Annotated in this window: 116 protein-coding genes (2 of these 116 running past the window's edge); 42 read left to right on the forward strand and 74 right to left on the reverse strand. The window is 71.5% G+C overall.

What is annotated here, in order from left to right; genetic code table 11:
• Both EDF48_RS01625 and EDF48_RS01630 read right to left on the reverse strand, forming a co-directional pair.
• Positions 1-998, reverse strand: the 5' portion of a protein-coding gene (locus EDF48_RS01625) for a histidine kinase (protein ID WP_131877679.1). 370 nt of this gene lie to the left of the window's left edge; 998 of the gene's 1368 nt are visible here — the first part of the coding sequence; its start codon is at positions 996-998; its stop codon lies off the left edge, out of view.
• Positions 995-1537: a hypothetical protein gene (locus EDF48_RS01630; protein WP_131877681.1), complete on the reverse strand. Its 543-nt coding sequence runs from the start codon at positions 1535-1537 to the stop codon at positions 995-997. Before EDF48_RS01630 ends, EDF48_RS01625 begins: the two co-directional genes overlap by 4 nt.
• A 142-nt stretch (positions 1538-1679) precedes the next feature.
• On the opposite strand from EDF48_RS01630, the gene EDF48_RS01635 reads away from it, so the two are divergent.
• From EDF48_RS01635 to EDF48_RS01660, 6 genes are all read left to right on the forward strand, one after another.
• Complete coding sequence (locus tag EDF48_RS01635; RefSeq protein WP_123339452.1) at positions 1680-2522, forward strand: fused MFS/spermidine synthase; 843 nt, start codon at positions 1680-1682, stop codon at positions 2520-2522.
• Positions 2523-2637: 115 nt separating this feature from the next.
• Entirely contained in the window at positions 2638-3327 is a 690-nt protein-coding gene (locus tag EDF48_RS01640; RefSeq protein WP_131877683.1) for a DUF4064 domain-containing protein, read from the forward strand.
• Positions 3328-3452: 125 nt separating this feature from the next.
• Positions 3453-4283, forward strand: coding sequence for a hypothetical protein (locus EDF48_RS01645; RefSeq protein ID WP_123936981.1), 831 nt, complete (start codon positions 3453-3455; stop codon positions 4281-4283).
• Positions 4280-4771 (forward strand): SprT-like domain-containing protein, encoded by a 492-nt coding sequence (locus tag EDF48_RS01650; RefSeq protein WP_131877685.1) that lies wholly within the window; start codon positions 4280-4282, stop codon positions 4769-4771. Before EDF48_RS01645 ends, EDF48_RS01650 begins: the two co-directional genes overlap by 4 nt.
• A 47-nt stretch (positions 4772-4818) precedes the next feature.
• Positions 4819-5514, forward strand: coding sequence for a CGNR zinc finger domain-containing protein (locus EDF48_RS01655; protein ID WP_111083499.1), 696 nt, complete (start codon positions 4819-4821; stop codon positions 5512-5514).
• Between the two features lie 76 nt (positions 5515-5590).
• Complete coding sequence (locus EDF48_RS01660; protein ID WP_131877687.1) at positions 5591-6850, forward strand: Nramp family divalent metal transporter; 1260 nt, start codon at positions 5591-5593, stop codon at positions 6848-6850.
• Positions 6851-6868: 18 nt separating this feature from the next.
• Here EDF48_RS01660 and EDF48_RS01665 read toward each other — a convergent pair whose 3' ends face one another.
• The gene (locus EDF48_RS01665; protein ID WP_111083501.1) at positions 6869-7171 is read right to left on the reverse strand and encodes a DUF427 domain-containing protein; all 303 of its coding nucleotides are present in this window, start codon (positions 7169-7171) and stop codon (positions 6869-6871) included.
• Positions 7172-7238: 67 nt separating this feature from the next.
• Positions 7239-7844: a hypothetical protein gene (locus EDF48_RS01670; RefSeq protein WP_243692327.1), complete on the reverse strand. Its 606-nt coding sequence runs from the start codon at positions 7842-7844 to the stop codon at positions 7239-7241.
• Positions 7845-7941: 97 nt separating this feature from the next.
• Between EDF48_RS01670 and EDF48_RS01675 the strand changes: the two genes are divergently transcribed.
• A complete protein-coding gene (locus EDF48_RS01675) occupies positions 7942-8574 on the forward strand; it encodes a GNAT family protein (protein WP_123671409.1) in 633 nt (210 codons plus the stop codon).
• Between the two features lie 3 nt (positions 8575-8577).
• Here the strand turns inward: EDF48_RS01675 and EDF48_RS01680 are convergent, their stop codons facing one another.
• Complete coding sequence (locus tag EDF48_RS01680) at positions 8578-9345, reverse strand: carbonic anhydrase family protein (RefSeq protein ID WP_131877689.1); 768 nt, start codon at positions 9343-9345, stop codon at positions 8578-8580.
• Between the two features lie 74 nt (positions 9346-9419).
• Between EDF48_RS01680 and EDF48_RS01685 the strand changes: the two genes are divergently transcribed.
• The 3 genes from EDF48_RS01685 (at position 9420) to EDF48_RS01695 (ending at position 10976) form a co-directional block, all read left to right on the forward strand.
• Positions 9420-9902 (forward strand): hypothetical protein, encoded by a 483-nt coding sequence (locus tag EDF48_RS01685; protein ID WP_131877691.1) that lies wholly within the window; start codon positions 9420-9422, stop codon positions 9900-9902.
• A gap of 131 nt (positions 9903-10033) precedes the next feature.
• Positions 10034-10606: a DUF1684 domain-containing protein gene (locus tag EDF48_RS01690; RefSeq protein ID WP_123293403.1), complete on the forward strand. Its 573-nt coding sequence runs from the start codon at positions 10034-10036 to the stop codon at positions 10604-10606.
• A 10-nt stretch (positions 10607-10616) separates the two neighbouring features.
• Entirely contained in the window at positions 10617-10976 is a 360-nt protein-coding gene (locus tag EDF48_RS01695) for a GntR family transcriptional regulator (protein ID WP_165901018.1), read from the forward strand.
• 113 nt (positions 10977-11089) lie between these two features.
• Here the strand turns inward: EDF48_RS01695 and EDF48_RS01700 are convergent, their stop codons facing one another.
• Positions 11090-11923 (reverse strand): endo alpha-1,4 polygalactosaminidase, encoded by an 834-nt coding sequence (locus EDF48_RS01700; protein ID WP_131877693.1) that lies wholly within the window; start codon positions 11921-11923, stop codon positions 11090-11092.
• Positions 11924-12211: 288 nt separating this feature from the next.
• Here EDF48_RS01700 and EDF48_RS01705 point away from each other — a divergent pair, with 288 nt between their 5' ends.
• Complete coding sequence (locus tag EDF48_RS01705; protein WP_131845925.1) at positions 12212-13819, forward strand: DEAD/DEAH box helicase; 1608 nt, start codon at positions 12212-12214, stop codon at positions 13817-13819.
• Between the two features lie 143 nt (positions 13820-13962).
• Positions 13963-14172 (forward strand): CsbD family protein, encoded by a 210-nt coding sequence (locus EDF48_RS01710; RefSeq protein ID WP_111083508.1) that lies wholly within the window; start codon positions 13963-13965, stop codon positions 14170-14172.
• Positions 14173-14275: 103 nt separating this feature from the next.
• On the opposite strand, the gene EDF48_RS01715 is transcribed toward EDF48_RS01710, so the two are convergent.
• Positions 14276-14818: an NUDIX hydrolase family protein gene (locus EDF48_RS01715; RefSeq protein WP_111083509.1), complete on the reverse strand. Its 543-nt coding sequence runs from the start codon at positions 14816-14818 to the stop codon at positions 14276-14278.
• Between the two features lie 73 nt (positions 14819-14891).
• Between EDF48_RS01715 and EDF48_RS01720 the strand changes: the two genes are divergently transcribed.
• Positions 14892-15509, forward strand: coding sequence for a prolyl oligopeptidase family serine peptidase (locus tag EDF48_RS01720; protein ID WP_131877696.1), 618 nt, complete (start codon positions 14892-14894; stop codon positions 15507-15509).
• A gap of 151 nt (positions 15510-15660) precedes the next feature.
• Here the strand turns inward: EDF48_RS01720 and EDF48_RS01725 are convergent, their stop codons facing one another.
• Positions 15661-16308 (reverse strand): PadR family transcriptional regulator, encoded by a 648-nt coding sequence (locus EDF48_RS01725; RefSeq protein ID WP_235035855.1) that lies wholly within the window; start codon positions 16306-16308, stop codon positions 15661-15663.
• 171 nt (positions 16309-16479) lie between these two features.
• Between EDF48_RS01725 and EDF48_RS01730 the strand changes: the two genes are divergently transcribed.
• Both EDF48_RS01730 and EDF48_RS01735 read left to right on the forward strand, forming a co-directional pair.
• The gene (locus EDF48_RS01730) at positions 16480-21270 is read left to right on the forward strand and encodes a DEAD/DEAH box helicase (RefSeq protein ID WP_131877698.1); all 4791 of its coding nucleotides are present in this window, start codon (positions 16480-16482) and stop codon (positions 21268-21270) included.
• A complete protein-coding gene (locus EDF48_RS01735; RefSeq protein WP_131877700.1) occupies positions 21263-22042 on the forward strand; it encodes a DNA-formamidopyrimidine glycosylase family protein in 780 nt (259 codons plus the stop codon). Before EDF48_RS01730 ends, EDF48_RS01735 begins: the two co-directional genes overlap by 8 nt.
• Before the next feature lie 37 nt (positions 22043-22079).
• Here EDF48_RS01735 and EDF48_RS01740 read toward each other — a convergent pair whose 3' ends face one another.
• Complete coding sequence (locus EDF48_RS01740) at positions 22080-23006, reverse strand: LysR family transcriptional regulator ArgP (RefSeq protein ID WP_131877702.1); 927 nt, start codon at positions 23004-23006, stop codon at positions 22080-22082.
• 70 nt (positions 23007-23076) lie between these two features.
• Between EDF48_RS01740 and EDF48_RS01745 the strand changes: the two genes are divergently transcribed.
• Positions 23077-23838, forward strand: a complete 762-nt coding sequence (locus EDF48_RS01745) for a LysE family transporter (protein WP_131877704.1) — start codon at positions 23077-23079, stop codon at positions 23836-23838.
• 14 nt (positions 23839-23852) lie between these two features.
• On the opposite strand, the gene EDF48_RS01750 is transcribed toward EDF48_RS01745, so the two are convergent.
• From EDF48_RS01750 to EDF48_RS01780, 7 genes are all read right to left on the reverse strand, one after another.
• Positions 23853-25328 (reverse strand): amino acid permease, encoded by a 1476-nt coding sequence (locus tag EDF48_RS01750; protein ID WP_123293079.1) that lies wholly within the window; start codon positions 25326-25328, stop codon positions 23853-23855.
• Positions 25329-25519: 191 nt separating this feature from the next.
• A complete protein-coding gene (locus tag EDF48_RS01755; protein WP_207906613.1) occupies positions 25520-26392 on the reverse strand; it encodes a hypothetical protein in 873 nt (290 codons plus the stop codon).
• 18 nt (positions 26393-26410) lie between these two features.
• On the reverse strand, positions 26411-27232 hold the full coding sequence (locus EDF48_RS01760; RefSeq protein WP_165918691.1) for an alpha/beta fold hydrolase: 822 nt from the start codon (positions 27230-27232) through the stop codon (positions 26411-26413).
• 152 nt (positions 27233-27384) lie between these two features.
• Positions 27385-27645: a type II toxin-antitoxin system RelE/ParE family toxin gene (locus tag EDF48_RS01765; protein ID WP_123293075.1), complete on the reverse strand. Its 261-nt coding sequence runs from the start codon at positions 27643-27645 to the stop codon at positions 27385-27387.
• Positions 27642-27902, reverse strand: coding sequence for a type II toxin-antitoxin system Phd/YefM family antitoxin (locus EDF48_RS01770; RefSeq protein WP_123293073.1), 261 nt, complete (start codon positions 27900-27902; stop codon positions 27642-27644). The genes EDF48_RS01765 and EDF48_RS01770 overlap by 4 nt, the downstream gene beginning before the upstream one ends.
• Before the next feature lie 28 nt (positions 27903-27930).
• On the reverse strand, positions 27931-28443 hold the full coding sequence (locus EDF48_RS01775) for an MGMT family protein (RefSeq protein WP_111083519.1): 513 nt from the start codon (positions 28441-28443) through the stop codon (positions 27931-27933).
• Positions 28440-30038: an AlkA N-terminal domain-containing protein gene (locus EDF48_RS01780; RefSeq protein WP_243698007.1), complete on the reverse strand. Its 1599-nt coding sequence runs from the start codon at positions 30036-30038 to the stop codon at positions 28440-28442. The genes EDF48_RS01775 and EDF48_RS01780 overlap by 4 nt, the downstream gene beginning before the upstream one ends.
• A 297-nt stretch (positions 30039-30335) precedes the next feature.
• Between EDF48_RS01780 and EDF48_RS01785 the strand changes: the two genes are divergently transcribed.
• The gene (locus tag EDF48_RS01785) at positions 30336-30893 is read left to right on the forward strand and encodes a molybdenum cofactor biosysynthesis protein (protein WP_131878082.1); all 558 of its coding nucleotides are present in this window, start codon (positions 30336-30338) and stop codon (positions 30891-30893) included.
• Between the two features lie 34 nt (positions 30894-30927).
• On the opposite strand, the gene EDF48_RS01790 is transcribed toward EDF48_RS01785, so the two are convergent.
• The 5 genes from EDF48_RS01790 to folE form a co-directional block, all read right to left on the reverse strand.
• On the reverse strand, positions 30928-31470 hold the full coding sequence (locus EDF48_RS01790; protein ID WP_111083520.1) for a type 1 glutamine amidotransferase domain-containing protein: 543 nt from the start codon (positions 31468-31470) through the stop codon (positions 30928-30930).
• A 115-nt stretch (positions 31471-31585) separates the two neighbouring features.
• Positions 31586-32239 carry an HAD-IA family hydrolase gene (locus tag EDF48_RS01795; RefSeq protein WP_111083521.1) on the reverse strand — a complete coding sequence of 218 codons (654 nt, stop codon included), beginning with the start codon at positions 32237-32239 and terminating at the stop codon, positions 31586-31588.
• A gap of 48 nt (positions 32240-32287) precedes the next feature.
• The gene (locus tag EDF48_RS01800) at positions 32288-33058 is read right to left on the reverse strand and encodes a pyrimidine reductase family protein (protein ID WP_131877708.1); all 771 of its coding nucleotides are present in this window, start codon (positions 33056-33058) and stop codon (positions 32288-32290) included.
• Positions 33055-33993 (reverse strand): dihydropteroate synthase, encoded by a 939-nt coding sequence (gene folP, locus EDF48_RS01805; protein WP_131877710.1) that lies wholly within the window; start codon positions 33991-33993, stop codon positions 33055-33057. Before folP ends, EDF48_RS01800 begins: the two co-directional genes overlap by 4 nt.
• Entirely contained in the window at positions 33990-34583 is a 594-nt protein-coding gene (gene folE, locus EDF48_RS01810) for a GTP cyclohydrolase I (protein WP_123293064.1), read from the reverse strand. Before folE ends, folP begins: the two co-directional genes overlap by 4 nt.
• A gap of 176 nt (positions 34584-34759) precedes the next feature.
• On the opposite strand from folE, the gene EDF48_RS01815 reads away from it, so the two are divergent.
• Positions 34760-36232, forward strand: a complete 1473-nt coding sequence (locus tag EDF48_RS01815) for an NCS2 family permease (RefSeq protein WP_131877712.1) — start codon at positions 34760-34762, stop codon at positions 36230-36232.
• Positions 36233-36376: 144 nt separating this feature from the next.
• On the opposite strand, the gene EDF48_RS01820 is transcribed toward EDF48_RS01815, so the two are convergent.
• Positions 36377-36829, reverse strand: coding sequence for a hypothetical protein (locus EDF48_RS01820; protein WP_131877714.1), 453 nt, complete (start codon positions 36827-36829; stop codon positions 36377-36379).
• Positions 36830-36964: 135 nt separating this feature from the next.
• On the opposite strand from EDF48_RS01820, the gene EDF48_RS01825 reads away from it, so the two are divergent.
• A complete protein-coding gene (locus EDF48_RS01825) occupies positions 36965-37225 on the forward strand; it encodes a hypothetical protein (protein ID WP_131877716.1) in 261 nt (86 codons plus the stop codon).
• 19 nt (positions 37226-37244) lie between these two features.
• Here EDF48_RS01825 and EDF48_RS01830 read toward each other — a convergent pair whose 3' ends face one another.
• Positions 37245-38534 (reverse strand): MFS transporter, encoded by a 1290-nt coding sequence (locus tag EDF48_RS01830; RefSeq protein WP_131877718.1) that lies wholly within the window; start codon positions 38532-38534, stop codon positions 37245-37247.
• Positions 38531-39103 carry a helix-turn-helix domain-containing protein gene (locus EDF48_RS01835; RefSeq protein WP_131877720.1) on the reverse strand — a complete coding sequence of 191 codons (573 nt, stop codon included), beginning with the start codon at positions 39101-39103 and terminating at the stop codon, positions 38531-38533. Before EDF48_RS01835 ends, EDF48_RS01830 begins: the two co-directional genes overlap by 4 nt.
• Before the next feature lie 90 nt (positions 39104-39193).
• On the opposite strand from EDF48_RS01835, the gene EDF48_RS01840 reads away from it, so the two are divergent.
• Both EDF48_RS01840 and EDF48_RS01845 read left to right on the forward strand, forming a co-directional pair.
• A complete protein-coding gene (locus EDF48_RS01840) occupies positions 39194-39709 on the forward strand; it encodes a DUF1697 domain-containing protein (RefSeq protein ID WP_131877722.1) in 516 nt (171 codons plus the stop codon).
• Positions 39706-40092: a VOC family protein gene (locus EDF48_RS01845; protein WP_131877724.1), complete on the forward strand. Its 387-nt coding sequence runs from the start codon at positions 39706-39708 to the stop codon at positions 40090-40092. The genes EDF48_RS01840 and EDF48_RS01845 overlap by 4 nt, the downstream gene beginning before the upstream one ends.
• Before the next feature lie 80 nt (positions 40093-40172).
• On the opposite strand, the gene EDF48_RS01850 is transcribed toward EDF48_RS01845, so the two are convergent.
• The gene (locus tag EDF48_RS01850; RefSeq protein ID WP_111083532.1) at positions 40173-42683 is read right to left on the reverse strand and encodes a glycosyl hydrolase family 65 protein; all 2511 of its coding nucleotides are present in this window, start codon (positions 42681-42683) and stop codon (positions 40173-40175) included.
• 76 nt (positions 42684-42759) lie between these two features.
• Positions 42760-43527, reverse strand: a complete 768-nt coding sequence (locus EDF48_RS01855; protein WP_111083533.1) for an HAD-IA family hydrolase — start codon at positions 43525-43527, stop codon at positions 42760-42762.
• Between the two features lie 145 nt (positions 43528-43672).
• Here EDF48_RS01855 and EDF48_RS01860 point away from each other — a divergent pair, with 145 nt between their 5' ends.
• Complete coding sequence (locus EDF48_RS01860; protein WP_131877725.1) at positions 43673-45028, forward strand: APC family permease; 1356 nt, start codon at positions 43673-43675, stop codon at positions 45026-45028.
• Positions 45029-45052: 24 nt separating this feature from the next.
• On the opposite strand, the gene EDF48_RS01865 is transcribed toward EDF48_RS01860, so the two are convergent.
• From EDF48_RS01865 to hxlB, 4 genes are all read right to left on the reverse strand, one after another.
• Positions 45053-45793, reverse strand: a complete 741-nt coding sequence (locus tag EDF48_RS01865) for an alpha/beta hydrolase (protein ID WP_131877727.1) — start codon at positions 45791-45793, stop codon at positions 45053-45055.
• Positions 45790-46284, reverse strand: a complete 495-nt coding sequence (locus EDF48_RS01870; protein WP_131877730.1) for a GNAT family N-acetyltransferase — start codon at positions 46282-46284, stop codon at positions 45790-45792. Before EDF48_RS01870 ends, EDF48_RS01865 begins: the two co-directional genes overlap by 4 nt.
• 162 nt (positions 46285-46446) lie before the next feature.
• The gene (hxlA, locus tag EDF48_RS01875) at positions 46447-47073 is read right to left on the reverse strand and encodes a 3-hexulose-6-phosphate synthase (protein WP_111083537.1); all 627 of its coding nucleotides are present in this window, start codon (positions 47071-47073) and stop codon (positions 46447-46449) included.
• Positions 47074-47084: 11 nt separating this feature from the next.
• Complete coding sequence (hxlB, locus tag EDF48_RS01880; protein WP_131877732.1) at positions 47085-47648, reverse strand: 6-phospho-3-hexuloisomerase; 564 nt, start codon at positions 47646-47648, stop codon at positions 47085-47087.
• Positions 47649-47759: 111 nt separating this feature from the next.
• Here hxlB and EDF48_RS01885 point away from each other — a divergent pair, with 111 nt between their 5' ends.
• A complete protein-coding gene (locus EDF48_RS01885) occupies positions 47760-48605 on the forward strand; it encodes a LuxR C-terminal-related transcriptional regulator (RefSeq protein WP_111083538.1) in 846 nt (281 codons plus the stop codon).
• On the opposite strand, the gene EDF48_RS01890 is transcribed toward EDF48_RS01885, so the two are convergent.
• The 8 genes from EDF48_RS01890 to EDF48_RS01920 form a co-directional block, all read right to left on the reverse strand.
• Positions 48589-49290: a response regulator transcription factor gene (locus tag EDF48_RS01890; RefSeq protein WP_131877734.1), complete on the reverse strand. Its 702-nt coding sequence runs from the start codon at positions 49288-49290 to the stop codon at positions 48589-48591. The genes EDF48_RS01885 and EDF48_RS01890 overlap by 17 nt on opposite strands.
• On the reverse strand, positions 49287-51779 hold the full coding sequence (locus EDF48_RS01895) for an ATP-binding protein (protein ID WP_131877736.1): 2493 nt from the start codon (positions 51777-51779) through the stop codon (positions 49287-49289). The genes EDF48_RS01890 and EDF48_RS01895 overlap by 4 nt, the downstream gene beginning before the upstream one ends.
• A 126-nt stretch (positions 51780-51905) precedes the next feature.
• Positions 51906-52511, reverse strand: coding sequence for a potassium-transporting ATPase subunit KdpC (kdpC, locus tag EDF48_RS01900; RefSeq protein ID WP_131877738.1), 606 nt, complete (start codon positions 52509-52511; stop codon positions 51906-51908).
• A gap of 2 nt (positions 52512-52513) precedes the next feature.
• Positions 52514-54607, reverse strand: coding sequence for a potassium-transporting ATPase subunit KdpB (gene kdpB, locus EDF48_RS01905; protein ID WP_131877740.1), 2094 nt, complete (start codon positions 54605-54607; stop codon positions 52514-52516).
• Positions 54604-56295 carry a potassium-transporting ATPase subunit KdpA gene (gene kdpA / locus EDF48_RS01910; RefSeq protein WP_131877742.1) on the reverse strand — a complete coding sequence of 564 codons (1692 nt, stop codon included), beginning with the start codon at positions 56293-56295 and terminating at the stop codon, positions 54604-54606. The genes kdpB and kdpA overlap by 4 nt, the downstream gene beginning before the upstream one ends.
• Positions 56295-56384, reverse strand: a complete 90-nt coding sequence (locus EDF48_RS01915; RefSeq protein ID WP_017887940.1) for a potassium-transporting ATPase subunit F — start codon at positions 56382-56384, stop codon at positions 56295-56297. Before EDF48_RS01915 ends, kdpA begins: the two co-directional genes overlap by 1 nt.
• Positions 56381-56518 carry a hypothetical protein gene (locus tag EDF48_RS18975; RefSeq protein ID WP_165901015.1) on the reverse strand — a complete coding sequence of 46 codons (138 nt, stop codon included), beginning with the start codon at positions 56516-56518 and terminating at the stop codon, positions 56381-56383. Before EDF48_RS18975 ends, EDF48_RS01915 begins: the two co-directional genes overlap by 4 nt.
• A gap of 94 nt (positions 56519-56612) precedes the next feature.
• Positions 56613-57560, reverse strand: a complete 948-nt coding sequence (locus tag EDF48_RS01920) for a WYL domain-containing protein (RefSeq protein WP_131877744.1) — start codon at positions 57558-57560, stop codon at positions 56613-56615.
• 62 nt (positions 57561-57622) lie between these two features.
• On the opposite strand from EDF48_RS01920, the gene EDF48_RS01925 reads away from it, so the two are divergent.
• Positions 57623-58042: a VOC family protein gene (locus tag EDF48_RS01925; protein WP_131845900.1), complete on the forward strand. Its 420-nt coding sequence runs from the start codon at positions 57623-57625 to the stop codon at positions 58040-58042.
• Positions 58043-58061: 19 nt separating this feature from the next.
• Here EDF48_RS01925 and EDF48_RS01930 read toward each other — a convergent pair whose 3' ends face one another.
• Entirely contained in the window at positions 58062-58874 is an 813-nt protein-coding gene (locus EDF48_RS01930; RefSeq protein ID WP_131877746.1) for a putative RNA methyltransferase, read from the reverse strand.
• A gap of 35 nt (positions 58875-58909) precedes the next feature.
• Between EDF48_RS01930 and EDF48_RS01935 the strand changes: the two genes are divergently transcribed.
• From EDF48_RS01935 to EDF48_RS01950, 4 genes are read left to right on the forward strand one after another with little or no spacing between them, the layout of a single operon-like run.
• Positions 58910-59665: an SDR family oxidoreductase gene (locus EDF48_RS01935; RefSeq protein WP_131877748.1), complete on the forward strand. Its 756-nt coding sequence runs from the start codon at positions 58910-58912 to the stop codon at positions 59663-59665.
• 49 nt (positions 59666-59714) lie between these two features.
• Positions 59715-60335 carry a hypothetical protein gene (locus EDF48_RS01940; protein ID WP_131877750.1) on the forward strand — a complete coding sequence of 207 codons (621 nt, stop codon included), beginning with the start codon at positions 59715-59717 and terminating at the stop codon, positions 60333-60335.
• A gap of 51 nt (positions 60336-60386) precedes the next feature.
• On the forward strand, positions 60387-61325 hold the full coding sequence (locus EDF48_RS01945) for an aldo/keto reductase (protein WP_131877752.1): 939 nt from the start codon (positions 60387-60389) through the stop codon (positions 61323-61325).
• Between the two features lie 22 nt (positions 61326-61347).
• Positions 61348-61875 (forward strand): GNAT family N-acetyltransferase, encoded by a 528-nt coding sequence (locus EDF48_RS01950; protein WP_131877754.1) that lies wholly within the window; start codon positions 61348-61350, stop codon positions 61873-61875.
• A gap of 93 nt (positions 61876-61968) precedes the next feature.
• On the opposite strand, the gene EDF48_RS01955 is transcribed toward EDF48_RS01950, so the two are convergent.
• The 13 genes from EDF48_RS01955 to EDF48_RS02015 form a co-directional block, all read right to left on the reverse strand.
• Complete coding sequence (locus EDF48_RS01955) at positions 61969-62187, reverse strand: hypothetical protein (protein WP_131845893.1); 219 nt, start codon at positions 62185-62187, stop codon at positions 61969-61971.
• A gap of 67 nt (positions 62188-62254) precedes the next feature.
• On the reverse strand, positions 62255-65422 hold the full coding sequence (locus EDF48_RS01960) for a GH92 family glycosyl hydrolase (protein ID WP_243698008.1): 3168 nt from the start codon (positions 65420-65422) through the stop codon (positions 62255-62257).
• 47 nt (positions 65423-65469) lie between these two features.
• A complete protein-coding gene (locus tag EDF48_RS01965) occupies positions 65470-67116 on the reverse strand; it encodes a serine/threonine-protein kinase (RefSeq protein WP_131877756.1) in 1647 nt (548 codons plus the stop codon).
• 208 nt (positions 67117-67324) lie between these two features.
• On the reverse strand, positions 67325-68146 hold the full coding sequence (locus EDF48_RS01970) for a phosphatase PAP2 family protein (RefSeq protein WP_131877758.1): 822 nt from the start codon (positions 68144-68146) through the stop codon (positions 67325-67327).
• Between the two features lie 44 nt (positions 68147-68190).
• Entirely contained in the window at positions 68191-68442 is a 252-nt protein-coding gene (locus tag EDF48_RS01975; protein ID WP_131877760.1) for a hypothetical protein, read from the reverse strand.
• 23 nt (positions 68443-68465) lie between these two features.
• Complete coding sequence (locus EDF48_RS01980) at positions 68466-70151, reverse strand: bifunctional 3'-5' exonuclease/DNA polymerase (protein ID WP_131877762.1); 1686 nt, start codon at positions 70149-70151, stop codon at positions 68466-68468.
• Between the two features lie 48 nt (positions 70152-70199).
• Positions 70200-70406 carry a hypothetical protein gene (locus tag EDF48_RS01985; protein ID WP_111083557.1) on the reverse strand — a complete coding sequence of 69 codons (207 nt, stop codon included), beginning with the start codon at positions 70404-70406 and terminating at the stop codon, positions 70200-70202.
• Between the two features lie 34 nt (positions 70407-70440).
• Positions 70441-71214 carry a hypothetical protein gene (locus EDF48_RS01990; protein WP_131877764.1) on the reverse strand — a complete coding sequence of 258 codons (774 nt, stop codon included), beginning with the start codon at positions 71212-71214 and terminating at the stop codon, positions 70441-70443.
• Positions 71211-72071 (reverse strand): carbohydrate ABC transporter permease, encoded by an 861-nt coding sequence (locus EDF48_RS01995; protein WP_165901014.1) that lies wholly within the window; start codon positions 72069-72071, stop codon positions 71211-71213. Before EDF48_RS01995 ends, EDF48_RS01990 begins: the two co-directional genes overlap by 4 nt.
• Positions 72068-73045: a sugar ABC transporter permease gene (locus EDF48_RS02000; protein ID WP_111083559.1), complete on the reverse strand. Its 978-nt coding sequence runs from the start codon at positions 73043-73045 to the stop codon at positions 72068-72070. The genes EDF48_RS01995 and EDF48_RS02000 overlap by 4 nt, the downstream gene beginning before the upstream one ends.
• Before the next feature lie 11 nt (positions 73046-73056).
• A complete protein-coding gene (locus EDF48_RS02005) occupies positions 73057-74382 on the reverse strand; it encodes a sugar ABC transporter substrate-binding protein (RefSeq protein WP_131877766.1) in 1326 nt (441 codons plus the stop codon).
• 23 nt (positions 74383-74405) lie between these two features.
• A complete protein-coding gene (locus EDF48_RS02010) occupies positions 74406-75656 on the reverse strand; it encodes a Gfo/Idh/MocA family oxidoreductase (protein WP_123293031.1) in 1251 nt (416 codons plus the stop codon).
• A 148-nt stretch (positions 75657-75804) separates the two neighbouring features.
• A complete protein-coding gene (locus EDF48_RS02015; RefSeq protein WP_165901013.1) occupies positions 75805-76593 on the reverse strand; it encodes a DeoR/GlpR family DNA-binding transcription regulator in 789 nt (262 codons plus the stop codon).
• 132 nt (positions 76594-76725) lie between these two features.
• Here EDF48_RS02015 and EDF48_RS02020 point away from each other — a divergent pair, with 132 nt between their 5' ends.
• Genes EDF48_RS02020 through EDF48_RS02040 form a run of 5 tightly spaced genes read left to right on the forward strand, consistent with a single transcriptional unit; the run spans position 76726 to position 81416 of the window.
• A complete protein-coding gene (locus EDF48_RS02020; RefSeq protein WP_123293030.1) occupies positions 76726-77604 on the forward strand; it encodes an SIS domain-containing protein in 879 nt (292 codons plus the stop codon).
• The gene (locus tag EDF48_RS02025; RefSeq protein WP_131877768.1) at positions 77604-78509 is read left to right on the forward strand and encodes an ROK family protein; all 906 of its coding nucleotides are present in this window, start codon (positions 77604-77606) and stop codon (positions 78507-78509) included. Before EDF48_RS02020 ends, EDF48_RS02025 begins: the two co-directional genes overlap by 1 nt.
• Entirely contained in the window at positions 78506-79627 is a 1122-nt protein-coding gene (nagA, locus tag EDF48_RS02030) for an N-acetylglucosamine-6-phosphate deacetylase (RefSeq protein WP_131877770.1), read from the forward strand. The genes EDF48_RS02025 and nagA overlap by 4 nt, the downstream gene beginning before the upstream one ends.
• The gene (locus tag EDF48_RS02035) at positions 79624-80583 is read left to right on the forward strand and encodes a hexose kinase (RefSeq protein WP_131877772.1); all 960 of its coding nucleotides are present in this window, start codon (positions 79624-79626) and stop codon (positions 80581-80583) included. The genes nagA and EDF48_RS02035 overlap by 4 nt, the downstream gene beginning before the upstream one ends.
• Positions 80580-81416: a class II fructose-bisphosphate aldolase gene (locus EDF48_RS02040; protein ID WP_131877774.1), complete on the forward strand. Its 837-nt coding sequence runs from the start codon at positions 80580-80582 to the stop codon at positions 81414-81416. Before EDF48_RS02035 ends, EDF48_RS02040 begins: the two co-directional genes overlap by 4 nt.
• 586 nt (positions 81417-82002) lie before the next feature.
• Here the strand turns inward: EDF48_RS02040 and EDF48_RS02045 are convergent.
• The 4 genes from EDF48_RS02045 to EDF48_RS02060 all read right to left on the reverse strand — a co-directional run bounded on the left by EDF48_RS02045 (position 82003) and on the right by EDF48_RS02060 (position 86993).
• Positions 82003-84060, reverse strand: a complete 2058-nt coding sequence (locus tag EDF48_RS02045; RefSeq protein WP_131877776.1) for a DUF4365 domain-containing protein — start codon at positions 84058-84060, stop codon at positions 82003-82005.
• Between the two features lie 102 nt (positions 84061-84162).
• The gene (locus tag EDF48_RS02050) at positions 84163-85584 is read right to left on the reverse strand and encodes an L-serine ammonia-lyase (protein WP_131877778.1); all 1422 of its coding nucleotides are present in this window, start codon (positions 85582-85584) and stop codon (positions 84163-84165) included.
• A 175-nt stretch (positions 85585-85759) separates the two neighbouring features.
• Positions 85760-85954: a PspC domain-containing protein gene (locus tag EDF48_RS02055; RefSeq protein ID WP_111083567.1), complete on the reverse strand. Its 195-nt coding sequence runs from the start codon at positions 85952-85954 to the stop codon at positions 85760-85762.
• A 100-nt stretch (positions 85955-86054) separates the two neighbouring features.
• Complete coding sequence (locus EDF48_RS02060) at positions 86055-86993, reverse strand: NADP-dependent oxidoreductase (protein ID WP_243698009.1); 939 nt, start codon at positions 86991-86993, stop codon at positions 86055-86057.
• A 78-nt stretch (positions 86994-87071) separates the two neighbouring features.
• On the opposite strand from EDF48_RS02060, the gene EDF48_RS02065 reads away from it, so the two are divergent.
• Entirely contained in the window at positions 87072-87890 is an 819-nt protein-coding gene (locus EDF48_RS02065; RefSeq protein WP_131877780.1) for a shikimate 5-dehydrogenase, read from the forward strand.
• 77 nt (positions 87891-87967) lie between these two features.
• Here the strand turns inward: EDF48_RS02065 and EDF48_RS02070 are convergent, their stop codons facing one another.
• The 3 genes from EDF48_RS02070 to EDF48_RS02080 form a co-directional block, all read right to left on the reverse strand.
• Positions 87968-88411, reverse strand: coding sequence for an SRPBCC family protein (locus EDF48_RS02070; RefSeq protein ID WP_123293024.1), 444 nt, complete (start codon positions 88409-88411; stop codon positions 87968-87970).
• A 5-nt stretch (positions 88412-88416) separates the two neighbouring features.
• Positions 88417-89862, reverse strand: coding sequence for an NAD(P)/FAD-dependent oxidoreductase (locus tag EDF48_RS02075; protein ID WP_131877782.1), 1446 nt, complete (start codon positions 89860-89862; stop codon positions 88417-88419).
• Between the two features lie 307 nt (positions 89863-90169).
• The gene (locus tag EDF48_RS02080; RefSeq protein WP_111083572.1) at positions 90170-90838 is read right to left on the reverse strand and encodes a hypothetical protein; all 669 of its coding nucleotides are present in this window, start codon (positions 90836-90838) and stop codon (positions 90170-90172) included.
• Positions 90839-90940: 102 nt separating this feature from the next.
• On the opposite strand from EDF48_RS02080, the gene EDF48_RS02085 reads away from it, so the two are divergent.
• Positions 90941-91216, forward strand: coding sequence for a hypothetical protein (locus EDF48_RS02085; RefSeq protein ID WP_123339397.1), 276 nt, complete (start codon positions 90941-90943; stop codon positions 91214-91216).
• Positions 91217-91266: 50 nt separating this feature from the next.
• Here the strand turns inward: EDF48_RS02085 and EDF48_RS02090 are convergent, their stop codons facing one another.
• Genes EDF48_RS02090 through EDF48_RS02100 form a run of 3 tightly spaced genes read right to left on the reverse strand, consistent with a single transcriptional unit; the run spans position 91267 to position 93841 of the window.
• A complete protein-coding gene (locus EDF48_RS02090; RefSeq protein WP_123293021.1) occupies positions 91267-91794 on the reverse strand; it encodes a GNAT family protein in 528 nt (175 codons plus the stop codon).
• A gap of 26 nt (positions 91795-91820) precedes the next feature.
• Complete coding sequence (locus EDF48_RS02095; RefSeq protein ID WP_123293020.1) at positions 91821-93098, reverse strand: ABC transporter permease; 1278 nt, start codon at positions 93096-93098, stop codon at positions 91821-91823.
• Positions 93095-93841, reverse strand: coding sequence for an ABC transporter ATP-binding protein (locus EDF48_RS02100; RefSeq protein ID WP_131877784.1), 747 nt, complete (start codon positions 93839-93841; stop codon positions 93095-93097). The genes EDF48_RS02095 and EDF48_RS02100 overlap by 4 nt, the downstream gene beginning before the upstream one ends.
• A gap of 80 nt (positions 93842-93921) precedes the next feature.
• Here EDF48_RS02100 and EDF48_RS02105 point away from each other — a divergent pair, with 80 nt between their 5' ends.
• Positions 93922-94551 carry a TetR/AcrR family transcriptional regulator gene (locus EDF48_RS02105; RefSeq protein ID WP_131877786.1) on the forward strand — a complete coding sequence of 210 codons (630 nt, stop codon included), beginning with the start codon at positions 93922-93924 and terminating at the stop codon, positions 94549-94551.
• Between the two features lie 81 nt (positions 94552-94632).
• Here the strand turns inward: EDF48_RS02105 and EDF48_RS02110 are convergent, their stop codons facing one another.
• The 8 genes from EDF48_RS02110 to EDF48_RS02145 all read right to left on the reverse strand — a co-directional run bounded on the left by EDF48_RS02110 (position 94633) and on the right by EDF48_RS02145 (position 101534).
• Positions 94633-95643 (reverse strand): glycine betaine ABC transporter substrate-binding protein, encoded by a 1011-nt coding sequence (locus EDF48_RS02110; RefSeq protein WP_131877788.1) that lies wholly within the window; start codon positions 95641-95643, stop codon positions 94633-94635.
• Positions 95640-96401 (reverse strand): ABC transporter permease, encoded by a 762-nt coding sequence (locus tag EDF48_RS02115; protein ID WP_123937044.1) that lies wholly within the window; start codon positions 96399-96401, stop codon positions 95640-95642. The genes EDF48_RS02110 and EDF48_RS02115 overlap by 4 nt, the downstream gene beginning before the upstream one ends.
• Positions 96398-97675 carry an ATP-binding cassette domain-containing protein gene (locus EDF48_RS02120; RefSeq protein WP_123339391.1) on the reverse strand — a complete coding sequence of 426 codons (1278 nt, stop codon included), beginning with the start codon at positions 97673-97675 and terminating at the stop codon, positions 96398-96400. The genes EDF48_RS02115 and EDF48_RS02120 overlap by 4 nt, the downstream gene beginning before the upstream one ends.
• A complete protein-coding gene (locus tag EDF48_RS02125) occupies positions 97662-98309 on the reverse strand; it encodes an ABC transporter permease (protein WP_111083581.1) in 648 nt (215 codons plus the stop codon). The genes EDF48_RS02120 and EDF48_RS02125 overlap by 14 nt, the downstream gene beginning before the upstream one ends.
• A 208-nt stretch (positions 98310-98517) precedes the next feature.
• Positions 98518-99222 (reverse strand): DinB family protein, encoded by a 705-nt coding sequence (locus EDF48_RS02130; RefSeq protein ID WP_131877790.1) that lies wholly within the window; start codon positions 99220-99222, stop codon positions 98518-98520.
• Complete coding sequence (locus tag EDF48_RS02135) at positions 99219-99830, reverse strand: hypothetical protein (RefSeq protein ID WP_123339389.1); 612 nt, start codon at positions 99828-99830, stop codon at positions 99219-99221. Before EDF48_RS02135 ends, EDF48_RS02130 begins: the two co-directional genes overlap by 4 nt.
• 58 nt (positions 99831-99888) lie before the next feature.
• Positions 99889-100767, reverse strand: coding sequence for an aminoglycoside phosphotransferase family protein (locus EDF48_RS02140; RefSeq protein WP_131877792.1), 879 nt, complete (start codon positions 100765-100767; stop codon positions 99889-99891).
• A gap of 116 nt (positions 100768-100883) precedes the next feature.
• Positions 100884-101534 (reverse strand): ScbR family autoregulator-binding transcription factor, encoded by a 651-nt coding sequence (locus EDF48_RS02145; RefSeq protein ID WP_165932299.1) that lies wholly within the window; start codon positions 101532-101534, stop codon positions 100884-100886.
• 74 nt (positions 101535-101608) lie between these two features.
• Here EDF48_RS02145 and EDF48_RS18980 point away from each other — a divergent pair, with 74 nt between their 5' ends.
• Positions 101609-102052 (forward strand): hypothetical protein, encoded by a 444-nt coding sequence (locus EDF48_RS18980; RefSeq protein WP_165932300.1) that lies wholly within the window; start codon positions 101609-101611, stop codon positions 102050-102052.
• A gap of 44 nt (positions 102053-102096) precedes the next feature.
• Here the strand turns inward: EDF48_RS18980 and EDF48_RS02155 are convergent, their stop codons facing one another.
• On the reverse strand, positions 102097-103251 hold the full coding sequence (locus tag EDF48_RS02155; protein ID WP_131877798.1) for a GAF domain-containing protein: 1155 nt from the start codon (positions 103249-103251) through the stop codon (positions 102097-102099).
• Entirely contained in the window at positions 103248-104024 is a 777-nt protein-coding gene (locus EDF48_RS02160; protein ID WP_243698010.1) for a ThuA domain-containing protein, read from the reverse strand. Before EDF48_RS02160 ends, EDF48_RS02155 begins: the two co-directional genes overlap by 4 nt.
• Positions 104025-104113: 89 nt before the next feature.
• On the opposite strand from EDF48_RS02160, the gene EDF48_RS02165 reads away from it, so the two are divergent.
• Entirely contained in the window at positions 104114-104566 is a 453-nt protein-coding gene (locus EDF48_RS02165; protein ID WP_131877800.1) for a DUF3817 domain-containing protein, read from the forward strand.
• Between the two features lie 133 nt (positions 104567-104699).
• Here EDF48_RS02165 and EDF48_RS02170 read toward each other — a convergent pair whose 3' ends face one another.
• The gene (locus tag EDF48_RS02170; RefSeq protein ID WP_123937051.1) at positions 104700-106910 is read right to left on the reverse strand and encodes an NADP-dependent isocitrate dehydrogenase; all 2211 of its coding nucleotides are present in this window, start codon (positions 106908-106910) and stop codon (positions 104700-104702) included.
• 193 nt (positions 106911-107103) lie between these two features.
• On the opposite strand from EDF48_RS02170, the gene EDF48_RS02175 reads away from it, so the two are divergent.
• Together EDF48_RS02175 and EDF48_RS02180 are read left to right on the forward strand one after the other, a co-directional pair.
• Complete coding sequence (locus EDF48_RS02175) at positions 107104-107469, forward strand: hypothetical protein (protein ID WP_131877802.1); 366 nt, start codon at positions 107104-107106, stop codon at positions 107467-107469.
• A 27-nt stretch (positions 107470-107496) separates the two neighbouring features.
• Positions 107497-109188 carry a cation:proton antiporter gene (locus tag EDF48_RS02180; protein ID WP_131877804.1) on the forward strand — a complete coding sequence of 564 codons (1692 nt, stop codon included), beginning with the start codon at positions 107497-107499 and terminating at the stop codon, positions 109186-109188.
• 15 nt (positions 109189-109203) lie between these two features.
• Here the strand turns inward: EDF48_RS02180 and EDF48_RS02185 are convergent, their stop codons facing one another.
• A complete protein-coding gene (locus EDF48_RS02185; RefSeq protein WP_111083592.1) occupies positions 109204-109698 on the reverse strand; it encodes a hypothetical protein in 495 nt (164 codons plus the stop codon).
• Positions 109699-109858: 160 nt separating this feature from the next.
• Between EDF48_RS02185 and EDF48_RS02190 the strand changes: the two genes are divergently transcribed.
• Positions 109859-110848, forward strand: coding sequence for a M23 family metallopeptidase (locus EDF48_RS02190; protein WP_131877806.1), 990 nt, complete (start codon positions 109859-109861; stop codon positions 110846-110848).
• 153 nt (positions 110849-111001) lie between these two features.
• On the forward strand, positions 111002-111755 hold the 5' portion of the coding sequence (locus EDF48_RS02195; RefSeq protein WP_131877808.1) for a hemolysin family protein. It continues 506 nt past the right edge of the window; the window shows 754 of its 1260 coding nt (coding positions 1-754); its start codon is at positions 111002-111004; the stop codon falls past the right edge of the window.

Below are 111755 nucleotides of genomic sequence, written 5' to 3' on the forward strand. Positions count from 1 at the left end.
GTCAGGTCGGTGCGGTCCGGCACGTGGTCGGTGCGGTCGGCGTGGTCGGTACGGGCCGGCACGTGGTCGGTGGACGGCCGGGAGGCGCGACTCGCGTCCGGCACGTCGGCTCCGGTGGTCCGCGTGGCCTGGTCCAGGGCTGTGGTCCGGTCCGGTGTGGTGGCGCGGTCCGCGGTCGTGGTCGGGTCGGGGGCGGCCCGGTCCGGGGTCGCGGCCCGGTCCGGGGTGGCATCGGGCTCGGCGTCCGTGTCGTCGCGGAGGGCGTGCACGGCTCGGCGCGCCTCGGCGAGGCCGTCCGCCGCCAGGGTCCTGGCCTCGCCGGCACGCTTCGTCGCGTCGTCGACCCGGCCGGCCTCGAGCAGGGCCTCGACCGCATCGAGCTGCAGCACGAGTCCGCCCAGCGAGTGCGCGAGGACGTCGTGGATGTCCCGCGAGGCCCGGGACCGGTCGGCGAGGAGCTGCGCTCGCTGCTGGTCCCGCTCGGCCTGCCGCGCACGTTGCGCCGCGACCCGGAACTGCCGGCGGCTGAACCCGATGAGCACGCCGAGCAGCAGCCCGCCGCTCGTGCCGAGGACGAACTGGACCGAGGCGTGCTCGATCGTCGCGCAGACGGCGATGACCACCACCGCCCCCACCGCGGCCACCGCCGCGAGCCAGACCGGCACCCGGAGGTTCGCGCCGAGCAGGACGATCCCGACGATCACGGGGACGATCATGAGCGAGTCCGTCGCCACCACGGTCAGGGAGCCGGCGACGATCATCACCACGCCCGCGACGACGAGCAGCTGCGGCGTCCGGCCGAACTCGCGGAGCGCCCACGCGGCGAGCGCCACCGCGCCGAGCACCCACACCCACGCGGGCGGCTGCAGCTCGAGTCCGTTCTTCACGAACCAGAACCCGACGATCACGATGCCGAGGGCGTTGAGTCCCCAGGCGGTTGCCGAACGGGACCGACCCCCGGGGAGGTCGGTCGGGTCCTGTCCGCTCAGCAGGGTCACCGGACCATCATGCCGCGGGTGGTGCGGCGGCTGGCGGTCCGGTCTCCGCGGTCTCCGCGGTCTCCGCGCGGGATGCGCTGGTCGATGACGACGGCGCGGGCGGCGCGGTTCAGGGCGAGCACGAGCAGGATCGCGCCGGTCGAGGTGAGCAGGTGCGCACCGAGGTGGCCGCCGAGCACATCGAGGCCGACGCGCACGGCGATGAGCACGACCCAGAGCGACGCACCGAGCCACCCCGTGCGGGACTGGATCGTCCGACCCTTGCTGTCCGGGGTGGCGACCGTGCGGAACCGGGTGATGGTGCCCATCGTCAGGCCCACACCGATCGTGATCAGGGCCTCGATGCCGAGGAACACGACGTCGGTCGTGGTGATCGTCGCCCCCGACTGCGCCAGGACCACCACACCGACGATCGCCATGATCATCGGCGTACGCCAGATGCGCGCCGGGTCGAGGTACTGCCAGGTGGCCTGGCGGTACCCGAGGAAGCCGACGAGGGCGACGCCGATCAGGACGTTGACGAGGAGCTGGACCGACATGGTGTGCCTTTCGAGGTGACCCGGCGGGACGTCCCCGACCGATGGATCCAGCCTCGTTCCGGTGCGTCCGCGGGCACACCAACCAGGGGTGGGGGCCCGGGTGGTGATCGCGGTGCCGGTCGGGTGGTGTTCGATTGACCGCATGGCTGATGCGTTCGACGGGTTCCGGATCGGTGCGGGCTACTCGGTGGTCGAGCCGGACCGGCACCGCCCCGGGTCCTTCACGCTCGTGGTGGACGGCACGCCGCAGTCGCACGTCGACCTCGAGGACCCGACCCACCTGGCGTTCGAGTACATCCGGCGGATCGGGCACGCCATCGACCTGCTGCCGTCCGGCCCGGTCACGGCGCTGCACCTCGGCGCCGGTGCCCTGACGCTCCCCCGGTACGTCGCGGTGACCCGGCCGGGCTCGCGCCAGCAGGTCATCGAGCTCGAGCGCGACCTGGTGGACCACGTCCGCGAGGTCCTGCCGTTCCCCCGCGGTGCGTCGATCCGGGTGCGGTACGGCGACGCGCGCGAGGTGCTCGGCAAGCTCCCCTCCGGGCTGCGCGGCACGGTGGACCTGGCGGTGGTGGACGTCTTCGGCGGCTCGCAGATCCCGGCGCACGTGACGAGCATCGAGTTCTACCGCGAGGTCGCCGCGTTCCTGTCGCCGACCGGCATCGTCGCGGTGAACGTGGCCGACGGCGCTGGTCTCGCGTTCGCACGGGGGCAGGCGTCGACGCTGCAGGCCGTACTGCCGTCGGTCGCAGCGGTGGCGGACACCGGCATGCTCAAGGGGCGTCGGTTCGGGAACATCGTGCTGCTCGGCTCGCCGACCGACCTGCCGATCGCCGAGATGCCGCGGCGGTACTCGTCGGACCCGATGCCGGCGAAGGTCGTGCACGGGGCCGAGCTGCGGGCGTTCATCGCCGGGGCGCCGATCGTCACCGACGCGACGGCCGTGGCGTCACCGGAGCCGAACCGGAGCGTGTTCGGCGCCTGACCCCGCGGTGGCGACGGGGAGGCGCGCCAGGCCGTTCCCGGGCACTCGGCGGGTGCGGCTGTCAGGATGGTCTGAACGACCGCGCAGGTGCGCGACCGAGCGATGGGATCCCCTGATGACGAACGACGACCGGAGCAACCAGGACCGGACGGGCGACGGCCAGGCGCCGAGCTGGGGCGAAGCCCCGCAGCAGCAGCCCGCCGCCGACGCACCGCGGTACGGCGAGCGGAGCGACCCGACGCCGCAGTACGGGCAGTCCGCCCCGCAGTACGGCGAGCAGCAGAACCAGTACGGGCAGCAGCAGCAGTACGGGCAGCAGCAGGACCAGTACGGGCAGCAGCAGCAGCAGTACGGCCAGCAGCCGTACGCCGCGGCGCCCGCGAGCTCCGGTTCGCCCGCGTGGCAGAGCTACGAGGAACCGAAGGCCAAGAAGAAGACCGTCGGCGTGATCGCGTTCGTGGTCGGCCTCGCCGCCCTGGTCGTGGGAGCCATCGGCGGGTACCTGTTCGGGCAGTCGTTCGGCGCTTCCGACGCCTTCCGCGACTCGATGCAGAACAGCGGAGCGACGCCGAGCGACGCGCAGATCACCGAGCTGATGACCTCGTCGAACGTCATCACCGGGTCCCTCATGTTCTACCTGGGCACGGCCCTCGGCCTGTGGGCGATCGTGCAGGGCATCATCGCTGCCGTCACCAAGCGTGGCCGCGGTTGGGGCGTCTTCGCCATCGTCCTCGCCGTCGTCGCGCTCATCGTCTTCGTCGTGGCGGTCGGCGTCGCTGCGGTCGCGGCGAGCGGGATGTCCTGATCCGCCGAGCCGGTCCGGAACGGCCCGTCGTGCTCCGGCACGGCGGGCCGTTCTCCGTCCACCGGCGCGAAGCCTGAGCGCGTCGCACCGGCCGCTCCCGGCAGAGCGCGGCTACCCTCGAACCGATGTCCCTCCCGCCCGACGACCGTCAGCAGCCCGACCCGTCCGACCCGTCCCGTGAACCGCGCCACGCGGCTCCCGTGACGGCCGGGGTCAGCCCGGGCAGCACCTTCGCGCCCATCAGCCTGCGGCCGGCGGTCGACGTCGACGCCGTGCACCAGCGTCTGCGCGACCTCGGTCAGAGCCGCAGCACCGAGGCGCTCGCGGAACGCGCCGAACTCCTCCGCCTGCTCGGCCGTCTCGACGAGTCCCTCGTCGTCGCGGAGGAGGTCTTCCGCCTCGCGATGTTCACGGGCGAGCGCCAGGACAAGGTCGCCGCCCGGATCCGGCGCGCGCACATCCTGCACGACCTCGGTCGCCACGACCGTGCCGCGACCGAGGCCGCTCTGGCCCGCGACACCGCCGCGACCGAGGAGTGGCCGGAGCTCGAGGGCGCCGCCGCCGAGATCGAGGGGTGGTCGCTGTTCGAGAACGACCGCTTCGAGGAGGCCCGCGCCGCGCTGTCCCGCGCCTACCAGGCGTTCCGCCAGGCCGGTGCCCCGTCCGAGCGCACCGACGCGCTGCGCACCGCGGTCGAGGCGGCGATGCGTGCCTCGATCACGCACCCCGCCGAACCCGCTGACAAGCCGCGGACGGCCCGCGAGGTCGCCGCCCGCCGTGCCGAGGACGACGAACCGACCATGCGCGTCGCCGAGCCGGTCAAGCAGGTCCCGCCGATCCGCCGCCGGGTGCTCGGGGCGCCGGACGCCGCGCGCACCGAGGCCGACGACATCTGGGGACGGATCGCCGCGCGGGCAGCCAAGAAGGGCCAGGCCGACCCCCGCGCCGACCAGTGACCGCACTCGAGACGGTCCGTTCCCGAGCCGAGGCACTCATCACCGAACACCTCGGCGCGGGCTCGTGGGCCTTCGGGTTCGACCACGCGAAGACCCGCGCAGGACAGTGCGACTTCGCCCGGAAGCGCATCACCGTCAGCCGGCACCTGGCGACACGGTTCTCGGACGACGACGTCGAGCAGGTCCTGCTGCACGAGGTCGCGCACGCCCTCGCCGGAGCACGTGCGGGCCACGGCCCGAAGTGGAAGCGGACCGCGTCCGCCATCGGGTACACGGGTTCGCGGCTGCACGACGGCCCGATCGCCAGCGAGCTCGCACCGTGGATCGGGACCTGCCCCGCCGGACACGAGCACTTCCGCTACCGGACGCCCACCCGCCAGCTCGCCTGTGCCCGGTGCTCCCGCCGGTTCGATCCCCGCAACGCCATCGTCTGGCGGCGCCGGAGCGAGGCTGACACCCCGTCGACAGTGGCCTCGACTACCGCATGAGTCCGTCCGCGCGCGGAGGCGCGCCGGTAACCCGTTAGCCTGGACGGATGCACACGGGGCAGCACATCCGCACGGACGCCGGATCCACCTGGTTCTTCGACGCCGGTCGGATCGCCCTGGACTTCGCGCACACCGGTGGGTTCGCCGACGACCCGGACGGCCGACGCCCTCGATCGCAGCTCGGTGAGCTGCTCGCGAGCCCGGCGGACCTGGACGAGTGGCTCAGCGACCACACCGAACCGATCGACGTCGGGGCGAGCGCGCGCGAGCTGCAGGACGCACGCGCGCTCCGCGCGGCGATCGCCCGACTCGCCGTCGCCGCGGCCCCCGGCCCGGCGACCACCGCGGCCGAGCGCACCGCCGTCGCGGCGGGCCTTCGTGCCGGGACCGGCCGCACGCGCCCCGCGCCCGACGACATCGACACCGTCAACCTGTTCGCCGCCCTGCCGGACGTGCCCCCGAGCCTCCCGGGTGGCCGACGCCGTGCCGGAGCGAACCGTGTCCGCCTGGCCCAGGCACTGTCCAGCGTCGCGCGCGACGCCGTCGCGCTGTTCACCGAGGTCGGCTTCGACGACGTCGAGGCCGACGGCCGACCGACGCGTCTGAGCCGCTGCTCGGCCGACGACTGCGCGCTGGTCTTCTACGACTCCTCGCGGGGCGGGACGCGTCGCTGGTGCTCGATGCAGCGGTGCGGGAACCGCGCCAAGGTCCGTGCGCACCGCGCTCGGCGCGCGGCGGTCTGAACCACCCTCCAGCCAGCCGACAAGGTAGCGCGAAGAAAAAGATTCGGCGCACCGAATTCTCTGGCATGCTGGTCCCGTGACCGACACCGCCGCCGCCAGGACCACCGAGCAGCCCTCCGGCACGCCGCGCCGCCGCGCCGCCGGCCTCACCTTGCTCGGCCCGGCGTTCGTCGCGGCCATCGCCTACGTCGACCCCGGCAACGTGGCGGCCAACCTCACCGCCGGGGCGAAGTACGGCTACCTGCTCCTCTGGGTCCTGGTCGCCGCGAACGCGAGCGCGGTCGTCGTGCAGTACCTGTCCGCCAAGCTCGGCGTCGTCACGGGCAGGTCCCTCCCGGAGCACCTCGGCCTGCGGATGCGTCGCACTCCGAGGCTGCTGTTCTGGGGGCAGGCCGAGATCGTCGCGGCCGCGACCGACATCGCCGAGGTGATCGGCGGCGCACTCGCCCTGCACCTGCTCTTCGGCCTGCCGCTCGTCGCCGGTGGGCTCATCACGGGCGTGGTCTCGATGCTCCTGCTGACCCTGCACAGCCGCCGCGGGACCCGCACCTTCGAAGCCGTCGTCACGGCGATGCTCGCGATCCTGACCGTCGGCTTCTGCGCCGGGCTGCTCTTCGCGCAGGTCTCCCCCGCCGAGCTCGTCAGCGGCCTGGTGCCGCGGTTCGAGGGCTCCGAGTCGGTGATGCTCGCGGCGTCGATGCTCGGCGCGACGGTCATGCCGCACGCGGTCTACCTGCACTCCGCGCTGGCCCGCGACCGGCACGGCGACGTCCCCGCCGGCCCCGAGCGCCGCCGCGTGCTCGTCGCGACCCGGTGGGACGTCGGTCTCGCGCTGGTGGTCGCCGGCGGCGTGAACATCTGCATGCTCGTCCTGGCCGCGGCGACCCTGCCCGGCGTCGCCGACACCGACTCGATCCCCGGTGCCCAGCGGGCGATCGCCGACCACGTCGGGCCCGTCGTCGGGGTGCTGTTCGCGGTGGGGTTGCTGGCGTCGGGGCTGGCCTCGACCTCGGTCGGCTGCATGGCCGGCGCCGAGATCATGAAGGGGCTGCTGCACGTCCGGATCCCGCTCGTGGCGCGGCGTGTGATCACCCTGGTGCCGGCGATCGTGCTGCTCGCGATCGGTGCCGACGCGACGATGCTGCTGGTGGTGAGCCAGGTCGTGCTGAGCTTCGGGATCGCCTTCGCGATCGTCCCGCTGGTCGTCTACACGTCGCGCCGCAGCATCATGGGCACGGACGTGAACGCCGCGACCACCCGCGTGGTGGCGTGGGTGATCGCGGCGGTCATCGTGGCGCTCAACGTCGCGCTGATCGTGCTCACGGTGACGCAGTGAGCGCCGGGACGCTGGTCGTCACTCGACGACCGTGACGTCCTTCCAGAACGCGACGTAGCCCGAGTAGTCCTTGCCGACGCGGTCGAACGACGACGGGATCGGCGTCGGGTAGGACCACGCGCGGTCCTGCAGCGCCTGTCCGTCCACGTTCACCGTGAAGTACTGGGTGTCGCCCTTCCACGGGCAGTGGTACTGGGTGGGGCTCTCGGTGAACAGCTCGGACTTCACGCTCGACGGCGGGAAGTACCAGTTGCCCTCGATCTTGATGAGGTCCTCTTCCGGGGCCTCCGCGATCACCGTGTCGCCGACGACTGCCTTCATGCGTTGCTCCTTCGCTCGCTGGTGCCGGACGGCCTGGACGGCGCTCCGGTCCCTGTCCGCCCGAACGCTACGCCCGGCCCCACGATTCCCGCAGGACGACCAGTTCCGGTCCGACGGCGAGCGCCGCGTGCACCGGCTCGCGACCGAGGACGGCCGCGCTCTCGGAGGCCGTGACCAGGTGCTTCACCGCGCGCCGGACCCCGGTGTACGCCGCGCAGGCCGCGGCGGCCTCCGGTGAGGTGTGGTCGATCCCGACCGCGGCGAGCGCGTCGACGACGGCGCCGGCGGCGAGCAGGTCCTCGACGGCGAAGTCGGGTGCGTCGGGCACGTCGACGGTCTCGCCCGCGGCCTCGGCCGCGTCATCCAGCGCTCCGGGATGGTGCAGCCCGGCGGCGACGACCGCGACGACGCACCGGTCGCCACGATCGGCCTGGAGGCCCGTCACCCGTTCCGCGATCGCACTCGCGTTGCCGAGGTGGCCGAGCACGACCTCCGGACCGTCCGGCAGCTGGGCGGTCGCGTTCCGCAACGCGCGGCGCTGCGCCGCCGCGTCCGGCGAGCTCGGCAGGACGTCCACCCAGACGACGAGGTGTGCGCCGTGGGCGATGCGTGCCGCACCACCGGTGCCCCACGCGAACCGGACCTGGTACTGCTCCTGGGTGCGTTCTGCCACGTCCGTCACGATAGCCGTCCGGGCGATGCTGTCCCTCTCCACAGGGTGGCCGTCCCGACAGGCTCCACCATGGTCGACGACCGTAGGATGCACTTCCATGGAGATCGCCCCCGCGCCCACCCTGACCGGCGACCGTGTGACGCTCGAGCCCCTCGCGCAGGAGCACGCGGACGACCTGCGGGCAGCGGTGACGGACGGCGATCTGTGGCGCACCTGGTACACCTCGGTCCCCGCGCCGGCCCAGGTCGAGGACGAGATCGACCGACGCCTCGCCGAGCACGAGGCCGGCCGCATGGTGCCCTTCGCGGTGCGTGACCGTCCGACCGGCCGTGTGGTGGGCTCGACGACCTTCATGAACATCGACGCGGGCAACCGGCACGTCGAGATCGGCAGCACGTTCCTGGCGAAGTCGGCGCAGCGATCGGGCATCAACACCGAGGCGAAGCTGCTGATGCTGTCCCATGCGTTCGAGGCCTGGCAGTGCATCGCGGTGGAGTTCCGCACGCACTGGCACAACCACCAGTCCCGCGCCGCGATCGCCGGTCTGGGCGCGAAGCAGGACGGCGTGCTGCGGAACCACTCGATCGGTCGCGACGGCACGCTCCGCGACACCGTGGTGTTCTCGATCATCGCCTCGGAGTGGCCGGCGGTCCGGCTGTCCCTGGCCGAGCGGCTCCGGCGGCACGACCGCGCCGAGGGGTCCCGCCGCCGGTCCGCCCGACACGCCTGACCGTCAGAGCCGGTCGCGCACGATCCGGTCCCCGAGCGGCTGGACCGGCCGGGCGTTGTGGTCGTGTACGGCCTCGAGGGCGGCGAGCTGGTCGGCGCCGAGTTCGATCGGGTCCTCGAACACGATCCACCGCACTCCCTCGGTGCAGGGCGGCGTGGTGAGCGAACCGTCGTAGGTCACGAAGGAGCGATCGTCCGGCAGCATCGCCTCGACGTCGACGGTGCTCTCCCGACCGGTTCCGGCCGTGGCGCCGGCGACGTAGCTGTCGTACGCGGGGTTGTGCGCGCCCCGCTCGGCGAGGACCCCGACGACCGTCAGGGCTCCGCGGTCGTCCGCGCGCACGAAGTGGAACTCGGCGGCGAAGCGGTCGCCGTCGACGGTGTGCTCGGAGCCGGCGTGGAAGTGCATCTGCACCAGGTCCAGCGCGTCTCCGTCGATGGTGGTCGAGGCGCCGTCGTCGGCGGTGAACTGCACGGTGTGCCCGTTGTCCGCCGTCGCTCCCCGCACCGGGCCCGATCCGACGAGGTCGAGCTCCGGGCCGTCGTCCGCCTCGGGCAGGTCGATCGGGGACTGCCGGACACCCGTTCCGCACAGCGCGTCGTCGTCCGCCAGTTCCCCCCAGTGCGCCGGCCCGCTCGCGCCGTCGTAGGACCACACCGCGCCCTCGTCGTGTGCGGGGACGACCGACGCCGAGTCGGTGGCGCACCCGGCGAGGACGAGGAGGGCGGCAGGAGCGAGGAGCAGGGGCAGACGAGAGTGAACGGAACGCATGCCTCCCAGATTGACATACTCGTATTTTACATTTGCCGAGAGCGGTCGTCGGCCGCGAGCGTAGGGTCCTGGGCATGCACGTCGGTATCCGGATCGTCCTCGATGCGCCGGTCGACGCCGTGCGCGATGCCCTGCTGTCCCCGTCCGTGATGGTCGCGGTGACGAAGCCGTTCCTGGTGTACCGCTCGCGCAGCCCCGAGGGGTTCCCCGAGCGGTGGGAACCGGGGCACCCGCACCCGATCACCGCGAGTGCGTTCGGCCTCGTGCCGAGCGGCGACACGCACGTCGACCTCGACCTGTACGAGATCGACGGCGTCCCCGTGCAGCGTGACAACGGCGGCGGTCCGAGCGGGCTGTTCGGCCGCATGACGATGCGCCACCGGATGGCGGTCGTGCCGGCTCCCGGCGACCGGACGCTGCTCATCGACCGCCTGACCTACCGGATGCGGCCGTGGCCCCTCGGCGCACTGCTGTGGCCGGGGATGTGGGTCATCTGGCAGTGGCGGGCGTACCGGATGCGTGCGCTCGCGCCCACCTGGCGGACGGATGCTGCCTGACCGAGGCGAGTCGGGCCTCCCGTCCACCGCGGAGCGGGCGTAGCCTCGACCACGTGAGCCAGACGCGCCCCCAGGAGCCGACGACCGACGACCGTGTGCGCAGCACGCTGGCGACCGTGGACTGGCGGCGCATGACGTTCGACCTGTACCGCCGTGTCCGCGCGACGCCCGATCCCCAGACGGCGCACGCGCTGTGGCGGGAGACCCGCGACGCGATGTTCGCCGAGCACCCCGCGTCGCCGCTCCTGGACGAGGACGCCCGCGACTTCGAGTCGCTGCCCGTGCCGGACTACGACCCCGCCTGGCGGTTCCAGGTGCGCATCGAACCGGCCGAGCCCGCCGAGTTCGACTACGAGACCGGCACCGACGGCACCGTGCACTTCGACCGCCTCGGCGTCGTGACGGTCCCGGGCGTCGGCACGCTCGACGTCTGGTCGCACGGCGGCTACGCGGGCGGGCTGTTCGTCCCCGTGAAGGACTCCAGTGCCGGCAAGGCCCGCGGCACGTACGGCGGCGGACGCTACCTGCTCGACACGATCAAGGGCTCGGACCTGGGCGGCGACGACGCCGACTCGCTCGTGCTGGACTTCAACTTCGCGTACAACCCGTCGTGCGCGTACGACCCGGCGTGGGCGTGCCCGCTCGCGCCTCCCGGCAACACCGTGCCGGTGCCGATCCCGGTCGGCGAGCAGTACGACTTCTAGGGTGGAACGCATGGCAGGACTGGTCGCACTCGACGCCGGCGGACGCGTGCCGCCCTTCGAGCAGGTCCGCTCGCAGATCGCGGCACAGATCGGCGCGGGGTACCTCGTCGACGGCGAACGGCTGCCGAGCGTGCGGGGGCTGGCCGACGAGCTCGGGCTGGCGGCCGGCACGGTCGCGAAGGCCTACCAGCTGCTCGAGGAGGCCGGGCTCGTGCACACCGCTCGTGGTGCCGGCACCCGGGTGGTGCGGCCGGCCGAGGTGCCCGACGCGGTCGCCGACGCCGCACGTGCGCTCGCAGCCGCTGCCCGCGCGGCGGGACTGTCGGCCGACCAGGCGGCCACCGCGCTCAAGGACGCCTGGCCCGCGTAGGCGCGGGGCTTCGGGGGCGTACCTGGCGCTTCCGGGCGTACCTGGTCAGAAGTTCCGGCCCGGTACGCCCGATTCGACTTCCCATCGCGGGCGTTCTGGGAAGGAACCCGCGCTCAGCAGTGCTCGAAGACGTAGGCGTCGTCGGTCGGCGTGACCAGGTCGCGGTCGCGCAGGATCGTCATCGCCGGGCGGCTCTTCAGCCCGCAGACCGAGCCCCACGAGCGCTCGAGGGTGTCCGCGTACTCGATGTCGATGACCCGCTTGCCGTAGGCCTTCGTGTACGCCGAGCACTCCCGGTACTGCACGCACTCCTCGGCGACGACGAAGTCGAACCCGGTCTGCTTCCGGCCGGAGGCCCCGAGCTGCGGCGTGTTCTTCTGCCCGACGGCCAGGCCGTGGCGGTGCCCGGTGTCGACGAGTGACTTCGCCAGCGCCAGGTTGCCGGCGCGCGTCAGACGCTTCCCGCTCCGGGTCCACGAGTCGAGGTTGTCGAACTCGACCGCGTCGAACCCGCGGTCGCCGCAGCGGGCGATGGACTTCGCGAGCACCTTCGTGATGAGCGCGCGCTTCGCCGCCGTCCGGGTGTCGAGGAGCATCTCGTCCGGCCAACCCGGGTCGGACACCGGCTTGCCGGCCCGGTCGCGCAGGATCGCCGACGGGTACGACCCCGTCCACGTGCGGGCGGACTCGGGCTGCGTCTGGAACCCGTTGACGTAGCAGATGTCGTACTTGCCCTTCGCGGGCTTCGCGGTGCTGTCCCGCTCGACGATCGTCACACCGGACGGCGGCGTGTAGGAGCCGCCGAGCTGGTAGTCCGGGCGCCCCGAGGTCGGCAGGTTGCGGTAGCTCGCCGCAGCGCTGGTCGGAGCAGCCTCGGCGCAGCCGGCCGTGCCGAGGACGGCCACCAGGGCCATCGCGGTGGTGATCAGGACGGTTCGCGTACGCACCCGGGAATCCTCGCATGCGCACGGCGAACGGACCGGTCCTGGGTTCTGCGGGGTCCACACGCTATGCTGGTGGTACTCGAGACGCCGATCGTCTCGTGCGTCGTACGGACGCCCCGAACTCCCGACCACGTTCCACTGATCCTCTGGTCGATGATCGAGCACCTCCCGAAGGTGCCCAGGCTTCTCTGCTGCGGCGACTGCGCCAGCCACCTCTGTTGGCGCGCATCCCGCCCGCGCGCTGCCTCAGAGCGCGCCCACAGCCGGTCTCATCCGGCTCGAAAGGTCACCATGACCACCAATGACCTCCGTTTCTCCGACCTGGGCGTCCCCGCGCCGATGGTCGCCGTCCTCGCCGACCAGGGCAAGGAGACCGCGTTCCCGATCCAGGAGGACACGCTCCCCGACTCCCTGCAGGGCAAGGACGTCCTCGGCCGTGGCCGCACCGGCTCCGGCAAGACGATCGCGTTCGCGATCCCGCTCGTCGCGCGCCTCGCCGCCAGTGGCCGCAAGCGCCGCGCCGGCCGCCCCCGCGCCCTGGTGCTCGCCCCCACCCGTGAGCTCGCGACCCAGATCGACGTCGCCCTCGCCCCGCTCGCCAAGGCCATGGGCCTCAACACCACGACCATCTTCGGTGGCGTCGGACAGGGCCGTCAGGTCGACGCCCTGCGCGGCGGCGTGGACGTCGTCGTGGCCTGCCCGGGTCGCCTCGCCGACCTCATGCAGCAGGGCCACGTCAACCTCGGTGACATCGAGGTGACCGTCCTCGACGAGGCCGACCACATGGCCGACATGGGCTTCCTGCCCGGCGTGACCAAGATCATGCAGGCGACGCCCGAGCAGGGACAGCGTCTGCTGTTCTCCGCCACGCTCGACAACGGCGTGGACAAGCTCGTCAAGAAGTTCCTGCACAACCCGGTGATGCACTCCGTCGACGAGGCGAACAGCCCCGTCGAGGCGATGACCCACCACCTGTTCGAGGTCGCCGACGCCGACGCGAAGAAGCACCTCGTGAGCACCCTCGCCTCGGGCAACGGTCGCCGCATCCTCTTCATGCGCACGAAGCACCACGCCAAGCGCCTCGCCAAGCAGCTCAGCAGCCAGGGGATCCCGGCCGTCGACCTGCAGGGCAACCTGTCGCAGGGCGCCCGTGAGCGGAACCTGGCGAAGTTCTCGTCCGGCGAGGCCCTCGTCCTCGTCGCCACCGACGTCGCCGCCCGTGGTGTGCACGTCGACAACGTCGAGCTCGTCGTGCACGTCGACCCGCCCACCGAGCACAAGGCGTACCTGCACCGCTCGGGCCGTACCGCCCGTGCCGGTTCGTCCGGTGACGTCGTCACGGTGACGATGCCCGCCGAGCGTCGCGACGTCGCGCAGATGATGCGTGCCGCCGCGATCAAGGTCACCCCGCAGCAGGTCACCGCGACCTCCCCGGCGGTCACCACGCTCGTCGGCGAGATCGCCCCGATCCGCCACGTCGCCGAGGACCAGCCCGCGCAGCAGCAGCGTCAGCCGAAGCAGCGCTCCGCCGATTCCGCCGGTGACCGTGGTCGTCGTGGTCGCGGCGGCCGTCCGGGAGGCTCGGGTCAGCCCGCGCGTGCCGGCTCGGCTTCCGAGTCCGCCGGTTCGGCCGGGGGCCGTCAGGGCCGTCCGGCTCGTGGCGCACGTTCCGAGGGCACCGGGCGCTCCGCCGCCGCGGGCGCGGGCTCGACGGGTGGTCGCCGTACCGGCGGCAGCCGCCGCGCCGGCAGCGACACCGTGCGCGGTGGGTCCTCTGCCGTCTGGTCCTCGGACGGTGGCTACGCCGCGGGCCGTGGAGCCGGCCAGGAGTCGGGCGGGGGCCGTCGTGGCTCGTCGCGCCGTGCCTCCCGTCCGGCCGGCGCTGCCGACCGCCACTGACCTGTCGACCCGGCCCGCGCTGACCAGCGGGGGACAACCTTGGGGGCGCCTGCGAAGCGGACGCCCCCGAGGCGTAGGTTCTCCTTCACCGGATGCCGCGCGAGCGGCTGACGGGGAAACGTCCGCTGTTGGAAGGAGTGCCTATGGCTGGGATCGAAGACATCAAGAACGCCGCTGAGAAGGCGGCAGGCAAGGTCAAGGAGGCCGTCGGGAACGCGACGGACAACGACCACCTCAAGGCTGAGGGCAAGACCGATCAGGTCAAGGCCGACACCAAGCAGGCGGGTACGAACGTCAAGGACGCCGCTTCCGGCGTCGCCGACAGCCTCAAGAGCGACCGCGACACGAAGTAACAAGCCGGTCAAGCACCGCGCTGCGAAGCCCCCGGATCCGATCGGATCCGGGGGCTTCGTCGTGTTCGGGGGGCTCCGTCGTGTTCGGGAACCGAGCCGGTCGCTACATGAGCGCGCCGACCGACGCGAGGCCCGCGCGCAGCAGGGCGCCGCGGCCACCCTCCATGTCGTCGGCGACGCCGTCCGACGCGGCTTCCATCGGGGTCATCCAGGTGAGCTCGAGGGCGTCCTGCCGGGGCTCGCACGTGCCGGTGACCGGAACGACGTAGGCCAGCGAGATCGCGTGCTGCCGTTCGTCGGTGTACACCGAGGCGCCGGGCAGCGGGAAGTACTCGGCCACCGTGAACGGCGTCGGGCTCGACGGCAGCTGCGGGAACGCCATCGGACCGAGGTCCTTCTCGAGGTGCCGGAACAGCGCCGTGCGGATGGACTCGCCGAACATCACGCGACCGGACACCAGGGTGCGGACGATCGAGCCGCTCGGGGCCACGCGCAGCAGCACCCCGACCTCGGTCACAACGCCGAGCCCGTCGGTGCGGACGGGGATCGCCTCGACGTAGCAGATGGGGAGTCGACGACGCGCGTTGGCGAGTTCCTCGTCGGACAGCCAGCCGGAGTCGGGGTCGGGGGTTTGCAACGAGGCCATGCACCGTGTCTACCAGGGACGGCGTCGAGTTCGGCGGAAGGCGCGGGACTTGGGGATGGTTAGCGTTGTCCACATGATCGATGCAGACCTGGTGCAGTGGACCCGTCCCGCGGAAGAACGCGCAGGGACACCGCTGCTCGTGACCATGCACGGGGTGGGGTCGAACGAACGCGACCTGCTCGGACTCGCCCCCGCGCTGCCGGCGGCCTGGACGATGGCGTCACTGCGGGCGCCGATGGCTTGGGGCCAGGGGTTCAGCTGGTACCCGCTCGGGACGCCGGGCTCCCCCGCGCTCGAGCCCGTCGACGCCGCGGTTGCCGGGGTGCTCGCGTGGATCGACTCCGTCGCCGCCGACCACCCGCGGATCGGACTCCTCGGGTTCTCGCAGGGCGGGTCGATGGCGCTGCAGCTGCTGCGCGCACGGCCCGCGGCGTTCGCGTTCGCGGTGTCGCTGTCCGGGTTCGTCGTACCGGGGGTGACGGACTCTCGTGACGAGGCCGTCGCCGCCGTCCGGCCGCGGGTGTTCCTCGGGCACGGCGACCTCGACCCGGTGATCCCGGCGGAGGCCACCGCGCGGACGCAGGCGTGGGCGGCGGCGAACACCACCGTGACGGACCGGGCGTACGAGGGCCTGCCGCACGCGGTGTCGGCAGCGGAGCTGTCGGACGTCGGCGCGTTCATGGGGGTGTAGGCGCGGGGCGCGCTTGGTGAGCAGAAATGGTCGGGTCCGACGTGCGGACTCGACCTTTTCTGCTCACGATGCGCCGGGGTCAGCCCCGGCGACGACGGACGGGAGGCACGGTGCCAGCTGGCACCGTGCCTCCCGTTCGTGGGTTCCGACGTCAGTCGGCGAGGATCTGCAGCAGGTCCTTGCGGAGCTGGTCGACCTTGGCGGTGGCGGCCTTGGCCTGGTCCTCCGTCGCGGTCGTCCGGTACATCTGCAGGACGCCCATGGTCTTCCGGAGCGCTTCGAAGAACTCGCGCTGCGCGTCCGGGATCCCGGGGGCCGCGTCGAGTGCCGCGGCGATCTCGTCGGCCTTCGCCTCAGCCTCGGCCTTGCCGGCGTCGGTGAGCTCGAAGAGCGTCTTGCGGCCGTCACCCGACGAGACCACGAGGTCTTCGTCGACGAGCTGCTGGAGCGTCGGGTAGACCGAGCCGGGGCTCGGCTTCCAGGCGCCGCCGGTGCGCTCGGCGATGGTCTTGATCACGGCGTAGCCGTTCTGCGGCCCCTCGGCCAGCAGGCCGAGGATCGCGAGGCGGACGTCACCGCGGCGCCGGCGTTCGCGCCCGAAGCCGGGTCCGCCGAAGCCACCGAAGCCGGGGCCGAAGCCCATGCCCGGCCCGAAGCCCGGGCCGAAGCCACGGCCGCCTCGGCCGCCGTGCTCGTGGTCACCGCGGTCGCGGCCGGGGAAGCCGGCGCCGTGGTGCTGCCGCGCGCCGCCGAAACGGGGGCCGCGCGGGTGGTGGTTGCTGTCGTTGTCGTTGTGCATGGGGCGCATGGTGCGTCCTTCCTTGTTGCTGAGTCGGCTCGCGATCGGTTTGACTGGTTTTGTCTTCGTCGTATCGCGATGTGTTTACGATAGATCGCTAACTATCGTCTTGTCAAGGGGTACTCCCCGCTCGGGCTGCTGTCGGTGGTGACGGGCAGGATGGGACGGACCATGACGGACGTCTTCGAGCGCTTCTCCCCCGCGACCGCGGAGTGGTTCCGTGGTGCGTTCGACGCCCCCACCCCGGCGCAGGCGGGCGCCTGGGACGCCATCTCGACGGGGCAGCACGCTCTCGTCATCGCGCCGACCGGATCCGGCAAGACCCTGGCCTCGTTCCTGTGGTCGATCGACCGGCTCATCAGCGCGACCGACCGGCCCCCGGCCAAGCAGCGCACGCGGGTCCTGTACGTCTCGCCGCTCAAGGCCCTCGGCGTCGACGTCGAGCGGAACCTGCGCAGCCCGCTCGTCGGCATCACGCAGACGGCCAGGCGGCTCGGTACCGAACCACCAGAGGTCACCGTCGGGGTGCGCAGTGGCGACACCCCGTCGTCGGACCGGCAGAAGCTGCTCCGCCAGCCGCCGGACATCCTCATCACGACGCCCGAGTCGCTGTACCTCATGCTCACCTCGCAGGCGCGCGAGACCCTGGTCAACGTCGACACCGTCATCGTGGACGAGGTGCACGCGGTCGCCTCGACCAAGCGCGGAGCGCACCTGGCCGTCTCGCTCGAGCGGCTCGACGACCTGCTCGACAAGCCGGTGCAGCGCATCGGGCTGTCCGCCACGGTCCGGCCGCCGGAAGAGGTCGCCCGGTTCCTCGGCGGCCGTGCGCCGGTGACGATCATCGCCCCGCCGGCGCAGAAGACCTTCGACCTGCGCGTGGTCGTGCCGGTCGACGACATGGCCGAGCTCGGTGCTCCGCCGGTCGGTGCGGACGCGTCCGACGCTCCCGCGAACGGCTCGATCTGGCCGCACGTCGAAGAGCGTGTGGTCGACCTCATCGAGGAGCACCGGTCGACGATCGTGTTCGCGAACTCGCGGCGACTGGCCGAGCGACTCACCGCGCGGCTGAACGAGATCCACGAAGAGCGCGTCCTCGCCGCGGCGGCTCCGGCTTCGGCCGCGGAGGGCGATGCGCTGGTGCCGGCGGGTGTCTCGCCGGCCGACGACGGACTGCCGGTGGCGCGGGGTCGCCCACAGTCGCCCGCCCGGACCTCGGCGCACGCGGTCGCACCCCAGGGCACGAAGCGGCCGCCGGCGCAGATGATCGGCGCGTCCGGGCAGACCGGTGGCGGCGGCTCCGACACTGCAGTGCCCGTGCTCGCCCGCGCCCACCACGGCTCGGTGTCGAAGGACCAGCGCGCCATCATCGAGGACGACCTGAAGTCCGGTCGGCTGCGGTGCGTCGTCGCGACGAGTTCGCTCGAGCTCGGCATCGACATGGGCGAGGTCGACCTCGTCGTCCAGGTCGAGGCGCCGCCCTCGGTCGCGAGCGGTCTGCAGCGCGTCGGGCGTGCCGGGCACCAGGTGGGCGAGATCTCCCGCGGAGTGCTGTTCCCGAAGCACCGCGCCGACCTCGTCAACAGTGCGGTCACGGTCGAACGGATGGTCTCGGGGCAGATCGAGTCGATCTCGGTGCCGGCGAACCCCCTCGACGTGCTGGCGCAGCACACCGTCGCCGCGGGAGCGATCGACACCGTCGACGTCGAGCACTGGTTCGACCTGGTCCGGCGGAGCGCTCCGTTCAGCGGGCTGCCCCGCTCGGCGTTCGACGCCACGCTCGACCTGATCACCGGGCGGTACCCGAGCGACGAGTTCGCCGAACTCCGCCCGCGGCTGGTGTGGGACCGCGTGCACGGCACCCTGACCGGACGCCCCGGCGCCCAGCGGCTCGCGGTGACGAGCGGCGGCACGATCCCGGACCGCGGCATGTTCGGCGTGTTCATGGTCGGCGAGAAGGCCTCCCGCGTCGGCGAGCTCGACGAGGAGATGGTCTACGAGTCCCGCGTCGGGGACGTCTTCGCGCTCGGTGCCACGAGCTGGCGGATCGAGGAGATCACCCACGACCGGGTCATCGTGAGCCCGGCGTTCGGACAGCCCGGTCGGGTGCCGTTCTGGAAGGGCGACGGCATCGGCCGCCCCGCCGAACTCGGTCGCGCGACGGGGGCGTTCGTGCGCGAGGTCGAGGGCGCCTCGGACGACGACGCCCGCGCCCGGGTCGCCGCTGGCGGCCTCGACGAGCGTGCCGTCACGAACCTGCTGACCTTCCTGCGCGACCAGCGGGCGGCCACCGGTCACGTGCCGAACGACACGACGCTCGTGGTCGAGCGCTTCCGCGACGAACTCGGCGACTGGCGGCTCATCCTGCACTCGCCGTACGGCATGCAGGTGCACGCGCCGTGGGCCCTGGCGGTCGCGGCACGGTTGCGCGAACGCCACGGCATCGACGGCGACGCGATGGCCGCCGACGACGGCATCGTGGTGCGCATCCCCGAGACCGACGCCGAACCGCCGGGCGCCGACCTGTTCGTGTTCGAGCGCGACGACCTCGAGGCACTCGTCACGGACGAGGTCGGTGGCTCGGCGCTGTTCGCCGCGCGGTTCCGCGAGTGTGCGGCGCGCGCCCTGCTGCTGCCCCGTCGGAACCCCGGGCAGCGTTCGCCCCTGTGGCAGCAGCGGCAACGCGCCTCGCAGCTGCTCGAGGTGGCCCGGAAGTACCCGTCGTTCCCGATCGTGCTCGAGACCGTGCGCGAAGTGCTGCAGGACGTCTACGACGTGCCCGCCCTGCTCGGCATCGCCGACGAGATCGCCGGCCGCCGCATCCGCCTGGTCGAGACCGAGACCGAGACGCCGTCCCCGTTCGCCCGTTCGATCCTGTTCGGGTACGTCGCCGCGTTCATGTACGAGGGCGATTCCCCGCTCGCCGAGCGCCGGGCCGCGGCACTGTCGCTCGACTCGACCCTGCTCGGCGAACTGCTCGGCCGCGCCGAACTGCGGGAGCTGCTCGACCCGGCGGTCATCGCCTCGGTGGAAGAGGACCTGCAGCGGCTGTCGCCGGACCGCCGGGCGCGCGACGCCGAGGGGCTGGTCGACGTGCTGCGGCTCGTCGGCGCGCTCGACCTCGACGAAGCCGTCGACCGGAGCTGGCTGGCGGCGTCGGACGACCGCTCCGCCGCTGCGACCGAGGTGCAGACCGTGCTCACCGCGCTCGAGCGCGACCGCCGTGTCCTGTCGTTCTCACACGCCGGGTCCACCCGCTGGGCCGTCATCGAGGACGCCTCGCGCCTGCGTGACGCCCTCGGGGTCCCGCTGCCGATCGGCGTGCCGACCGCGTTCGTCGAACCCGTCGCCGACCCGCTCGGTGACCTGGTCGGCCGGTACGCCCGGTCGCACGGGCCGTTCTCGGCGCAGGAGGCCGCGGGTCGCCTCGGCCTCGGGGTCGCCGTCGTGCAGGACACCCTGCGCCGTCTGGTCGCCGACCGACGTGTGGTCGAGGGCGAGTTCCGCCCGGATCGGCAGGGCGCCGAGTGGTGCGACGCCGAGGTCCTGCGCCGGATCCGCACGAAGTCCCTCGCCGCGCTCCGCCACGAGGTCGAGCCGGTGTCGCCGGACACGCTCGCGCGCTTCCTGCCCGCCTGGCAGCACGTGCAGACCCCCGGCACCCGCGGCGGCCTGCGCGGGGTCGACGGGGTCCTGCAGGTGATCGACCAGCTCGCCGGCGTCGCCCTGCCCGCCAGCGCCTGGGAGACCCTGGTGCTGCCCGCGCGGGTGACCGACTACTCCACGAACATGCTCGACGAGCTCACCGCCACCGGCGAGGTCCTGTGGTCCGGCGGCGGGACCCTGCCCGGCAACGACGGGTGGGTGCGCCTGCACCTCGCCGAGACGGCGTCGACGACGCTCGCCGAGCCCTCCGGCGACGAGACCACCGAGCTGCAGCGCGACGTGCTCGGTGCCCTGGCCGGCGGCGGCGCGTACTTCTTCCGCCAGCTCGGGCAGGCCGTCGGCAGCACCGACGACCCGGCCCTGACGACGGCGCTGTGGGACCTCGTCTGGGCCGGACAGATCACGAACGACACGTTCGCTCCGCTGCGCTCGATGCTCGGCGGCAAGGCGAAGAGCAGCAGCGCCCCGCGGGCTCGTGCGTACCGCGGGCGCCGCCGTCCGACGATGCCGACGCAGTCCGGCCCGCCGTCCGTCGGTGGCCGCTGGTCCCTGCTCCCCCTGGCCGAGTCCGACTCGACCGTGCGGGCCGCCGCGACCGCCGAGCAGCTGCTCGAGCGCTACGGGGTCGTCACCCGCGGGGCCGTCCAGGTCGAGGGGGTCCGGGGTGGGTTCGCGGGCGTGTACCGGGTGCTCTCGCGGTTCGAGGAGTCCGGGCGGGCGCGCCGCGGCTACTTCATCGAGGGGCTCGGGGCCGCACAGTTCGCCACGGGTCCGACCATCGACCGGCTGCGGACCTACGCCCGTGACCTCGACGACGACGAACGCGTCGACCCGGACCGGAAGCGCGAGGCACTGACCCTGGCCGCGACCGACCCCGCGAACCCGTACGGCGCATCGCTGCCCTGGCCGTCCGACGACCGCGCGGCGGCCGACACGGACGTCACGGGCGCCGACGTCGCTGCTGTCGCTGCGGCTGCGCAGAAGGCCCCGGCACCGGCCACCACCGGCGCACGCGGCCACCGGCCCGGGCGCAAGGCCGGAGCACTCGTCACCACCGTCGACGGCCGGCTCGCGGTGTACGTCGAGCGCGGCGGCAAGTCGGTGTTGACCTTCACCGACGACCCCGCCGACCTGGCCGTCGCAGCGGCGTCGATCGCGGGCATCGTGCGCACCGGACTGCGGAAGCTCGCGGTCGAGCGCGTCGACGGCGAGTTCGTGCTCGGTACCCCGCTCGGCACCGCGCTGGGCGACGCCGGGTTCACCGCCACCCCGCAGGGACTCCGGCTCCGTGCCTGAGGGCGACACCGTCTACCGGGCAGCGCACCGGCTGCACACGGCGCTCGCGGGCAAGGTCCTGACCCGGAGCGACTTCCGGGTGCCCGCGTTCGCGACCGTCGACCTGGTCGGCCGCACCGTCGACGAGGTCGTGCCCCGTGGCAAGCACCTGCTGCACCGGATCGGGGACCTGACCGTGCACTCCCACCTGAAGATGGAGGGGCGGTGGGACGTCTACGCCCCCGGCGAGCGCTGGCGACGCCCGGCGCACCAGGCACGCGCGATCCTCGACACCGAGGACGTCTCCACGGTCGGGTTCACACTCGGGGTGCTCGAGGTGATCCCCCGCGACCAGGAGTCCGAGGTCGTCGGACACCTCGGCCCGGACCTGCTCGGCCCCGACTGGGACGCCGACCTGGCGCTCGAGAACCTGACGCGGGATCCGTCGCGGCCGGTCGGCCTGGCGCTGCTCGACCAGCGGGTGCTCGCCGGCCTCGGCAACGTCTACCGCAACGAGCTCTGCTTCCTGCGCGGGGTCCTGCCGACCCGCCCGGTGGCCGAGGTGCACGACGCCGGCCGGACGATCTCCTTGGCGAGCCGGCTCATCCTGGCGAACCGCGACCGCAGCCACCGGGTGACGACGGGGATCGACCGCCCGGGGCGTCGGTTCTGGGTCTACGGACGAGCGGGCAAGCCGTGCCTGCGGTGCGGCACCCGGATCCGGCGAGGAGACCTCGGTGACTCGGAGCTCACCCTGCGGGACACCTACTGGTGCCCGCGCTGCCAGACCTGAACCGCGGTCGCAGCGACGAGCACCGGCACGTGCCTGCTCACCGGGTGACGGGGTGCAGGCGCTCGGCGGCGGTCGATCGCACCGCGTCCGTGACCCGCTCGAGCAAGGGTGATGCCAGGTTCCACCGCTGCCACCACAGGGCGACGTCGGCCCGGCGGGTCGGGGTGAGCTCGAGCAGCTCGCCTCGCGCCAGGGCATCGATGCACTGCGCCTCGGGCAGCATCCCCCACCCGAAGCCGAGCGAGACCGCCCGTGCGAAGTCGGCCGAGGTCGGGACGAAGTGGCGTGGACCGGAGGGCGCGTGGCCGAGCACCCGGCGGAGGTAGCCCTGCTGCAGGTCGTCGTCACGGTCGTAGTCGACGAGCGGCACCCGGTCGAGGCGGCTCAGCATCCGCCGCTCGGTGTCGGCGTCGGACAGGTAGCGGTCGACGAACGCCGGCGATGCCACCGCCCGGTACCGGTCGATGCCGAGCGGTACCGACGAGCAGCCCTGCACGGGGTCCGCCTCGGCCGTCACCGCACCCATCACCGTGCCGGCGCGCAGCAGCTCGGCGGTGCGGTCCTGGTCCTCGCGGTGCAGGTCGAAGACCACCTCGGTGTCGACACGGACGAGTGCGAGCGCCTCGAGGAACCACGTGCCGAGCGAGTCGGCGTTGACGGCGAGCGGGATCGACGGCACCGCGGTCCCCGATCCGTCGGCATCGGTCTCGCCGAGTGCGCGGGCGGTCTCGTCGTCGAGCAGCCGCACCTGGCGTGCATGCCGGAGCACGACGGCGCCGTCGGCCGTCGGGGTGACCGGGGTCGTCCGCTGCAGCAGGACCCGGCCGACCTGCTGCTCCATCGACCTGATGCGCTGCGAGACCGCCGACGGGGTGATCGCCAGGGCCCGGGCGGCCGCGTCGAGGGTGCCGTGGTCGACGGCGATCAACAGGGTCTCGAGGTGCTCGCGCTGGAATCGGACCATGCAGTGCAGCTTACGGCGCTGTAGGAACGTGAGCTGGTCTACAGACGGGGGCGCGCCTAGCGTCGTGGAGATGACCGCATTCCTCCCCCTGCTCGCCGGCCTCGGCACCGGACTCGCCCTGATCGTCGCGATCGGTGTGCAGAACACCTACCTGCTCCGGTTGGCGGTCAGCTCGGGCCTGCGGGTGGTGACGGCGGCGGTCGTCGTGTGCGCGGTGTCGGACGCCGTGCTCATCGTCGCCGGGGTGCTCGGCGTCGGGGCCGTGGTCGAGCGGTTCCCGGTGGCGCTCGTCGTCGTGCGGTTCGTCGGGGCCGCGTTCCTCGTGACCTACGGCGTGCTCGCCGCGCGACGGGCACTGCGGCCGTCGAGCGACGCCATGCGCGTGGCCGACGACGCGGCGGACGACGTGACCATCGCGACTCGCGTCGCCGACCAGGCGGCGGACGACGGCGTGCCGGAGCCGGCCGCGGGCAGTGGACCCGAGCGCCCGGGGACGGTGGTGGCGGGGCGGACGCGCACCGTGCCTCCCGGCCAAGCGGTGACCATGCGAACGGCAGTGGCGACCATGCTCGTCTTCACGTGGGCGAACCCGCACGTGTACCTGGACACGCTGGTGTTCCTCGGGTCCGTCGCGAACCAGCAGGGCCCGGACGACCGCTGGCTCTGGACCGTCGGCGCGGTTGCGGCGAGCTGCCTGTGGTTCGGCGCGCTCGGGTTCGGCGGGCGACTGCTCCGACCGCTGTTCGCGAAGCCGCTGACGTGGCGGGTGTTCGACGGTCTGGTCGCCGTCGTGATGCTGGGCTTCGGGGTCCTGTTGGTCGTCGGCGCATAGGACGCCGGAGCCCGCTACTGCTGGCCCTTGCCGACCCGGCTGTTGCGGCGGCTGTAGCCGAAGTAGATCGCGAAGCCGATGACGAGCCAGACGACGAACCGCAGCCAGGTCTCGACCTCGAGGTTCAGCATCAGCCAGAAGCACAGCACCGCCGACAGGATCGGGATCACCGGCGACCACGGCACCCGGAACGAGCGCGGGGCGTCCGGGCGCGACTTGCGGAGCACGATGATGCCGATCGACACCAGCACGAAGGCCGACAGCGTGCCGATGTTGATCATGCCCTCGAGCTTGTCGACCGCCGTGAACCCGGCGAGCAGCGCGACGACGACGCCCGCGACGACCTGCACGCGCACCGGCGTCTGCGTCTTCGGGTTCGTCTTCGAGAACCAGCGCGGCAGCAGGCCGTCACGGCTCATCGCGAAGACGATGCGGGACAGACCGAGCAGCAGCACCATGACGACGGTCGTCAGACCGATCAGGGAGCCGATGGCGATGATGCCGGCAGCCCACGGCAACCCGACGATGTCGAAGGCCGAGGCCAGGGACGGTGCGTCCTCCTGCGCGAGGCGCTGGTAGGAGACCATGCCGGTGATGACGATGCTGACGCCGACGTAGAGCAGCGTCACGATGCCCAGGCCGATGAAGATGCCGCGGGGCAGCGTCTTCTGCGGGTTCTCGGTCTCCTCCGCGCTGGTCGCGACGACGTCGAACCCGATGAACGCGAAGAACACGAGCGACGCCGCGGCGAGCAGCCCGAAGACGCCGTACTGCGCGGGCTCGGAACCGGTGAACCACGACACGAGCGACTGGGTCCAGACGCTGCCCTCCGCGCCCTTGGCGGGCTCCGACGGCGGGATGAACGGGGTGAAGTTCGCGGCCTTGACGAAGAACGCGCCGGCGACGATGACGAACACCACGATGGCGACCTTGATGATCGTGATGACCGCCGAGACCCGCGACGACAGGCGGGTGCCGAAGGCGAGCAGCACCGTGAAGATGCCGACGATCAGGACCGGGCCCCAGGTGAACGGGATCGGGCCGAGCTGGATCGTGCTCGGCAGGGTCACACCGAACACGTCGAACGCGGTGCTGAGGTAGATGCCCCAGTACTTCGCGATGACGGCGCTGGCGGTGAGGGTCTCGAGGATGAGGTCCCAGCCGACGATCCAGGCGAGGAGCTCGCCCATCGTTGCGTAGGTGAACGTGTAGGCCGAGCCGGCGACGGGGATCGTCGAGGCGAACTCGGCGTAGCACATGATCGCCAGGCCACACGTGACGGCGGCGAGCAGGAACGAGATGATGACGCCGGGCCCGGCGAAGTTCGCGGCGGCGTTCGCGCCGACCGAGAAGATGCCGGCGCCGACGGCGACCGCGATGCCCATCGCGGCGATGTCGAACGTCTTCAGGGAGCGTTTCAGGGACCGGCCCTGCTCCTCGGAGTCGGCCAGTGAGGCCTCGATCGACTTGATGCGGAGCTTCGTTGCCATGGGGTGGATCCCGTCATCGACTGGGCGGCGGACCCCGTGACATTACTGGTGTACCACCCCGACACGCAAACAGCGGAGCCGCTGGGCACATGGGAACCAGGTTCCGGACGCGGAACCAGGGAACGGCGCGGTGCAGTGTCCGGAACCAGGTTCCGTGGGCAGGGCGGGTCGACCGGGAGGCCCGGCTCGGCTCAGGCGGATCGGCGCCAGTCCGCCAGGAACCGCGCTCCGGCCTCGTCGTGGATCACCCCGTCGGGCGCGGTGAGCACCGGGTACGGCGTCGCCGGCACGCCGTCCGAGGGACGGACGTCGACGTGCGCGACCTCGTGGCCGTTCGCGTGCAGCCAGTCCGCCATCGCGTAGTCGCTGCGCGAGTCGCCCATCGTGCGCCAGGCCGCCGGCAGCTCGCCGTCCTGTGCCAGGAGCTCGAGCGACCGCTCGGCGCCCATGTCCTTGCCGCTGCGGTCGGACTCGACGTCGGTCGAGATGATCGTCGGGTCGATCCGCCACTGCACGGCACCGTCGGCGTCGGGTCGGACGTCGTCGAGACGGCGCACACCCAGGCCGCGACGCTCGAGGGCCGCCATCGCCTTCGCGTCGAACTCGGGCTGCCGAGCCAGGTACGTGGCGTTCGGCACCTCCACCCGCTGCTCGATCGACACCATGGCGCGCTTCGTCTCGTCGAAGAACACCAGGTCGGCGTACTCGGTGCGGACGAGCTCGCGCATCTCGTCGGCGTAGTCGCGCGGGAGCGCCAGGTCGTCGGCGACGGTGAGCTCGCTCATGCCGCCCTCGTACTGCGGGCCGATCGAGCACCAGACGGCGCCCTTCTCGCAGACGGCGTGCACGCGGCCACCCTCGGCGAGACCACCGGCGAGCAACGGACCGACCACCTCGCTCCGGATGAATGCGTCGCTCCGGCCGGTGTTGAAGACGACGGGGATGCCCTCGGCGGCGAGGGCGACGAGGTCCTCGATGATGCTCGGGATCGCGATGGTGCGGGAGACGGGGCTGGCGATGGGCCCGTCGACGTCGAGCAGGAGACCGAGACGAGGTGCGTTCACCACGCCATCCTCTCGCAGTCAGCTGCTCGGTGAGACGACCCGGACCAGGAACCCGTCGAGCACCGCGCCGATCGCAGCCGGGTCGGGCACGTGACCCTGCCCGGGGACCTCGACGTAGCCCGAGCCCGGCACGGCCTCGACGACCGCTCGGGCCGCCTGCCGCATCCACTCGTGGCCGTCGCTGCCCGCGGCGACGAGCACCGGGACACCGACCGCTGCTGCCACCCGCTCCGGGATCGCCAGGCCGTTGAGCACCCGCACGTCGCGGCTGAGCACGTGGGCGTCGACGACGAGCGACCGCCAGAGCGCACCCTTCAGCCGCAGCGCCGAGATCTGCCCCATCGGCACCCCCAGGACGTGCGCGAGGAACGCCCGGACCGCTTGGGCGCGACGGCCGGCGGCGACGTGTTCGTCGAGCAGGTCGGCGAAGACGACGTCGTCGGCGTGCGGGTCGACCGTCGCTCGGTACGGCGGCTCCCACAGCACGGCGGCCCCGAGCGGGACGCCGGCGGCGAGGCCCCGGAGGACCACCCCCGCGCCGACGCAGAGGCCGAGCGCGGCGACGGGTCCGTCCACACTCGCGACGACGGCCGCGAGGTCCTCGACCTCGCGTTCGATCGTCCACGGGGTGGTGTCACCGCTCGCACCGCGGCCCCGCCGGTCGTACGTGATGACCCGGTAGCGGTCCTGCAGGCCGCCGGTCAGGTGCTCGACGGTGGGGGTGCCGTGGTGGTCGAAGGCGCCACCGACCACGACGAGCGCCGGACCGGTCCCCGCGTCGGACACGGCGATCACCGTGCCGTCGGCGGAGACGACCGTGCGGTCGACGTGCTGGTCCATTGGGGGCCTTCCGAGGGTGGTTCGACGGCGCTGCGTCGGGTCCTCGGGAGGGACCGGGCGGGTCGGTCCTCGAAGCATGGCATCGGAGCGCTCCCACGTCACCACCCGCAACCAGGGGGAGACGACCGATCCGGGTCCGGGTCCGGCTCCGCTCAGCGGTCGCGGTAGATCGCTCGGCGGTGGCCGGCATCGACGACGATCACGATGAGTCGGCCGTCGTCGATCTCGTAGATCAGACGGTAGTCACCTGATCGCACCCGCCAACCGGGTCGGTTCACGAGCTTCCGAGCTGCCGGGGGCCGCGGGTGGTCGGCGAGGATCGCGAGGAGTCCCTCGATCCGCCGACGACCGTCGGGCGGGAGCTTGCGGATGACACGTTGCGCGGACGGGATGACCTCGACCGACCAGGTCATCCGAGTCCGAGTTCGCGCTTGAGATCGTCCCACTGCACGTTCTCGCCGCCGATGCGCTTGTTCTCCGCGATGGCAGCGTCGTACGCGACCAGGTCGTCGAGGTCCTCGGCCGCCTCGAGCAGGCGGTCCAGGACATCCGCGTCCACCACCGCCGCGACGCGCTTGTTGCGCCGGGTCAGGTAGACGGGTTCGTGCCGGGCGTCATCGATGATCGACGCCAGGCGGCCACGTGCTTCGGAGATCGACACTTCGCTCACCTGTACATTCTAGAGCGTTTTGTACAACTCAGACGAGCGCCGTGGTGCCGACCGACTCCCGTTCGAGCAACGATCGCTTGACGTCGAGCCCCCACGCGAAGCCCCCGAGTGTGCCGTCGGACCGCAGTACCCGGTGGCACGGCACGAACAGTGCGGGAGCGTTCCGTGCGCACACGCTGGCGGCGGCCCGCACGGCGTCCGGACGGCCCATCGCCCCCGCGAACTCGGTGTAGGTCAGGGTGCCGCCGGCGGGGATGCGGCGGAGCTGCCGCCACCCCTCGGTGAACAGGTCGGTGCCGAACTGCCGGACCGGCACCTGCATGGCGTGCTCGACCTCGCCCGAGTAGAAGGCGTCCACGGCATCAGCGGCGGCGACCGTGCCGTCGACGATGCGACTGGGCCGGTACCGGTCGGCGAGCCGCCCGAGGATCCGGTCGACGGAGTCGGTCCAGCCCGAGGCGAGGACACGGCCCTCGGCGTCCTCGAGCACGGTGAAGGCCCCGTCCGGGGTGTCCAGGGTCTGGATGGTTGCGTCGGTCATCGTTCGTCCTTCCGAGGGTCGTTGTCTGCGTGCCGCGCACGGCCGGTGCCGTGCACTCGCGCGCCGGCGGCCGTCGCGATCGCGCGGTCGATGATCGGTCGCCAGCAGTGCATCGTCAGGTAGCTCCGCCAGGGCGCCACCTGCTCCGACCATAGGGAGAGCTCGCGCGCCGTACCGGGCAGTCCGAGTTCCTGTGAACCGTTGCGCACCGCGAGGTCGCTGTGGAGGAACACGTCGGGGTGGTGCCGGACCCGGAGCGCCACGTAGTCGGCGGTCCACGGCCCGATGCCCTTCACCGCCAGCAGCCGCTCGCGCAGCTCGTCGAGGGACTGTCCGCCGTCGATGACGAGCGACCCGTCAGTGAGCGCCGCGGCGACCCGCAGGATCGTGTCGACGCGGGCGGCCGGACCGCGCAGCACCTCGTGGCCGCGGGCGGCGATGACCTCGGCGGACGGGAACAGCAGGCCCCCCGGCAGGATCGCCGACGGCACGGCGGCACCGAGCGCCGCCACGAGCCGCGTCTGGGCCGTCCGGGCCGCGGCGACGGAGACCTGCTGCCCGATGAGGGTGCGGAACACGATCTCGTGCGCGTCGACGGCACCGGGTAGCCGCAGGCCGGGGACCCGCTGCACCGCCGCAGCGAGCTCGGGCACGGAGCCGAGCACCGCGTCGACGGCGACCGGGTCGGCATCGAGGTCGAAGTACGACCGGACGCGGGCGACGAGCGTCGGCAGGTCGGACAGGTCGGTGACGCGCACCCGCAGGTCGATCCCGGTACCGCGACCGGCGGCCGTGGAACCGGCCGCCCCCGCGACCGCGGCCGATGCGCTGAACCAGCCCGGGCCTCCCGGCAGGTCGAGCAGCCGTCCGTAGGAGGTGACCCGCCCGGATTCGTCGGTGTCCACCTGCTCCAGGCCCGGCAGGGCGTGCAGTGCGTGCCAGTCGAGGAGCCCCTGCGCGTCGAACGGCGGCCGCGCGGGCAGGTGCACGTGCAGTGCGCCGTCGGACGCGGGCCGGAGCGTCCGACGGGCGCGCAGCTCGGACGGGGTGACGGCGAAGACCTCGCGGACGGTCTCGTTGAACTGGCGGACGCTCGCGAACCCGGCCGCGAAGGCGACGTCCGCGATGGGCAGGTCCGACGACGTCAGCAGCGTGCGTGCCGTCTGGGCGCGGTGTGCGCGGCTGAGCGCCTTCGGGCCGGCACCGAGCTCGGCCGTCATGATGCGGTTGAGCTGGCGTTCGGAGTAGCCGACCCGTGCGGCGAGCCCCGGGACGCCGTCGCGCTCGACGACGCCGTCGAGGACGAGGCGCATGGCGCGGCCGGCGACGTCCTCGCGCAGGTCCCACTCGGGGCTGCCGGGGGTCGCTTCGGGCAGGCAGCGCTTGCAGGCACGGAAGCCTGCCAGGTGCGCTGCTGCGCTCGTGCGGTAGAAGGTGACGCCGGTCTCGCGGGGCGTGCGTGCCGGGCAGCTCGGTCGGCAGTAGATGCCCGTGGAGTGCACGGCGGTGACGAACTGGCCGTCGAAGCGTGCGTCGCGCGAGGCGACGACGCGGTAGCGCTCGGCGTGCAGCTGGTCGGTTCCGGGGATGGTCACGGTCCCAGCCTGACACGCACCACCGACCGCGACTGGCGGAAATCGGACGGCACGGCAGTCGCGTGCGGGCGCGCCTGCGTGGCGCGTCGCGTGGTCCGGGCGGGCCCGAGGTTCCGAGATCTCGGCATGTCGGCGCTCCGTGTGCCCACCCGTGGAACCTCGGCGCCACACCGACGGCGTGTTGTGGAACCTCGGCGCCGGGGCACCGACGACGGTCGACCGGGAGGCCCGGCTAGCGTTGGGCGGGTGACCTCCGGAGACGACGTGGCCGGGTCTGACCACCGGGTCGGCTCCGACGTGCTCGCCGACTCCGCCGACCTGCCGTTCCGGACCGACGTCGAGATCGCACTGCTGCTCGTGTCGCGCCGCCACCGCTACGAGGGCAGGCCGGCCGACGGTGCCCTGCCGGTCCGGTCGGACGACCCGGACGAGCTGCGCGACCGCATCGAACTCCGCGCCGGCCTCGGCATCGTCGGCGACCGCTACTTCGCGGCGCGGGCGCACGTGCACGCCTCGGTGACGGTCATCGGGCTCGAGGGCCTCGAGGAGGTCGGACGATCACTCGGCGTGCCGGTCGATCCCGTGGCGACCCGGCGGAACGTGTTCCTGCGGGGCGCCGACGTCGAAGCGCTCCGGGGCGAGCCGTTCTCGCTGCAGAGCCCCGGCAGCGGTGCCGTGCTGTTCCGCGGGTACCGGCCGGCGAACCCGTGCGCCTGGATGGACCACGAGGTGGCTCCGGGGGCGTTCCGGGCGATGCGTGGACGGGGCGGGGTGCGGTGCGACCCCGAGTCCGACGGCGTGCTCGCCCTCGGACCCGCGGTGCTCCGGACGACCCGCCCCGTCGCGCTGGGCTGACAGCGGCAGCGCCGTCAGCGGCAGCGCCCTGCGCTCACGCGGTCAGCGCGCTCTCGATCGCGTCGACGAAGGCCGGCAGGTCGTCGGGGTTCCGCGAGGTGATGATGCCGCCGTCGACCTGGACCTCCTGGTCGACCCACTCGGCGCCGGCGTTCCGGACATCGGTCTGCAGCGACGGGAACGAGGTGATCGTCCGTCCGCGCAGCACACCGGCCTCGATGAGGGTCCACGGGCCGTGGCAGATCGCCGCGACGGGCTTGTTCGCCTCGACGAACGCCGTCACCAGGGAGACCGCCGAGTTGTCCTGTCGCAGGGTGTCCGCGTTGATGGTGCCGCCGGGGACCACGAGCGCGTCGTACCCGGTCACGTTGACACCGGCGATGGTGGTGTCGGGGTCGAGGGACTTGCCGGGGTCCTTGTCGCCGACGAGGGTCGCGATCGAACCGGAGTCCTGCGCCGCCACGGTCACCGTCGCGCCGCGCTCGCGGAGCTGGTCGACGGGCACGACGATCTCGTCCTGCTCCACGCCGTAGTTCGTCGCGATGACGAGGACCTTCTTGCCGTCCAGGGTTGCCATGGTCGCTCCTTCCGCGGCCCGGTGGTTCCGGCCGCACGTGCGGCCCGGTGGTTCCGGCCGCACACCCGAGGGTCGTCGGGGAGCGCTGGGCGTGCCCGCAGGACGCAGCGGGTCCTCAGCCGCGGATGCGGAAAGCGGACCCTTCGGCCTCGACGGTGATGCCGTCGTACCCCGACACCCGGTAGAGCCCGGCCGTGACGTCCGACTCGTGCGGGCCGACGACGACCGTGGTCGCTCCCGAGGCGATGGCCGACTCGAGGCCGGCGGGGGCGTCCTCGAACGCGACGCAGTCGGTGGCCGCGACACCGAGCAGCGCGGCACCCCGCAGGTACCCGTCGGGGTGCGGCTTGCCGTGCTCGACGTCCTCGGACGGCACGAACGCCGTCGGCATGGTCAGGCCCGCTGCAGCCATCCGGCCGGCGGCCAGGTCGCGCGGTGCGCTCGTCACGAGCGCCACCGGGACCCCGGCGTCGAGGAGCCGGTCCACGAAGGCGGCGGCACCGGGGATCTCGAAGATGCCCTCGCTGCTCGCGCTCTCCTCGGCGACCAGTGCCGCGGCGATGCGGAGCTGCTCGTCGCGGTCCAGGTCGGGCAGGAAGTGCTCGATCGTGCTGATCGCCTGACGGCCGTGCGAGAAGGCGAGGATGTCGGCCGGGTCGATGCCGCGGTCCTGACCGAAGCGGGTCCAGGTCGCCTCGACCACCGCGGTCGAGTCGACGAGGGTCCCGTCCATGTCGAAGAGGACCCCGGACGCCACGATGTCGATCACGCGCCCGACCCTAGCCGACGCGGTCGGCCGGCACCGGGACTCGGGCGCTCAGGCCGGGACTCGGGCAGGCGGCTCCGCCCGGACGTACCGGGTCAGCAGCACGTCACCCGCACCGCGGAGCACGTGCGCGGGCCGCATCCGTCGCAGCTCTGAGGAACTGCCGCGGGCGATCCGGGGCCCGGCGCCGCCCTCGAGCGACGGGTCGATCGTCAGGGTCAGCTCGTCGACGGCGTCCGCGGCGATGAGCGACCCGAGGAACGACGGGCCACCCTCGCAGTGGATCGTGCCGAGCCCCCGCGCCACCAGTGCGTCGCGGACGAGCGACACGTCGACCGAGTCGGGGTCGGTGTCGGTGCTGCAGGGCACGACGTCGGCGACGGACGACAGCGCGACCCCGACGTCCGACGCCGCCGCAGCCGCGGAGGTCAGGACGACGGGCCGGACCGGGGCCTCGGTGAACACCCGGGATCCGGCGTCCAGCGACAGTGACCGCGACACGATCGCGAACACCGGGTGGTCGGGCAGGCCGTGCGCCCGGCGCCAGGCCACGTCGGCGTCGTGCAGGACCATCGGCCCGTAGCCCTCGTCCCGCACGGTGCCGGCTGCGACGAGCACCACGTCGGCGACCCGGCGGAGCAGGTCGAACACGCGCAGGTCGTCCGGGCCGCCGAGCGACCCCGAGACCCCGGCGGCCGAGGCGGACCCGTCGAGCGTCGCCACGAAGTTCACCCGCAGCCACGGCGCCGAGGCACCCGCGGTGTACAGGTCGATGAGGTCGTCGTCGGACAGGTCCGCGATCGACGGGGGCAGGAGGTTCACGTGTTGTGCCGCGCTTCCACTGGGGCGCGCCAACCGAGCGTCGCCTCGACCATGCGCATCGCGTCGACGCTCTCGGCGACGTCGTGCATCCGGACGATCCGCGCCCCGAGCATCGCGCTCACGGTCGCGACGGCGAGCGAGCCCGCCAGGCGTTCGCCGCGCGGGCGTCCGAGCGACTCCCCCACGAAGTCCTTGTTCGACACCGCCGCGAGCACCGGGTAGCCGAGCGCCACGACCTCGGGCAGGCGCCGGGTGACCTCGAGCGTGTGCACGGTGTTCTTGTTGAGGTCGTGGCCCGGGTCGACGACGATCCGCGACTCCGGGATCCCCGCGGCGAGCGCCCGGTCGACGCGCTCCCGCAGGAACCCGACGACGGACGCCGTGACGTCGTCGTACTGCGGCGGCGCTGCGAGGGGCCGCCGGGGCTCGGCGAGCGAGTGCGTGATGACGATCGTCGCCTCGGAGTCCGCGACGACGGCCGCCATCCGGGGATCGGACAGGCCGGTGGTGTCGTTGACCACGCTCGCGCCAGCTGCAATCGCCGCTGCGGCGACCTCGGGGCGGAACGTGTCGACGCTGATGGTGACGTCGGACTCCTGGGCGAGCTGCTCGACGACGGGCACGACGCGGTCGACCTCGTCCGCAGCGGGCAGTTCCGGCCCCGGAGCGAACTTCACGCCGCCGATGTCGACCCAGTCGGCGCCCTGTTCGGCAGCCCGGACGGCGGCGGCGACGGCGCGGTCGAGCTCGAAGGTGGCACCGCGGTCGTGGAACGAGTCGGGCGTGCGGTTCACGATCGCCATCACGGCGATGCGGTGGTCGAAGTCGAACGTTCTGCGTCCGATCGTACGGACCGGCTGCCGCAGGTCCGGCACGACCCAGCCGGGTGCGGTCGATCCTGCCTGGAGGCCCGTGGCGGCCCCCTCAGTCGTCACGCGTCCGCCTCGGGGTCGGGTACACGCCCCGCACCGATGAGCGCAATCGCCTCCGCCCGGCCCGCGGCGTCGGCCAGCGAGCCGTTCGCCGCGACCGTGACCGTCGTCGAGCCGGTCTGGCGCTCCCCGCGGGTCGTCACGCACTGGTGCTGCGCGTCGAGGACCACGAGGACCCCCTCGGCGCCGAGCCCCTCGGCGATCGTGGCAGCGACCTGCTCGCCCAGTCGTTCCTGCAGCTGCGGACGCGAGGCCACGGCGTCGAGCACCCGCGAGAGCGTTCCGAGCCCGATCAGACGGTCACCCGGCGCGTAGGCCAGGTGCGCGACCCCGAGGAACGGCAGCAGGTGGTGCTCGCAGACGGACCGGAACTTCACGTCGCGGACGATGACGAGTCGGCCGCGTTCACCGTCCTCGGCGTGCACCGTGCCGTCGCGGGCGATGGCAACGGCGTCCGTGCCGATGCCGGCGAAGAACTCGGCGTACGAGTCGGCGACCCGAGCGGGTGTGCGTTCGAGTTCGGGGCGGTCGGGATCCTCGCCGATGCCGAGCAGGAGTTCGCGCACCGCGGCCTCGACGCGGGCACGGTCCATGCGTGACGTCACCGGTCCATCCAACACCAGCCATGGCCGGAGAACGCGAGCCGGCGCACGGCGTGACGTCCCCCGATCACGCGGGTCGGGCCTCCCGGTCGAACATCGGCGCACCCTGCGCGCCCTGTGAGGATCCTGTGACATGCCGGAAACCCAGCAGGCTTTAAACTTGCTCGGTGAGCGCCACGAAGACCGACACCCCACCCCGGAACCGCTTCGCGACCGGCCTCGATCGATACTTCTCCATCACGAAGCGCGGATCCACGATCCCGCGCGAGGTGCGAGGCGGACTCGTCTCGTTCGTGACGATGGCGTACATCGTCATCCTCAACCCGCTGATCCTCGGTGGGTTCAGCGCCGACCAAGCCGCCAAGGACGTCTCCGGCGGCTGGCTCGAGAACGCGCAGGTCGCCGCCGCGACCGGTCTCGTCGCCGGCCTGATGACCATCGCCATGGGCGTCATCGCGAACCTGCCGTTCGGCATCGCCGCGGGCCTCGGGATCAACTCGTTCCTGGCCGTCAGCGTCGTGCAGCAGGTCACCTGGGCCGAGGCGATGGGACTCGTCGTCATCAACGGCGTGATCATCGTGGTCCTGGCGTTGACGGGGATCCGGACGATGATCTTCACCGCCGTCCCGGCGCAGCTGAAGGCAGCGATCACCGTCGGCATCGGCCTGTTCATCGCCTTCATCGGCCTCGTCGACTCGGGCTTCGTGCGCTCGTCCGGGCTCGCGTCGCCGCCCCTGCAGCTCGGTGAGGACGGCTCCGTCGGCGCCCTGCCGACCATCGTGTTCCTGATCGGCCTGGTCATCATCGGCACGCTCATGGCCCGCAAGGTCAAGGGCGCGCTGCTCATCGGGATCGTCGCGACGACGATCATCGCGATCATCCTGCAGGCGATCTTCCAGGTGCCGACCTCGGTCGACTCGAAGACCGGCTGGAACCTCAACGCCCCCGGCCTGCCGAGTGCGCTCTTCGCGTTCCCCGACCTGTCGCTCGTCGGCCACGCCGACCTGTTCGGTGCGTTCAGCCGCATCGGGCCGTTGGCCGCGTCGATGCTCGTCTTCACCCTCGTGTTCACGAACTTCTTCGACGCGATGGGCACCATGACCGGCCTGGCGAAGGCCGCCGGCGTCGCGAAGCCCGACGGCACGTTCCCCCGCCTGAAGTCGGCGCTCGTCGTCGAGGGCGTCGGCGCGATCGCCGGCGGCGGCGCCTCGGTGTCGTCGAACACCGTCTTCATCGACTCCGCCTCCGGCATCGGCGAGGGCGCACGCACCGGCATGGCGTCGGTCGTCACCGGCCTGCTGTTCCTGGCGTCGATGTTCCTCACCCCGCTCACGCAGGTCGTCCCGCTCGAGGTCGCCGCCGCCGGACTCGTCGTCGTCGGCGCCCTGATGGTCGCGCAGGTCGCGGACATCTCGTGGACGGACTTCGGCTCGGCCCTGCCCGCGTTCCTGACGATCGTCGTCATGCCGCTGACCTACTCGATCGCGAACGGCATCGGCGTGGGGTTCATCAGCTGGGTCCTCATCAAGCTGCTGTCCGGCCGGGGCCGCGAGGTGTCGTGGCTGCTCTACGTCGTCGCCGCGGGCTTCCTGCTGTACTTCGCACGAGGGCCGCTGGAGGCACTGCTCGGCGTCGGCTGAGGCCGGGGCGCCGGCCCGGTCGGTCTGCAAGAGCGACAGTTCCTGTGGGGCCGTCCGAGGGTGGTCCACGAAAGCGACAGTTGTCCGCGAAACATCCGCGGAGAATTGTCGCTTTCGCGTTCGGGCCGGCCGGGAGGCCCGTGATCAGTCCGGCAGGTCGTCCGGCGTCGCCTCGTGGTGGCGTCGACCGCCGGACCGCCGGTCCTCCTTCATGCCCGCCTCGAACAGGTGGCGGCGCCCCTGCACGAGCTCGTCCCGCGCAGTGCGCTCCAGCTCCTTCGCCAGCGCGTAGTACCCGTCGTCGTAGTCCTCGACGACCTGGAACGTCCAGCGGCCGGCGATGACGTTGCGACCCACGAGCTCGGTGTCGATGCGGTCGGCGAGTTCGGTGTGGCCGGCCTTCCGGAGCTGCTCGACGGCTTCGCCGAGGTTCAGGTCGGCGGTGCCCGTCAGGCGGTGGAAGCCGTAGAGCAGGCCGCGGGCGTGCTCGATGACCTCGACCGCAGCCGACAGTGTGCCGAGCGCCTCGACCGTGGCGTCGGAGACCCCCGCGGGGACCTTGTGATGTTCGTCGGGGCCCTGATCGTCGTTCGTCATGCTCCCCGTCTACACGAGGGCATCTGCGACCGCGGACGGTCTCGTCCGCGACCCGCCGTCACGTCGGGGAGCGCTTGCGGGGTCTCGCCAGGCGACTTAGCATTCGAACACACGTTCGAACGAGGAGACCCGATGATGATCACGGAGACGGCCGCCACGGTGTGGTGGTCCGAGGGCGCACCGAGCCGGCTGGTCTGGGGCGGGCGCCGCTGGCGGGTGAGCGACACCCCGACCCGTCTGACCGTGACGCGGGCCGAGCTGCCGACCGCCATCACCCACGCCCCCGAGCGCACGGTCGGCTGGCGGTTCCAGGCCACGGCCGACGACGGGGACACGCTGGTGGTCGACATCGTGCCCGAGGGCACCGGCTGGGGCGTCGCGCGGACGTGGACGTGAGCGCCGCCCCGGATGCGGACTACGTCGTCGCGCGCTCGACCGGCGCCCGCTCCGGAGCCGGTCGTTCCATGAGGCGCCAGGCGCCACCCGTCAGCGGCGCGAGCGTCACGACGGTGTAGAGCACGACGACCGCTCCGAACGTCGCCTGCACACCGACGCCCTCGGCCGCGAACCCGGCGAGCAGTCCGCCGAGCGGGATGCCCGCCCAGGACCCCGCTCCGAGCAGCCCGAACACCCGGGCGCGCATGTGCGCCGGGATGCGCTCGAGCTCGACCGCACCGAGGATCGGGTTGAGTGCGCCGGCGGCGAGGCCCGACAGCGCCGAGGCAGCGAGCATCCACGGCAGCCCGAGGCCGAGCGCCGGCACCAGGAGCGAGGGCCCACCGGCGAGCACGAAGCACACGACGAACGTGATCCGACGGGGGACGCGGTGTGCGACGTACCCGAAGGCCACCGAGCCGAGGAACGCCGCACCGCCGAAGGTCCCGGTCACGAAGCCCAGCGCCTGCGCCCCGCCGAGTGTGTCGGCGGCGTAGAGCGGGAGCAACGTCGTCGACCGGGCCGCGTCGAGCAGGTTCGTGATCAGCACGAGGGCGATCACGAGCCGGAAGAACGGGTCGCGGATGCAGAACCGGAAGCCCTCGGCGATGTCCCGCCAGTACCCGTTGGTCGGAGCCGCGTCAGCGCTCGCACCCGCTGCGTCGTCGCCCGCTGCGTCGTCGCCCGCTGCGTCGTCGCCCGCTGGCCGGACCAGTACCGCAGCGAGCAGCGCTGCGGTACCGAACGCCACCGCGGTGCAGACGAGTGCGGCCATCGGTCCGGCAGCCGCGACGAGCACCCCGCCGAGCGGCGCGCCGATGAGCACCGAGAGTCGCTGGGACGCCTCGAAGTGACCGACCGCGCGCTCCAGCGGAACGCCGGCCGATCGTGCGAGCCCCGGGAGCAGGACCCGGCGTGCGGACTCCCCGGGCAGGTCGAACAGGCCACTCACGAACACGAGCGCCAGGAGCGCCCAGAACGGCAGACCCACCGTCCAGGCGAGGACGGGCATCGCCAGCAGGGTCGCACCGCTGACGAGGTCCGACGCCACACTCGAACGGACGAACCCGACCCGCTCGACGAGTGCCCCGCCGAACGGGCCGCCGAGGACGATCGGCACCGTCGCGGCGAAGGCGGCGATCCCGACGTCCGTCGCCGAGCCGCCCCGGGCCAGGACGGCGAAGGGCACGGCCACGGTCGTGACGACGTTGCCGGTCCGCGAGACGACCTGGACCGCGAGCAGCGCACGCAACCGTGCCCGGGCGTTCACGGTCGCCCCATCCGGTAGCTCTGCGTGACGGCGATGACGCGCTCCGACCCGTCACCCGGTGTGTGCGCGTCACTCACGGCCGTCCATCGCTCGACGACGGCACGCAGTTCGGCGCCGAGGCCGGTGAGCTCCTCGGCGGTCAGTCGCAGCACCTCGTCGGAGCTGGTCGACGCCGCGACCCACTCACGGCCGAGCACCGGCGCCTGGTCGATGAACCGCCCGTACTCGGCCGCGTACGCATCGGCGACGGTGTGGTCGAGTGCCGTCGTGGCGAGCATGCGTTCCGGGTCGTCGAGCGCATCGGCGAGGTCCCACGACGTGTGGTCCGCAGTCGCACGCCACCACCGCTCCCGCCGGTCCGAACCGAGCTCCGGCGCCGGCTCGATGAAGTCCGCGTCGGCGAGGCGCTTGCAGTGGTAGCTGATCGTGCCGGGTGCCTCGTCGATCTCGTCGCCGAGCATCGCCGCGGTCTGCGGTCCACCGGAACGCAGGAGCCCGACGATCCGCAGTCGGGTCGGGTGGGCGAGGGCGCGCATGTGGGCGGCGTCGTCGAGTCTGCGCACGGTCATGCTCTGAAGATAGATGCGCAAGAACTCTTGCGCAATGCTTCTTGTGTAGTTGATCGGCTGAGACGGCTGCCACCGCGCTACGGTTCCGGCATGGCGAAGTGGATCGCGCTGCTGCGCGGAGTGAACGTCAACGGCATCGCGATCAAGAACACCGAGCTCGCGGAACTGCTCCGTGGACTCGGCTTCGACGACGTCCGCACGGTGCTCGCATCCGGCAACGTGGTGTTCGGGACGGACGCCGACGCGCCGACCCTGAAGGCCACGATCGAGCAGGCACTCCGCGACCGCTTCGGCTACGACGCGTGGATCGTGCTCATCCCGCACGTCGACCTCGAAGGCATCGTCGAGCGGTTTCCGTTCGACCGGGCCGACGCTCGGCACGACTACGTGGTGTTCGGCTCCGACGACAACGCCCTCGACGCGCTGCTCGCCGACCTCGTGCTCGACACCGCCGTGGAGCAGGTCGCCCGGGGTGACGGTGTCGTGTACTGGTCGTGCCCGAAGGGGTCGAGCACGGACACCGTGTTCGCGAAGCGGGCCGGGGCAGCACGCTTCAAGCGCTCGACCACGACGCGCAACACGAACACGCTCCGGAAGCTCCTGTGACCCGGGGAGCCCTGCACCACGTCGAGCTCCGCACCGCCCACCTCGACACGGCGAGCAGGGCGTGGGACTGGCTGCTCGGCGAGCTCGGGTACACGCCGTTCCAGGAGTGGCCAGCGGGCCGGAGCTGGCGACTCGGTGACGTCTACGTCGTGCTCGAGGCCGCACCGCTCGACGGCGCGCACGACCGCCGACGGCCCGGGCTGAGCCACCTCGCGTTCGGCGCCGGCGACGCCGGACAGGTCGAGCAGCTGTGGACGGACGCACCGGCGCACGGCTGGACCCGCCTCTACGAGGACCGGCACCCGTACGCCGGCGGTCCAGACCACCGTGCTGCCTTCCTGGAGGACGCCGAACGCTTCAAGGTCGAGCTCGTCGCGAGCTGACGGGGTCGAGCGGGCCCCTGCCGACAGCCGACGTGACGCCCTACGCGGTCGTCTCGTCGGCCGACGGCCGACGTGCCGCCCTAAGCGGTCGTCTCGTCCACGTCGAAGTCGCGCTGGAGCGAGATCGTCGGGATCGAGGCCGTGATCACGGAGCCGTCAGCGCGGAGCGTGCCCTGGATGTCGCTCGTGGTCGGTGCGTGCCCGGACATGCGCGGCCCCTGGTGCGGCAACGGCACGACGGTCGGCTCGCCGGCCTCGATGTCCCACTGCTGGTTGTGCACCCAGGCGGTGAAGCCCGAACCCGTCTCGACCGTGAAGGTCATGGCGTCCTGCCCGAGGTCGACCCGGACCCGCGACCCGCGCACGGTCAGACGGTAGGTCAACGAGTCCCAGTGCCGCGGCAGTCGCGGGTTGAACGTCATCCGGCCGCCGTGGTCGCGCATGCCGCCGAACCCGTTGACGAGCGCACCCCAGATGCCACCGGTCGACGCGATGTGCACGCCGTCCGAGGTGTTGCCGTGCAGGTCGGCCAGGTCGACGTAGAGCGCCGTCTGGAAGTACTGGTCGGCGAGGTCGTGGTACCCGACCTCGGCCGCCATGATCGACTGCACGACCGCCGACAGCGTCGAGTCGCCCGTGGTGAGCGCGTCGTAGTAGTCGAAGTCGCGGCGCTTCTCGGCCGCGGTGAACTCGTGCCCCTGCAGGAACAGCGCGAGCACGACGTCTGCCTGCTTGAGCACCTGGAACCGGTAGATGACCAGCGGGTGGTAGTGGAGCAGCAGCGGACGCTTGGACTCGGGGGTGTTCTCGAGGTCCCAGAGTTCCTTGTCGAGGAACTGGGCGTCCTGCGGGTGGATGCCACGGTGCGGGTCGAAGGGGATCTCCATCGACTCGGCGGCGTGCTCCCACTCGACGAGCTCGTCGGGGCGCAGACCGGTGCGCCGGATCATCCGGTCGTACTCTTCGACGTCGTCGGCCGCGAGTTCGCGGCACGCGTTCACCGCGAACCACAGGTTCGCCCGCGCCATGACGTTCGTGTAGAGGTTGTCGTCGACGACGGTCGTGTACTCGTCGGGCCCGGTGACGCCGTCGATGTGGAACTTCTTGTCCCCGTTGGAGCGCCAGAAGCCGAGGTCGGCCCACAGCCGAGCGGTCTCGACGAGCACGTCGATCGCCCCGCGCTTCAGGAACTCGGTGTCACCGGACGCCCGCACGTACTGCATCAGGGCATGGGCGATGTCGGCATCGATGTGGTACTGCGCGGTGCCGGCGGCGTAGTACGCGCTCGACTCCTCACCGTTGATCGTGCGCCACGGGAACAGGGCACCCCGCTGGTTCAGCTCGCGTGCCCGCGAGCGTGCGGCGTCGAGCATGTTGTAGCGGAACCGCAGCGCGTTCCGGGCGACGATCGGCGCCGTGTACGACAGGAACGGCAGGACGTAGATCTCCATGTCCCAGAAGTAGTGCCCGCCGTAGCCGGAGCCGGTGACGCCCTTGGCGGCGATGCCGTGCCCGTCGGTGCGGGCCGTGGCCTGCGCGAGCATGAACAGGTTCCACCGGACGGCCTGCTGGATCTCCGGCTGCCCGGCGATCTCGACGTCGCTCCGGGCCCAGTAGTCGTCGAGCCAGACGCGCTGCTTCTCGAACGTCTCGTCGATGTTCTCGGCGTGCGCCCGGTCGAGCGTGCGGTCGCAGCGGTCGGCGAGTTCGCGCACCGGGACACCGCGGGAGGTGTGGTACACGACGTGCTTGACGAGTCGGATCGGCTGCCCGGCACGCGCCTGGACGCGGTAGACGTGCTTCGCCAGGTCGTCGTCGATCGACGACGACTCGTCCCAGCTGTTCTCGGTCTCGAGGTGGTGCTCCACACCGACGCAGATGGTCATGCCGGAGCTCGACGCCTGGTACCCGAGCAGGGAACGGGCGCCGGTGCTGCGCTTGAGCTTCGGTTCGAGCACCCGGTCGGTGAAGGCCTCGGCCTTGCGCGGGTCGAAGGCGTTCGCGGCCGCCCGCATCCCCGCGTGGTACTCGTCCTGCACGTCCTGGCGGTTCAGGATCTGGCTGGACAGCAGGATCGAGGCGTCCGCGTCGAGCACGGTGACCTCGTAGTCGATGACCGCGAGGTGCCGATCGGTGAACGACACCAGGCGGCGGGACCGGATCAGCACGCGCTTGCCGGACGGCGTCGACCATTCGGTCTCGCGGAACAGGTAGCCGCCGCGGAACTCGAGGCGCCGCGTGTGGTGGAGGATGTCCGCCTCGGCCAGCACGAGGGGTTCGTCGTCGACGTAGAGCCGGATCACCTTGGCGTCGGGCGCGTTGATGATCGTCTGGCCGGTCTTGGCGAACCCGAAGGCGTCTTCGGCGTGCCGGATCGGCCAGGTCTCGTGGAACCCGTTGATGTACGTGCCGTACTGCACACCGCCGCGGCCCTCGTCGAGGTTGCCGCGCAGGCCGAGGTACCCGTTGCCGACGGCGAAGTTCGTCTCGGCGACGCCCTGCTGGTCGGGGGTGTACTCGGTCTCGACGAGGGCCCACTCGTCGATCGGGTACCGGACGCGGTCGAGCGGGTCCGAGGTGATGGGGTTCATGGTGCTCCGTGGGAAGGGAGGGTGGCGTGGGGACGTCGGTTCGACCGGGAGGCGCGGCTCGCCTCCGGCGCGCTGGCTACGTCGTGCTGGTGGTCGCGTGGGGAAGGTCCGCGACCAGGTCGGCGAGGTCCGTCACGACGACGTCGGCACCGTGTTCACGCAGCGCGTCGGCGCCCGCTCCGCGGTCGACTCCGACGACGAGCCCGAAGGCCCCGTTCCGGCCGGCTTCGACACCACTGGTGGCGTCCTCGACCACGACGCACTCGGCGGCGGTCAGTCCGAAGCGCCCGGCGGCGTCCAGGTAGGTGTCGGGGGCGGGCTTGCCCGCCAGGCCGTCTTGGCGGGCGACGAGCCCGTCGACCACGACGGTGAACCGGTCGAGGATGCCGGCGGTCCGCAGCACCGAGACGGCGTTCGCGGAGCTCGAGACGACCGCGACGTGGAAGCCGGCGTCGATCGCGGCGGTGAGGAACCGGAGCGAGCCGGGGTACGGCTCGACGCCGTGTTCGTCCAGCTCGGCGGTGAACTCGGCGTTCTTCCGGTTGCCGAGACCGCACACGGTGTCGTCGTCCGGGCCGTCGTCCGGGGTGCCCTGCGGCAGGTCGATGCCCCGCGACTCGAGGAGCGACCGCACGCCGTCGTAGCGCGGCTTGCCGTCGATGTACGCGAAGTAGTCGGCCTGTGTGTACGGCGCGACCCCGTGCGCTTCGAGGTACGGCGTGAAGAGCCGGCTCCAGGCGCGCATGTGCACGTCGGCCGTGGGGGTGAGGACACCGTCCAGGTCGAACAGGAGCGCTCGCGTGTCCGCGAGTCGCGCGGGTGTGCGCCGGGTCGGCGTCGTCATCTGCAGCCCTTCAGGGAACGGGGTTCGTGGACGTTGCTCTCGTCGAGTCTAGGACCGCTCCAGCACGCGTGTTCAACCGCGGCCGGCGGTCTGTGAACTCCCTGAGCCGACGGTCGACACGCTGGTCCGGACGGAAGGCTCCACCATGACCAGCGACGCCGCGGCGCCCCAGCACGACGGCGCCGGATCCAAGCTCAAGCAGGCCATCACCGGGCCGCTCCTGTACCTCTTCATCCTCGGCGACGTCCTCGGCGCCGGGATCTACGCACTGATGGGCACCCTGTCGAAGGACGTGGGCGGTGCACTCTGGGCACCGCTCCTGCTCGCACTGCTGCTGGCCCTCCTCACCGCGGGCTCGTACGCGGAGCTCGTGACGAAGTACCCGAAGGCCGGCGGCGCTGCGGTGTTCGCCGAGCGTGCCTACAAGACGCCCATCGTGTCGTTCCTGGTCGGGTTCAGCATGCTCGCGGCCGGTGTCACGAGCGCCGCGGGTCTGTCGCTCGCGTTCGCCGGCGACTACCTCGGCACGTTCGTCGACCTGCCGCCCGTCCCGACCGCGATCGTGTTCCTCGCGCTGATCGCCTGCCTGAACGCCCGCGGCATCTCGGACTCGCTGAGGAGCAACGTCGTGATGACCGTCATCGAGGTCTCCGGGCTCGTGATCGTCATCGTGGTCGTCGCCGTGATGCTCGGCGGCGGAGGCGGCGACGTCTCCCGCATCGGCGAGTTCCCGACCGAGGCGAACCCGGCGCTCGCGACCCTGAGCGCGGCGATCGTCGCGTACTACTCGTTCGTCGGGTTCGAGACCTCGGCGAACGTCGCGGAGGAGGTCCGCGAGCCGAGCCGGGTCTACCCGAAGGCCCTGTTCGGTGCCCTCGCCACCGCGGGCGTCGTCTACGTCCTGGTCGGCCTCGCCAGCTCGATCGCGTTGCCGGCGTCCGAACTGTCGGACTCGACCGGGCCGCTCCTGGCCGTGGTGTCGGCCAGCGGGGTCCCGATCCCGGACTGGGTCTTCAGCCTCATCGCCCTGGTCGCCGTCGCGAACGGCGCCCTGCTCACCATGATCATGTCGAGCCGGGTGACCTACGGCATGGCGGAGCAGCGTCTGTTGCCCGCGCTCTTGGCCAAGGTGCTGCCGAACCGGAAGACCCCATGGACCGCCATCGTGGCGACCACCGTCGTCGCGATGCTCCTCACCCTGGTCGGCGACGTGGGCGTCCTGGCCGAGACCGTCGTGCTCCTGCTGCTCTTCGTGTTCATCAGCACGAACGTCGCCGTGCTGGTGCTGCGCCGCGACCGCGTCGACCACGACCACTTCCGCGTGTGGACGTTCGTCCCCGTGCTCGGCGTCGCGTCGTGCGTGCTGCTGCTGACGCAGCAGAGCGGGCAGGTCTGGCTCTACGCGGCGATCCTGCTCGCCGTCGGCGTGGTGCTGTACTTCGTCGCCCGGATCACCGGGCGACGCTCTGGACGCGACCACGAGGCGGGCGTCATCCGCTGACGCGACGCGCCACGGGCCTCCCGGTCAGCGCAGGCCAGGGGCCGGCGGCAGGTCGCGCGCCCATTCCTCGATCGCCGAGGAGATCTGCTCGCGGGCGGCCTCGCGGCTGATGGTCGCCGTGCGGTCGCCCGGCTGGTCCCCGTAGGCGCCGAAGTCGGCGTGGTTCGAACCCTGGACCTCGGTCATCGTCGCGGTCGACGGCAACAGGTGCCGGGCCGCGTCGACCTTGTCGGGGGTCGAGAGCCCGTCACGCGAGCCCGAGACGCTCAGCACGTCGATGTACGAGCTGCTGATGTCGTTCGCGCAGTAGCTGCCGAGCAGCAGCAGGCCGTCAGCGTCCTGCGCGAGCTGGCAGGCACGGACCCCGCCCAGCGAGTGCCCGCCGACCGCCCAGGTCGCGACGTCCGGCGCGTGCGCCTCGAAGGTCGAGAGCGGCCGGGTGTCGAAGAACGCGAGGTTGAGCGTCGGCTTCGTGATGACGACGGTCGTGCCGTTCGCGACCACCTCCCGGAAGGTCGCCATGTACGCGTACGAATCGACCTTCGCACCCGGGATGAACACGATGCCCTTGCCGTCGGCCTGCCCCGTGGGCGTCATCACCACGGAGTCACCGGCATCCTGGACCGACACACGGTCGTCGCGCCAGACCTGGAGCGCAGCGCTCCGGGTGCCCTGCATCACGATGTGCGCCCAGACGAGGAACACCACCACGACCACCAGCAGCACGGCGACGATCCACGCGGTCCACCGCAGTACTCGGTTCATGCGACCACCGTACGGCGCATCAGCACCTCGTTCCGACCGTCGGGCAGGGGATCGCCCGGTTCGTCGAGTGCGGTGAACCCGGCGCGTTCGTAGGTGTGCCGGGCGACGGTGTTGTCGGGCATCACGGAGAGTTCGAGCGCCCCGCCACCGGAGGCCGCTGCCCACTCCGCGACCGCCTCGATCAGGGCACGTGCGACGCCTCGGCCCCGGGCTGCGGGGTCGACCCACATCGAGATGAGTTGGGCTGGCGCACCGGCGTCGGCGCCCGGGACACCGCTCGCCATCCCGACGACGTCGCCCTCGCCGGCGACCGCCAGCAGGTCGAGCGCACCGGGGATCGACAGGCGTGTCCGCCAGCGGTGCTCGGGGGCGTCCGCCCAGTCCTGCAGCGTCGAACCGAACGCGTGCGGGGAGTCGGCGAGCGCTCGCAGCCGGACGGGTCGCCAGACGCACCAATCGTCCGCGGTCACCCGGCGCAGCTCGATCGTCACGCCTCGACGGTACCGGCGGAGGTCCCTCGGTGAGCAGAAATGGTCGGGTGCGGGATGCGCACTCGACCATTTTTGCTCACCATCGCGGCGCGGGCCCACGCGGCGCGGGCCCACGCGGCGCGGGCGCCGCGGGCGCCGCGGGCGCCGCGGGCGCTACGGGCGCTACGCCGTGATCGCGGCGCGGATCTCGGCGGCAGCTGCGCCGACGTCCGACGCGCTGTAGATCGCGCTGCCGGCGACGGCGATGCGGGCACCGGCCTCCTGCACCGAGGCGACGGAGGACGCGTTCACGCCACCGGCGATCGAGAACGGCACACCCGACTCCTTGCCGGCGTCGAGCAGCGTCGAGAAGGTGAAGCCCTCTTCCGCCTGCTCGTCGAGCCCGGCGTGCACCTCGACGAACTCGGCGCCGAGCGCGACGACCTCGCGGGCACGGGCGGCCTTGTCGGAGACGCCGATCAGGTCGACGACGATGCCCTTGCCGTGCTTCTTCGCGGCCTTGACGGCACCGACGATGGTCGAGTCACCGGCGACACCGAGGACGGTGACCAGGTCGGCGCCCGCCGAGAACGCGATGTCGGCCTCGAGCTCGCCGGCGTCCATGGTCTTGAGGTCGGCGAAGACGATCTTGTCCGGGTGGGCTTCCTTGATCGCGGTGACGGCGGACAGGCCGGCGCTCTTGATCAGGGGCGTGCCGAGCTCGAGGACGTCGACGTGCGGCGCGGCCGCGGCGGCGAGTTCGAGGGCGGCTTCGGTGGTCAGGGTGTCCATGGCGAACTGGAGCTGCATGTGGATGCCTTTCATTCGAGGTTTGCGTGTCGGGGCCAGAGGTCGTCGGCGGATTGCCCGCCGCGGGACCAGAGCGTGTGGAACAGCGCGTCGCCGACCAGGGCGACGGCCTGTTCGAAGAGGCTGCCGGCGTACTGCGCCGAGGCCGTGCCGGAGCGGTCGGTCTTCGTCGCTGCCGGCAGCACGAGGGTGACGTCCGCGACCTCGGACAACGGGGAGTCGTCGGTGGTCGACAGGGCGACGACGGACGCGCCGACGTCGTGCGCGGTACGGGCGGCCTGCAGGATGCCGGTGGTCGTGCCGGAACCGCTCGCGACGAGGAGCACGTCCCCGGGCCGGATCGCGGGCGTGGTGACCTCTCCGACGACGTGGACGTCGCGACCGAGGTGCATGAGCCGCATCGCGGTCATCCGCAGTGCGAGTCCGGAACGGCCGGCACCGTGCACGAAGACACGGTGGGAGCGGTCGATCAGGTCGAGGGCGCGCTCGGCCGACGCGTCGTCGACGTTCGCGGCGAGGTCGGTGACCTCGCGCACGATCACGTCGAACGCTGCGGGGACGGTGGGTTCTGCCATGTCCACGAGCATGCCGTCGCGCGGCCCGCCGCACCGCTACCCGCGTCGGCAGGCATCCCACCCGATCGGGTGGCCCCGTCCGCACGGGTGGGACAGGTAGGTTCGGCTCCCATGGACGCCATCGCACCCGACCGGGAGGCCCGTGGCGAGCCCGCCAGTCGGCTCGCCGCCTCGGAGCACGCCCGGACCGTCGCCGAGCAGGCGGACCGTCAGGCGCTCACCCTCGAGTCCGTGCTCGCCGTGCTCCGGTCACCACGGGTGTCGGACGCCGCCGCGCGGGCCGAGGCCGTCGAGATCGCGTCGGCAGCACTCGTCGACCTGCGCACCGAGACCGACCACCAGCGCAGCACCCTGCTCGAGCCGGTCACCGGGGCGTTCTCGCGCCTCCGAGCCGACCTGCGCCCGCTCGTCCGGTTCGGCGACCTCGACGTGCAGTTCGTCGAGCCGCCGACCACCGGCCGCGCACTGCCTGGCGACGTCGCCCACGCGGCCCGCGCCATCGTCCGGACCGCCGTGCTCGCCCTGGTCGACGGCGGTGCGGCCAAGCGGGTCCGCATCCAGTGGGACTGCGACGGCCGGAACCTGCTCATGCAGCTCCGCGACGACGGGTCCGGCACCCTCGACGTGCACGACGACGCCATGCGGCCGATCGCAGAACGGGTCGTCACCCTCGACGGCCGCGTCCAGGTGTCGAGCACGCCGGACTGGGGCTCGGTCCTCGACATCTCGCTACCCCTCGACCCGTCGCCGACCGAGGTGGACTCGGTCGCGGACGACGACCTCACCCCGCGGGAGCGCGACGTGCTGCGGCTGCTCGCGACGGGCGTCGGCAACCGCGAGATCGCTGAGGGCCTGGGCATCAGCGTCAACACCGTGAAGTACCACGTGGCGAACCTGCTCCGGAAGCACGGGGCCCGCACCCGTGCCGAGCTCGCCGCCTTCAGTTCCCGGGCGTGACCCCGGAGGGGCTGAAGCGGTAGCCCATGCCGGACTCGGTCACCAGGTACCGCGGGGTCGCCGAGTCGGGCTCGAGCTTCCGCCGCAGCTGCGCCATGTACAGCCGCAGGTACCCGGAGTCGTTGCCGTGCGACGGCCCCCACACCTCGGTCAGGAGCATCTCGCGGGTCATCAGCCGGTCGGGGTTCGTGACGAGCACCTCGAGCAGGCGCCACTCCGTCGGGGTCAGCCGGATCGCGGGACCGCTGGCCGGGGTGACCTGCTTCGCGACGAGGTCCACGACGAGGTCGCCGATCCGGATCGTCGGCGCGCTGTCGACGCCGGCCGGGGCACGGCGTCGTCCGAGGGCCCGCAACCGCGCCAGCAGCTCGTCCATCTGGAACGGCTTCGTCACGTAGTCGTCCGCGCCGGCGTCGAGTGCGTCGACCTTGTCGGACGAGTCGGTCCGGCCGGACAGCACGAGCACCGGCACCTGCGACCACCCCCGGATACCCTCGAGCACCCCGATGCCGTCGAGCCGGGGCATGCCCAGGTCGAGCAGCACCAGGTCGGGCCGTTCGGTGATGACGGCGTCGATCGCCGCGCGCCCGTCCTTCGCCGTCACGACCTCGTACCCGCGGGCGGCGAGCGTGACGGTGAGCGCTCGGACGAGTTGCGCGTCGTCGTCCGCGATCAGGACCTTCACCGGAGCTCCACTCCCACGTGCCCGGCGATCGGAAGCCGCACCACGACGGTGAGCCCACCACCCGGGGTGTCGTCGACCTCGATCGTGCCGCCCATGCCCTCGGTGAAGCCCCGCGCGAGTGCGAGCCCGAGCCCGAGGCCCGTCTCGTTGTCGGTGTCGCCGAGCCGCTGGAACGGCTGGAAGACCTCGTCGACCCGGTCCGACGGGATACCCGGACCGTGGTCGGCGATCCGGAGCTCGACCCCGCCTCCGAAGGCGCTCGCCGCGACGCGCACGCGGGTGCCGTCGGGTGCGTAGCGGACGGCGTTCGCGAGCAGGTTCACGACGACCCGCTGCAGCAGGACGGGGTCGGCGAGCACCGGCGGCAGGTCCGCCGGCAGGTCGAGGTCGACGTCGTCGGGCCCGAGCTCGAGCTCGTCGAGCGCCGGTGCGACCACGGTGTCGAGGGCCAGCGGCCCCGACGCGACCGCGAGCACACCCGCCTGCACACGACTGACGTCCAGCAGGTCTGCCAACAGCACCGCCAGCTGACCGAGGCTCTCGTCGGCGGTCGCGAGCAGTGCCTCCCGGTCGGCCCTGGACAGGTCGACGTCCAGCGCACGCAACGACTGGACGGCGGCCGAGGCGGCCGCGATCGGCCGACGCACGTCGTGGCCGACGGCCGCGAGGATCGCGCTGCGGACGCGGTCCGCCGCCGCGATCCGCTCCGCGTCCAGCGCGGTGCGCGTCAACGAGCGGTGTTCGACCGCGGCGTCGAGCTGCTGCTCGACGACGCGCAGCAACCGGCGCTGGGTCGGGTCGTCCGGAGCGCCCGCGAACTCGAGCACGGCACCGGACGGGAGGCTCGTGGACGCGTCCGGCGATTCGCCGAACGTCCCCGACGTGGCCGGCTCCTCGTTCCCCTGCCGGATCCGGACGCCGGCGAATCCGAAGGCCTCGCGGGTGCGGTCGAGCAGGGCCTGCAGGGCGTCGTCGCCGCGGAGGACGCTGCCGGCGATCCCCATCAGCAGACCCGACTCCGCCGCGGCGCGACGGGCAGCACGCGAACGTCTGGCGGACCGGTCGACCACGAAGCTGACGAGTACGGCACTGATGACGTACATGACGAGAGCGAAGAGGTGCCACGGCTGCTGCACCGTGACCATGTGCAGGGGTTGCACGAAGAAGAAGTCGAGGCTCAGTCCGGACAGCACCGCCGTGAACACCGCCGGCCACATCCCGCCGACGAGCGCCACGACGAGCACCAGCAACTGGTACGCCAGGACGTCCACGGTGATGGCGTCGGGGTCGCTGCCGATCGACAGGACCCAGGTGAGCAGGGGCCCGACGAGGACCGAGAGCACGAACGCGGCGAGGACCCGTCCGCGCGACAGACTGCCGCCGAGCTTCGGCAGGGCGAAGCCACCACCGGCGCGCTCGTGCGTGACGACGTGCACGTCGATGTCGCCCGACTCCCGGATCACCGTGTTGCCGATGCCCGGGCCGGTCAGGGCCGCGGCGAGCCGACTGCGACGGCTGACGCCGATGACGATCTGGGTCGCGTCGATCGACCGCGCGAACCGCACGAGGGTCGACGGCACGTCGTCGCCGACCACCTGGTGGTACGTCCCGCCGAGCTGTTCGAGCAGGGTGCGTTGGGCACCGAGCGCCCCCGGGTGGCGCTCGCGCAGGCCGTCGTTCGTCGTCACGTGCACGGCCGCGAGTTCACCCCCGGCACTGCGGGCAGCGATGCGGGCACCGCGGCGCAGGAGGGTCTCGCCCTCGGGGCCGCCGGTCAGGGCGACCAGCACGCGCTCCCGGGTCTCCCACCGGTGCTCGATGCCGTGCTCGGCGCGGTAGGCCTTGAGCGCGTCGTCGACCTCGTCCGCCAGCCAGAGCAGCGCGATCTCGCGCAACGCCGTCAGGTTCCCGAGCCGGAAGTAGTTCGACAGGGCCGCATCGATCCGGGCAGCCGGGTACACGAGCCCGTCGGAGAGCCGCTCGCGCAAGGCGGCCGGTGCCAGGTCGACGACCTCGATCTGGTCGGCCGCGCGCACCACGGCGTCGGGGACGGTCTCCCGCTGCACGGTGCCCGTGATCTCGCGGACCACGTCGCCGAGGGACTGCATGTGCTGGACGTTGACCGTCGAGATGACGTCGATGCCGGCGGCTCGCAGCGCCTCGACGTCCTGCCAGCGCTTCTCGTTCGCACTGCCGGGAGCGTTCGTGTGCGCGAGTTCGTCGACGAGGGCGACCTCGGGCGCTCGCCGGAGCACCGCGGCGAAGTCCAGGTCGTCGAGCTCCACGCCGCGGTGGTCCACGGTGCGGCGCGGCACGACCTCCAGACCGTCGACGAGCGCGGCGGTGGCGGCCCGTTCGTGCGTCTCGACCACGGCGACGACGACGTCCCGGCCCTCGTCGAGCAGCCGGCGGCCCTCCTCGAGCATGGTGAACGTCTTGCCGACGCCCGGTGCGGCACCGAGCAGGACCCGTAGCTTGCCGCGCTTCACGTGCTCATCCTCTCGCGTCGAGTTCCGCAGCGGGCGCGAAGCCGGGCGCAGGGCGGGATCGCGCCCCCAAGTGGTCATCGCGCCCCGGTGAGTCGGGGCGCGATGACCACCGCGGGGCGCGATCGATCACGAGGATGCCTTCGCCAGCGCGAGGTTCAGGGCCAGCACGTTCACGACGGGCTCGCCGAGGAACCCGAGCTGACGCGACTCGGTGTGCGATGCGACCAGCTGCCGCACCGTGTCCTCGGACACGCCCCGCGCCGCCGCCACCCGCGCGACCTGCTGCGACGCGTACGCGGGGCTGATGTCCGGGTCGAGACCCGAACCCGAGGCGGTGACCGCGTCGGCGGGGACGTCCGCCTCCGAGACCCCGTCGGCCTCTGCCAGTGCCGCACGCCGCTCCTCGACGGCCTTCAGCAGGTCCGGGTTGTTCGGCCCGAGGTTCGAGCCGGACGAGGCCCCGGCGTCGTAGCCGTCCTCGCCAGCTGCGGAGGGCCGCGACTGGAACCAGCGATCAGCCTGCTTGCCGGAGAACGACTGCCCGATGAGCGAGGACCCGACGACGGCGCCCGACGAATCGGTGACCTCCGAGCCGTTGGCCTGCTCGTGGAACACCCCCTGGCCGACGCCCCAGACGGCGAGCGGGTAGCCGACGCCGAGCACGACGGTGGCGAGCAGGGTGAGGCGGATGGCCACACCAGCGGAACGGACGGTGGAACGTGCAGATGCCATGACTAGAACCCCGGGATGAGACCGACCACGAGGTCGATCAGTTTGATGCCGATGAAGGGGACGATCACGCCGCCGAGCCCGTAGACGAGCAGGTTGCGGCCGAGGATCGACGACGCTGCGGCGGCGCGGTACTTGACGCCGCGCAGTGACAGCGGGATGAGCGCCACGATGACGAGCGCGTTGAAGACGACGGCGGACAGGATCGCGGACGACGGGCTGTGCAGGCCCATGATGTTGAGCGCCGCGAGCCCGGGGAACGCCGACTGGAACATCGCCGGGATGATCGCGAAGTACTTCGCGACGTCGTTGGCGATGGAGAAGGTGGTCAGGGCCCCGCGGGTGATGAGCAGCTGCTTGCCGATCCGGACGACGTCGATGAGCTTGGTCGGGTCGGAGTCGAGGTCGACCATGTTGCCCGCCTCCTTCGCCGCCGTCGTGCCGGTGTTCATCGCGACGCCGACGTCCGCCTGCGCCAGGGCCGGGGCGTCGTTGGTGCCGTCCCCGGTCATCGCGACGAGGTTGCCGCCCTCCTGCTCGCGCTTGATGTACGCGAGCTTGTCCTCCGGGGTGGCCTCGGCCAGGAAGTCGTCGACGCCGGCCTCGTGCGCGATCGCGGCCGCGGTTCGGGGGTTGTCACCGGTGATCATCACCGTGCGGATGCCCATCGACCGGAGCTCGGCGAACCGTGACGCCATGCCGTCCTTGACGACGTCCTTCAGGTGCACGACGCCGAGCAGCGTGACCGCGCCGTCCGAGGAGCGGCGGCCGACGACCAGTGGGGTGCCGCCCTGGTCGGAGATCTCCGCGACGGTGGAGTCGATCGCGGTAATCAAACCGGCGTCGGGGGTGTCTGCCCACGCCAGTACGGCCGCAGCGGCACCCTTCCGGATCTGCGACCCGTCCGGCAGGTCCAGACCGGACATGCGCGTCTGCGCCGTGAAGGGCACCTCGACGGCGCCGTCCGGCAGGGCCGGCGTGACCCCGGCGTCGGCAGCGAGCGACACGACCGAGCGGCCTTCGGGCGTCGAGTCCGCCGCGCTCGACAGGGCTGCTGCCGCCATCAGCGAGGCCTCGCTCACACCCGGCACCGGCACCACGCGGGACGCCCGGCGGTTGCCGTACGTGATCGTGCCGGTCTTGTCGAGCAGCAGGGTGGTGATGTCGCCGGCGGCCTCGACCGCGCGGCCTGACATCGCGAGCACGTTGTGCTGCACGAGCCGGTCCATGCCGGCGATGCCGATCGCGGAGAGCAGGGCCCCGATGGTGGTCGGGATGAGGCAGACGAGCAGGGCGATCAGGACGGGGACGCTGACCGTGGCACCGACGAGTCCCGCGATGGGCTGCATCGTCAGGCAGACGATCACGAAGACGATCGACAGCGAGGCGAGCAGGATGTTCAGCGCGATCTCGTTGGGCGTCTTCTGCCGGGCTGCACCCTCGACGAGGCGGATCATCCGGTCGATGAAGGTCTCACCAGGGGTCGAGGTGATGCGCACGATGATCCGGTCGGACAGCACCCGGGTGCCGCCGGTGACGGCACTGCGGTCGCCGCCGGACTCGCGGATGACGGGCGCGGACTCACCCGTGACGGCCGACTCGTCGACGGACGCGATGCCGTCGACGACGTCGCCATCACCCGGGATCACCTCGCCGGCGACGACGACCACCACGTCACCCTTGGCCAGGTCGACCGACGCGATCTCCTCGGTCGCGTTGCCGATCGCCGCTGCGTCGGCCGGGTCGTAGCCGAGCACCCGTCGGGCGCTCGTGGTCGAGCGGGTCTTCCGCAGCGTGTCGGCCTGCGCTTTCCCACGGCCCTCGGCGACGGACTCCGCCAGGTTCGCGAAGACGACGGTGAGCCACAGCCACACCGCGATGGCGATGGTGAACGCGGATGGCTCGACGACGGCGGCTGCCGTCGTCAGCGCTGCGCCGACCTCGACGATGAACATGACGGGGTTCCGCCACATCAGTCGCGGATCGAGTTTCCGCAGGGCTCCCGGGAGGCCCGCCACCAGTTGACGGGGTCCGAATGCGGACGAGCGGGTGGCCGGCTCCACTGCGGTGCGCGGTTCCGGCTCGGTGGTCACGGTCATGACAGTCCTTCTGCGAGCGGGCCCAGTGCGAGCACCGGGAAGTAGGTGAGTGCGGTGACGATGACGGCGACGCCGCCGAGCAGCCCGATGAACAGCGGGCGGTGGGTGGGCAGCGTGCCGGCGGTCTCGGGTACGCGGTCCTGGGCGGCGAGGGACCCGGCGAGCGCCAGGACGAACACCATCGGCACGAAGCGCCCGAGCAGCATCACGACGCCGAGCGCGGAGTTCATCCACGTGGTGTTCGCGGTGAGCCCGCCGAAGGCCGAGCCGTTGTTGTTCGCACCCGAGGTGAAGGCGTAGAGCAGCTCGGACAGACCGTGGTTGCCGGGGTTGAAGATCGACGTGCCGAGCACCTGTTCCCGGACACCGGGGATCACGAGCGAGAGTCCGGTCGCGAGGAGCACGAGGGTCGGCGTCACCAGGATGTACAGCGCCGCGAAAGTCATCTCCTTGGCGCGGATCTTCTTGCCGAGGTACTCCGGCGTCCGGCCGACGAGCAGCCCGCCGATGAACACCGTGATGACGGCGAGCACGAGCATGCCGTACAGGCCGGAACCGACACCGCCGGGGGTGACCTCGCCGAGCATCATGTTGAGCATCGCCATCATCCCGCCGATCGGCGTGAAGCTGTCGAACATGCCGTTCACCGCACCGGTCGAGGTCGCGGTCGACGTCGTGCCGAACAGGGTGGTGCCGAGGATCCCGAACCGGGTCTCCTTGCCCTCCATCGCGGCACCGGCTGCGTGTGTGGCGAGCCCCCCACCGCTGAGCTCGGCGATCGACATCACCGACAGGGACACGAGGAAGATCGCGCCCATCACGGCGAGGATCGCGTAGCCCTGGCGGTCGTCGCCGACCATCCGGCCGAAGGTGCGCGGCAGCGAGAACGGGATGACGAGCATCAGGAAGACCTCGACCAGGTTCGTCCACGCCTGCGGGTTCTCGAACGGGTGCGCCGAGTTGGCGTTGAAGTAGCCACCGCCGTTCGTGCCGAGTTCCTTGATCGCCTCCTGCGACGCCACGAACCCGTCCGGCAGGTGCTGCGTGCCACCGACCAGCGTGGTGACGTCGGTGCCGCTCCCCCACGACTGGATGACGCCGCCGGCGACGAGCACGATCGCGAAGACGAACGCCCCGGGCAGCAGCAGCCGACCGACGCCGCGGACGACGTCGACCCACACGTTGCCGAGCGTTCCGGACTTGCGCCGGGCGAACCCGCGGACCAGCGCCACGGCGACGGCGAGCCCGACGGCTGCGGACAGGAAGTTCTGCACCGCGAGGCCGGCCATCTGCACGCTGTACCCGACGGTGACCTCGGGCGAGTAGGACTGCCAGTTCGTGTTCGCGACGAACGACGCCGCGGTGTTGAACGCGAGCGACGGGCCGACGGCAGGGAGCCCGAGGTCGCCGGGCAGCACGACCTGGATGCGCTGCAGCAGGTAGACGAGCAGGAGGCCGACGACGCTGAAGAGCAGCACGCCGCGCAGGTACACGGGCCACGACTGCTCGGCGTCCGGGTCGACCCCGATCAGCCGGTAGACCGCCCGCTCGACCCGGTTGTGCCGGACAGGCATGAAGACCTTCGCCATCCAGTCGCCGAGCGGCCGGTAGGCGACGACGAGCAGCAGGACGAGCGTGGCGACCTGGACGATCCCCGCCCAGACGTCCGCGGCGCCCGACGCGCCCACTAGAACCGCTCCGGACGCACGAGCGCCCAGACGAGGTACACGACAGCGGCGATGCCGAGGACGGCGGCCGCGATGGTGATGCCGATCACAGCCGTTCCACCCCCTTGGCGATCAGTGCCACCACGCCGAACACGGCGAGGACACCGGCGACGACGAACACGTCGAACACGAGGGACTCCAGAAGGTCTGTGGTACCCGCACCGGGCGGTGCGGACGGCACCACGTGTGGTGCCTGAACCGATGCTGGGTCCTGCGCCGGGCCTCCTGGGCGCTCCTAACGGTTTCCTCACGCCGCCCTGGCGGACGCATGCGCCCCGCTAACGCGCGCTCGCCGTCCGGAGCCGCGTGGCCAGCGCACCGACGGCGTCGCGGAGGTCCTCGGGACCCTCGACGACGAAGTCGACCGCGAACCCGGCGAACGCTCCGGCGAGCCCCGGCCAGGACCACGAGCCGAGCGTGACCCGACTCCGCGCGTCGGACAGGGGTTCGACGACGGCGTCCTCGGGCAGGTAGGGCGCGATCGTCCGGGCCTCGGCGGCCGTCATGGTGACCGAACCGACGCACGGCCACACGTCGGCCTGCGCCGATCCCTTGAAGCGCGCCGCCACGAAGGCCACGGGGTCGCCACCGGGCACCGGCCGTGGGGTGAACGGCACCCGTGTGCGCATCCGCGGGGTGATCCGGTCGATGCGATGGGTGCGCCAGTCGTCGCGGTCGAGGTCCCAGTCGAGCAGGTACCAGCGGCCGTTCCGCGCGATCACGGCGTGCGCTTCCACCCGGTGCGGGGTCTCGTCCTCGCCGTAGCCGAAGCGGAACACCTCGCGCAGGTGGACGGCCTCGCTCGCCGCCACCAGCACGTCCGGGTCGGTCGTGGTGCGGCTCGTCGCGGTCACGGCCTGCACCGCGTCGATGCGCGACCGGAGCCGCGCTGGCATGACCTGCCGGATCGTCGCGAGCGCCCGGGCGGCCGACTCGGCGATGTCCGCGCCCGACGCGGGTGCGACGGCGAGCGCCAGGGCGATCGCCACGGCCTGCTCGTCGTCGAACAGCAGCGGCGGCAGGTCCGAACCCGCTGCGAGCCGGTAGCCGCCGGCCGGTCCACGGAGCGCCTCGACCCGGTACCCGAGCTCGCGGAGCCGGTCGACGTCGCGGCGGACCGTGCGGGGGCTGACCTCGAGGCGTCCGGCGAGCTCGTCGCCTGGCCAGTCGCGGTGCACCTGCAACAGCGACAGCAGCGCGAGCATGCGCGAGGAGGGTCCGGCCATGTCGATCATTCTCGTCGGAGAAGCGGACATGATCTGACCGCATTGCCGGTCATCCTCGTTCCATGAGCATCGAAACGACACCCCACCTCAACTTCGACGGCAACGCCCGCGAGGCCCTCGACTTCTACGCATCGGTCTTCGGCGGCGAGGTCACCGCCGCCACCTACGGCCAGATGGGCGCCCTGGACGACCAGGCCTGGGCCGACCGCATCGTCTTCGGCCAGGTCTCCACCGACGCCGGGTTCCGGGTCATGGCCTTCGACGTCTGGCCCGGGCAGCCCTACGACCAGGGATCGAACGCGTTCTACGTGTTCGTGCACGGCGACGACACCGCCGAGATCGAGCGGTACTGGGCCGTGCTGTCCGACGGCGCCGAGATCCGGCAGCCCCTCGCTCCCTCGGCCTGGGCGCCGCTCGCCGGGCAGCTCCGCGACCGGTTCGGCGTGGTCTGGCAGCTCGACGTCGCCCCGGCCGACCGCTAGCGCGTTCCGAGGGCCGCGGTCAGCGCGTCGGCGTCCACGTCGACACGGTGACCGCGGCCGTCACCGTCGCCGGGGCGAACACCGCGTCCGGTGCGACGTGGTGGTGGCTCGGCCCCATGTGCACGACGTCGTGGACGTCCTCGGCGGAGAGGTCCATCGTCCAGGTCAGGTCCTCGGAGGACCGCAGGACGAACGACGGCGTGAGCGAGTCGTGCAGCCGCCGCTCCTTCTCCGGGTCGACGGAGATCGTCGCCTCGGCCAGCTCTGCCAGGTGGCCGGTGCGCGGGGTCACGACGACCAGCACGCCGTCGGGGTGCAGGACGCGGGCGTACGCGGTCTGGTTGCGGGGTGCGAAGACGTCGAGGACGACGGCGGCAGCGTGGTCGACGACCGGGAGGCGCTCGGTCACGTCCCCGACGACGGCTCCGGCACGTTCGTGGACGCGGGCAGCCCGTCGGATCGCGATCGCCGACAGGTCCAGCGCAACCCCGAGCCTCCCGTCCGCCGCGCGCAGCGCATGCGCCAGGTAGGTCCCCGGACCGGACCCGACGTCGAGCACGATGCCGGGGGCCGTCGCCTCGGCGACGGCGTCGGCGAGCGCCCGCTCGACGGGCGCGTAGTGGCCCCGTCCCAGGAACCGCAGCCGGGCGTCGACCATCTCCGGGGTGTCCGCGGTGAGCGACCGACGCTTCGCCGGCAGGAGCGTCAGGTGGCCCTGCTTGGCCTCGTCGAACCGGTGCCCGGTCGCACAGCCGACCTGGCCGCCGTCGACCCGACCGAGGGGCTCGGCGCACACGGGGCAGGCGAGCATCGGCAGCAGGTCGTCACGCACCGGCCCAGCGTACGGGGCCTCGCTAGCCTGGCCGGATGTCGCTGCAGCAGCTCTTCGGTCTCGACGGACGCACCGCCCTCGTGACAGGAGGCAGTTCCGGCATCGGACGCGCCATCGCCACCGCACTCGCCGACGCGGGTGCGCACGTGCTCGTCGCTGCTCGGACACGGTCGACCATCGACGCGACGGTCGACGACGTCCGCGCCGCTGGAGGATCGGCCGACGGCATCGTCGCGGACCTGTCCTCGCGTGCCGGGGCACACGCCCTCGCCGACGCGGCGGGTGACGTCGACGTCCTCGTGAACTCCGCGGGGATCAACCTCCGGCCGCCGATGGCCGACCTCGACGAGGACACCTGGGACGCCACGATGGCCGTGAACCTCGACGCACCCTTCGTGCTCGGCCAGCGGCTCGCGCCCGGCATGGCCGCTCGCGGCCACGGCCGGATCATCAGCATCAGCTCGCAGCAGGCGCACCGTCCGTTCGCCTCGAGTGGCGCGTACGGGGTCTCCAAGGCAGGCCTGGAGGCACTGGCCCGGTCCCAAGCGGAGGCCTGGTCCGCGCAGGGGGTCACCTCCAACGTCCTCGTCCCCGGTTTCGTGCGCACCCCGCTCAACGAGCGGCTCGGGTCCGACCCGGCCGCGGTGTCAGCGCTCGCGGCGCGGACGCTGGTCGGCCGGAACGGACTCGCGTCGGACTTCGCCGCCGCTGCCGTGTTCCTCGCCGGCCCCGGGTCTGCTTACGTCACCGGGCAGTCCATCGCGGTCGACGGCGGGTTCTCCGTCCACTGACCTCGAGGTGCGCCGACGGCAGGGTGCTGCGCAGCAGTACGGTCGGGACATGGCAGTCATCGAGCAGGCAACGCTCCGCCCCTCCAAGGCCGAAGCGCTCGCCGCTTGGCTGCCCGACCAGGCGTGGAGCGGCGTCGTCGCGGGAGCGCCGCTGCAGGTCGTCGGGCAGTTCCGGTTCGACGATCCCGCCGGCGAGGTCGGCGTCGAAGTGCTGCTCGCCCGCACCGAGGACGGCCGGGTCCTGCAGGCGCCACTGACCTACCGGGATGCACCGCTGCCCGGCGCCGACGCGTTCCTGGTCACCGAGATGGACCACTCCGTGCTCGGGCGACGCTGGGTGTACGACGCCGTGGGCGATCCGGTCCACGCCGACGTCCTGCGCCGAGCGATCGTCACCGGCGGGCACGAAGCGGAGCTCGAACTCGCGAACGATGCCGGACGGCGGCCGAAGGACGCCTGGGCCAGCGGCAGCGGCTCCGAACCCGACTCCCCCGATGTCACCTCGGTGCACGCGACCACGACGGGCGCGGTGACGTCGATCGCGACCGACCACGGCACGATCGTCATCGCACGGGTCGTCGGCACCGCCCTGCCCGAGGGCGAGACGCTGACCGGTACGTGGACGGACGGCTCCGGAGTGCTCGCCGTCCTGCTGCCCGAACGCGCCTGAGGTACTGGCAGGGCCTGCCTGCACCGGGGACCGGCTGGCAGGATCGGGGGCGTGAAGACACTGGAGTTGCCACAGACGGACCTCACCGCATCCGACGTCGTCGTCGGCTTGATGCGGATCAACGACATGAGCGACGAGGACATCCGCGCGCTCTACCGCGCCTCGCGGGACGCGGGCGTGAACATGTTCGACCACGCCGCGGTGTACGGCGAGTGGCACGGCTGCGAGGAGCGGTTCGGTGCCGCCGTGACGCTGTCGCCGGCGGAGCGTGCCGAGATCGTGCTGCAGACCAAGGTCGGCATCCGTCCGACCCCGAACGGCGCGTACTTCGACTTCTCGTACGAGCACATCCTCGAGTCGGTCGAGGAATCGCTCACCGCGCTGCAGACCGAGTACATCGACATCCTGCTCCTGCACCGCCCCGACGCCCTGGTGGAGCCGGAAGAGGTCGCGAAGGCCTTCGACGAGCTGCACGCCGCCGGCAAGGTGCACCACTTCGGCGTCTCGAACCACACCCCTGGCCAGGTCGACCTGCTCAAGAAGCACGTCCAGCAGCCGCTCGCCTTCAACCAGGTGCAGCTGAGCATCACGCACGCCAACGTCATCTCGCAGGGCCTCACGGCGAACATGGGTGGCCTCGACCAGTCGATCTCCCGCGACAACGACATCCTCAACTACTCGCGGATCAACGACATCACGCTGCAGGCTTGGTCGCCGTTCCAGAAGGGGTTCTTCGACGGCGTCTTCCTCGGCGACCGCGAACAGTACGCCGACCTCAACGACGTCCTCGAGGAGATCGCCGCCGCGCACGGGGTCACCCCGACCGGCATCGCGGTCGCCTGGATCACCCGGCACCCCGCGCACTTCCAGGTCGTCCTCGGCACGACGAACCCGCAGCGCGTGCGCGACTCGGCGGCCGGCTCGGACGTCGAGCTGTCGCGCGAGGAGTGGTACCGCATCTTCACCGCCGCGGGGCACACCGTCCCGTGAGTCCATCGGGCAGGGTGGAGTCGTGCTCCACGACCTCACCCTGCCCGTCCGCCTGTCCGCCCGCGCCGGTTCGGTGGTGGTGCGGAACGCGGCCGACGGCGACCTCGACGCCCTGATGGCGCTGTTGTCCGACGACCCGATCAGTGCCGCCCGCGGCGATGTCGCCGCCCCGGAGGACCGCCCGCAGTACGCCGCGGCCCTTCGATCGATCACCGAGGACCCGACGAACTCGCTGCTGGTCGCCGAGGACGAGTCCGGTCGGCTCGTCGGCACGCTGCAGCTCACCCGGATCCCGGGCATGGCCCGCCGCGGTTCGACGCGGCTGCTGGTCGAGGCCGTCCGCGTGAGCAGCGCGCTCCGCTCGGGCGGCATCGGCAGCGCGCTGATGCGCTGGGTGACAGACGTCGCAGCGCCGGACCTCGGGACCCCGCTCGTGCAGCTCACCTCGGACGCCGCCCGGACGGATGCGCACCGGTTCTACGAGCGCCTCGGATTCACCGCGTCCCATGTCGGCTTCAAGTACCGCGTCCCAGACTCTTCCGCGCGCTGACGTTCTTTCCCAGAGCGCGCGCGATGCAAGACGGTTTCGGGCGTACCTGGTCGAAACTTCCGACCAGGTACGCCCGATTCGACCAGGTACGCTTCAGTCGGAGGAGGCCGGGGTCCCCGAGGACGGGACGCGCACGTCGACCGGGGACACCGCGGCGGGGTCGGCGGAGGCGCCACCCACGACGTCGAAGGAGATCCCGAGCATCGCCGGGTCCTCGTCGAGCTCCAGCCCGTCCTCGCGGACCTGGTCCTCCGGGATTGCACGGCCACCAGACGGGTCCCACGAGTTCGCGATCGACATGCCGACGAGCATGCCGGGCGACCTTGAGTGACGCCTCTGAATCGCCGTAGAGCGAGCGATCAGTCGCGGTGGCCGGCGGTCAGGAACGATCCGCCGCGATCAGCTCGAGCTGCGTCAACCCGACGTCGGTACCCGCCGTGAACACGAACGACGAGCCGCCGCCGATGATCCGGAACACCCGGGTCTGCCCGGGCCAGGTGAACTCGGCGCCGTCGACGGCCGTGACGGTCTCGCCGAGGGACACCTGCCACGAGTACGACCCCGGAGTCGCCACCGTCACGGTGTACAGCGACGCGGCGGGGCAGTCCACGTCGAACGCCACCGACTCCCCCGCGGCGAGCGCCGTGACGGTCCGCCCGGTGTCGTCGACCAGTGCCGACGAGCCCTCCGACGACGTCCCGACGGGCAGCAGGTCGACCGGGGCGTCCCGGTAGCCGTGGACCTCGGAGGCCGACACCGGCCGGGTGTCCGATGCCCAGCCCTGCGGTTCGGACGACAGCGTGAAGACGATGTGCGACGCCGACACCACCACGTGGTGCGGGATGCTGACGGACGTCCAGGGCGAGCCGTCGACCGTCACCGACGCCACGTAGGCACCTGCGGAACCGTCGGCGACCTCGATGACGGTGGGCGTTCCTCCCGGTTGCTGCAGCACCGTCCTGCGGACCGACGGCGGCACGAGCACGTAGGTGCCCGTGGACGGCGCCAGCGGGTACAGGCCGATCGTCGCGAAGACGTACCAGGCACTCATCTCGCCGTTGTCCTCGTCGCCGGGGTAGCCCTGGCCGAGGTCGGAGCCGACGAACAGCCGCTCGAGCGACTCCCGGACGATGCGGTGCGCGTCGTCGTGCCGACCGGTGAACATCGGGAAGAACGGGATGTGGTGCGCCGGCTGGTTGGACAGGCCGAGCATGCCCATCCGGACGTCGCGGGCCTCGGTCATCTCGTGGATGGGGAAGCCGTACGCGCCGGAGCGGATGGTCGCGCCGGTCTCGGGTGTCGCGAAGAACGCGTCGAGCGCGGCGTCGAACCGTGCCGGTCCGCCGTGCAGGTCCACGATGCCCGCGCCGTCGTGGGGTGCGGTGAAGGCCGTGCCCCACGCGTTCGTCTCGGTGTAGTCGTCGCCCCAGTCGCGCGGGTCGAACTCGGTGCCGACCCGCCACGAGCCGTCGGGGTCGCGGCCGATGAAGAAGCCCCGCTCGGAGTCGAACACGTGCCGGTACTGCAGGGATCGCCGGGCGAACCACTCCGCCTCGGCCTCGTACCGGGACAGGTCGGCGGGCGTGGCCGCCCGCGACGCGAGCAGCCCCGCCATCACCGCGAGTCCCCAGTCGTTGATGGCGGCGTCCAGGGTCCAGGACATCCCCTCGGACGTCGCGGTGTCGACGTGGCCGCGGAAGGCGCCCGGGATGCTCCCCTTCCGTCCGACGCGCTCGTCACGCGGCGGGACGGTCGCGTTCCGCACTGCGCTCCGGTACGCCTCGGCGAGGTCGAACCCGGTGATGCCCTTCGCCGCGAGGTCGGCGAAGACGGTGTCGCTCGTGGTGCCCGTCATGCAGTCCTCGGCGCCGGGGGCGCTCCAGCGCGGGGTCCACCCGCCGTCGTGGTGGTGCTCGACGAAGCCCTGCGCGAGCTCGCCGGCGGTCTCCGGGGTGAGGAGTCCGAGGAGCGGCCAGGCGGTGCGGTAGGTGTCCCAGAACCCGTTCGTGGTGGTGAACGATCCCTCGACGACCTCCGGCCCGGGCTCGTCGCGGATCGGGTCGGCGAGGACGGCTCCGTACGGGGAACGGTGGTGCGGCGACCCGGTCAGGGCGGTCTCGCCGGCACGGTTCGGGTAGAGGAACAGCCGGTACAGGCCGGAGTACAGGCTCGCCAGCTGGTCCGGGGTGGCTCCGTCGAACGACAGGGTCGCGAGCTTCTCCGTCCAGAGCGCCTCGGCGCGGGTGCACATGGCGTCGAAGGAGCCGGCGGCGTCGAGGTTCGCGCGGGCGTCCTCGATCGAGACGGTCGAGATGCCGAGCAGGACGTCGACCGCTCCGTCGCCGTCGACGGCCAGCCAGCCGCGCAGCTCGTGCTCGCCGGTGCTGGTGTGGTCCGCGGTCACGTGCGGGATCCGGACGTGCACGTGGTGCGGCGGGGTGCCGGGGCGGTCGTCGAGCACGGCCTCGACCACGGCGGTGCCGTCGGTCACGGTCACGGAGACGTCCGAGACCCACCCGTGGTGGTCGAGCACGATGCTGCGGGTGCCGGTGAACCGGAAGCCGAGGGCGAACTCCCCCGCGGTCATCTCGGCCGTCACACCCTGGTCGAGGGCGACCCGGTACCGGTGCGGACCGTCGAGTTCGTCGTCGTGGTCGAAGCCGAGCGCGCGGGCGGCTCGGTCGACGTCGGGGGTGTCGAGCGGCGACGGCATGACCTGGAACACGCCGCGGTCCCCCATCCACGGCGACGGGATGTGGCTCGTCGCGAACGCCTGGATCGCCGGTCGGACCCGCCCGTCGGCGTCGGTGCGCGAGTGCTCCTGGTACGCGTAGGGCCAGCGGTTGCTCGACGCGTCGGTCATCGGCAGGCCGAAGACCCCGCCGTGCGGGATGCCGACGAGCGGCGCGTTGTTGCCGCGGGAGAACCGTGACGACGCCTGCGTGCCGCGGGTCGTGCGGACGTGGTCGAGCGGCCTGACCGGTGCCGGGCGTGCCGGGGCGATCCGGACGTCGTCGAGCCAGCCGCGCAGGGCTGGACGCTCCCCGTCGGCGTCCGACGGCTGCGTGTCGGAGCCGAGCCGGGCCTCCAGTCGGTCGACGACCAGCCCCGCGAACGGCGTGAGGTCCACCGCGCGACGGTTCCACTGGTCGACCCACTGCTTGCGGGCTGCGTCCTGCGCCTCGGGCGTGAGCGCGTCGCCGTACTGGTCGCGGGCGTGTCCGCCGTGCGCGGCCGCGTGCTCGCTCAGTCGTGTGCCGTCGGTGAAGACGACGTCGACGGCGAAGGCCGTGGCGTCCCAGAAGTGCGGCAGGTCCGCCTCGGTGGGCTCGTTGGCGCCCTGCGGCAGCGTGCGTTCGGGGAACCAGACCCACGACAGTTCGTCGCCGGACGCGACCACCCGGCCACCGGAGCCGGGGACGAGCGCCACGACAGCGCCGTCACCCGCGGGTCGTTCGACCAGCCACCCCTCCGACGATCCGAAGCCGACACCGTTCCGCGCCGCGACGGCCGTCGTCGGCCCACCGCTCCGTTGCAGTTCTCGCACGGGTCCAGCGTATTTGGTCCAGCGTCTGGACGAAAACGCTCGGCGTGTCAGCCCTTGTTCTGCCCGGGCGCGTTCCCCGAGTTGCCCGGACCGGCGTCCGCTGAGGTGTCGGTCGTCGTGTCGGTCGTCGTGTCGGCTGCGCCGTCGGCCGGGTCGGCGCCGTCCTGCGGCTCCTGCACCGGGTTCGAGACCGGCGCGCTCGGCTCCGGACCGACCGACGGCTCCTGGCTGGGCTCGGCGGGCTCGCTCGGCTGTTCAGCGGGCTCGGACGGCTGCTCAGCCGGCTCGGAGGGCTGCTGCTCAGCCGGCTCGCTCGGCTGCTGCTGCTCCTGGCTCGGCTGCTGCTCCTCGCTCGGCTGCTGCTCCTCGCTGGGCTGCTGCTCCGTCGGCGCGGTCGAGTTCGTGTCCGTCGGAGCCGGTGTGCCGTCGTCGTCGCCGTTCAGTGCGAACACTGCGACCCCGATGCCGACCAGCACCAGGACGACCACGACGATCGCCGTGATGATCGGCCCCTTGCGTCGCTTCTCGCGCTTCGCCGAGTCGTCACCGGAGCCCGGACGGACGGGTGGGGCCGCGGGTGGCACCCCGCCTCCTCCGCCGGTCGGGCCGCCGGTGCCGCGCTGGGCACCGAGGACGGTGGTCGACACGTCGTCCGCGGCGTTCGGCTGCTGGGCGTCCATCACGCGGGTCGCGTCGTCCGCGCCCGGTTGTCCACCCGGACGGGAGGCACCACTCGCCGGCATCACGCGGGTCGCGTCGTCCGCGTGCGAGGCCATCGGAGCCGTGGCGGCGGCAGCGGCACCGGCCGCGGCTGCTCCGGCTGCCGCGCCGGCACCGGCTGCCGTCAACGTGCCGGGACCGCCGGGCAGGAGCTGCGTGGCGGGCCCGGGCTCGTCGCGGCCCAGGGCGCGGAGTCGTTCGGCTGCCTCGGCCGCGCTCGGACGCTCGGCCGGGTCCTGCGCGGTCATCACGTGCAGGAGCGTGCGCCAGGCCGTCGGCAGGTGCTGGTCGATCTCCGGGCTGCGGGTGAGTCGCGCGGTCGCGGACTCGATCGCGCTGCCCGGGAACGGTGTCCCGCCGGTCAAGCACTCGAGCAGCACCAGCCCGAGCGCGTAGACGTCGGCCTTGCCGGTGATCTCCTGCGCCAGGACCTGCTCCGGCGCGAGGTACGCGGCCGTCCCCATCACGGTGCCCGTCCCCGTCACGCGCGAGGCGTCACGGAGCAGGGCGATGCCGAAGTCGGCGAGCTTGACGTGGCTGCCGTCGCGCTCGAGCAGCACGTTGGCGGGCTTCACGTCGCGGTGGACGATGCCCTGGGCGTGCACGGCGCTCAGCCCGTCGGCCACCTGTGCGCCGACGCGGGCAGCGGTCGTGGGGTCGAGCGGTCCTTCGCGCAGCCGGGTGGCCAGGTCGCTGCCGGGCACGAGCTCCATGACGAGGTACGAGTCCCCGTCCTCGTCGTCGAGGGCAGCGTCGTACAGGGTGACGAGGGCCGGGCTGCGCAGTGTCGCGAGCGTCTGGATCTCCGACTCGGCGCGGGCGCGTTCACCGTGGTCGACCGGTCCGATGCGGAACACCTTGATGGCGACCTCGCGGCCGAGCTGCTCGTCGACCGCCCGGTACACGGACGCCATGCCACCGTGTCCGAGCGTGCCCGTGACGCGGTACCTGCCGCCGAAGACCCGTTCTTCCATGACGGGCAACCTACCGGTAGCGGCTGACGGCCCCGCTCATCCGTCGGGTCTCGGCGCTTGGTGAGCAGAAGGTGTCGAGTCCATTCGACTGACTCGACGTCTTCTGCTCACGAGATGTGCGCGAGGCTTCACTGCCGGTCGTCTCACGCCGCTCAGAGGGGAGTCGTTCAAGTTTTGGAGCAGTAACTGGAACCGGGAACGCGTCGGTTCAAGTCTTCTTGACGATGTCGCCGTCCGGGGTGGGCTCGGCGCCGTGGCGGAGCGCCGTCAGGTACAGCCGGTGCGCCGTGATCACGAGGGCGAGCCAGGCGAGCCCCAGCGCCCACGCCGCGAGGACATCGGTGAGCCAGTGGTGCCCGAGGAACACCCGCGAGGCCCCGACCGACAGCACGAACAGGGTCCCGACGACGATCGTCCACACCCGCGTGACGACCCGCGACTGCCGCAGGAGCAACAGGTACACGATCGTGCCCACGATCACCGTCGCGTTGAGGGTGTGGCCGGACGGGAACGACGGCGAGTGCTCGTACGGCGGCACCGCGTCGGAGAGCGGCGGACGCGCTCGACCGATGAGGTCCTTGCCCGCGATCGTCATCAGCAGCGAGCCGCCACTCGCCGCGACGAGCAGCACCAACGGGGTCCACGCCCGACGCTGGATGGTGAACCCGACCAGGAACCCGAGGGCGACGATGGGCATGCCGATCGTGCCCGCGATGTCGGTCCACCACGTGACCAGGCGATCCCCCACGGGCGACCGGAGGGTGAGTGCCCAGTCGAGCACCGGGCGGTCGAGCACGGCGACGTCGTCGGCTTCGCGGACGGCGTCGTAGACCTCGGAGGCGAGCCAGGTCGCGACGACGGCGATGCCGATCCCGACGGCCAGCGTGAGCAGCAGGAGCGGCATCGCGCCGTACCGGTGGCCGAGCGTGGTCCACCCCTGCGCGGTCGCCCGGCCCGCGCGGGTGCGCCAGCGGGTGAGGTCGACCTCGCCGACGGTGCGGTCGGCGGCGTCCCCGCGTTCGGTGTCCATCCGTCCAGCCTGCCCGAAGCGCCCGGGAACCGCCGAGGCCGCGACTACTGCCTGCTCGCCCGGCGAGACCGCTGGAGGATGACGAGCCCGATGGTCACACCGACCGCGGTCATGAACGGGGTCATGAACCACGCGATGACGATCGGGACGGCCCGCTCCGCCGGCGCCTCGACGTGGAGCATCAACGACAGGGCGACGATCGGCAACGCGATCGTGGCCACCCAGCAGACCACCACCAGCACCGTGAGCAGTACGGCGGCACCCCGGTGGTCTGACCTTCGGTACGGAGTCGTCACGACACCATGCAACCAGGTACCGGTCAGTCCTTCGCCTCGGAGTACGCCCCCACCACCGCGACCGACAGCGGGAACGTCACCGGGAAGTCCTGGAACAACAGCCGACCGGCGTCGACCGCGGCCTCGCGGATCTGCGTCGCCACCCACTCGGCGTGCTCCTCCGGCGCGTGCACCACGATCTCGTCGTGCACGAAGAACACCAGGTGCGGCCCGTCCGTAACCGCCCCGGGGAACCGAGCGGTGAGCCGGGAGCGCAACGACCCCATCCACGCGAGCGCCCACTCGGCCGCGGTCCCCTGCACCACGAAGTTCCGGGTGAACCTCCCCCAGCTCCGCGCCCGGGACTCGACGGCACGCTGCATCGCCGGCGTCCCCTCGACCGTGTAGGCCTGGTTCCTGGCCTCGAACCACGACGACTCCGGAACGGGTGACGTCCGACCGAGCAACGTCGTGACGGCTTCGCCCCGCTCCCCCGCGCGTGCGGCGCGTTCGACCAGGTCGAGCGCACGCGGGAACGCCCGCACCAGGCGCGGGACGAGCCGACCACCCTCGCCCTGAGTGGCGCCGTACATCGCGCCCAGCATGGCCACCTTCGCCTGCTGCCGGGTCTCGACTGCGCCCGAGGCCACGACGCCGTCGTACAGGTCGCGTCCGTCGCCCGCGGAGGCCATCGCCCGGTCGCCGGCCATCGCGGCGAGCACGCGCGGTTCCAGCTGCGCAGCGTCGGCCACGACGAGCTTCCAGCCCGGGTCGGCGATGACGGCCCCGCGGATGCCCTTCGGCAGCTGCATCGCTCCCCCGCCGTCGGCTGCCCAGCGCCCGGTGACGACGCCGCCGACCACGTACTTCGGGTGGAACCGGCCGTCGCGCACCCAGTCGTCGAGCCACGTCCAACCGTTCGCCGTCAGGAGCCGCGCGAGTCGCTTGTACTCGAGCAGCGGTTCGATGACGGGGTGCTCGATCTCCTGCAGCTCCCACTTGCGGGTGCTCGTCACCATGAGCCCGGCACGGCGCAACGACCGCAGGACGTCGGCCGGCGAGTCCGGGTTGAGCGTCGGGTCGTCGAGGCGCTCGCGGACGACGGTGGCGATCTCCTCGAGCCGGCGCGGCCGCACGCCGTACGGGACGCGCGGTCCGAGCGTCTCCTCGAGCAAGCGTTCGTGCACGTCGGCACGCCACGGCAGCCCTGCGTGCAGCATCTCCGCCGCGACGAGGGCTCCGGCAGACTCCGCCGTCGTCAGCAGGCGGAGGGCACCGGGCGACGTCGACGTCGCGACCGCCGCGAGCTGGGCCCGGAACTCGGCGACCGGGTCGACGTCGTCGTCCGGCACCGAAGCGGTGAACAGGGCGTCGTCGAAGAGCTGGGCCTGCGTCGGCCGGACGACCCGGGCCTCCGCCACCGGAGCGTCGAGCGCGTCCGCCGGTGCCGCCGCGAGTGCGGAGCCACGCGCGGCCAGCGCTGCGCGGAGGATCCGTCGGCACAACCGCAGGTCGACGCAGCGCCCCACGCGTCCGCCGGCGGCGAGCACGGCCGGGTACCAGCGCGCGGTGTCGTCCCACACCCAGCGCACGCTCGGTGCGTCGTGCGCCGCGACGAAGGCCGGGAGGGCCGACTCGTCCACGCGCATCGGCTCACCGTCAGCGGTCCCCGAGTCGGTCAGGGGCGTCGCGAGGACGCCGCCGTCGACGCGGCGGAGGACGAGGTGCACGGAACGATCATGCCGTGCCCCACCGTCACCGGCTGACGGGGTGACGGATCAGGCGCGCTTCGGACCGCCGGGGCGCACGGCTGCGGTGTCGGCCACGTCGATGCGGACGTCGCCGTCCTCGGCGCGGGACACCTCGACCCGGGGGTCGGCGTCGTGCGCGTCGGACCCGGACATGCGTCGGAAGGTGTCCTGGCGTCGTTCCTCGAACGTCATGTCCACGCCGTCGTCGAGGTGGTCGTGGTCGGGCTTCGTCATGCGCTGCACGGTACGCGCTGACTGCTGCGCGCGATCAGACGACGGGTGCGGTGCCGGTCCGTTCGGTCCAGTGCGCGCCCGCCGCCCACCGGTCGAGCACCGCACGGGGCAGGCGACCGGACGCGTTCGAGGCGCGCGCGGTGGCCAGCGGCACACCGAACACGAACTTCGCCACGCTCTCGTCACCCTCGGCGGCGTCGTGCGGGCCGGGTGGCGCGAGCCGGAACCGTCGCGCGAAGCGCACCAGGTTCGCGTCGGGATCGAGCACCGTGGCCAGACCGGGATCGAGGATCCACGAGCGGCACTGCCACCGATCGGCGACGAGCGCCGGCGCGAGGGCGCGCAGGACCTCCGGCGCGCGGGAGAACGACCGGTCGCAGGCGTCCGGATCGAGCGGCCCGGTCTCCGGGACGTGGACGCCCCAGGCCGGCTGGCCGTCCGGCAGGTGGTCGCCGAGTTCGTACTGGAGGCGCCCCACGGCCACCACGCGACCGGTCGCCACCGCGACGAGCCAGTCCACCCCCGTGCCACGCAGACCGTACCGGTCGAGTTTTCGGCCGACGTCGGCGACGGACGCCTCCGCCAGGCTGCGCGGGAGTCCCCGCGCTTCGAGCCCCGCGGCGTTGCCGGGCACGGACGCGCGGAGCGCGGCGACCAGCAGGGCGTCCCGCTGGGCGGGCTCCGCGTCGACGACGGTGGCGGCCAGTGCGGCCGCCACCGTGGCGGAGTCGTCCGGCGACCCCACGGCGGCGGCGAGGACCGCGACGGACGCGGGACGGGCCTCCTGGCCGGGGGTGTCGGCGGTCACTTCAGACCGGACGAGGCGAGCCCGTCCATCACCCGCCGCTGCAGGACGATGAACATGATGAGCACCGGGGCCATGGCCATCAGGCTCGCGGCCATGAGCACCGGGTAGTCGATCGTCCGGTCGCTCGACAGCGTCGCGAGTCCTGCGGCGAGGGGCATGTCCTCGGCACGAGTCGAGACGACGAGCGGCCAGAGCAGCTCGTTCCACGACCACAGCACCGTCGTGATCGCGAGCACGCTGATCGAGGGACGGGCGAGCGGCAGCATGATCCGCCAGAACGTCTGGAACGGGTTCGCGCCGTCCATGCGCGCAGCCTCTTCGAGCTCGGGCGGCATGTTCAGGAACGCCGTCCGCATCAGGAAGGTGCCGAACGCGCTGAACAGGCCCGGCGCGACGATCCCCATCAGGGTGTCGAGCCATCCGAGCCCCTGCACGATCTGGTACTGCGAGATCAGGTAGACCTGCGACGGCACGAGCAGGATCGACAGCACGATCGCGAGCAGGATCGCCCGGCCGCGGAACCGCATGCGGGCGAAGGCGTAGCCGGCGAGCGTGCAGAGCACGATCTGCGCGAGGGTGCGGATGATCGTGACGTACACGGACGTGCCGAGCTGGCTGAGGAACGGCAGACGCTCGAACACCTGCGCGTAGTTCTGCCACTGCAGCTCCCCCGGCCAGAACGTCGGCGTGACGGACTGCACCTGGGCGTTCGTGGACAGCGACATGATGATCTGCCACACGAACGGGAACGCCATCGCGAAGCCGCCGACGCCGAGGACGACGTGGATCCACCAGTGACTGCCGCCGCGACGACCGGGCCGGCGTGCTGCCCGTGGCGGTGTGACGGTTGCGGTCATGCCTGCACCCACTTCCGTTGGACACGGAACTGCACGAGCGTGACGATGCCGATGAGCAGGAAGATCACCATGGCGATCGCGGCCGCGAAGCCCTTGTCGTTGTCGATGAACCCGGCGCTGTAGAAGTAGAAGACGAGCGACATCGTCTTCGGGATCACCGGGTTGGTGCTGCCGAGGATGGCGTAGAGCAGGTCGAACAGCTGGAAGCTCGAGATCGTCGTGACGATGACCACGAAGAAGATGCTCGGGCTGAGCAGCGGGACCGTGACGGAGCGGAACTGCCGCCAGCGGCTCGCGCCGTCGAGCTCGGCGGCCTCGTACAGCTCAGGTGGGATGTCCTTGAGGCCCGCGCCGAGGATGATCATCGAGAACCCGAGGGACGACCACAGGCCGACGAAGCTCACCGCGACGAGCGCGAACCCGGGCGTCGAGATCCAGTACGGACCGTCGATGCCGAACAGTCCGATGAACCAGTTCACGATGCCGTAGTCGCCGTTGAACATGATGCGCCAGACGAGGGCGATCGCGGCCGGCATGGCGACGTAGGGCAGGAAGAAGAGCACCCGGTAGAACTGCGCGAACCGCAGGCCCGGGGTGTTCAGCAGGCTGGCGAGCCACACCGCGATCGGGATGCCGGCCAGCACGATGACCGTGTAGACGATCGTGTTGAGCAGCGACTGGTACAGCTGCGGGTCACCGGCGAGCCGGACGTAGTTCGCGACGCCGCTGAACGTCGCACCGCCGAACACGCCCCAGCTGGTGAAGGAGTACCAGAACGTCTGGATGATCGGCCAGATGTAGAACGTGCCGACGCCGATGAGCAGCGGCAGGACGAACAGCCACGGCCACCAGCCGTCGGTCCGTCGGGGTGCGCGCTTGCCGCCGGCCGTCGGGCCGGGGGCGCCCCGCCCGGACGAACGCGTCGTCCGGGCGGGGGTGGAGGCGGCCTGCGGCCGCTCGGTGTTGATCGTCATCGGCTCGGGACTCACTGTTCCTTGGCGAGGGCGGCGTCCATCTTCTGCGCGAGCTGCTTCGCGACGTCGTCGACCGGGGTCGAACCGTCGAAGGCGTTCGGCAGGAGGTTGGTCTCGAGGGTGTTCCACGCGGCGGTGTTCTTCGACACCGGCAGGGGCTTGGCGTAGTCGACGGCGTCGAGGAACACCTGCAGGTCGGCGTCCGGCATCGTCTTCGTGAAGGCGGACTGCGTGCCCTCGTAGGCGGGGATGACGGCGCCCATGTCGCCCTGCTGCTGCTGGGCGGTCTTGCCGGCGAGGTAGACCTGGAGCGCCTGCGCCGCGGCCTTGTTCTTGCTCGCCTCGGACACGACGTTCGAGACACCGTGGATGACGGTCGCCTGCTCCTTGCCCTTCGGCAGGGGGTACACGACGATGTCCTTCTCCATCGCGGTGCCGGTCAGGGCCGAGCGGAACCAGCTGCCGCCCTGGTACATCGCGAGCTTGCCCGACGTGAACCACTGGTCGGCGGTGGTGTCGGTGAGCTGCTTCATCGACGGCGAAGCGCCCGAGTCGATCAGGTCCGCCCAGAACTGCAGACCCGCTTCCGAGGCCTTCGAGGCGTACTCGGACTTCGTGCCGTCCGCGTTCACGACCGATCCCCCGGCCTGGAAGATCGTGTCGTAGTAGGTCGTCTGGCCGTCCATGCCGCCGGCCGCGCCGTACGCGTTGTACGCCTTGAGCTTCTCGCTGAGTTCGGCGCCGGTCTTCTGGAAGTCGTCCCAGGTCCAGTCCTTCGACGGCAGGTCCATGCCGGCCTTCTCGAACAGGGCCTTGTTGACCCAGACGCCGATGGTGTCGAAGTCCTTCGGCACGCCGTACTGGGTGTCGTCGTACGTGTACAGGTCGTTCAGCGCGCTCGAGTACTTCGCGGGGTCGATGTCGCCGGCCTTGACCTCGCCGGTGATCGGCGCGAGCTTGCCGTTGGCCGCGTACAGCTGGAAGTTGGGGCCGTTCATCCAGAACAGGTCGGGCAGCGTGTTGCTCGAGCCCTGGGTCTGCAGCTTCGTCCAGTAGTTGGCGAACGGCGTGACGTCGACGCTGACCTTGATGTCCGGGTACTCCTCGTTGAAGCCCTTGAGGTTGGCCTTGATCGCCTTGACCTGGTTCTCGTCCCAGACGGCGTACGTCAGGTTCGCCTTGGTGTCCTTCGCGGCGGCGGTGTAGTCGCCGCCGGAGCTCGACGCCCCGGAGGACGTGGAGCACCCGGCGAGGAGTGCGGCCGCGCCGAGGGCGGCGACGGCGCCGACGAGGATCCGGCGGACGCCGGTTCCTCGGGCGGGGATGTGTGCGGTCATCGGGAGGTCCTTTCGCACGGCCGTCAGGAACCGACGGTCTGGGCGGGGTGGGTGGGGTGCGGAGCGGGTCGTGTGGAGGGTGTGGCGGGCCGGCTGAAGTGCGCGATCGTCTCGGCCGGCAGCGGCGGGACGTCGATGGGGACGGAACCGGTGCGCAGCGAACGGGTCGCCAGGGCACCGGCGGCGACCGCGGCGCGCGCCGCGATCGGGGACAGCTCCGTCGGTTCGCCGAGGGCGACGGACCGCAGGAACTCGGTCATGGTGATCAGATCGGCATCGGCGTGACCGTCCTCGACGCCGTCGATCGGGTACTCGCGGTCCCCCGCGGTGTCCCAGCCACGACGGTGCGTCCAGACCTTCACGACGCCACCGCCGGTGTCGCCGATGTTCTCGAGGCGACCCTCGGTGCCGATGACCGTGTAGTTCCGCCAGTAGTCCGGGGTGAAGTGGCACTGCTCGTAGCTGGCCTGCACGCCGTTGTCGAGCGTCATCATCACCATCGAGACGTCCTCGACGTCGACGACCGGGTTCAGCCCGGTCTGGGCGAGTGGCGGCCAGTTGTCGTGGGAGAACCAGTCCCCCATCAGCTCGCCGCTGCGGTCCCGTCGGTCGGTGACGTCGCCGTAGACCGACAGTGACCCCATGCCCACGACGCGGCTGGTGTCCCCGCCGCCGAGTGCGTGGATGACGTCCAGGTCGTGACTGGCCTTCTGCAGGAGCAGGGAGTTGACGTTCGCGCGGTCGGCGTGCCAGTCCTTGAAGTAGTAGTCCCCGCCGTTGCCGACGAAGTGGCGGCACCAGACGGCCTTGACCTCGCCGATCTCGCCGCGGTCGACGATCTCGCGCATCAGGCGGACGACGGCCGCGTGGCGGAAGTTGTGGCCGACGTAGAGCGAGGTACCCGTCTCGGCGGCGGTGTTGAGGACCGCGTCGGCGTCCTCGACCGTGATGGCGAGGGGCTTCTCGAGGTAGACGGCGATGCCCGCGCGGAGCAGGTCGATCGCGATCTCGGCGTGTGTCCAGTCCGGGGTGGTCACGATCGCAGCGTCGACCTGGTCGGTGAGGTCCCGGTGGTGCTCGACCACCAGCGCATGGGGGTACTCGACCCGCCCGCGCTCGCGGCCCGCTGCGGTGATGTCCGCCACGGCGACGACCTGCGCCTGCAGTGCCGGGTCCGCGGCGACCGCTTCGGCGACGTGCCGTGCGATGGCGGACCGCTGGCCCATCCCGATCACCGCGACGCGGAGGATCCCGTTGTCAACGCCCATGCTCATCTCGCTCCCTTGCGTGATTGTGACGCCCATGATGCCGAATCGATCATGAATGCACAATAGGCGCTCACGGATCGCTCATGGGTCCACGACGGGAGGGTTTTACACGATCGAAACGTCGCGCCCCGGATCCGGGCGCTCGTCCGTCGGCTCAGTCGGCGACGACGAGCTCCACGCCGGCGCTGGCGAGGTCGGCTGCGAAGGCCGGCGGGACGGGCTGGTCGGTGACCAGGACGTCGATGCGGTCCAACGGGCAGATCCTGGCGAACGTCGACCGCTCGATCTTGGTCGAGTCGGCGACCACGATGACCCGTCGGCCGACCGAGGCGAAGTGCCGGCTGACCTCGGCCTCGCCCTCGTGCATGGTCGTGGCGCCGTACTGCCCGGTGAGCCCGTCCACCCCGAGGACCACGAGATCGAGCGCGAACTCGTCGAGGGTGTCGCGGACGAGCGGGCCGACGAGCTCGTACGACTGCCGCCGCGCCACCCCGCCGGTGACCACGATCTTGACGTTGGCGCGGACGGACAGCTCGTACCCGACGTTGAGCGCGTTCGTCACGATGGTGATCCCGAACTCACCGTCGGCACGGATGAACCGCTCGCTCTTGCCGAGTTCTCGCGCGACCTCGGTCGTGGTGGTCCCACCGTTCAGCCCGACGGTCTCGCCCGGCTGCACCAGTCGCGCGGCGGCACGGGCGATGGCGGTCTTCGCCTCGGCCTGGCGCGCGATCTTGTACTGCAGGGGCAGTTCGTAGCCGGCCCCGAGCGCCGCGGCTCCGCCGTGCGTGCGCGTGACGAGCCGCTGGTCGGCGAGCGTCGTGAGGTCGCGTCGAGCCGTGGCGGCCGAGATCCCCAGCAGCTCGCCGATCTCGGCGATCGACACGTTGCCGCGTTCGCTCACCAGTTCGAGCAGGGCGTTCAGCCGCTGTTGGGGGGTCATGACGGCCATCCTACGGTGCCATCGCGACTGCTCGGTGATCGGAATTGACGCTTTGGTCTTCCATCGCGCACGATCGCTCGCTACGCTTCCTGATCATCGATCACCCGGATCGAACCGGACCGGAAGGCTCCCATGACCGACACCTTCGTGAGCGCCGAACTGGCCTCCCAGCCGGAGACCTGGCGCGCCGCCGCAGCACTCCTGCCGACCTTCTCGGACGCGCTCCCCCAGCCCGGTGAACGCGTCGCCGTCATCGGCTGCGGCACGAGCTGGTTCATCGCGATGAGCTACGCCGTCGCCCGTGAGCAGGCCGGCCTCGGGGTCACCGACGCCTTCGCCGGCTCCGAGTACCCCGCATCGCGCGAGTACGACCGTGTGCTCACCATCAGCCGCTCGGGCACCACGACCGAGATCGTCGACCTGCTGCAGGCCCTGCCGTCGCAGCGCACCGTCCTGATCACGGCCGTCGCGGACAGTCCCGCCGCGGCCGTCGCCGACGACGTGGTCGCACTGCCCTTCGCCGACGAGCGCTCCGTCGTGCAGACGCGGTTCGCCACCACGGCGCTCGCCCTGCTGCGCGCGTCGATCGGCGACGACGTCGAGGCCCTCGCCGCCCAGGCCGAGATCGCGCTGACCCTGCCGATCGACGACCTGCTCGACGCCGAGCAGGTCTCCTTCGTGGGCCGCGGTGCCGCCGTCGGCCTGACGTTCGAGGCCGCACTCAAGACGCGGGAGGCCGCGCAGTTCTGGGCCGAGTCCTACCCGGCGATGGACTACCGGCACGGGCCGATCGCCATCGCGCAGCCCGGCCGGCTCGTCTGGTCGCTCGGTGCCGCACCGCAGGGGCTGGCTGACGAGGTCGCCGCCACCGGTGCGCGCTTCGTGCAGCACGACCTCGACCCGATCGCCGGCCTCGTCGTCGTGCACCGGTTCGCCGTCGCCCTGGCCGAGGGTCGTGGGCTGGACCCGGACAACCCCCGTTCGCTGACGCGGTCGGTCATCCTCACCTGATGGCGGGCGCAGGCGCGGTGCTCGGGGTCGACGTCGGCGGCACGGGCACCAAGGCCCGGCTGACCGACGCCGACGGACTCGTCCTGGACGAGACCCGGGTCCCGACGCCCCGCGACGATCCGTCGGGGCTCCGACTGGCGGTGGCCGTCGCCGACCTGGCAGCGCGGGCGCTCGACCGCGGTCGGCTCGACGCCGTCGGGCTCGTCACGCCGGGTGTCGTCGACGAAGTCGCCGGCACCGTCGTCCTCGCGGTGAACCTCGGCTGGCGGGACGTGCCGGTCCGCGACCTCGTGCGGGCCGAGCTCGTCCGACGCGGTGTCGACGTTCCGATCGCCTTCGGCCACGACGTCCGCGCCGGTGCCCTCGCCGAGACCCACACCGGTGACACGGCGCTGTCCCGCGGATCGGTCGCGTTCGTACCCGTCGGCACCGGCCTGGCCAGCGCGCTGGTCTTCGACGGCCAGGTCGTGTCCGGGGGCGGATGGGCGGGGGAGATCGGCCAGGTGCTGATCCCGTCCGGACCGCACGCTGGGCGCCGGGTCGAGGAGATCGCATCGGCCGGGGGAGTCGCACGCCGCTCCGGGTCGGCATCAGCGCACGCAGCCATGCTCCGGGTGCGCGACGGCGACCCCGTGGCGACCGCCGTCTGGGACGACTGCGTCGCCGTGCTCGCGGACGCCCTCGCCTGGACGACCGCGGTCGCCGGCTGCCACACCGTCATCGTCGGCGGGGGACTCGCCGAGTCCGGCCCACTGCTGTTCGGGCCGCTCCGCGCGGCGGTTGCCGAGCGGCTCGTCGGGGTCCGCGCACCGGAGATCCTGCCGGCCGCCCACGGCGACGCCGCCGGAGCCATCGGCGCAGGTCTGCTCGCACGGCGGGTGCTCGAGAACGGGGTGCTGCTGTGACCACGCTCGTCCGTGCGCCACGCATCGTGACCGCCGCCCACGACCTGCACGACGGGTGGCTCGTCCTCGGCGACGACGCCACCGTGCTCGCGGTCGGTGCCGGCACACCGCCGCGCGCGGACTCCGCGGTCACCGTCGAGGGCACCGTCGTGCCGGGCTTCGTCGACCTGCACGCCCACGGCGCACTCGGCCACGACTTCGCGACGTGTTCCGCCGCGGACGCCCGAGCGGCGGCCGCGCACCACCGGTCACGGGGGACCACGGCCCTCGTCGCCTCGATCGCGACCGGGCGTCCCGACGACACCGTCGCAGCCCTCACGCGCCTGCGACCGCTCACCTCGGACGGCACGCTGGCTGGCCTGCACCTCGAAGGGCCGTGGTTGTCCCCGGCCCGCCGCGGAGCCCACCGGGTGGACCTGCTCCACGCCCCGGACACGCTCGAGGTCGACGCGTACCTGGCGGCCGCCGACGGCGCGCTGCGGGTCGTGACACTCGCCCCTGAGCTCCCCGGCGCCCTCGACACCGTGGCGCGGTTCGTCGCCGCCGGGGTCGTCGTGGCGATCGGGCACACCGACGCCACCGCCGAGCAGACCCGCCGGGCGATCGACACCGGTGCCACGCTCGTCACGCACCTGTTCAACGGCATGCCACCGCTCCACCACCGCGCACCGGGGCCGGTCGGGGTCGCCCTGACCGACGACCGCGTGCTGCTCGAGTGCATCGTCGACGGACACCACCTCGACCCGACCACGATCGGGCTCGTCCAGCGGAGTGCACCGGGCCGCCTGGTGCTCGTGTCCGATGCGACGTCGGCGACGGGCTGCCCCGACGGCGACCACACCATCGCCGGGTCCGCGGTCTCGGTCCGCGGCGGTGTGGCGATGCTCGCCGACGGGTCGTCGTTGGCGGGCAGCACGATCACCGTCGCCGACGCGGTCCGTGGGCTGCTGACGAGCGGGGTCGCGGTGCCCGAGGTCGTCGCCGCCTCTGCCACACGTGCGGCTCGGCTGCTCGGTCGGCCGGCGCCGCTCACGGTCGGCGCACCCGCCGATCTCCTCGTGCTCGACCCCGACACCGGTGCGGTGCGGAACCCCCTGCGGACGGCGGTGGTCTCGTGATCGTCGTCGTCACCCCGAACCCGGCCGTCGACGTCACGTACCGGGTCGCCGAACAGCGCATCGGCGAGACCCAGCGGGTCCTCGACGTCGCACGGCACCCGGGTGGCAAGGGCCTGAACGTCGGTCGGGTCCTGGCGGCGACGGGTGTCGCGACGCACGCGGTCCTGCCTCTCGGGGGGACGCCCGGCCGCTGGATCTCGGACGCGCTCGACGATCTCGGCCTCGACCACACCGACGTCGTGGTGTCCGGCACGACCCGCACGACCGTCACCGTGGTCGACGACGTCGCCCACCCGACGATGTTCGGTGAGCCGGGCCCGGTGCTCTCCAGCACCGAGTGGGACGCCGTCGCCGCAGCGGTCGACGGACTGCTCGGCCGCGCCGACGCCACCGCCCTCGTGGTGTCCGGTTCGCTGCCCGGCGGTGCCGCACCCGACGTCGTCGCGCGCTGGGTCGCCACGGCCCACGAGCACGGCGTCCTGAGCGTCGTGGACTGCTCCGGTGCCGCGCTGCTGGCGGCGGCGAGCGCCGGTGCCACCGTCTGCAAGCCCAACCGCGAGGAACTACTCGAGGCCACGGGCGCCGCGGACGAACGCACCGCCGCCCTCCGGCTGCTGGAACGCGGTGCGGGCGTCGTGGTGGTCTCCCGCGGAGCGCACGGCATCGCCGCCCACACCGCGGACCACGTGCTCGAGGTCCCAGCGGTGCCCGGCGTCTCGGGCAACCCGACCGGGGCGGGCGACGCAGCGACCGCCGGTCTGGTCGGTGCCCTGGTCCGCCCGGGTCACCAGCAGGGCACAGGCGCCCACTTCGCCGACGACACCCTGCTCCGAGCACTCCGGTCCGCCGCTGCCCACGGCGCCGCCGCCGTCCTGCGCCCGGTGGCGGGCGAGGTCGACCCCGCCGACGTCCACCGCTTCCTGACCCACCCCGACCGAACGAGGACCCCAGCATGATCACCGACCTCGCCCTGACGGGCCTGCTCGACACCGCCCGCACGGCACACCGCGGCGTGGGCGCGTTCAACGTCGTGCTGCTCGAGCACGCCGAGGCCATCGTCACCGGGGCCGAGCGGGCCGGACTGCCCGTCATCCTGCAGATCAGCGAGAACTGCGTCCGGTACCACGGCGGGCTCGCGCCGATCACGACCGCGACCCAGGCGATCGCCCGGGCCGCCGACGTCGACGTCCTGGTCCACCTCGACCACATCGAGGACCGGGACCTCGTCGCCGCCGGCATCGACCTGGGCGTCGACTCCGTCATGTACGACGGCTCGCACCTGGACTTCGCTGCGAACGTCGCTGCCACCCGTGCCCTCGCGGTCCGGTGTCACGCCGCCGGCGTCGCCATCGAGGCCGAGCTCGGCGAGGTGGGCGGGAAGGACGGCGTGCACGCTCCCGGTGTGCGGACCGATCCGACCGACGCCGCCGCGTTCGTGGCCGACACCGGGGTCGACGCCCTGGCGGTCGCCGTCGGGACCTCGCACGCGATGCAGACCCGCGAGGCCTCGGTCGACCGCGACCTGGTAGCACGCCTGCGTGCCGCGGTGCCGGTCCCGCTGGTCCTGCACGGTTCGTCGGGGCTGTCCGACGACGAACTGCGCGGCGCGGTGCAGGCCGGCATGACGAAGATCAACATCTCGACGCACCTGAACGGCCTGTTCACGCGTGCCCTGCGCACCGTGCTCGACGAGCGGCCCGACCTGGTCGACCCCCGGAAGTACGTGTCGGCGGGGCGCGAGGCGATCTCCACCGAGACCGCACGCCTGCTGACGCTCCTGCACGCCTGACGCGCGAGCGGAGCAGACGGTGCGTTCGTCGGGCTCGCCGCAGCACTAGTGATCTGCAACACCATCTACGCCACTGACGACGTCGCAACGCTCGTCCTGAACGCGCCGGTCATGGCTGGCCTCATCGCCGTGGTCGGCGTCATCGTCGCGGTCGTGCTCCAGCGCCGATCCTGCTGGATCGTGGGCGCAGGGACGCGTGACTGCGCACCCGAGCCCGGACAGCCCCACTGGGGACCCATGGCATCCAGACCGCCGCAATCCTGGCGGTCTGCGCAGCACTGTTCGCATGGGTCCAGTACCCGGGCCCGTTCGTCCTCGACGCGGCACTCTTGTACGCCGGCACCGGCGCGACCGCAGCGGGCATCCGGTTCAGGTCAGTCCGCGGCCGTATCGCCCGCATCATCACGGCCGTCATGACAGGGGGCGTTGGTGCCATCATCGGAGCACGGGTGGGCGCTATCGGTACAGCGCCAGTGATCGCAGCGGCCGCCGTCGGAGGGCTCCTCACTCTCGGGCTGCGCATCCTGCGTCGGGGCGGGCTCTGCTAGCGGTCTTTCCAGACAACGGGTGTTTCGGTTCGAAAGAACTAGCTGCCTTTACGGCCATTTATGATTTCGAAGCCCTTGCTGCCGGTCTGGACGTATCGCACGGTGAACGGTTTCGGGTGGTGCCGCACTGACTCGAGGGCCGTGGTTACTTGCTTGGACGTGAAGTCAGAAAGCGAAGCGTCTTCAAAGATCGACGACCCCACGGTCTGGAGGGCGCATGTCGCTGCGTCGCCAAGGAGATCCGGGCAGTAATCGGCAATTTCTTGCAGAGCCATCAGCCAGGTATTCGAATCACCTGGATTGGCCAACGCCGAGGCCAGCATGAGATGTGCCCGCTCTTGATCGTCTGCAATAGAGATAGCTAGCCTCATCAGGGCGGGGGCGCAAAAATAGTCCAAATGGAGGCACTGAATAATGCCTTGTGCGTCTCCCGCCGCAATCCCTATAGCTTTAGCCCACGCCTTTTCAGGCTGCCGTTCGAGACCGGGCGCACCTATTCGATTCCGTACGTCCGTGAAAGCGAGGAGTTTGAGATTCCACTCGGGATGCACGTTTGAGCCGAGGTCCTTCGCCTTCGCGAACTGTGCGAGAGATTCGTCCAGGTCGCCCTGGTAAAGGAGGGCGTCGGCGTGGAACGCGAGTTGAGTATTGTCGCCGAGTTTGAAGGCCTTGTAGTAGCTTGCCGCCGATTCACGGTAATCACCGTCCAGAAAGTCCAGAGCTGCTCGATCTGACCAGAAAGAGGAACGTTCCCGATATGCGGGATCGACCTCGGCCGCTTCGTCCAAGAGAGCCCGAGCAAGCCCGCGATCATCTCCTCTGACCAGCTGCGATGCGTTATAGAGGGCCTGAGAGTAGAGGTCGTCCCGAGTTGCTTCGTTGCGTATCAGGTCTGCCAAGCTTTTACGCTCTGACGGTCCAAGGTTGTCTTTCTGCCCCATGACCACAGTCGTTGCTTGCAGGCGCTGGGTCGGAGTGCCGTGGAGCGCTGACCGTTTGTAAAGCTGCATCATAGCTGCGAACGAGTCCGACCTGGCGAGCTTTAGAAGGCTCTGGCCTAGCGCTTTTTCGTCAAGGATCATCTGAGAATCTTGGACGGCGACGGAAAGGAAGTATCTCTCTAGAGCAAAGAGGTGCAGGCTTTCTGTAAGCACCGCGAGCCCGACAGCCACGTCGGCCACGGTGGTCGCGAGGAGGCGACCGCGATCATCCTCGGACGATACTTTGTCGAAGTGCAGTACGATTCCTGGATGACCAGAAATACGAATTTCGATTGCTCTCTGTTCCACTACGATGTCAATACCGACCTCCGTTGACAGACGTCCGACGTGTACCTCATCCCGCGGGTTTAGCAGACCGCGAAGTCTGGCGGACAGCTCATTTGAGAGGCGTTCGTCTCCCAGCCAGTCTTCTCGACGCTCGATCACAATGGAGACGGGAAGCTCAACATTGCCCCGCAGCAGAGCGCGTCGGGACGAGATTTCCCGCTTGATTAGGGCGGAAGAATTGTCATCCCATTTTTGCCCGATGACAACTTTCCAGCTCTTGGCAGTTGGACTCTTTTTATACCTGTCGATTCGGTAGCCCATCTCCCAGAACACTTCATCGGTGGATTCATCCCACACAACGACCACAACCGGTACGTCACTCTCACGCCAATAGTTGAGGGTTGAGCGTTTTAGGGTCACTCGAGGTGGGTTGTCTGACTTGACTTGGCCCTTGAGTTGGACACCAAATCGCATGCCGGTTGCTGAGCCTCCGTCGAAAACCTCGACATCTAGGTCAATTCCGTAATCGTGCTCTCGCGGCTCAACCGTCCAATTTTTCGGCAAGCGCTGCTCAAAAGCCCTACGCGAGTTGGACTCAAGGTCGTGTTGGTAGGGCCGTTGCGGCATGTCGTCGGTCAAGTGCGCCTCCCGGATCTCAAGCGGGCTTCCTGCCACTGCACGGAGGTTACCTGCCTGGGGCAGGTCGAGGATCGGTCGTCGGGATGGGTCGACCTCACTGAGGAGTAGTAGCGACCAGTTCGATTTCGATACGAGCGCCGAAGGGAACGCCAGCGACAGCGACAGCGACAGCGACAGCGACAGCGACACTAACGGCGACGGTCATGCGGGCGGCAGGCCGCTACGAGCCCCGCGCGGCTTCGTTTGCGTCGCTCCCGTCGGCGGGATATCGATCTGCACGAAGGCCGACGCTCAGCAGAGCGGGACGTTCACCGCGAGCCCGCCCATGGCGGTCTCCTTGTACTTCGTCGACATGTCCGCCCCGGTCTGCCGCATCGTCTCGACGACCTGGTCAAGCGACACGTGGTGCACGCCGTCGCCACGCAGGGCCATCCGTGCGGCGTTGATCGCCTTGTTCGCCGCGATCGCGTTCCGCTCGATGCACGGGATCTGCACCAGGCCACCGATCGGGTCGCAGGTGAGCCCGAGGTTGTGCTCCATCGCGATCTCCGCGGCGTTCTCGACCTGTTCCGGGGTGCCCCCGAGGACCTCGGCGAGTCCGGCGGCCGCCATCGACGCGGCCGAGCCGACCTCGCCCTGGCACCCGACCTCGGCACCGGAGATCGATGCGCGCTCCTTGTAGATCGACCCGACGGCGCCGGCTGTGAGCAGGAACCGCACGACGGCGTCGTCGCGGTCGGCAGCGGTGATCGCGGGGACGTAGGTGAGCGCGTAGTACAGCACCGCGGGGATGATGCCGGCGGCGCCGTTGGTGGGTGCGGTGACGACCCGGCCGCCGGTGGCGTTCTCCTCGTTCACCGCCATGGCGACGAGGTTCACCCACTCCATGGCGAACAGCGGGTCGTGGTCGGGGTCCTCGCGGGTGAGCTGCTCGTGCCAGGTGGCTGCACGACGCCGGACATCGAGCCCGCCGGGCAGGCATCCGTCACGGCGGACGGAGCGGTCGACGCACGAGTCCATGACGGCGTGGATGTCGAGCAGCCCGGAGCGGACGTCGGCGTCGGTCCGGGTGACCGACTCGTTGGCGAGCGCTACTCCGCTGATCGGCAGACCGGAGGCAGCGCAGGCGGCCAGCAGCTCGGCGCCGCTCGAGAACGGGTACGGCACGCGGTCGTCGACCGGGATCGCCGCCCCCGCGACCACGGCACCGTCGTCCACGGCACCGCCGTCCTCGCCGTCGCTGTCGCCGTCGCCGTCGCCGTCGCGAGCGATGAAGCCGCCGCCGATCGAGTAGTACGTCTCGTCGGCCAGGTCGGCACCGGCTCCGTCACGGGCTCGCAGCCGCATGGCGTTCGGGTGCCGGGGCAGCATGGTCAGGGGGTGCAGCACGATGTCGGCGAGCCGGAACGGCACGGTCGCCCCACCGTCGAGCCGGAGCAGGCCGTCGCGTTCGAGGGCGTCGAGCGCCGACGACATCGCGTCCGGGTCGACGGTCTCGGGGTGGGACCCCATCAGGCCGGCGACCACGGCGCCGAGGGTGCCGTGGCCCTGTCCCGTCGACGCCAGTGAGCCGTACAGGTCGACGGCGACGGAGGCGACGCGCAGCCCGGCGACCAGGGACGCGAACTCGGCGCCGGCCCGCATCGGCCCGACGGTGTGCGAGCTCGAGGGACCGACACCCACGCTGAACAGATCGAAGACGGAGACCGGCACGCCGCCACACTAACCCGTCCGGACGGACCGGGCTCAGCCCCGTCCGGACGGACCGGGCTCAGCCCCGTCCGGACGGACCGGGCTCAGCTGGCCGCACCGAGTCTCGGGCTGAGCGACAGATCACGGACTCACGAGCGCGAGAACTGTCGCTCACCGCGAAACTCGGCCCCCGGGCTCAGCGGCGGGTGTTGCCCTCGGCCGGCACCACGAACCACAGGACGACGTAGGCGATCCACAGCGGCCCGGGGAACAGGCTCAGGATCACCCAGCCGATGCGGACGAGGGTGCGGGACAGGCCGAAGCGATCGGCGAGGCCGGCGCAGACACCGGCGAGGATGCGGCCGTTGCGGGGACGGGAGAGTGTGCTCATGGGGACGACGCTACGCACCGGCGACGAGCGAGGGCATCCGGGCAGTACCCCGGAGCACGGTGGGGACAACCCCCGAACGACCCCGAAGGCCCGATGCCCGTCAGGGGATCAGCACGATCTTCCCGCGGGTGTGCCGCTGCTCCAGCTGCTCGTACGCGTCCTGCACCCGGTCGAGCGGGAAGGTCGCCGCGATCGGCACCTCGACCTCGCCGTTCGCCACCTGCATCGCGAGGGCGCCGAGGATCTCCGGGTCGGCGGTGTCCGCACTGCCGGAGGCCTTCGCACCGACCTCGGCGGCAGCCTCGAACGCGATGATCGTCTCGATGCGGTCGACCGGCACGCCCAGGGCGATCCCCAGGTGCACGTACTCCGGACCGTACGTGTCGATGAGGGCGTCGATGCCGTTGGTGGCGAGCTCGGTGATGCGCTCCTGCAGGCCCTCGCCGTACGCGACGGGCCGCGCACGCTTCGACCGGAGCCACTCGTGGTTCGCCTCGGACGCGATCGCGATCACGTCGATGCCCTCGTTCGTCAGCAGCTGCGTGACGAACCCGCCGACACCACCGGCGGCACCGGACACGACGACGGTCTCGCCGGGTCGGGGGTCGACGGCACGGACGGCTGCGGCAGCGGTCGTGGCGACGATGTCGAGCCCGCCAGCGACGGTCCAGTCGAGCAGCCGGGGCTTCTGCACGACCTGTTCGGCCGGCACCGAGACGTACTCGGCCTGGCTCGCGCGGTCCCACGACCACCCGAGGACCTCTTCGCCCTCGTCGACGCCGTCGACGCCCTCGCCGACGGCCACGACGATGCCGGCGAAGTCCGTGCCCTGACCGGACGGCAGCGCGTCGGAGGACCCGCCGTCGAGCAGCCCCTGGCGGATCGCCGACTCGCCCGGGTTGATGCCCGCGGCGCGGACCCGGACGAGCACCCGACCGGCGGTGGCCTCGGGGACGGGGACCTCGGCGACGTGCAGCACAGAGCGGTCACCCCACTCGTCGAAGCGGACAGCGCGCATGGTCTCCGGGATCTCAGTCATCGCGTCCGACGGTACCCCGAGCATGACGAACGGTCCGCGTGGACCGCTCCATCGGCACGACGGTGGGAGACTGGCCCCATGCCCATCCTCAACAAGGACATGCAGGTCTGCATGTCGCTCGCGGCCCGGCCGAGCAACATCGGCACCCGGTTCCACAACTTCCTGTACGACGAGCTCGGGCTCAACTTCCTGTACAAGGCGTTCACCACGACCGACCTGCCCGGCGCCGTTGCCGGCATCCGAGCGCTCGGCATCCGCGGCTGCTCGGTGTCGATGCCCTTCAAGGAGGCGATCATCCCGCTCGTCGACCACGTCGAGGAGTCCGCCGCCGCCATCCAGTCGGTGAACACGGTCGTGAACGACGACGGCGTGCTCACCGCGTCGAACACCGACTACGAGGCGATCGCCGCGCTGCTCGGGTCGTACGACGTCGACACCGCGTCCCGGGTGCTGCTCCGCGGCTCCGGCGGCATGGCGAAGGCCGTGACCGCGGCGTTCCGCGGCGCCGGCTTCGACCGCCTGACGGTCGTCGCCCGCAACGAGCAGACCGGCCCGGCGCTCGCGTCGCAGTACGGCTACGAGTGGGTCGCCGAGGAGCGCGAGGCTGGGGAGTCCGACCTGGTGGTCAACGTCACGCCGCTCGGCATGCGAGGCGACCAGCAGGACGCGCTCGCCTTCGCACAGGACCGGATCGAGGCGGCCCACACGGTCTTCGACGTGGTCGCGTTCCCGTGGGAGACCCCGCTGGTCCGTGCGGGACGGGACGCCGGCAAGCACGTCATCACCGGAGCCGAGGTCATCGCCATGCAGGCGGCCCGCCAGTTCCAGCGGTACACGGGCGTCGCCCTGACGGACGACCAGGTGGCGCGCGCCAGCGAGTTCTCGCGCGCCGAGTAGTCGACGCGCCCAGAAGACGGACGGGAGGCGCGGTGCCAGCCGGCACCGCGCCTCCCGTCCGCCCTCGTGGGAACGTCTCAGGCGTTCGTCGCGCGTCCGACGGCCACCCACCCGAGCCGGCGCAGGGTCTCGTGGTTGCGGACCCAGATGAGCGGCTGCATGAGGAAGTCGGGGACCCAGGCCCCCGGACCGGCGACGGCGTTCTCGACGATCGTCACCTTGCAGCCCTTGCGGTGCGGCTCCACGGTCAGCTCCACGCGGGCCTCGCCGATCGGCCACCCCTTCGGCTGGATCACCATGCGGTGCGGCGGGTCCCACACCAACGAGGTCGTGACGTCGTCGATGACGAGCGGCCAGGCACCGAAGGAGTGGTGCAGGTGCGTGCCGACCTGCGGCCAACCGGCCTCCTGCTTCCGCATGCGTGAGGCACCGACCACCCAGGTCGTGTAGAGCCAGCCGTCGCCGAGCACGTCGAAGACGTCCTCGGGAGCGCAGTGCAGGATGCGGACGTTCTTCGCCATGGTGATCAGCCTTCCGGGGTGAGGTCGACGTCGTCGGGCAGCCCGAAGGTGTGCCGGAGTGCGCTCTTCGCGGCACGCCAACCGGCCATGCCGTGCACGCCGGGGCCGGGCGCGGACGACTCGGAGCACAGGTACATGCCGCCGCCCATCCGCCACGGGTCGCTGGACAGCACCGGGCGCTTCACGAGCTGCCAGAAGCTCGCAGCACCGGCGGCGATGTCACCGCCGACGTAGTTCGGGTTGTGGTCCGCCATGTGCGCGGCCGTCCGGCTCGACGTGTGCAGGATCGTGTCGCGGAACCCTGGTGCGAACCGTTCGACCTGGCGCGTGATCGCCTCGGTCTGGTCGACGTCGGACCCCGCCGGCACGTGCGCGTAGGCCCAGAAGACGTGCTTGCCCTTCGGCGCCCGGGTCGGGTCGACCACGGTCGGCTCGGAGCCGAGCACGTACGGCCGTTCGGCGTGCTGGCCGTGCGCGACCGAGCCCTCCGCAGCGGCGATCTCGGCTCGGGTCCCGCCGATGTGCACCGTGCCGGCCCGGCGCAGCGCCTCGTTCGTCCACGGCACCGGATCGGACAGCGCGAAGTCGACCTTCGCGGCCGCGTTGCCGAACCGGAACCGGCGGAGCGCGCCGCGCTTCGGCGTGGGGATCTGCGAGCCGGCGATCCGCAGCATGCCGGGGACACTCGTGTCGAAGAGCACCGCCTTCGCCGGGGTGAGGTCGCCGAGCGACCGGACCTCGTGCCCGGTGACGATCCGTCCGCCGTGCGCGACGAGGTCGTCGGCGAGCGCGTCGACGATCGCCTGGCTGCCGCCGATCGGCACGGGCCAACCGCGGGCGTGTGCGTAGGCGCCGAGCGACAGCGCCGCGGCGGCCGTCGACAGCGAGGGCATGTGCTGGATGGAGTGCGCGGCGACGCCGGACACCATCGCCGGGGCGGCGTCCTGGCGGAAGCGGGCGTTCCAGGCGCTGCTGCCCTGCTCGAGTGCGCGCAGGCCGAACCGCAGCACCGTGAGCGGGTGCCGCGGCACGTGCAGGAGGGCGTCGGTGGCGAAGTCGGCGACCTGGTCGGCAGCGCGGGCGAGCGGGCCCATCAGGTTCCGGAAGGCCGGGCCGTCCACACCGAGCTCGGCGGCCGTCCGCTCGAGGTCCTGGTACGCGATGCCCGCACGACCCCCGTCGAGCGGGTGCCCGTACTGCACCTCGGGCAGACGGAGCTCGATGCGCTCCTCCATCCGGAACAGCCGGAAGAACTCGGACTGCAGCGCCATCGGGTGCACCGCCGAGCAGACGTCGTGGAGGAACCCCGGCAGGGTGAGCTCGGCGGTGCGGGCACCACCGCCGATCGTGTCGTTCCGTTCGACCACCTCGACGGACAAGCCCGCACGGGCGAGCGTCACCGCCGCCGCGAGTCCGTTCGGTCCGGCCCCGACGACCACCGCATCAACCATGGTCCGAGCCTAGGGACTCGTGTCTGCGCGTGGTCCCGGTCAGATGACCGAGGCTCCGGATGAGACAGCGATCCGCTTCCGGGCGATGACGGCGTCGATCCGTTGTGCTCCAGCGATGAAGGCCGCAGCATCGTGGTCGACGTACCCCGCGATCGCGACGATGTCATCGCGGATCCGTTCGAGCGGAGCCGCGTGGACGGGCTCGTGGTGCGCGAGACGGTTCGCCCCAGGAGTCCGGCGGTGCCGAATGGTCCTGGGGCGTTACCCGATCAGCCTAGCGACGCCGGGTGATATCTCAAGTACCGATTCAGGGGCGTGCGACGTCGGGGTCCGCAGGGTCGGAGCCGTCCTCGTCGCCGTCGGCGTCGTCGGGTTCGTCGGCGTCGACCGGGGTCGAGCCCACGGGGTGCTCGGCCAGCAACGTCGCGAAGTCCTCGTCGAGCATCTGCTGCAGACGGTCGTCGCGGCCGATCTCGTAGTCGTCGGCCGGACGCTGGGCCCATCCGAGACGCCCGACCACCGTGGTGCCGATGTCGTCCCAGGCTCGGGCGCGGGCGGCGAGCACGATGCCGTCGACGAAGTGCTGGTCGTCACGGCGCTTGTCGAGCATTGTCGCGAGTTGCTCGTACGTCGCCTCGCGCGTGCGCAGCTTGAGGTCGTCACCCCGGCGGTAGTCGTGCTGGTGCCGTGAACGGCCCTTCGACTTGCTCGACGTCGACCGGATCTCCCGCATGCGCGCGGCGTCGCCCCGCTGCTCCTCGGCCATGCGGTGGAGCTCCTCGCGCGCGGCCTCGGCGATCAGTGCGTGGTCGAAGTACCCCTGGTCGCGCAGCGCGTTCGTGATGATCCGGTTGCCGACCGCGATCGTGACCGCGGCCTTCGCGATGAGGAACCCCTCGTCGACGGCCCGCTTCAGTTCGACCTGGCTGATGGGTCGATCGCGCACGTCGTGGTTGCGTCGTCCGAACAAGGCCATGCTCCGACGATACCGGCGTCCGGTGACCATCCGTCGGCAGGTGGACCCGGATCACGCCCTGGAGGGACGACACGCCCCGAGTGGTTCCGTAGCGTCGGGTGCATGGTCACGTACACGGAGTCCCCCCGCACCGGTCTCGGCACCGCGAGCCTCGTCCTCGGGATCTGCTCGCTGCTCGCCGGTTGGACGTTCGTCGCGCCGATCGTCGGGCTGTGCCTGGGCGTCGCGTCGCGCAGCCGGGAACCGCTCGCCCGTGGTCGCGCGGGCTGGGGGATCTTCCTGAACCTCATCGCGCTCGCCGTCTGGATCCTGCTGCTCGTACTGGCGGTCGTCGGCGGTGTGTTCGCGGTCTGGCAGGGCGCGACGCAGGGCTCCTGACGCACGCGCATGCGCACGCGCATGCGCGCGGGGGCGGCGGGGAGTCTCGCCTAGAGCAGCAGGCCGTAGACGGCGACGTCGGCGCGGACGGGCCCGAGCGGCAGCGCGCCCCGCAGAGTGCCCTCGAGGGCGAACCCGAGCCGTTCGGCGAGCGCGCGGCTGCGGACGTTGTCGACGCCGGTCCGGATCTCGAGCCGTGCGGTGCCGCGCGCCCGCGCGACCTCGACCAGCACGCCGGCGGCCCGCCCCGCGACACCGCGGCCCTCGTGTCCGGCGTCCACCCAGTAGCCGAGTGACGCCTGGCCCAGGTACGGGTCGAAGGTCAGCGACGCCACCCCGACGATGCGGTCGTCGGAACGGATGACGCAGGGGAGCGCGCGGTCCATCGCGAACTGGCCGAGCAGCCGTTCGGTGTGCAGTCCGATGGTCTCGCGGTCCTGCGGATCCCACGCCCACGGTTCGGCCGCCCGCAGCCGGTCGAGGTTCGCCCGCACGAGTTCGAGCACCGGGTCGACCGTCGTCAGGTCGCGCAGCGTGAGCGTGTACCCGTCCCCGAGGTCCCGCCCGAATGCCGCCACCCGTCAGAGACTATGCACGCCGGGCCCTACTCGTACCGGAGCGCCTCGATCGGGTTCTGCCGTGCGGCGCGGCGCGCGGGGAGCGTGCCGGCGAGGAACGCGATGAACATCACGACGAGGATGATCGTTGCCACCGAACTCGGCGCGAACTGCATGATCTGCAGGCCCGGCAGGTCCTTGAGCACCGTGCCCGCGAGCACGTTCGAGATGCCCGTCCCGAGCAGGATCGCGACACCGGCTCCGATGGCGCTGCCGAGGAACCCGATGAAGACCGCCTCGAGCGAGAACAGCGTGTAGACCTTGCCGCCGCCCATGCCCATCGCCTTCATCAGGCCGATCTCGCGGGTACGTTCCTGCACGCTCATCAGCAGCGTGTTGATGATGCCGAAGCCCGCTGCCACCAGGGCGATGACGGCGAAGGCGTTCAGGACCCCGACGATGCCGCTGATGACGGTCTGGAACTGGCCGAGCTGGTCCTGGATGGTCTGCCCGAGGAACCCGTCGTCCGACAGCGCCTTCTTGACCGTGGTCGCAGAGGCCCCGGAGTCGAGCGTCGCGGTGGCGCTGGCGTACGAGGTCGCGATCGAGTCCGGCTTGCCGATCTCCTGCGCGGCCTGCATCGCGTCGGTGAGCGCGGCGTTCGCCCCGGCACCGCCGCCGAACAGCGACTCGTTCTGCACACCGACCACCGTCGCGGTGAGGGTGTGCTCCTTGCCCTGGTAGTCGTCCACCGCGAAGGTGAGTTCCTTGCCGACGGCGGCCTTCGCGCTGCCGAGTCCGAGGTTCTCCAGGTAGTTCGTCGGCAGGATCACCTGGTTCGCGTCGGTGTCGTCGTCGAGTTGCTTCCCGCTCGCCAGGTCGGCGTCGAGTTCTCCCGCGTTGGCGGTCAGGGAGACGACGTACTTGCCGTCGTCGCCGTGCTCGGCGTACTTCGGCGCCAGGGCGACCGCCGGACGGATGCTCTTGATGCCGTCGATCGCACGGATGTCGTCGACGTCGGACTGCGACAGGTACGAGAACGACGCCGGACCGCGGTCGACGCTCTGGCCGGACTCGTCGGGGTCGTACTTCGCCGGCCCGCTGTCGGTCGATGCGGTGTCGACGGCCTTCGTGATGGTCAGGGAACCGGTGTCACCGATCGACGAGACCTGGGTGTCGATGTAGTTGCTGACCCCCGTACCGATCGCCGAGGTCAGCGTGATCGTGAAGGCGCCGATGAAGATCGCGATGACGGTCAGGGTCGTGCGCAGCTTCGACCGGAAGGTGTTCGAGACCGCGGTGCGGAGCAGGTCGAGGAAGTTCATGCGGAGTGCCTTCCGTGCGTGGCCTGCTGGTCGACGGCGGCACCGGCGGTGGGTGTGCCGTCGGATCCACCGACGATGAGTCCGTCGCGGACGTTGACGCTGCGGTCGCAGCGGGCCGCGAGTTCTTCGTCGTGGGTGACCACGACGAGCGTGATCCCGCGTTCGCGCTGCAGGCCGAAGAGCATGTCCTCGACCACCTGCCCGGTGTTCGTGTCGAGGTTGCCGGTCGGCTCGTCGGCGAAGATGACGCTCGGCTCACCGACCAGCGCGCGTGCGATGACCACGCGCTGCTTCTGCCCGCCGGACAGGTCGTTGGCGTCGTTCTTCGCCTTGTCGGCCAGACCGAGGGAGTCGAGCGCCGCCATGCCGCGTCGCTTCCGCTCGGCCCCGGAGACGCCCGCGATCTTGAGCGGGAGCACGACGTTGTCGAGGACCGAGGTCTTGGGGGTCAGGAAGAACTGCTGGAACACGAACCCGAAGGTGCTGTTGCGCGTGCGGTTCGCCTGCCGCGCGCCGAGGGTCGCCGCATCGGTCCCGTCGAGCAGGACCTGCCCGGTCGACGGCTTGTCGAGCAGTGCGAGCAGGTGCATGAGCGTCGACTTGCCCGAACCGGACTTGCCGACGATCGCCAGGCTCTCGCCCTGGTGCACCTGGAGCGACACCCCCTTGAGCGCGTCGAACCGCGTCGGGCCTCGGCCGTAGGTCCTGGCGAGGTCACGGGCCTCGAGCACGGGAGTGGTCATGGCCCCACCGTAGTGTCCACTGCACGACTGCAAGTTTGCGTTTGCTGTAGATCATGTGACGTTCCGGTTACAGTCGGGCCATGCCCGACACCGCGCCCGCCACCGAGATGGGTCTGCGCGACCGCAAGCGCATCGAGACACGCCACCGCATCGCGGAGGCGGCTCGGTCCCTCGCGCTCGAGCAGGACATCGACCACACCACGATCGAACAGATCGCCGCACGCGCCGAGGTGTCACCCCGCACGTTCTTCAACTACTTCGAGAGCAAGGAGGACGCGGTCCTCGGGCACACCGAGCTCGACCTGGACACCGAGACCCTGGCAGCGCACCTCGAGACCGTCGCGGGGGAGCCGGCTGCGCAGGCCGTGGTCGACCTCGCGTTCCTGGTGTTCGGCTCGTCGTTCGGCGACGAGCACGAGCGGCTCGCCCGGAAGGAGGTCATCGTGCGCTTCCCGCAGCTCATGCGCCGCCAGGTCAGCCGGATGACGACCGTGGCCGAGGCGATGACGGGTGCGGTGCGCACGATCCTCGAACGCGATCCGGCGTGGGGGCCGGACGCCGCGACCCCGCAGGCCGCCGAGATGCTGCTCGGCATGTGCATGACCGGCCTGCGGAGTTCGGCGCGGCACGAGGGTTCCGACCCGGAAGAGGTCCGCGCCCGCGTCGTCGCGTCGATCCGCGACACGGCTGCGCGCATCGCTGCGGCCTGAGACGCAACCACGGACGGACGGGAGGCCCGGTGCCACCCGGCACCGGGCCTCCCGTCCATGACGTGGATGCGTCGAGAGCCGTCACGGCTTCGTGATGAAGCCCTCCTTCACCATCCAGTCGAACGCGACGTCGGCCGGCTCGCGCCCCTCGACGTCGACCTGACGGTTCAGCTCCTGCAGCACCGCATCGGTGAGCTTCGGCGAGATCTGGTCGTAGACGTCGGCGAGCTGCGGGTACTCCTTGAGCGTGGCCGAGTCGAGCACCGGCGCGACGTTGTACGCCGGGAAGAAGCCCTTGTCGTCCTCGAGCACGGTCAGGCCGAGCGACTTGATGCGGCCGTCGGTGGTGAAGACCTCGCCGAAGTTGCACTTGCCGCGGTCGGTGGCCGTGTAGACCGTGCCGGTGTCGAGGATGCTGACGTTGTCGCTCGGGATCCCGTTCTCCCCCGAGCCGCCGAGCTCCAAGCCGTACTTCTTGAGCATCGGCTTGAACCCGTCGGCTCGCGAGTTGAACTCCGACTCCACGCAGAAGGTGCGCTCGTCGACGGGCAGCTTCGCGATGTCGGAGAGGGTCTTGATGTCCCCGAGCTCCTTGACCGCTTCGTCCCGCACCGCGAACGCGTAGGTGTTGTTCATCGGCGCCGGGTTCAGCCACGTGAGCCCGTTGCCGGCGTCCTCCTTCTTGACCGCTTCCCACTGCTCGGTCTTGTCCGGGATCCCCTCGGCGTGGCCCATGAAGGTCAGCCAGGCGGTGCCGGTGTACTCGTACGTGAAGTCCGCACCGTGCGAGGTCATCAACTCGCGGACGGCGACGCTGCCCGGCACGTTGGTCTCGTCGGTGACGTCGAACCCAGCGGCCTTCGCGGCGAGGACCGCAATCTTGCCGAGCACGAGCTGCTCCGTGAAGTTCTTCGACGTCACGGTGATGTGGGCACCGTCCGGCAGGTCGTCGATGCGCTCGATGGTGCCCGGACCGGCCTCGGGGACGAAGGACGTCGCGGGCTGCAGGCCGCAGCCGGCCAGGACGAGCGCGGTGGCACCGGCGAGGGCGACGGCGGCCCCGCGGCGGAGGCGGCGGGTACGGCGGTTCATCGGAGTCCCTTCGGACGTGCGACGGTCTCGACCACACGGCCGAGCCAGTCGATGGAGAGGGCGAGGAGCGCCACGAGCAGCGCCCCGGCGACGAGCACCTTCGGCAGGAACAGCGTCACGCCCGTGGTGATGAGGAGACCGAGACCACCGGCACCGACGAAGGTGGCCAGGCTCGCGGTGCCGACGAGCAGCACGAGCGCCGTCCGGATGCCGGACAGCATGACCGGCACCGCGAGGGGCAGCTCGACGCGCATCAGGACGCTGAACGCGCTCATGCCCATGCCACGGCCGGCCTCGACGAGGCGCGAGTCGACGCTCTGCACGCCGATCATGGTGTTCCGGAGGACCGGCAGGATCGCGTAGAGCACGAGCGCGACCACGGCGGACCAGCTGTTCAGGCCGAGCCACGCGGCGAGCAGCACGATCAGGCCGACAGCGGGGGCCGCCTGCCCGAAGTTCGCGACGGCGAGCACGTACGGGCTCGCCCGACGCAGCGGTCCGCGCGTGAGGACGATGCCGAGCGGGATACCGATCACGAGCACGAGCACCGTCGCCTGCAGGGTCAGCACGAGGTGCTGCCCGGTCAGGTCGAGGATGTCGGCCGGGTTGAGCGTCGTGCGTTCGGTGGGCGTGAGGTCGGCCGTGGCGAGCCAGACCGCGAACCCGGCGAGCACGACCAGGATCGCGATCGGCTGGAACAGCAGGCCCTTCCAGGACGTGCTGGCGCCGGTGGCGGGTCCGGCGGTGACAGCACTCACAGGTCTTCCCCGGAGGGCGCGATCACGGGCGCGGCCGGCGAGGACGGCAGCGTCTCGATCTGGTTGGTGTTCGTGCCGACCGGCGTGTACGCGCGGTCGTCGGCGGCCGCTGCACGCGACCGGGTGATGGCCTCCATGACGACCTCGACCGTGATGACACCGCGGAACGCCTCGCCACGACCGGTGACCAGTGCGGCCCCGGCGCTCGAGACGAGCATGGTGTCGAGGGCGTCGTTGAGCGTCGAGGCCTCGCCCACGATGGGCAGCTCCGGGTCGACGCCGTCCGGGATCCGGTCCAGGCGCTCGAGCTGTCGGCGGGACGGCCAGCCGATCGGCCGCTGCCGACGGTCGACCACGACGGCGTGCCCGTGGCCTCCGGCCTCCTGCATGCGCTGCAGGACGGCCTTCGCCTCTTCGCCGGGGGAGCAGGTCACCGCGGAGACGACCTCGACGTCGCGGACGCGGTTCAGGGTGAGCTGCTTCAGCCCGGCGCCCGAGCCGATGAAGTTCTCGACGAACTCGTTCGCCGGCTCCGCCAGGATCCGCTCCGGGGTGTCGTACTGCACGATGTGGGCACCCTCGGTGAAGATGACGATCCAGTCGCCGAGCTTCACGGCCTCGTCGAAGTCGTGGCTGACGATGACGATCGTCTTGTGCAGCTCTTCCTGGATCCGCAGGAGCTCGTCCTGCAGGCGCTGCCGGGTGATCGGGTCGACCGCACCGAACGGCTCGTCCATCAGCAGGACGGGCGGGTCCGCGGCGAGCGCCCGGGCGACGCCGACGCGCTGCTGCTGGCCGCCGGAGAGTTCGCGGGGGTAGCGGTCGCGGTAGGTGGCGGGGTCGAGCGACACGAGGTCGAGCAGCTCGTCGACACGCGCCGCGATCTTCTCCTTCGACCAGCCGAGCATCTTCGGCACGATCGCGATGTTCGCGGCGACGGTCATGTGCGGGAAGAGCCCGCCGGCCTGGATCACGTAGCCCATCCGGCGGCGGAGCTCGTCGGCGTCGATGCCGGTCACGTCGTCGTCACCGACGACGATGCGGCCCTCGGTGGGCTCGATCAGGCGGTTGATCATCTTGAGGGTCGTCGTCTTGCCGCAGCCGGACGGGCCGACGAGCATGACGATCTTGCCGGCCGGGATCTCGAGGGTGATGCCGTCGACGGCGGGCTTCGACTGCCCGGGGTACCGCTTGGTGACCTCGTCGAGCAGGATGCTGCGGCCGGTGACGTCCCCGTCGGGCGCGGTGGTGGTGGCGGAGTCAGTGCTGGACACGGATACCTCTCGAGATGGTCAGGCGGCCGAGGCCGAGGAGGAGCAGGTCGAGGACGAGGGCGAGCAGGACGACGCCGACCACCCCGACGACCACGGAGTACAGGGCGTTCGCGCCGCCGAGGCGCGAGAGTCCGGAGAAGATGAAGCCGCCGAGCCCGGGGCCGAGGGCGTACGCGGCGATGGCTGCGATGCCCATCACCATCTGGGCGGACACGCGGACGCCGCTCAGGATGATCGGCCAGGCCATCGGCAGTTCGACCTGCACGAGGGTCCGGAACCGGCTCATGCCGATGCCGCGCGCGGACTCGACCACGCTCGGCGGGATCTCGGCGAGGCCGACGACCGCGTTGCGCAGGATGGGCAGGGCGGCGAAGAAGACGACCGTCACGACGGACGGCAGCACGCCGAAGCCGAGCGGGACGATGAGCAGGCCGATGACCGCGAAGGACGGCAGGGTGAGGCCGATGGCGGACACCCCGTTCGCGACGGAGGTCAGGCGGGGACTGCGGTAGACGAGTGTGGCGAGCACCACGGCGATGACCGTGGCGAGCACCGTGCACTGGACCACCAGTGAGAAGTGTTGCCACGACGAGAACCAGATCTGGCTCCATCGCTCCACGACGTACTGGAACACGGGTGGGCGCTCCCCTTCCGGTCGGCCGAACTGCCCACGGGTCGGGGCACAAGCTGCGCCAAAGCTACGCAGAGCACGGACCGGTCGCACGACGAGGTGCAGCGGAAGCGATCGTTTCCTGTGCAGACGACCGGACGAGAACCCCTGGTCAGCGACCAGTTCGACCGTCGAGCCTGAGAGAACGGTAACGATCGTGAGGGGCCATCGGCTACATGGCCAAGCCCCGCAGGCCGGACCGCTCGGCGATGTCGACGAGCTGCTCGCGCCAGAGGACCCACTCCTCCGGGCTCTTGTCGGCCAGGTTGCCGTCCCCGTCGCCCGCCAGTCCGTCGAGCATCTCGCGGACGATGTCTGCGTGCCCCGCGTGCCGGGCCGTCTCGTACGCCATGTGCACCAGGATGCGGTGGAGCGTGACCTCGCGGAACTCCTCCGGCCACCAGGGGACGGTGCCGCGGGCGTCGAGGTCGAGCGCTTCGATGGTGGCGTCGGCGTGCGCTGCACTGCGGTGGTGGAAGGCCACGACGTCGTCCAGGGTCTCGTCGAGCGTCGCGTACATGTCCTCGCCGTCCTCCGACTCGAGCCAGGCGGGCGGGTCCGGAAGCGGCCGACCGAACACCTCGCCGAAGTACCCGACCTGCACACCGGCGACGTGCTTCACCAGCCCGAGCACGTTCGTGCCGGTCGGGGTCACCGGCCACCGGGCCTGCCGTTCGGCCAGGCCGTCGAGCTTGCCGAGGAGCGCGGCGCGGTGCTTCTGCAGGTACCGGTGCAGCGTCCGCTTCACCGCTGCGGCCGAGGCCAGGGGGTCGGTGTCCGACGACGCGCCCTCGTCCGACAGGGCCGAGTTCCCGCTGGACGCGAGGCCGGTGGTCGTCGCGGGGTGGACCTCGGGGACGGCGTCGGTGCTGCTCATGCCCTCGATCGTGCCACCACGACGTCCTGCAGGCGTGCCGATTCCTGCACGGCCACCCGCTCCGCGGTGAGCAGCAGCCCGGCCACCTCGGCCGAGGTGCGCGCAGGGGCGTCGTTCCAGCTCGTCAGGTCACGCACGCGGCCCATCCGGACGTCGGGCGCCGGACACCAGAGCACCGGCGCGCCCTCGTCCACGGCGAGCGCGTGCCAGACCAGGTCGAGGGAGTGCTGGACCCGCGGCGAGTGCACGGCGTGCGGCCCGCCAGCGGCCGAGACGACCGCGCCGACCAGGCACGCAGCGACGAGCGGTCGCCCCTGCACGTCCATCGCGGCGGCACTCGTGGCCTTCCGCATCCGGCCGTGCTCGTCGAGGTACGCGAACCAGGCGTGCTGGATCCAGCCGCGTTCGACGACGCCACGCGCGTCGGACAGCAGGTGCTCGAGCTCGCCGAGTTCCTGCAGCCGGGCTTCGACCCGTCGGACGCGTGCGGCGGCGCGGCGCTCGGCGAGGCGGTCGAGGAACCCGCGGAGGCCGGTTCGCTCGGATCGGGTGGGGGCGGGAGAGGCGTCGGTGGCGACGTCGTGCTGGACGCGGAACTCGAGGGTCATGAGGGCCCCTCCGATCGGCTGTGCACGGATGGTGCGGTCACGATAGCCCCGCGGGGTCTCAGCCGTCCAGCACCGCGTCGATGCTGCGCCGCGCGACGCTCCGGAAGGCGCGTTCGTCGGACGTCGCGAGCGCGGAGGCGAGCGCGATCGCCCACCCGCGCGCGCGTCCCCAGGTGACGTCCGGAGCGGCGACCAGCGTCCGGAACGCGTGGCGGGCCTCCCGGTCGAGCGTCAGCCAGGCGGTGGCGAGGTCGACGGCGGGGTCCCCCGAGGTCACGTCGCCGAAGTCGACGACCGCCGACAGGCGTTCGTCGCCGTCCGGCGTGCGGTCCACGAGCAGGTTGAACGGGTGCAGGTCGCCGTGCACCCAGACGGGAGGCCCGGTGTGCGTCGGCAGCGCCGCCGCGGTCCGCCAGACCGCTGCCAGCTCCACGGCCCGGGGCACGTCCTGCGTGGCGAGTCGCGTCAGGACGGCGTCGCTGCGCGTCGCCAACGGCACCGCACGGAACGGGTTCGCCGGAGCATCCGCCGGAGCCGGCACGTGCAGCAGTCGCACGAACTCCGCGAGGGCCTCGGCGACCCGGACACCGGCAGCACGCTCACCGACGGGTGCTCCCGGGAGCCACGGGACGATGCTCCACGACCAGGGGTACCCGAGCGCCGGACGGCCCACGCGCACCGGGGCAGGCACCGGGACGACGGGTGCGACGCGGGCGGCGATCTCCGGCAGCCACCGCTGCTCGTGCTCGACCAGGCGTGCTGCGAGCTCCCGACGCGGCAACCGCACGGCGTACTCGTCGCCGAGCCGCACGATGACGTTGTCCCAGCCGTTCGCGACGACCACGATCGTCAGGTCCGCCAGGTCGGGGTGCTGGGCGTGCAGCAGGGCCCGGACGAGCGGGACGTCGACGTCGACCTCTGCCGGTGGTGTGGGCACCGGCTCAGGCTAGTGGGCCGGTGGACACATGCCCGCGAACGGGGGCGGGTGCGGAAACCGACCGCTGGGTATGCTCGCAGGACGGTGACGTGGGTGATTCCCTGGGGGGACCCGCGTCATTCCGGCGCGATGATGGCGACGAGTCGCGGGACCTCTGGCCGGAGGCGTTCGGTGACGAGCGCGGCGAGCAGCACCGTCCAGAGTTCCCGCAGGCGTTCGTACAGGTCGGTGCGGTCGGCGAGCACGTCTGACACCGTCTGCACGCCCGTGTACGCGGGGATGACCACGCGTCCGACCAGCTCCGGGTCCCACCGCGGGTCGACCTCGCCGGCGTCGATCGCCTGGCGGACGGTCTGTGCGATGAGCGCCATCCAGTCGGTGTACGGGTCCTGACGGGGGACGTCGTGCGTCGCGACCTCGGTCGACAGACGGATGCCGGCGCTCACGACGACCTCGGTGACCATCTGGGTCGCCAGTCCCTGCGACATCCACATGAGGGCTTCGAGCGGCGTCCGGCTCCGGGCGACCGCGGCCTCGCCGTAGCGCCGCGAGACCTCGTGCTGCTGCGCGATCACCGCGCCGGCGAGGTCGGCCTTCGACGCGAAGTGGAAGTACAGCGCGCCCTTGGTCAGCCCGATCCGTTCGGCGACGCCGTCCATCGACGCGCCGAGGTACCCGCGCTCGTCGAACTCGGCGGCCGCGGCCCCGATGATCGCCGCGCGGGTCTCGAGCGCCCGCTGCTGCCGGGTGCGTCCGTCCTGCGCCATCACCTCCCGATCGTAGTCCCGCTCCGGGCCTGCGCACGGCCCGCGTTCGGGCAGGTGCCCTACGGTTGGCCGCCATGGACGGATGGCGGAACCCCGCGCGGTGGGCGCGGACCGGACGGTGGCTGCTGCTGCCGATCGCGGTGCTCGACTGGGTGGCCCTCGCGCCGCAGACCATCGTCGTGCTCGCGTTCCTGATCGCCGTCGTCGGCCTCGCCGGGATGGCAGCCGCGCTCGTCGTGCACATGGTCGGGCGCTCCCGCGGGGTGATGGCGCTGCTCGGTGTCGTCCTGCTGCTCGGCGGGCTCGTGGTGTTCGGCCTCGACCCGTTCCCCGCATCGTTCCCGCTGATCGACGCGTGGTGGCCCGAGTCGATCACGCAGCCGCAGGTGGTCGGCAGTGCCTACTGGCAGCTCGCCGGCCTCGGCATCGAGCTCGCGGGCTTCGGACTGCTGGCCACGCTGCTCGTCGTCGCGCTCACCGGCGCACCGCGATCACGGCAGGACCGCTTCCGCTCCTGACCGCGGCGCACGACTGCGGCAGCGGCGTCGTCAGCGGACGGTGTTCAACGCCGCCCGAGCACGACCAGCGTCACGTCGTGGGCTGCGCCGGCCGGCACCAGGGCGCGGACCCGTTCGACGACCGCGGCACCGGTCGGCTCGGCAGCGACCAGGGCGGCCAGGTCGTCGAGGTGGCTGATCCCGTCGAGCGCCAGGACGCCCTCGGTGCACACCACGAGCCGGTCGCCCGCCGCCAGGTCGAGCATGGCGGGGGACCGCGGCACGGACTCCGGCTGCAGGCCGAGCGGCAGGTCGAGCGAGTGCAGCGCCCGGCTGGTGCCGTCGGCGCGGACGAGCACGGCGAGGCCGTGGCCGGCGTCCCCGAAGACGACGTGCCCCGACGTCGGGTCGAGCCGCAGGTGGAAGAGCGAGCCGACGGCGTCCGCAGCGGACAGGTCGGCCGTGATCTGGGCCTCCAGGCCGCCGATCGCGTCCTGCATGGCGGTCTCGGTACGCGCGACGACGGCACCGCGGACCGCGGAGGCCAGCAGGCCGGACGCGCGTCCGGCCGCCGCGACGCTGCCCATGGTGACGTGCAGCGCACCGTCGCTGGCGAGTCGCCAGTCGGCGACGTCCCCACCGCCGTCCTCGGTCCGGAGCACCAGGGTGTCGAGGTCGTGTCCGGGGACCTCGACGGGTCCGGGGACCAGGCCCTCGAGCACGCGGGTCACCCGATCGCGGTCGATCGCGTGGCCGAGTTCGCGCTCCGCCCACCGTGCGAGGTCACGCAGCAGGTCGAGGTCGGCCGCCGACAGCTCGCGCGGGGTCGCGTCCATGATGCAGAGCGTGCCGACACGGGTGCCGTCGAGCATCGACAACGGTGCTCCGGCGTAGAACCGGATGCCCTGCTCGGTGACCGCTGCCAGGTCGCGGAACCGGGGGTCCAGCAGCGCGTCCGGCACCACCATCGGCTCGTTCGTGAGCACCGTCGTCGAGCAGAAGACCTGCTCCGCCGGGGCGCTCCCGCCCTGCCGCCAGCCCTGCGTCGACTGCGCCGTCACGACGTTGCCGTGCACCAGGTTCAGGAACGTCAGCGGGACCCCGAACGCCTCTTGGGTCATGCGGGTGATGCGGTCGAACCGCTCCTCCGGGCCGCTGCCGAGGACACCGAGTGCCTCGACGACGGCGGTCCGGTGCGCGGCGGGGTCCAGCTGGGTCATGCGCTCTGTCTACCCGCACCCTCCGTCAGGAACCAGTCCCGCGGGTGCTGGTCGGCCGTCAACTCGCGTCGCTCGGACACCGGAGCGGCCCACGCCGCCGCGTTCGACAGCACGCGCTGGATGTCCGGGTGGTGGTAGACGGGGTACTCCTGGTCGCCGGGGGAGAAGTAGAAGACCTTCCCCAGACCGCGGCGGTAGGCGACCCCGGACCGGAAGACCTCGCCGCCGGCGAAGGTCGACAGGAAGACCTCTTCGTCGGGGCGCGGGATGTCGAAGAACTCGCCGTACATCTCCTGCCGGTCGATCACGATCGGGTGCGGCACCCCGGCGGCGATCGGGTGCTCCGGCGCGATCGTCCAGACGAGTTCGCGCTCACCGTCGTTGCGCCACTTCAGCGAGCAGGTGGTGCCCATCAGGCGCTTGAACGGCTTCGAGTAGTGCCCGGAGTGCAGCACCACCAAGCCCATGCCGGCGTGCACGGCGTCGACGACCAGGTCGACCACGGTGTCGCTGACCTCGTCGTGGGCGGCGTGGCCCCACCAGAACAGGACGTCGGTCGTGGCCAGGCGCTCGGCGGTGATGCCGTGGTCGGGCTCCTGCAGCGTGGCGGTGCTCACGGTGGCGTCGGGGTGGTGCTCGCGGAGCGCTGCCGCGATCACGGTGTGCATGCCGTCGGGGTAGTGCCCGATGACCGTCGCGTCACCGCGGGTCTCGTGCACGTTCTCGTTCCAGACGACGATGTTCAGGGGACGGTTCTCGGTCGGCACTGACATGGCTCCAACGCTAGCCTCCCCGGGCGTCGAATCGATACGACCACCGGAGTGTCGGGGGTTTCCCGGGACACGTCCGCGACGATGTGGGCATGACTCCCCGCTCCCTGTTCCGTGCCGCCGCGGTCGCCGAACTCGTGACCTGGACCATGCTCATCGCCGGGATGGTGCTCAAGTACGGCCTGGACGCCGGCGACTGGGGCGTCCGGATCGGCGGCGGAGTGCACGGCTTCGTGTTCCTGGCCTACCTCGTCGTGACGACCGTCGTCGCGGTCAACCAGCGCTGGACCCTCGGGGCACTCGTGCTCGGCTGGGCGAGTGCCGTCGTGCCCTACGCCACGGTGCCGTTCGAGGTCGCGGTCGCCCGCCGAGGCATGCTCGAGGGCCCGTGGCGCCGCTCACCCGACGCGCGCTCGGGCTTCTGGGACCGTCTGCTGTTCTTCGTGGTGCGTCGCCCCGCAGTCGCGGTCGTCATCGGGGTCGTGGCGGTCGCTCTGGTCTTCGTGGTGCTGCTGGCGGCGGGCCCGCCCCGCGTGACTTCGTGAGCAGAAATGGTCGGGTTCGTGATGCGGACCCGACCATTTCTGCTCACGATGCGCGGCCCTGGTCGCGACCACTGACGGACGGGAGGCCCGGTGCCAGCTGGCACCGGGCCTCCCGTCCGTCAGGTGCGTGCGTCTAGAGCGCGGCGAGCGTCGCGTTCAACGTGGCGGACGGGCGCATGACCGCGCTCGTCTTGGCGTCATCCGGGCGGTAGTAGCCGCCGATGTCGGCCGGGTGGCCCTGCACGCCGTTCAGCTCCTCGACGATCTGCTGCTCCTGCGCGTCGAGCTTGCCCGCGATCTCGGCGAACGACGCTGCGAGCTCGGTGTCCGTCGTCTGCGCTGCGAGCTCTTCCGCCCAGTACTTGGCCAGGTAGAAGTGGCTGCCGCGGTTGTCGATCGAGCCGAGCTTGCGGCCCGGGGACTTGTCCTGCTCGAGGAAGGTCCCGGTGGCACGGTCGAGCGTCTCACCGAGGATCTTCGCCCGCTCGTTGCCCGTCACACCGGCGAGGTGCTCGAGGCTGACCGCCAGGGCCAGGAACTCGCCGAGGCTGTCCCAGCGCAGGTAGTTCTGCTGCACGAGCTGCTGGACGTGCTTCGGGGCGGAGCCACCGGCACCGGTCTCGAACAGGCCGCCGCCACCGAGCAACGGGACGACGGAGAGCATCTTCGCCGAGGTGCCGAGCTCCATGATCGGGAACAGGTCCGTCAGGTAGTCGCGCAGGACGTTGCCCGTGACGGAGATGGTGTCCTCGCCGCGGCGGATGCGCTCGAGCGAGAAACGCATGGCGTCCTCCGGCGAGAGGATCTCGATCTGCAGGCCCTCGGTGTCGAGCTCGCCCAGGTACTGGCGGACCAGACCGATCAGGTTCGCGTCGTGCGCCCGGGTCTCGTCGAGCCAGAACACGGCCGGGGTCTCCGAGGCGCGGGCACGGGTGACGGCGAGCTTGACCCAGTCGCGGATGGCGATGTCCTTGGTCTGGCAGGCGCGCCAGATGTCACCGGGCTCGACGTCGTGCTCGATGACGACGTCACCGGCGGCGTTCGTCACGCGGACGGCACCGGCGCCGGGGACCTCGAAGGTCTTGTCGTGCGAGCCGTACTCCTCGGCCTTCAGCGCCATGAGCCCGACGTTGGGCACGGAGCCCATCGTCGCCGGGTCGAAGGCACCGTTGACGCGGCAGTCGTCGATCACGGTCTGGTAGATGCCGGCGTAGCTCGAGTCCGGGATCACGGCGAGGGTGTCGTGCTCGTCGCCGTCCGGGCCCCACATGTGGCCGGAGGTGCGGATCATCGCGGGCATCGAGGCGTCCACGATGACGTCGCTCGGGACGTGCAGGTTCGTGATCCCCTTGTCCGAGTCGACCATCGCCAGCTCGGGGCCCGCGGCGATGCCGTCGGTGAAGGCCTGCTTGATCTCCGCGCCGTTCGGCAGGGCGTCGAGCCCCGCGAGGATCGAGCCGAGACCGTCGTTCGGGGTGAGCCCGGCGGCGGCCAGGTCGGCACCGAAGCGCTCGAACACCGACGGGAAGAACGCCTTGATGACGTGGCCGAAGATGATCGGGTCGGAGACCTTCATCATCGTCGCCTTGAGGTGCACGGAGAACAGGATGTCCTCGGCTGCGGCGCGCTGGATCTGGTCCTGCAGGAAGGCCTCGAGTGCGGCGACGTGCAGCACGGTGCCGTCGACGACCTCGCCCTGCACGACGGGGATCGACTGCTTGAGGACCTGGGTCTCGCCGCCCTCGGCGACGAACGTGATCGTCAGGACGTCGTCGGCGGGGGCGATCCAGGACTTCTCGTTCGAGCGGAAGTCGTCGACGCCCATCGTGACGACGTTCGTCTTCGAGTCGCCGCTCCACGCACCCATGCGGTGCGGGTGCTTCCGGGCGTAGTTCTTGACGGACAGGGGAGCGCGGCGGTCGGAGTTGCCCTCGCGCAGCACGGGGTTGACGGCGCTGCCCTGGACGCGGCCGTAGCGGGCGCGGGCGTCGCGCTGCTCGTCCGTCGTGGGCTCGTCCGGGTAGTCGGGCAGGTCGTAGCCCTGCGACTGCAGTTCCTTGATCGCGACCTTGAGCTGCGGGATCGACGCCGAGATGTTCGGCAGCTTGATGATGTTCGCTTCGGGGGTCTTCGCGAGCTCGCCGAGCTCGGCCAGGGCATCGTCCACGCGCTGCTCGTCGGTGAGCCGCTCCGGGAACTGGGCGATGATCCGGCCGGCGAGCGAGATGTCGCGGGTCTCGACGTCGACACCAGCGGTGCCGGCGAAGGCCTGGATGACCGGGAGGAAGGAGTGGGTGGCGAGGAACGGCGCCTCGTCCGTGAGGGTGTAGATGATCTTGGCCATGCTGGCGGGTACTCCCTTGTTCGACCGTCGGTACGTCCACGCTACTCGTGGTGCGGGATGTCTCGACATCAAGATACATGGTCCGGCCTGCGTCCGGCAGGTACTCGGCAGACGTCCTGGAGGCGCACTGTCGGCTCATAGGAACGCTCGGTGGACTGGTCTTCCGCAGTTCCAGAGCCGCAGGAGGGCGATCATGGCGACGACACGTGAGACACCGGAGGACTTCGGGTGGACCGCGGAGGACCTCCGCTCGGCCTACGCCTCGGACGGCAGCGGCCCGTACCGGTACGCGCCGGACGGCTCGGGGCCGTTCTCGTACGACGTCGACGGTTCCGGACCGTGGCTCGTCGGGCCGGAACCGCGCCGGGGGCTGGCACGGTTCGCCCCGCGTGACCGCGGTGGACGCTCCCGACTCCGCCGCATCGGCACAGCGGTGAGCGCCGGGGCGCTGGCGCTCGTGCTCGCCGTCGGCAGCGTCGCGGTCGTCGCCCACGCCGCCCCTCCACACCCTTCGGTCCAGGCGGGGTCTCTCCACAGCGGTGAGCCCGACAGGACCTGATCGCGCGGACGGTGCCACGCTGGACCGGTGACCGAACTCCTCGTGGTCGGCGTCATCGCCGTCATCGCCATCGCGGGTGCCGCCGTGCTCGGGCCCCGCATCGGGGTCGCGGCGCCACTCGTGCTCGTCGCCGTCGGGGTCGTCGCGAGCCTGCTGCCCTTCATCCCGAACGCGGAGATCGAGCCCGAGTGGATCCTCGCCGGAGTCCTGCCGCCGCTGTTGTACTCGTCGGCGGTGTCGATGCCGTCGATGAACTTCCGGCGCGAGTTCGGTGCCATCAGTGGGCTGTCGGTGCTGCTCGTCGTCGCGAGCAGCCTCGTGCTCGGGCTCTTCTTCGCCTGGGTGGTCCCGGGCCTCGGCTTCTGGTGGGGGATCGCCCTCGGTGCGATCGTGAGTCCCACCGACGCCGTCGCGACGTCGATCGTCAAGCAGACCTCGGTGTCGCGCCGGGCGATCTCGATCCTCGACGGTGAATCGCTCCTCAACGACGCCACCGCACTGGTGCTCCTGCGGACGGCCATCGTGGCCGCTGCCGCGTCGTTCTCGTTCTGGGGAGCGCTCGGCGACTTCGCGGGCGCCGTGGCCATCGCGGTGGTCATCGGCTGGTTCGTCGGCTGGCTGAACGTGTTCGTGCGCTCCCGGGTGCCGAGCGCAGCGGTGAACACGGCGCTGTCCTTCGCGGTGCCGTTCGTCGCCGCGGTACCGACCGAGCACTTCGGCGGGTCAGGACTCGTCGCCGCTGTCGTCGCGGGGCTGTTCACCGGCATCGTCGGACCGCGCAAGCTCCCGCCGGGGCACCGACTGTCCGACGCGCAGAACTGGCAGACCATCGAGCTCGTGCTCGAGGGCGCGGTGTTCCTGACGATGGGGCTCGAACTCGCGACGATCCTCCGCGACGTGCAGGAGGACCACTCCGGCATCGGCCCGGCGCTGCTCATCGCCGTCGGCGCCCTCGTGCTCACCGTGCTCGTCCGGACCGCGTACGTCGTGCCGCTCCTGTTCGCGCTGTCGGCGGCCGCCAAGCGCGGTGAGCGGATGCAGGACCGCTTCGCCGAGATGCACGCCGGCGACCGCGACGCGATGAGCGAGGTGATCCGCGAGCACCGACCGGGCAACCGGGCGCCGTCGGAGCGCGAACTCGACCGGTTCACGACACGCGTCCGGCGAACCCTGGCGGACATCGCGTACTACACGACGGCACCGCTGGGCTGGCGCGAGGGCACGGCGGTGGTCTGGGCGGGCATGCGCGGCGCGGTGACCGTCGCGGCGGCGCAGACCCTGCCGACGGACACTCCGGAACGGTCGCTCCTGGTGTTCGTCGCGTTCGCGGTGGCCCTGCTCTCGCTCGTCGTGCAGGGCAGCACGATCGGCCCGCTGCTCCGTCGGATCGCCGCACCGGTGCCGGACACCGCCGCGAAGGACACCGAGGAACGCGGGCGGTTGCTGGAACTCATGCGGACCGCGGCGGAGCAGGTCCCCGGTACCAGCGAAGCCGGCCCCCGGACGCGCGAGGAACTGGAGGCAGCCGATCCGGCGGAACTCCGCGCGTGGATGGGCCGCGAGAAGGCGCGGCGGCTCGCCGTGCTCGAGGCACAACGCGCCGCGATCCTCGACGCCCGCGACGACGGCACCTTCGACGCCGAGGTGCTCGAGTCGATGCTGCAGAACCTCGACGCCGAGCAGATCGCCCTCGAACTCCGCGGGGCGCCTGCCCGCTGACGACGGCCAGGCCGGTCAGGTGCCGATCGAGACGCGGAACACCCGGACGCCGGCGGCCCGGAGTGCTGCGAGCCCGAGCCGCATCCGCATGCTGCGGAACGGCCGCTCGAACCCCGACGGCGCCGATGCGGCGTCGATCTGGTGGAGCACCTCGGACGTCAGGGTGCGCTCTACCTTGGGCGCGAGCCGTGTCAGTCCCGAGACCGTCACCACGATCCGGACGGCGTGCGGCACGAGCAGCGGATCGATGAGCTCAGCGGCCGCCTGGGCACGGTGGAACGCGGGGTCGTCACCGGGGCGCCGGATCGCGATGACCGCGAGTTCGGCGTCCCAGGTCTCCTCGGGGTCCGGCAGGTCGTCGACCCCGATGACCCGCATGCGTGCGGCGTCGATGCCCGCGCGCACCGCGGCGGCGCGGAGCACGGGCAGGAGTTCCTGGGTGCCGGCGAGCACGACGTCGGCGGTGCCGAGGTCGACCTGCGCGGGCCGCTCTCGCGGCGATCGGGCCATGGTGCGGGTCCTTCCGTCGCTTTCCCACGACGCTACCGATGTCGGACGGTCGGGGGCGTCGGGGCCCGCGGTGATCAGGTGCCTCCCAGCCCCGCGGTAACGAAAAGATCACGGTGGGGCCTGTACAAAGCGACAGAGTCGTGCAGAATGGTGGGCGGCCATGACGACTGCACCCGAACTCGACCAGCACCCGGAGACCCCGGTGGTGCACCTGTCCCGTCGCGCTGCCCTCGAGGCCGAGCGCGCCGCAGCCCGGAAGCCCCAGCGCCGAGCGGACAAGCCGGAGAAGCCCGCCAAGGTCGCGAAGCCCGTCGGCCGCCGCGCCACCGCAGCCCGCGCGACGACCGAGCACGTCGACACCCGCATCACGCGCGTGGTCCGCCGCCCCGCTGCCACCGTGACGAGCGTCCCGAAGGCCCCACGGGCCTCCCGGTCCGGTCGTGCCGGACGGATCACCCTGACCAGCGCGGCCGCTGCGATCGCGATGTTCGCCGCCTCGGCGATGCCCGCCCACGCCAGCGCCGGCACCTCGATGGCGACCTCGACCATCGCGCCGATCGTGCGCACCCAGGACTACGCGGTCACCCAGGCGGTCACCGCGACCGGGCTCGACCGCGACGGGTTCACCGTCGGCGGCGGTACGACGCGCCGGATCGTCACCACCGGCGGCACGGCCGACACGAGTGGCATCGCAGGCGAAGCCGTCTCGTACGGCGGCGCGGTCCGCTCCCCGTTCCCCGGCCCGGTGCAGATGAGCTCGGGCTTCGGCTACCGCTCGGCACCGTGCGGCGCGTGCTCCTCGCTCCACCAGGGCCTCGACTTCACACCCGGCATGGGCACGGCCATCGGTGCCGTCGCCGCGGGCACCGTCCGGATCTCGGGCACGTACTTCTCGTACGGCAACGCCGTGATCATCGACCACGAGATCGACGGCCGCCAGGTGTCGACGCTCTACGGGCACATGATCCCGGGGTCGTCGCCGCTCAAGGTCGGCGACCAGGTCGAGGCCGGCGAGTTCATCGGACTCGTGGGGTCCTCCGGCGTCTCGACCGGTGCGCACCTGCACCTCGAGGTCCTGATGGACGGCGTGACCCCGATCGACCCCGAGGCGTGGCTCGAAGCCCGCATCGGCCGCTCACTGACGACGTAGCCCCCGACACCACGCACCCCGCACGCACCCCGGACGCACAGCAGACGTCGAGCGCTGGTGGGGTGACGTCCCAGCTGTCCTGTGCAGACTCACAGGCATGGACGATCACCACAGACCGCCCGCCCGTCGTCGATCCGAGGAAGCTGCCCGCTGATGGGCGCCGACACCTGGATCGCCTTCGGGCTCGTCATCCTCTTCGTGCTCGTCGGCGGAGTGTTCGCCGCCGCCGAGATCGCACTCGTCTCGCTCCGTGAGTCGCAGCTGCAGCAGCTCGAACGCCGGGGCTCCCGTGGCCTGCGGGTCGCCGAACTCGGGCGTGACCCGAACCGGTTCCTCGCGGCCGTGCAGATCGGTGTGACCGTCGCCGGGTTCTTCTCCGCCGCGTACGGCGCCTCGTCGATCGCGCCCGACGTCGCACCCCTGTTCACCGGGCTCGGACTCGGCCAGGGAGCTGCCGAGACGGTGGCTCTCGTGCTGATGACCCTCGTCATCGCCTACCTGTCGCTCGTGTTCGGCGAGCTCGTGCCGAAGCGACTCGCCCTGCAGCGCGCCGAGGGCTTCTCGATGCTCGTCGCGCCGACCCTCGACCGCTTCGCGACCCTCATGCGCCCGGTGATCTGGGTGCTGTCGGCCTCGACGAACCTGGTCGTCCGCGCTCTCGGTGGCGACCCGAACGCCCGGAGCGAGTCGATGAGCACCGAGGAGCTCCGCGGCCTCGTCGACGAGCACACCGGCGTCGACGAGCAGGGCCGCCGGATCGCCCGGAGTGCGCTGGACGCCGGTGACCGGATCCTGCGCGAGTCGATGCGCCCCTGGTACGACGTGTCCACGATCGACGCCGCACTGACCATCGCCGAGGCCACCGACCACGCGATCGAGGTCGGTCACACCCGGTACCTCGTGACCT

Source organism: Curtobacterium sp. PhB191 (assembly GCF_004346515.1).
GTDB lineage: Bacteria > Actinomycetota > Actinomycetes > Actinomycetales > Microbacteriaceae > Curtobacterium.

Bases quoted from the DNA above. Each gene is read 5' to 3' on its own strand.
- EDF48_RS02015 (WP_165901013.1), bottom strand. From the start codon at position 76,593: ATGACCCCCCAACAGCGGCTGAACGCCCTGCTCGAACTGGTGAGCGAA.
- EDF48_RS01855 (WP_111083533.1), bottom strand. From the start codon at position 43,527: ATGACGACGCCGACCCGGCGCACACCCGCGCGACTCGCGGACACGCGA.
- EDF48_RS01970 (WP_131877758.1), bottom strand. From the start codon at position 68,146: ATGGACACCGAACGCGGGGACGCCGCCGACCGCACCGTCGGCGAGGTC.
- EDF48_RS01925 (WP_131845900.1), top strand. From the start codon at position 57,623: ATGAGCATCGAAACGACACCCCACCTCAACTTCGACGGCAACGCCCGC.
- EDF48_RS01885 (WP_111083538.1), top strand. From the start codon at position 47,760: ATGGACGCCATCGCACCCGACCGGGAGGCCCGTGGCGAGCCCGCCAGT.
- EDF48_RS01935 (WP_131877748.1), top strand. From the start codon at position 58,910: ATGTCGCTGCAGCAGCTCTTCGGTCTCGACGGACGCACCGCCCTCGTG.
- EDF48_RS02165 (WP_131877800.1), top strand. From the start codon at position 104,114: ATGACTCCCCGCTCCCTGTTCCGTGCCGCCGCGGTCGCCGAACTCGTG.
- EDF48_RS01710 (WP_111083508.1), top strand. From the start codon at position 13,963: ATGGCTGGGATCGAAGACATCAAGAACGCCGCTGAGAAGGCGGCAGGC.
- EDF48_RS02095 (WP_123293020.1), bottom strand. From the start codon at position 93,098: ATGAACTTCCTCGACCTGCTCCGCACCGCGGTCTCGAACACCTTCCGG.
- EDF48_RS01865 (WP_131877727.1), bottom strand. From the start codon at position 45,793: ATGAACCGAGTACTGCGGTGGACCGCGTGGATCGTCGCCGTGCTGCTG.
- EDF48_RS02080 (WP_111083572.1), bottom strand. From the start codon at position 90,838: ATGGCCTTGTTCGGACGACGCAACCACGACGTGCGCGATCGACCCATC.
- EDF48_RS01675 (WP_123671409.1), top strand. From the start codon at position 7,942: ATGGAGATCGCCCCCGCGCCCACCCTGACCGGCGACCGTGTGACGCTC.
- EDF48_RS02155 (WP_131877798.1), bottom strand. From the start codon at position 103,251: ATGACCCAGCTGGACCCCGCCGCGCACCGGACCGCCGTCGTCGAGGCA.
- EDF48_RS01920 (WP_131877744.1), bottom strand. From the start codon at position 57,560: ATGGCCGGACCCTCCTCGCGCATGCTCGCGCTGCTGTCGCTGTTGCAG.
- EDF48_RS01630 (WP_131877681.1), bottom strand. From the start codon at position 1,537: ATGTCGGTCCAGCTCCTCGTCAACGTCCTGATCGGCGTCGCCCTCGTC.
- folE (WP_123293064.1), bottom strand. From the start codon at position 34,583: ATGGACCGTGCCCGCGTCGAGGCCGCGGTGCGCGAACTCCTGCTCGGC.
- EDF48_RS01965 (WP_131877756.1), bottom strand. From the start codon at position 67,116: ATGGAAGAACGGGTCTTCGGCGGCAGGTACCGCGTCACGGGCACGCTC.
- EDF48_RS02020 (WP_123293030.1), top strand. From the start codon at position 76,726: ATGACCGACACCTTCGTGAGCGCCGAACTGGCCTCCCAGCCGGAGACC.
- EDF48_RS01635 (WP_123339452.1), top strand. From the start codon at position 1,680: ATGGCTGATGCGTTCGACGGGTTCCGGATCGGTGCGGGCTACTCGGTG.
- EDF48_RS02085 (WP_123339397.1), top strand. From the start codon at position 90,941: ATGGTCACGTACACGGAGTCCCCCCGCACCGGTCTCGGCACCGCGAGC.
- EDF48_RS01655 (WP_111083499.1), top strand. From the start codon at position 4,819: ATGCACACGGGGCAGCACATCCGCACGGACGCCGGATCCACCTGGTTC.
- EDF48_RS01715 (WP_111083509.1), bottom strand. From the start codon at position 14,818: ATGGCCTCGTTGCAAACCCCCGACCCCGACTCCGGCTGGCTGTCCGAC.
- EDF48_RS02055 (WP_111083567.1), bottom strand. From the start codon at position 85,954: ATGAGCACACTCTCCCGTCCCCGCAACGGCCGCATCCTCGCCGGTGTC.
- EDF48_RS01740 (WP_131877702.1), bottom strand. From the start codon at position 23,006: ATGGTCCGATTCCAGCGCGAGCACCTCGAGACCCTGTTGATCGCCGTC.
- EDF48_RS02070 (WP_123293024.1), bottom strand. From the start codon at position 88,411: ATGGCGAAGAACGTCCGCATCCTGCACTGCGCTCCCGAGGACGTCTTC.
- EDF48_RS02175 (WP_131877802.1), top strand. From the start codon at position 107,104: ATGGCGACGACACGTGAGACACCGGAGGACTTCGGGTGGACCGCGGAG.
- EDF48_RS01765 (WP_123293075.1), bottom strand. From the start codon at position 27,645: ATGACCTGGTCGGTCGAGGTCATCCCGTCCGCGCAACGTGTCATCCGC.
- EDF48_RS02185 (WP_111083592.1), bottom strand. From the start codon at position 109,698: ATGGCCCGATCGCCGCGAGAGCGGCCCGCGCAGGTCGACCTCGGCACC.
- EDF48_RS01760 (WP_165918691.1), bottom strand. From the start codon at position 27,232: ATGGACCAGCACGTCGACCGCACGGTCGTCTCCGCCGACGGCACGGTG.
- EDF48_RS01840 (WP_131877722.1), top strand. From the start codon at position 39,194: ATGGCGAAGTGGATCGCGCTGCTGCGCGGAGTGAACGTCAACGGCATC.
- EDF48_RS01995 (WP_165901014.1), bottom strand. From the start codon at position 72,071: ATGACCGCAACCGTCACACCGCCACGGGCAGCACGCCGGCCCGGTCGT.
- EDF48_RS02010 (WP_123293031.1), bottom strand. From the start codon at position 75,656: ATGAGCATGGGCGTTGACAACGGGATCCTCCGCGTCGCGGTGATCGGG.
- EDF48_RS02135 (WP_123339389.1), bottom strand. From the start codon at position 99,830: ATGACCCTCGAGTTCCGCGTCCAGCACGACGTCGCCACCGACGCCTCT.
- EDF48_RS01680 (WP_131877689.1), bottom strand. From the start codon at position 9,345: ATGCGTTCCGTTCACTCTCGTCTGCCCCTGCTCCTCGCTCCTGCCGCC.
- EDF48_RS01860 (WP_131877725.1), top strand. From the start codon at position 43,673: ATGACCAGCGACGCCGCGGCGCCCCAGCACGACGGCGCCGGATCCAAG.
- EDF48_RS01825 (WP_131877716.1), top strand. From the start codon at position 36,965: ATGATCACGGAGACGGCCGCCACGGTGTGGTGGTCCGAGGGCGCACCG.
- EDF48_RS01775 (WP_111083519.1), bottom strand. From the start codon at position 28,443: ATGACCGACGCAACCATCCAGACCCTGGACACCCCGGACGGGGCCTTC.
- EDF48_RS18980 (WP_165932300.1), top strand. From the start codon at position 101,609: ATGGACGGATGGCGGAACCCCGCGCGGTGGGCGCGGACCGGACGGTGG.
- EDF48_RS02025 (WP_131877768.1), top strand. From the start codon at position 77,604: ATGGCGGGCGCAGGCGCGGTGCTCGGGGTCGACGTCGGCGGCACGGGC.
- EDF48_RS02075 (WP_131877782.1), bottom strand. From the start codon at position 89,862: ATGGTTGATGCGGTGGTCGTCGGGGCCGGACCGAACGGACTCGCGGCG.
- EDF48_RS02100 (WP_131877784.1), bottom strand. From the start codon at position 93,841: ATGACCACTCCCGTGCTCGAGGCCCGTGACCTCGCCAGGACCTACGGC.
- EDF48_RS02005 (WP_131877766.1), bottom strand. From the start codon at position 74,382: ATGACCGCACACATCCCCGCCCGAGGAACCGGCGTCCGCCGGATCCTC.
- EDF48_RS01690 (WP_123293403.1), top strand. From the start codon at position 10,034: ATGACGTTCGACCTGTACCGCCGTGTCCGCGCGACGCCCGATCCCCAG.
- EDF48_RS01640 (WP_131877683.1), top strand. From the start codon at position 2,638: ATGACGAACGACGACCGGAGCAACCAGGACCGGACGGGCGACGGCCAG.
- hxlB (WP_131877732.1), bottom strand. From the start codon at position 47,648: ATGGCAGAACCCACCGTCCCCGCAGCGTTCGACGTGATCGTGCGCGAG.
- EDF48_RS02000 (WP_111083559.1), bottom strand. From the start codon at position 73,045: ATGACGATCAACACCGAGCGGCCGCAGGCCGCCTCCACCCCCGCCCGG.
- EDF48_RS01955 (WP_131845893.1), bottom strand. From the start codon at position 62,187: ATGCTCGTCGGCATGTCGATCGCGAACTCGTGGGACCCGTCTGGTGGC.
- EDF48_RS01645 (WP_123936981.1), top strand. From the start codon at position 3,453: ATGTCCCTCCCGCCCGACGACCGTCAGCAGCCCGACCCGTCCGACCCG.
- EDF48_RS01705 (WP_131845925.1), top strand. From the start codon at position 12,212: ATGACCACCAATGACCTCCGTTTCTCCGACCTGGGCGTCCCCGCGCCG.
- EDF48_RS02145 (WP_165932299.1), bottom strand. From the start codon at position 101,534: ATGGCGCAGGACGGACGCACCCGGCAGCAGCGGGCGCTCGAGACCCGC.
- kdpB (WP_131877740.1), bottom strand. From the start codon at position 54,607: ATGACCGTGACCACCGAGCCGGAACCGCGCACCGCAGTGGAGCCGGCC.
- EDF48_RS02105 (WP_131877786.1), top strand. From the start codon at position 93,922: ATGCCCGACACCGCGCCCGCCACCGAGATGGGTCTGCGCGACCGCAAG.
- EDF48_RS01750 (WP_123293079.1), bottom strand. From the start codon at position 25,328: ATGGCAACGAAGCTCCGCATCAAGTCGATCGAGGCCTCACTGGCCGAC.
- EDF48_RS02130 (WP_131877790.1), bottom strand. From the start codon at position 99,222: ATGAGCAGCACCGACGCCGTCCCCGAGGTCCACCCCGCGACGACCACC.
- EDF48_RS01725 (WP_235035855.1), bottom strand. From the start codon at position 16,308: ATGCACAACGACAACGACAGCAACCACCACCCGCGCGGCCCCCGTTTC.
- EDF48_RS01720 (WP_131877696.1), top strand. From the start codon at position 14,892: ATGATCGATGCAGACCTGGTGCAGTGGACCCGTCCCGCGGAAGAACGC.
- EDF48_RS01820 (WP_131877714.1), bottom strand. From the start codon at position 36,829: ATGACGAACGACGATCAGGGCCCCGACGAACATCACAAGGTCCCCGCG.
- EDF48_RS02060 (WP_243698009.1), bottom strand. From the start codon at position 86,993: ATGACTGAGATCCCGGAGACCATGCGCGCTGTCCGCTTCGACGAGTGG.
- EDF48_RS01790 (WP_111083520.1), bottom strand. From the start codon at position 31,470: ATGGCAACCCTGGACGGCAAGAAGGTCCTCGTCATCGCGACGAACTAC.
- EDF48_RS02170 (WP_123937051.1), bottom strand. From the start codon at position 106,910: ATGGCCAAGATCATCTACACCCTCACGGACGAGGCGCCGTTCCTCGCC.
- EDF48_RS01745 (WP_131877704.1), top strand. From the start codon at position 23,077: ATGACCGCATTCCTCCCCCTGCTCGCCGGCCTCGGCACCGGACTCGCC.
- EDF48_RS02040 (WP_131877774.1), top strand. From the start codon at position 80,580: ATGATCACCGACCTCGCCCTGACGGGCCTGCTCGACACCGCCCGCACG.
- EDF48_RS02065 (WP_131877780.1), top strand. From the start codon at position 87,072: ATGCCCATCCTCAACAAGGACATGCAGGTCTGCATGTCGCTCGCGGCC.
- EDF48_RS01685 (WP_131877691.1), top strand. From the start codon at position 9,420: ATGCACGTCGGTATCCGGATCGTCCTCGATGCGCCGGTCGACGCCGTG.
- EDF48_RS01835 (WP_131877720.1), bottom strand. From the start codon at position 39,103: ATGACCGTGCGCAGACTCGACGACGCCGCCCACATGCGCGCCCTCGCC.
- EDF48_RS01730 (WP_131877698.1), top strand. From the start codon at position 16,480: ATGACGGACGTCTTCGAGCGCTTCTCCCCCGCGACCGCGGAGTGGTTC.
- EDF48_RS02160 (WP_243698010.1), bottom strand. From the start codon at position 104,024: ATGTCAGTGCCGACCGAGAACCGTCCCCTGAACATCGTCGTCTGGAAC.
- hxlA (WP_111083537.1), bottom strand. From the start codon at position 47,073: ATGCAGCTCCAGTTCGCCATGGACACCCTGACCACCGAAGCCGCCCTC.
- EDF48_RS01850 (WP_111083532.1), bottom strand. From the start codon at position 42,683: ATGAACCCCATCACCTCGGACCCGCTCGACCGCGTCCGGTACCCGATC.
- EDF48_RS01985 (WP_111083557.1), bottom strand. From the start codon at position 70,406: ATGACGAAGCCCGACCACGACCACCTCGACGACGGCGTGGACATGACG.
- EDF48_RS02190 (WP_131877806.1), top strand. From the start codon at position 109,859: ATGACGACTGCACCCGAACTCGACCAGCACCCGGAGACCCCGGTGGTG.
- EDF48_RS01665 (WP_111083501.1), bottom strand. From the start codon at position 7,171: ATGAAGGCAGTCGTCGGCGACACGGTGATCGCGGAGGCCCCGGAAGAG.
- EDF48_RS01695 (WP_165901018.1), top strand. From the start codon at position 10,617: ATGGCAGGACTGGTCGCACTCGACGCCGGCGGACGCGTGCCGCCCTTC.
- EDF48_RS02110 (WP_131877788.1), bottom strand. From the start codon at position 95,643: ATGAACCGCCGTACCCGCCGCCTCCGCCGCGGGGCCGCCGTCGCCCTC.
- kdpC (WP_131877738.1), bottom strand. From the start codon at position 52,511: ATGGCATCTGCACGTTCCACCGTCCGTTCCGCTGGTGTGGCCATCCGC.
- EDF48_RS01940 (WP_131877750.1), top strand. From the start codon at position 59,715: ATGGCAGTCATCGAGCAGGCAACGCTCCGCCCCTCCAAGGCCGAAGCG.